This window comes from Lichenicola sp. (assembly GCF_965198575.1).
In the GTDB taxonomy this organism is placed as follows: domain Bacteria; phylum Pseudomonadota; class Alphaproteobacteria; order Acetobacterales; family Acetobacteraceae; genus Lichenicola.
This window is the reverse complement of sequence record NZ_OZ240671.1, coordinates 659576-773006: the sequence shown is the minus strand read 5'-3', so window position 1 is coordinate 773006 and position 113431 is coordinate 659576. Positions and strand designations below refer to the sequence as shown.

Annotated in this window: 100 protein-coding genes, 1 pseudogene and 1 riboswitch (1 of these 102 only partly in view); of the genes and pseudogenes, 46 read left to right on the top strand and 55 right to left on the bottom strand. The window is 69.5% G+C overall.

Annotated features, from left to right (window positions below):
* Positions 1-19: 19 nt before the first annotated feature.
* The 5 genes from ACOEQ2_RS03725 to ACOEQ2_RS03705 form a co-directional block, all read right to left on the bottom strand.
* Positions 20-2707 (bottom strand): acyltransferase family protein, encoded by a 2688-nt coding sequence (locus ACOEQ2_RS03725; protein WP_419730042.1) that lies wholly within the window; start codon positions 2705-2707, stop codon positions 20-22.
* Positions 2707-3678 (bottom strand): hypothetical protein, encoded by a 972-nt coding sequence (locus tag ACOEQ2_RS03720; RefSeq protein ID WP_419730041.1) that lies wholly within the window; start codon positions 3676-3678, stop codon positions 2707-2709. Before ACOEQ2_RS03720 ends, ACOEQ2_RS03725 begins: the two co-directional genes overlap by 1 nt.
* Before the next feature lie 254 nt (positions 3679-3932).
* The gene (locus ACOEQ2_RS03715; RefSeq protein WP_419730040.1) at positions 3933-5501 is read right to left on the bottom strand and encodes a glycosyltransferase; all 1569 of its coding nucleotides are present in this window, start codon (positions 5499-5501) and stop codon (positions 3933-3935) included.
* A complete protein-coding gene (locus tag ACOEQ2_RS03710; RefSeq protein WP_419730039.1) occupies positions 5498-6922 on the bottom strand; it encodes a glycosyltransferase family 4 protein in 1425 nt (474 codons plus the stop codon). The genes ACOEQ2_RS03715 and ACOEQ2_RS03710 overlap by 4 nt, the downstream gene beginning before the upstream one ends.
* A complete protein-coding gene (locus ACOEQ2_RS03705; protein WP_419730038.1) occupies positions 6919-8562 on the bottom strand; it encodes a glycosyltransferase in 1644 nt (547 codons plus the stop codon). The genes ACOEQ2_RS03710 and ACOEQ2_RS03705 overlap by 4 nt, the downstream gene beginning before the upstream one ends.
* A 283-nt stretch (positions 8563-8845) precedes the next feature.
* Between ACOEQ2_RS03705 and ACOEQ2_RS03700 the strand changes: the two genes are divergently transcribed.
* The 5 genes from ACOEQ2_RS03700 to ACOEQ2_RS03680 all read left to right on the top strand — a co-directional run bounded on the left by ACOEQ2_RS03700 (position 8846) and on the right by ACOEQ2_RS03680 (position 17754).
* Positions 8846-11017, top strand: a complete 2172-nt coding sequence (locus ACOEQ2_RS03700) for a glycosyltransferase (protein WP_419730037.1) — start codon at positions 8846-8848, stop codon at positions 11015-11017.
* 65 nt (positions 11018-11082) lie between these two features.
* Positions 11083-11697, top strand: coding sequence for a D-sedoheptulose 7-phosphate isomerase (locus ACOEQ2_RS03695; RefSeq protein ID WP_419730036.1), 615 nt, complete (start codon positions 11083-11085; stop codon positions 11695-11697).
* Between the two features lie 8 nt (positions 11698-11705).
* A complete protein-coding gene (locus tag ACOEQ2_RS03690; RefSeq protein WP_419730035.1) occupies positions 11706-12920 on the top strand; it encodes an HAD-IIIA family hydrolase in 1215 nt (404 codons plus the stop codon).
* Positions 12917-14005 (top strand): hypothetical protein, encoded by a 1089-nt coding sequence (locus ACOEQ2_RS03685; RefSeq protein WP_419730034.1) that lies wholly within the window; start codon positions 12917-12919, stop codon positions 14003-14005. The genes ACOEQ2_RS03690 and ACOEQ2_RS03685 overlap by 4 nt, the downstream gene beginning before the upstream one ends.
* Entirely contained in the window at positions 13993-17754 is a 3762-nt protein-coding gene (locus ACOEQ2_RS03680) for a glycosyltransferase (protein ID WP_419730033.1), read from the top strand. Before ACOEQ2_RS03685 ends, ACOEQ2_RS03680 begins: the two co-directional genes overlap by 13 nt.
* Before the next feature lie 15 nt (positions 17755-17769).
* Here the strand turns inward: ACOEQ2_RS03680 and ACOEQ2_RS03675 are convergent, their stop codons facing one another.
* Both ACOEQ2_RS03675 and ACOEQ2_RS03670 read right to left on the bottom strand, forming a co-directional pair.
* Positions 17770-18621 carry an MOSC domain-containing protein gene (locus ACOEQ2_RS03675; protein WP_419730032.1) on the bottom strand — a complete coding sequence of 284 codons (852 nt, stop codon included), beginning with the start codon at positions 18619-18621 and terminating at the stop codon, positions 17770-17772.
* Positions 18618-20048 (bottom strand): FAD-binding oxidoreductase, encoded by a 1431-nt coding sequence (locus ACOEQ2_RS03670; protein ID WP_419730031.1) that lies wholly within the window; start codon positions 20046-20048, stop codon positions 18618-18620. Before ACOEQ2_RS03670 ends, ACOEQ2_RS03675 begins: the two co-directional genes overlap by 4 nt.
* A 315-nt stretch (positions 20049-20363) precedes the next feature.
* On the opposite strand from ACOEQ2_RS03670, the gene ACOEQ2_RS03665 reads away from it, so the two are divergent.
* Positions 20364-20975, top strand: coding sequence for a LysE family translocator (locus tag ACOEQ2_RS03665; RefSeq protein ID WP_419730030.1), 612 nt, complete (start codon positions 20364-20366; stop codon positions 20973-20975).
* 15 nt (positions 20976-20990) lie between these two features.
* Here the strand turns inward: ACOEQ2_RS03665 and ACOEQ2_RS03660 are convergent, their stop codons facing one another.
* The 3 genes from ACOEQ2_RS03660 to ACOEQ2_RS03650 form a co-directional block, all read right to left on the bottom strand.
* Positions 20991-21554, bottom strand: coding sequence for a hypothetical protein (locus tag ACOEQ2_RS03660; protein ID WP_419730029.1), 564 nt, complete (start codon positions 21552-21554; stop codon positions 20991-20993).
* 7 nt (positions 21555-21561) lie between these two features.
* Positions 21562-22590 carry an L-threonylcarbamoyladenylate synthase gene (locus ACOEQ2_RS03655; RefSeq protein WP_419730028.1) on the bottom strand — a complete coding sequence of 343 codons (1029 nt, stop codon included), beginning with the start codon at positions 22588-22590 and terminating at the stop codon, positions 21562-21564.
* A gap of 81 nt (positions 22591-22671) precedes the next feature.
* Positions 22672-23493: a 3'(2'),5'-bisphosphate nucleotidase CysQ family protein gene (locus ACOEQ2_RS03650; protein ID WP_419730027.1), complete on the bottom strand. Its 822-nt coding sequence runs from the start codon at positions 23491-23493 to the stop codon at positions 22672-22674.
* 190 nt (positions 23494-23683) lie between these two features.
* Here ACOEQ2_RS03650 and ACOEQ2_RS03645 point away from each other — a divergent pair, with 190 nt between their 5' ends.
* Genes ACOEQ2_RS03645 through ACOEQ2_RS03635 form a run of 3 tightly spaced genes read left to right on the top strand, consistent with a single transcriptional unit; the run spans position 23684 to position 26053 of the window.
* Positions 23684-25147, top strand: coding sequence for a leucyl aminopeptidase (locus ACOEQ2_RS03645; RefSeq protein ID WP_419730026.1), 1464 nt, complete (start codon positions 23684-23686; stop codon positions 25145-25147).
* 49 nt (positions 25148-25196) lie between these two features.
* Positions 25197-25760 (top strand): histidine phosphatase family protein, encoded by a 564-nt coding sequence (locus ACOEQ2_RS03640; protein ID WP_419730025.1) that lies wholly within the window; start codon positions 25197-25199, stop codon positions 25758-25760.
* Positions 25757-26053 carry a DUF1330 domain-containing protein gene (locus ACOEQ2_RS03635; protein WP_419730024.1) on the top strand — a complete coding sequence of 99 codons (297 nt, stop codon included), beginning with the start codon at positions 25757-25759 and terminating at the stop codon, positions 26051-26053. Before ACOEQ2_RS03640 ends, ACOEQ2_RS03635 begins: the two co-directional genes overlap by 4 nt.
* A gap of 21 nt (positions 26054-26074) precedes the next feature.
* On the opposite strand, the gene ACOEQ2_RS03630 is transcribed toward ACOEQ2_RS03635, so the two are convergent.
* Positions 26075-27745, bottom strand: a complete 1671-nt coding sequence (locus ACOEQ2_RS03630) for a glycoside hydrolase family 13 protein (RefSeq protein ID WP_419730023.1) — start codon at positions 27743-27745, stop codon at positions 26075-26077.
* An 869-nt stretch (positions 27746-28614) separates the two neighbouring features.
* On the opposite strand from ACOEQ2_RS03630, the gene ACOEQ2_RS03625 reads away from it, so the two are divergent.
* Positions 28615-30357, top strand: a complete 1743-nt coding sequence (locus ACOEQ2_RS03625; RefSeq protein WP_419730022.1) for a Hint domain-containing protein — start codon at positions 28615-28617, stop codon at positions 30355-30357.
* A 28-nt stretch (positions 30358-30385) separates the two neighbouring features.
* On the opposite strand, the gene cobS is transcribed toward ACOEQ2_RS03625, so the two are convergent.
* The 3 genes from cobS to ACOEQ2_RS03610 are packed head-to-tail and all read right to left on the bottom strand — an operon-like array spanning position 30386 to position 33476.
* Positions 30386-31132, bottom strand: a complete 747-nt coding sequence (gene cobS / locus ACOEQ2_RS03620; RefSeq protein ID WP_419730021.1) for an adenosylcobinamide-GDP ribazoletransferase — start codon at positions 31130-31132, stop codon at positions 30386-30388.
* Positions 31129-32148 carry a nicotinate-nucleotide--dimethylbenzimidazole phosphoribosyltransferase gene (gene cobT, locus ACOEQ2_RS03615; protein WP_419730020.1) on the bottom strand — a complete coding sequence of 340 codons (1020 nt, stop codon included), beginning with the start codon at positions 32146-32148 and terminating at the stop codon, positions 31129-31131. Before cobT ends, cobS begins: the two co-directional genes overlap by 4 nt.
* A complete protein-coding gene (locus tag ACOEQ2_RS03610) occupies positions 32145-33476 on the bottom strand; it encodes a cobyrinate a,c-diamide synthase (RefSeq protein ID WP_419730019.1) in 1332 nt (443 codons plus the stop codon). Before ACOEQ2_RS03610 ends, cobT begins: the two co-directional genes overlap by 4 nt.
* Positions 33477-33529: 53 nt before the next feature.
* On the opposite strand from ACOEQ2_RS03610, the gene ACOEQ2_RS03605 reads away from it, so the two are divergent.
* A complete protein-coding gene (locus tag ACOEQ2_RS03605) occupies positions 33530-34660 on the top strand; it encodes a cobalt-precorrin-5B (C(1))-methyltransferase (protein WP_419730018.1) in 1131 nt (376 codons plus the stop codon).
* Here the strand turns inward: ACOEQ2_RS03605 and cobM are convergent.
* Genes cobM through cbiE form a run of 3 tightly spaced genes read right to left on the bottom strand, consistent with a single transcriptional unit; the run spans position 34636 to position 36985 of the window.
* Positions 34636-35388: a precorrin-4 C(11)-methyltransferase gene (cobM, locus tag ACOEQ2_RS03600; protein WP_419730017.1), complete on the bottom strand. Its 753-nt coding sequence runs from the start codon at positions 35386-35388 to the stop codon at positions 34636-34638. The genes ACOEQ2_RS03605 and cobM overlap by 25 nt on opposite strands.
* Complete coding sequence (locus tag ACOEQ2_RS03595) at positions 35385-35708, bottom strand: cobalamin biosynthesis protein (protein WP_419730016.1); 324 nt, start codon at positions 35706-35708, stop codon at positions 35385-35387. Before ACOEQ2_RS03595 ends, cobM begins: the two co-directional genes overlap by 4 nt.
* Positions 35709-35767: 59 nt before the next feature.
* Positions 35768-36985: a precorrin-6y C5,15-methyltransferase (decarboxylating) subunit CbiE gene (cbiE, locus tag ACOEQ2_RS03590; protein WP_419730015.1), complete on the bottom strand. Its 1218-nt coding sequence runs from the start codon at positions 36983-36985 to the stop codon at positions 35768-35770.
* A gap of 41 nt (positions 36986-37026) precedes the next feature.
* Between cbiE and ACOEQ2_RS03585 the strand changes: the two genes are divergently transcribed.
* Positions 37027-37800, top strand: coding sequence for a cobalt-precorrin-6A reductase (locus tag ACOEQ2_RS03585; protein ID WP_419731129.1), 774 nt, complete (start codon positions 37027-37029; stop codon positions 37798-37800).
* Here ACOEQ2_RS03585 and cobJ read toward each other — a convergent pair.
* Genes cobJ through ACOEQ2_RS03550 form a run of 7 tightly spaced genes read right to left on the bottom strand, consistent with a single transcriptional unit; the run spans position 37770 to position 45897 of the window.
* Positions 37770-38525 carry a precorrin-3B C(17)-methyltransferase gene (gene cobJ / locus ACOEQ2_RS03580; RefSeq protein WP_419730014.1) on the bottom strand — a complete coding sequence of 252 codons (756 nt, stop codon included), beginning with the start codon at positions 38523-38525 and terminating at the stop codon, positions 37770-37772. The genes ACOEQ2_RS03585 and cobJ overlap by 31 nt on opposite strands.
* Positions 38522-39256 carry a precorrin-2 C(20)-methyltransferase gene (locus ACOEQ2_RS03575; RefSeq protein ID WP_419730013.1) on the bottom strand — a complete coding sequence of 245 codons (735 nt, stop codon included), beginning with the start codon at positions 39254-39256 and terminating at the stop codon, positions 38522-38524. Before ACOEQ2_RS03575 ends, cobJ begins: the two co-directional genes overlap by 4 nt.
* Positions 39253-39879 carry a precorrin-8X methylmutase gene (locus tag ACOEQ2_RS03570; RefSeq protein WP_419730012.1) on the bottom strand — a complete coding sequence of 209 codons (627 nt, stop codon included), beginning with the start codon at positions 39877-39879 and terminating at the stop codon, positions 39253-39255. The genes ACOEQ2_RS03575 and ACOEQ2_RS03570 overlap by 4 nt, the downstream gene beginning before the upstream one ends.
* Positions 39876-41084, bottom strand: a complete 1209-nt coding sequence (gene cobG, locus ACOEQ2_RS03565) for a precorrin-3B synthase (protein ID WP_419730011.1) — start codon at positions 41082-41084, stop codon at positions 39876-39878. The genes ACOEQ2_RS03570 and cobG overlap by 4 nt, the downstream gene beginning before the upstream one ends.
* Positions 41081-44428 carry a cobaltochelatase subunit CobN gene (cobN, locus tag ACOEQ2_RS03560; RefSeq protein WP_419730010.1) on the bottom strand — a complete coding sequence of 1116 codons (3348 nt, stop codon included), beginning with the start codon at positions 44426-44428 and terminating at the stop codon, positions 41081-41083. The genes cobG and cobN overlap by 4 nt, the downstream gene beginning before the upstream one ends.
* Positions 44429-44434: 6 nt before the next feature.
* Positions 44435-45484, bottom strand: coding sequence for a cobalamin biosynthesis protein CobW (gene cobW, locus ACOEQ2_RS03555; protein WP_419730009.1), 1050 nt, complete (start codon positions 45482-45484; stop codon positions 44435-44437).
* Positions 45481-45897: a DUF1636 family protein gene (locus tag ACOEQ2_RS03550; RefSeq protein ID WP_419730008.1), complete on the bottom strand. Its 417-nt coding sequence runs from the start codon at positions 45895-45897 to the stop codon at positions 45481-45483. The genes cobW and ACOEQ2_RS03550 overlap by 4 nt, the downstream gene beginning before the upstream one ends.
* A gap of 144 nt (positions 45898-46041) precedes the next feature.
* Positions 46042-46310: riboswitch (cobalamin riboswitch) on the bottom strand.
* Between the two features lie 96 nt (positions 46311-46406).
* Between ACOEQ2_RS03550 and ACOEQ2_RS03545 the strand changes: the two genes are divergently transcribed.
* Together ACOEQ2_RS03545 and ACOEQ2_RS03540 are read left to right on the top strand one after the other, a co-directional pair.
* Positions 46407-46844: a DUF1810 domain-containing protein gene (locus ACOEQ2_RS03545; protein ID WP_419730007.1), complete on the top strand. Its 438-nt coding sequence runs from the start codon at positions 46407-46409 to the stop codon at positions 46842-46844.
* Positions 46841-47323 (top strand): hypothetical protein, encoded by a 483-nt coding sequence (locus ACOEQ2_RS03540; protein ID WP_419730006.1) that lies wholly within the window; start codon positions 46841-46843, stop codon positions 47321-47323. Before ACOEQ2_RS03545 ends, ACOEQ2_RS03540 begins: the two co-directional genes overlap by 4 nt.
* A 52-nt stretch (positions 47324-47375) precedes the next feature.
* Here the strand turns inward: ACOEQ2_RS03540 and ACOEQ2_RS03535 are convergent, their stop codons facing one another.
* A complete protein-coding gene (locus ACOEQ2_RS03535) occupies positions 47376-47861 on the bottom strand; it encodes a pyridoxamine 5'-phosphate oxidase family protein (protein ID WP_419730005.1) in 486 nt (161 codons plus the stop codon).
* A gap of 119 nt (positions 47862-47980) precedes the next feature.
* Here ACOEQ2_RS03535 and ACOEQ2_RS03530 point away from each other — a divergent pair, with 119 nt between their 5' ends.
* From ACOEQ2_RS03530 to ACOEQ2_RS03505, 6 genes are all read left to right on the top strand, one after another.
* Positions 47981-48874, top strand: a complete 894-nt coding sequence (locus tag ACOEQ2_RS03530; RefSeq protein WP_419730004.1) for a peptidylprolyl isomerase — start codon at positions 47981-47983, stop codon at positions 48872-48874.
* A gap of 84 nt (positions 48875-48958) precedes the next feature.
* The gene (locus tag ACOEQ2_RS03525) at positions 48959-50647 is read left to right on the top strand and encodes a methyl-accepting chemotaxis protein (RefSeq protein WP_419730003.1); all 1689 of its coding nucleotides are present in this window, start codon (positions 48959-48961) and stop codon (positions 50645-50647) included.
* Positions 50648-50692: 45 nt separating this feature from the next.
* Positions 50693-51199 (top strand): bifunctional adenosylcobinamide kinase/adenosylcobinamide-phosphate guanylyltransferase, encoded by a 507-nt coding sequence (gene cobU / locus ACOEQ2_RS03520; RefSeq protein ID WP_419730002.1) that lies wholly within the window; start codon positions 50693-50695, stop codon positions 51197-51199.
* Positions 51196-51807, top strand: a complete 612-nt coding sequence (cobO, locus tag ACOEQ2_RS03515) for a cob(I)yrinic acid a,c-diamide adenosyltransferase (RefSeq protein WP_419730001.1) — start codon at positions 51196-51198, stop codon at positions 51805-51807. Before cobU ends, cobO begins: the two co-directional genes overlap by 4 nt.
* A 32-nt stretch (positions 51808-51839) precedes the next feature.
* Positions 51840-53297, top strand: coding sequence for a cobyric acid synthase (locus tag ACOEQ2_RS03510; protein ID WP_419730000.1), 1458 nt, complete (start codon positions 51840-51842; stop codon positions 53295-53297).
* Positions 53298-53373: 76 nt separating this feature from the next.
* Positions 53374-53652, top strand: coding sequence for a DUF427 domain-containing protein (locus ACOEQ2_RS03505; RefSeq protein ID WP_419729999.1), 279 nt, complete (start codon positions 53374-53376; stop codon positions 53650-53652).
* A gap of 78 nt (positions 53653-53730) precedes the next feature.
* Here the strand turns inward: ACOEQ2_RS03505 and ACOEQ2_RS03500 are convergent, their stop codons facing one another.
* Positions 53731-53883, bottom strand: a complete 153-nt coding sequence (locus ACOEQ2_RS03500) for a hypothetical protein (protein ID WP_419729998.1) — start codon at positions 53881-53883, stop codon at positions 53731-53733.
* Between the two features lie 122 nt (positions 53884-54005).
* Positions 54006-55001, bottom strand: a complete 996-nt coding sequence (gene cbiB, locus ACOEQ2_RS03495) for an adenosylcobinamide-phosphate synthase CbiB (RefSeq protein ID WP_419729997.1) — start codon at positions 54999-55001, stop codon at positions 54006-54008.
* Between cbiB and ACOEQ2_RS03490 the strand changes: the two genes are divergently transcribed.
* Entirely contained in the window at positions 54994-56217 is a 1224-nt protein-coding gene (locus ACOEQ2_RS03490) for a threonine-phosphate decarboxylase (RefSeq protein ID WP_419729996.1), read from the top strand. The two genes, cbiB and ACOEQ2_RS03490, sit on opposite strands and share 8 nt — an antisense overlap.
* Positions 56218-56233: 16 nt before the next feature.
* On the opposite strand, the gene ACOEQ2_RS03485 is transcribed toward ACOEQ2_RS03490, so the two are convergent.
* Together ACOEQ2_RS03485 and ACOEQ2_RS03480 are read right to left on the bottom strand one after the other, a co-directional pair.
* Positions 56234-59263: a diguanylate cyclase gene (locus ACOEQ2_RS03485; protein WP_419729995.1), complete on the bottom strand. Its 3030-nt coding sequence runs from the start codon at positions 59261-59263 to the stop codon at positions 56234-56236.
* 289 nt (positions 59264-59552) lie between these two features.
* Complete coding sequence (locus ACOEQ2_RS03480) at positions 59553-59921, bottom strand: hypothetical protein (protein ID WP_419729994.1); 369 nt, start codon at positions 59919-59921, stop codon at positions 59553-59555.
* Between the two features lie 161 nt (positions 59922-60082).
* Here ACOEQ2_RS03480 and ACOEQ2_RS03475 point away from each other — a divergent pair, with 161 nt between their 5' ends.
* The 9 genes and pseudogenes from ACOEQ2_RS03475 to ACOEQ2_RS03435 all read left to right on the top strand — a co-directional run.
* Positions 60083-60529 (top strand): DNA polymerase III subunit chi, encoded by a 447-nt coding sequence (locus ACOEQ2_RS03475; protein WP_419729993.1) that lies wholly within the window; start codon positions 60083-60085, stop codon positions 60527-60529.
* 200 nt (positions 60530-60729) lie between these two features.
* Positions 60730-60975: a hypothetical protein gene (locus tag ACOEQ2_RS03470; RefSeq protein ID WP_419729992.1), complete on the top strand. Its 246-nt coding sequence runs from the start codon at positions 60730-60732 to the stop codon at positions 60973-60975.
* Positions 60968-61831, top strand: a complete 864-nt coding sequence (locus tag ACOEQ2_RS03465) for an aldo/keto reductase (protein WP_419729991.1) — start codon at positions 60968-60970, stop codon at positions 61829-61831. The genes ACOEQ2_RS03470 and ACOEQ2_RS03465 overlap by 8 nt, the downstream gene beginning before the upstream one ends.
* 111 nt (positions 61832-61942) lie before the next feature.
* Positions 61943-63871, top strand: a complete 1929-nt coding sequence (locus tag ACOEQ2_RS03460; RefSeq protein ID WP_419729990.1) for a hypothetical protein — start codon at positions 61943-61945, stop codon at positions 63869-63871.
* Entirely contained in the window at positions 63868-64809 is a 942-nt protein-coding gene (locus ACOEQ2_RS03455) for a hypothetical protein (RefSeq protein ID WP_419729989.1), read from the top strand. The genes ACOEQ2_RS03460 and ACOEQ2_RS03455 overlap by 4 nt, the downstream gene beginning before the upstream one ends.
* Entirely contained in the window at positions 64806-65420 is a 615-nt protein-coding gene (locus tag ACOEQ2_RS03450) for a hypothetical protein (RefSeq protein WP_419729988.1), read from the top strand. Before ACOEQ2_RS03455 ends, ACOEQ2_RS03450 begins: the two co-directional genes overlap by 4 nt.
* Positions 65417-66817, top strand: a complete 1401-nt coding sequence (locus ACOEQ2_RS03445; protein ID WP_419729987.1) for a hypothetical protein — start codon at positions 65417-65419, stop codon at positions 66815-66817. Before ACOEQ2_RS03450 ends, ACOEQ2_RS03445 begins: the two co-directional genes overlap by 4 nt.
* Positions 66814-68331, top strand: a complete 1518-nt coding sequence (locus tag ACOEQ2_RS03440; protein WP_419729986.1) for a nickel-dependent hydrogenase large subunit — start codon at positions 66814-66816, stop codon at positions 68329-68331. The genes ACOEQ2_RS03445 and ACOEQ2_RS03440 overlap by 4 nt, the downstream gene beginning before the upstream one ends.
* Positions 68232-68660 (top strand): annotated as a pseudogene (locus ACOEQ2_RS03435) (hypothetical protein); the annotation flags it as partial. The gene ACOEQ2_RS03440 and the pseudogene ACOEQ2_RS03435, both read left to right, overlap by 100 nt.
* Before the next feature lie 127 nt (positions 68661-68787).
* Here the strand turns inward: ACOEQ2_RS03435 and ACOEQ2_RS03430 are convergent.
* Positions 68788-69741, bottom strand: coding sequence for a CDP-alcohol phosphatidyltransferase family protein (locus tag ACOEQ2_RS03430; protein ID WP_419731128.1), 954 nt, complete (start codon positions 69739-69741; stop codon positions 68788-68790).
* Positions 69742-69775: 34 nt separating this feature from the next.
* Positions 69776-70468, bottom strand: coding sequence for a phosphatidylserine decarboxylase (locus ACOEQ2_RS03425; protein WP_419729985.1), 693 nt, complete (start codon positions 70466-70468; stop codon positions 69776-69778).
* A 91-nt stretch (positions 70469-70559) separates the two neighbouring features.
* Here ACOEQ2_RS03425 and ACOEQ2_RS03420 point away from each other — a divergent pair, with 91 nt between their 5' ends.
* Positions 70560-71000 (top strand): hypothetical protein, encoded by a 441-nt coding sequence (locus ACOEQ2_RS03420; RefSeq protein WP_419729984.1) that lies wholly within the window; start codon positions 70560-70562, stop codon positions 70998-71000.
* Positions 71001-71060: 60 nt separating this feature from the next.
* Here ACOEQ2_RS03420 and ACOEQ2_RS03415 read toward each other — a convergent pair whose 3' ends face one another.
* The gene (locus ACOEQ2_RS03415) at positions 71061-71918 is read right to left on the bottom strand and encodes a methyltransferase type 11 (protein WP_419729983.1); all 858 of its coding nucleotides are present in this window, start codon (positions 71916-71918) and stop codon (positions 71061-71063) included.
* Here ACOEQ2_RS03415 and gloB point away from each other — a divergent pair.
* Entirely contained in the window at positions 71889-72668 is a 780-nt protein-coding gene (gloB, locus tag ACOEQ2_RS03410) for a hydroxyacylglutathione hydrolase (protein WP_419729982.1), read from the top strand. The two genes, ACOEQ2_RS03415 and gloB, sit on opposite strands and share 30 nt — an antisense overlap.
* Positions 72665-73264 (top strand): glutathione S-transferase family protein, encoded by a 600-nt coding sequence (locus ACOEQ2_RS03405; RefSeq protein ID WP_419729981.1) that lies wholly within the window; start codon positions 72665-72667, stop codon positions 73262-73264. Before gloB ends, ACOEQ2_RS03405 begins: the two co-directional genes overlap by 4 nt.
* Positions 73265-73297: 33 nt before the next feature.
* Here ACOEQ2_RS03405 and ACOEQ2_RS03400 read toward each other — a convergent pair whose 3' ends face one another.
* Positions 73298-74353, bottom strand: coding sequence for an NAD(P)-dependent alcohol dehydrogenase (locus ACOEQ2_RS03400; protein ID WP_419729980.1), 1056 nt, complete (start codon positions 74351-74353; stop codon positions 73298-73300).
* A 177-nt stretch (positions 74354-74530) separates the two neighbouring features.
* Between ACOEQ2_RS03400 and phaR the strand changes: the two genes are divergently transcribed.
* On the top strand, positions 74531-75169 hold the full coding sequence (gene phaR / locus ACOEQ2_RS03395; RefSeq protein WP_419729979.1) for a polyhydroxyalkanoate synthesis repressor PhaR: 639 nt from the start codon (positions 74531-74533) through the stop codon (positions 75167-75169).
* A 214-nt stretch (positions 75170-75383) separates the two neighbouring features.
* A complete protein-coding gene (gene larA / locus ACOEQ2_RS03390; protein WP_419729978.1) occupies positions 75384-76679 on the top strand; it encodes a nickel-dependent lactate racemase in 1296 nt (431 codons plus the stop codon).
* A 69-nt stretch (positions 76680-76748) separates the two neighbouring features.
* Here the strand turns inward: larA and ACOEQ2_RS03385 are convergent, their stop codons facing one another.
* The 6 genes from ACOEQ2_RS03385 to ACOEQ2_RS03360 form a co-directional block, all read right to left on the bottom strand.
* Positions 76749-78020: a glycerate kinase type-2 family protein gene (locus ACOEQ2_RS03385; protein WP_419729977.1), complete on the bottom strand. Its 1272-nt coding sequence runs from the start codon at positions 78018-78020 to the stop codon at positions 76749-76751.
* Between the two features lie 93 nt (positions 78021-78113).
* Positions 78114-78527: a GlcG/HbpS family heme-binding protein gene (locus ACOEQ2_RS03380; RefSeq protein WP_419729976.1), complete on the bottom strand. Its 414-nt coding sequence runs from the start codon at positions 78525-78527 to the stop codon at positions 78114-78116.
* A gap of 120 nt (positions 78528-78647) precedes the next feature.
* Positions 78648-79715 (bottom strand): aldo/keto reductase, encoded by a 1068-nt coding sequence (locus ACOEQ2_RS03375; RefSeq protein ID WP_419729975.1) that lies wholly within the window; start codon positions 79713-79715, stop codon positions 78648-78650.
* A gap of 54 nt (positions 79716-79769) precedes the next feature.
* Positions 79770-80774 (bottom strand): ABC transporter permease, encoded by a 1005-nt coding sequence (locus tag ACOEQ2_RS03370; protein WP_419729974.1) that lies wholly within the window; start codon positions 80772-80774, stop codon positions 79770-79772.
* 3 nt (positions 80775-80777) lie between these two features.
* On the bottom strand, positions 80778-82265 hold the full coding sequence (locus ACOEQ2_RS03365; RefSeq protein WP_419729973.1) for a sugar ABC transporter ATP-binding protein: 1488 nt from the start codon (positions 82263-82265) through the stop codon (positions 80778-80780).
* Between the two features lie 81 nt (positions 82266-82346).
* On the bottom strand, positions 82347-83312 hold the full coding sequence (locus ACOEQ2_RS03360; RefSeq protein ID WP_419729972.1) for an ABC transporter substrate-binding protein: 966 nt from the start codon (positions 83310-83312) through the stop codon (positions 82347-82349).
* Between the two features lie 4 nt (positions 83313-83316).
* Here ACOEQ2_RS03360 and ACOEQ2_RS03355 point away from each other — a divergent pair, with 4 nt between their 5' ends.
* Positions 83317-83655, top strand: coding sequence for a hypothetical protein (locus ACOEQ2_RS03355; RefSeq protein WP_419729971.1), 339 nt, complete (start codon positions 83317-83319; stop codon positions 83653-83655).
* A 238-nt stretch (positions 83656-83893) separates the two neighbouring features.
* Here ACOEQ2_RS03355 and ACOEQ2_RS03350 read toward each other — a convergent pair whose 3' ends face one another.
* From ACOEQ2_RS03350 to ACOEQ2_RS03300, 11 genes are all read right to left on the bottom strand, one after another.
* Positions 83894-84871 carry a 2-hydroxyacid dehydrogenase gene (locus tag ACOEQ2_RS03350; RefSeq protein ID WP_419729970.1) on the bottom strand — a complete coding sequence of 326 codons (978 nt, stop codon included), beginning with the start codon at positions 84869-84871 and terminating at the stop codon, positions 83894-83896.
* A gap of 57 nt (positions 84872-84928) precedes the next feature.
* Positions 84929-85804, bottom strand: a complete 876-nt coding sequence (locus tag ACOEQ2_RS03345) for a 2-hydroxy-3-oxopropionate reductase (protein WP_419729969.1) — start codon at positions 85802-85804, stop codon at positions 84929-84931.
* 26 nt (positions 85805-85830) lie between these two features.
* The gene (locus tag ACOEQ2_RS03340; RefSeq protein ID WP_419729968.1) at positions 85831-86664 is read right to left on the bottom strand and encodes an IclR family transcriptional regulator; all 834 of its coding nucleotides are present in this window, start codon (positions 86662-86664) and stop codon (positions 85831-85833) included.
* 1444 nt (positions 86665-88108) lie between these two features.
* Complete coding sequence (locus ACOEQ2_RS03335; RefSeq protein ID WP_419729967.1) at positions 88109-88237, bottom strand: hypothetical protein; 129 nt, start codon at positions 88235-88237, stop codon at positions 88109-88111.
* 4 nt (positions 88238-88241) lie between these two features.
* Positions 88242-89264, bottom strand: coding sequence for a cytochrome d ubiquinol oxidase subunit II (cydB, locus tag ACOEQ2_RS03330; protein ID WP_419729966.1), 1023 nt, complete (start codon positions 89262-89264; stop codon positions 88242-88244).
* 5 nt (positions 89265-89269) lie between these two features.
* Positions 89270-90739, bottom strand: coding sequence for a cytochrome ubiquinol oxidase subunit I (locus ACOEQ2_RS03325; RefSeq protein WP_419729965.1), 1470 nt, complete (start codon positions 90737-90739; stop codon positions 89270-89272).
* 145 nt (positions 90740-90884) lie between these two features.
* The gene (locus ACOEQ2_RS03320) at positions 90885-92036 is read right to left on the bottom strand and encodes a DUF2125 domain-containing protein (RefSeq protein WP_419731127.1); all 1152 of its coding nucleotides are present in this window, start codon (positions 92034-92036) and stop codon (positions 90885-90887) included.
* A 313-nt stretch (positions 92037-92349) separates the two neighbouring features.
* The gene (locus ACOEQ2_RS03315; RefSeq protein WP_419731126.1) at positions 92350-93114 is read right to left on the bottom strand and encodes a lysophospholipid acyltransferase family protein; all 765 of its coding nucleotides are present in this window, start codon (positions 93112-93114) and stop codon (positions 92350-92352) included.
* Between the two features lie 8 nt (positions 93115-93122).
* The gene (locus ACOEQ2_RS03310) at positions 93123-93779 is read right to left on the bottom strand and encodes a YdcF family protein (RefSeq protein WP_419729964.1); all 657 of its coding nucleotides are present in this window, start codon (positions 93777-93779) and stop codon (positions 93123-93125) included.
* The gene (locus ACOEQ2_RS03305) at positions 93776-94774 is read right to left on the bottom strand and encodes a cell division protein FtsX (protein ID WP_419729963.1); all 999 of its coding nucleotides are present in this window, start codon (positions 94772-94774) and stop codon (positions 93776-93778) included. Before ACOEQ2_RS03305 ends, ACOEQ2_RS03310 begins: the two co-directional genes overlap by 4 nt.
* A complete protein-coding gene (locus ACOEQ2_RS03300) occupies positions 94764-95465 on the bottom strand; it encodes a cell division ATP-binding protein FtsE (protein ID WP_419729962.1) in 702 nt (233 codons plus the stop codon). Before ACOEQ2_RS03300 ends, ACOEQ2_RS03305 begins: the two co-directional genes overlap by 11 nt.
* A 152-nt stretch (positions 95466-95617) precedes the next feature.
* Here ACOEQ2_RS03300 and ACOEQ2_RS03295 point away from each other — a divergent pair, with 152 nt between their 5' ends.
* Entirely contained in the window at positions 95618-96058 is a 441-nt protein-coding gene (locus ACOEQ2_RS03295; protein ID WP_419729961.1) for a zinc-ribbon domain-containing protein, read from the top strand.
* A gap of 163 nt (positions 96059-96221) precedes the next feature.
* Here the strand turns inward: ACOEQ2_RS03295 and ACOEQ2_RS03290 are convergent, their stop codons facing one another.
* From ACOEQ2_RS03290 to ACOEQ2_RS03275, 4 genes are all read right to left on the bottom strand, one after another.
* Entirely contained in the window at positions 96222-96701 is a 480-nt protein-coding gene (locus ACOEQ2_RS03290; RefSeq protein ID WP_419729960.1) for a hypothetical protein, read from the bottom strand.
* Positions 96702-96866: 165 nt separating this feature from the next.
* Entirely contained in the window at positions 96867-98132 is a 1266-nt protein-coding gene (locus tag ACOEQ2_RS03285; RefSeq protein WP_419729959.1) for an MFS transporter, read from the bottom strand.
* Between the two features lie 77 nt (positions 98133-98209).
* Positions 98210-99244, bottom strand: a complete 1035-nt coding sequence (locus tag ACOEQ2_RS03280; protein WP_419731125.1) for a glycosyltransferase family 4 protein — start codon at positions 99242-99244, stop codon at positions 98210-98212.
* Positions 99245-99317: 73 nt separating this feature from the next.
* Positions 99318-100181 (bottom strand): UDP-2,3-diacylglucosamine diphosphatase, encoded by an 864-nt coding sequence (locus tag ACOEQ2_RS03275; RefSeq protein ID WP_419729958.1) that lies wholly within the window; start codon positions 100179-100181, stop codon positions 99318-99320.
* A 199-nt stretch (positions 100182-100380) separates the two neighbouring features.
* On the opposite strand from ACOEQ2_RS03275, the gene ACOEQ2_RS03270 reads away from it, so the two are divergent.
* Positions 100381-101388 carry a diacylglycerol/lipid kinase family protein gene (locus ACOEQ2_RS03270; protein ID WP_419729957.1) on the top strand — a complete coding sequence of 336 codons (1008 nt, stop codon included), beginning with the start codon at positions 100381-100383 and terminating at the stop codon, positions 101386-101388.
* A 38-nt stretch (positions 101389-101426) separates the two neighbouring features.
* Here ACOEQ2_RS03270 and ACOEQ2_RS03265 read toward each other — a convergent pair whose 3' ends face one another.
* Positions 101427-101771, bottom strand: a complete 345-nt coding sequence (locus tag ACOEQ2_RS03265; protein ID WP_419729956.1) for a VOC family protein — start codon at positions 101769-101771, stop codon at positions 101427-101429.
* A gap of 146 nt (positions 101772-101917) precedes the next feature.
* On the opposite strand from ACOEQ2_RS03265, the gene ACOEQ2_RS03260 reads away from it, so the two are divergent.
* The 8 genes in view from ACOEQ2_RS03260 to ACOEQ2_RS03225 are tightly spaced (at most 25 nt apart) and all read left to right on the top strand, a layout consistent with a single transcriptional unit that may run on beyond the window.
* Positions 101918-102415, top strand: a complete 498-nt coding sequence (locus tag ACOEQ2_RS03260; RefSeq protein ID WP_419729955.1) for a chemotaxis protein CheW — start codon at positions 101918-101920, stop codon at positions 102413-102415.
* The gene (locus ACOEQ2_RS03255; protein WP_419729954.1) at positions 102405-103916 is read left to right on the top strand and encodes a CheR family methyltransferase; all 1512 of its coding nucleotides are present in this window, start codon (positions 102405-102407) and stop codon (positions 103914-103916) included. The genes ACOEQ2_RS03260 and ACOEQ2_RS03255 overlap by 11 nt, the downstream gene beginning before the upstream one ends.
* A complete protein-coding gene (locus ACOEQ2_RS03250; protein ID WP_419729953.1) occupies positions 103913-104548 on the top strand; it encodes a chemotaxis protein CheW in 636 nt (211 codons plus the stop codon). The genes ACOEQ2_RS03255 and ACOEQ2_RS03250 overlap by 4 nt, the downstream gene beginning before the upstream one ends.
* 4 nt (positions 104549-104552) lie before the next feature.
* Positions 104553-106319 carry a methyl-accepting chemotaxis protein gene (locus ACOEQ2_RS03245; protein WP_419729952.1) on the top strand — a complete coding sequence of 589 codons (1767 nt, stop codon included), beginning with the start codon at positions 104553-104555 and terminating at the stop codon, positions 106317-106319.
* Between the two features lie 22 nt (positions 106320-106341).
* Entirely contained in the window at positions 106342-108681 is a 2340-nt protein-coding gene (locus ACOEQ2_RS03240; RefSeq protein ID WP_419729951.1) for a hybrid sensor histidine kinase/response regulator, read from the top strand.
* Between the two features lie 17 nt (positions 108682-108698).
* Positions 108699-109886, top strand: a complete 1188-nt coding sequence (gene cheB / locus ACOEQ2_RS03235; protein ID WP_419731124.1) for a chemotaxis-specific protein-glutamate methyltransferase CheB — start codon at positions 108699-108701, stop codon at positions 109884-109886.
* On the top strand, positions 109883-111931 hold the full coding sequence (locus ACOEQ2_RS03230) for an ATP-binding protein (RefSeq protein ID WP_419729950.1): 2049 nt from the start codon (positions 109883-109885) through the stop codon (positions 111929-111931). Before cheB ends, ACOEQ2_RS03230 begins: the two co-directional genes overlap by 4 nt.
* Before the next feature lie 25 nt (positions 111932-111956).
* A protein-coding gene (locus ACOEQ2_RS03225) for an ATP-binding protein (protein WP_419729949.1) crosses the window boundary here: on the top strand, positions 111957-113431 show its 5' portion. 151 nt of this gene lie beyond the right edge of the window; the window shows 1475 of its 1626 coding nt (coding positions 1-1475); it begins with the start codon at positions 111957-111959; its stop codon lies beyond the right edge, outside the window.

Here is a 113431-nt window from a genome sequence, read left to right as displayed (position 1 = left end):
ATTTCCTTCGCGGGGAACGTCAGTGCCGTGTCGGGTCCGGCGTCGGGTAGATCCGGTCGGGTGGCCCGCCATGCGGCGGACAGGCCGGGATGAAGCGGCCATAATACAGCCAGGACTGTTCGCTCTGCCAGGGTTGGCACACATCGACCACCTGACGCCGGAAGAACTGCCCGGCTGCCTCCACCATCTCGGGTGCATCGTGCCCGATCCTGACCCGGCCAACCGGCTCGGAGGTGCCGCGGATCAGCAGCCCGACCCCGTCCGGCGGCAGATACAGCTGCATCGGCCCGTCTCCCGGCTTCGCCGCCGACACCCAGGTCTTCATCCGCGCTTCGGTCGCGAAATGCAGGTTGTCGTAGTCTGCCCGGAGACCGCCGATCCGCCATAGCATGGGGGCCAACGACGCGCTCAGCAGCGCCGGCGCCAGCCAGCGCGGGCCAGGCAGACCGCGCGGCAGGGCCACGAGAACGACGATCACCGCCAGCACGTCGAACATCCAGAACCGCGTCGTGCTCTGCCGCTCGCAGCACAGCAGCCCGTAATGCAGGAACGCGCCGTAGAGCGAGAAGAAGGCGGACCCCAGGATGGCGCAGGCCAGCACCGGGGCGAATCGCCCGAGCCGGATCCCGCCCGGCGACGCCCAGCGCCAGACGGTCGCGAGCGACACCGCGAACACCAGCTTCAGGAGCAGCGCCGGCAGCCATGTCACGCCGCCTTCCAACCCGGCCGCGCCGACCAGGTCGCGGAGCATCTGCTGCGACGCCGCGATCGCCGACGCGACCGGGTGGCCGGTAAGGCTGCGTGCCGCCGAGCCGTATTCCACGAGGTGCACCCGGCCCCGCACGAGCTGAACCGCCACGCCGAGCCCCGCCAGCCCCGGCAGCAGCCACCAGAGGCAGCGCGCGACAAGCGTGCGTACGACCCCGGGCCCGCGCGGGACCGGGCGCGACACGGCTTCCACCGCTGCTGCCGCGGCGAATGCCACGGCGAACGCAGCGCCCATCTCGCTCGAGAGCGCGCCTGCCAACAGGGCGAGGCAACATGCGACATCGCGCGTCGTCCCGGGTGGCCCCGACAACAGGAACAGCAGCAACAGCGGCGTCAGGGCGGTCGGCATGTAGGCCGCCGCCGCCACCGGCCAGAAGAAGAACTCGGTCACCTCGTTCGTCACCAGGACAAAGACGAACAGCATGACCGGCAGCACCAGCGACACGACGATGCGCCAGCGGCCGCGTGGCAGCGCGAAGAACAACGCCCAGGATGCCGCGCCGAGTGTCGCCAGCCAGAGCGCGCCCAGGAACGGTGCGATCAGCGGGCTTCGCAGATGCAGCACCACCCAGTCGTAGCCGAACAGCAGGGCCTCGGAGAACGGCCGCGGCGAATAGGACAGCCGCGTCGGCAGGATGTGCCAGCCCCACAGCCGCTGGTTCACCAGCAGCCGGTATTCGTCGGTCTGCCAGCGCCCCATCTGCAGCTGGCCGCCATAGACGAGCAGGATCAGGACGCCGATCGCCAGCGGCAGCACCGGGGTGCGCAACAGTCCGGGGGTCGCACGCAGCCCGGTCATCGCCCACGCATCGGCCTGCCGCGCCGATCGATCCAGCGCCGTCACCAAACCGCCAAGCCGCGGCCGCAACAACAGCGCCCGCCGCTCCACCAGGTGCCAGGACAGCCACGCGATCGGCAGCGTCACGATGACGCAGGCGAGGATCGGGAACGGCAGTCGCGGGAACAGCTGCAACAGCAGCTGCTGCACCGGGAACGCATACAGGTAGGTGCCGTACGACAGGTCGCCGATCGCGCTGATGCGGCCGATCACCGGCAGCGACATCCGGCCGAACCCGATCACCAGGTAGGGCAGCACCACCCATTCGAGCGGCATCGCCTGCCAGCCATAGATCGTCGACACGCCGTAACCGGCCGCGAACACTCCGAGTGCGATGTCGGCACGATAGAAACCGTCGCGTCCGCGATCCACGAGCGACAGCCAGGCGCCGACGAAAAAGAACGGCACTTCCTGCAGGCCGTAATTGAGGTACAGGCCGTAGAACTCGACGACCGGCGGGTGCGTCCCGTGGAACAGGTAGATCGATGCCAGGCCGGCGGCAAAGCCTCCGCCCAGGAGTGCGACCTGGCGTGCACGCGGCCGCAACCGCGCCAGCAGCGGCACGGTGAGATAGCACAGCACCTCCGGCAACAGGCTCCACAACGACCCGTTGACCGCGCCGTAGCCGCGCAGATGGGTGAACACGCCCGGCAGATAGAGCTGCAGGTAGAGCGCCATGTTGAGCAGGTATGACCAGCTCTGCCATCGCAGCGCGTAGCGTCCCAGCGGCAGCGTGGTCATCAGCGGCCCGAGCACGAAGGCCGTGAGCAGCACGCACACGAACAGCCCCGGCAGCAGCCGAAGCGCCCGCTTGAGCGCGAACTCGATCGCCGCCGGCTGCCGGTCCCACGACTGCGTCACCAGGTAGCCGCTGACGCAGAAGAAGATGTCCAGGCCGAGGCGCGCGAACGGTCCGTTCCAGAAGCCGGGCACCGGCTGACCGCTCAGGTCCAGGCCGTGCCCATAGATCACGACGATCGCGGCAAACAGCCGGAGGGCGTCGAAGTTGTTGTGCCGCTCCCGGCGCCGCATCGATGCGTCCGCGGCAGGGAGGCCTGCAACGGCGACGCCCGCAACGGCGACCCGGCTCGACGCGGCCATCAGGATTCCACCGGCGACATCAGGCGCAGCGCCGGGCGCTCGATTGCGAACCAGGAGATGAAGCCCCATCCGAGCGACACCAGCAGCGCGCCGGCCATGGCGTCCGGCCAGGTCCAGGAGCGGCTCGCCAGCAGGCCGAGCAGCGGAACGCCGAGGACCGCCATGCCGAGCGTCGGATCCGGCCCGGCCTGCCCGTTGCGCCGCTCGAACAACCGTCCGGCGGCCACCGTCATGAAGGGCACCGCCAGCCACAGCAGCGGCAGGCTTGCCGCATCGAGCCAGGCCGCGGCGATGGTGGTCGCGACGAAGCAGAGCACCGCGGCATCGAAACGGAACACCGCCGGTGTGCGGCTGGATGCGTCATGCAAGGCGGCTCCGACGAGCAGGAACGCGATCCCGGACAGGCACGCGGCGCCATCGGCACCCGGCGCGACCCGGGGACCGGCTGCGACCATCCACCCGGTCACGCCGCACACCAGCGCGAGCGCTCCGAGCGCCGCGGCCGCGCGGGACCGGGGAATTGCACGCACGCCCAGAAGCACCGGAAGACCCGCAAGCGTGAGACCGGCGAGCGCCCACAGCAGGAACGGCGCCGTCACGCTCTGCGGAAACAGCCCCGGGACGGCCGGCCGTTGCTGCAGCAGGGTGTCGGCCTGCAGCCGGAGGCCCGCCGGCCCGATCAGGATCATGTCTGCCAGAATGCCGATGGCCAGTCCCGGGATCAGCCGGGCGAGACCCCGGATCGCCACGCGCCACACCCCATGCAGGGGCGCGTTCGCCTCCCTGGCCTCGGCCATCGCCGCCAACCGATAGCCGACGGCGGAGAGCAAGGCGGCGATCCCCACGAACGGCATCGGCTGGCCCCACACCATCACTCCTCCGGCGCCCGGAATTGGAGGGAAGGCGGCGCAGGCCATGCCGATGGCCGCGACGGCGAACAGGCTACGGTTCAGGACACCCGGATGCGGCACTCTTGGGTTCAGCTTCCGGTTCCTGGCATCTGGGTCTGCATCTCTGGTGCGATTTCTGGCACGATTTCTGGCGTGATCTCTGGCCCCCGAACGCCGGGGCGCAAGCAGCACGGTTCGCTCGCGCCCCTTTTGACCCAGGCCGACCGGGTGGACAAGGCCGCGCCAGTGTCGCCGGGACCGGCGCCGGAACGCCCGGGCCGTGTTTTGGCCAACAGCTTTATCCGATCGATAAGCAAGGTCGATCGGATGATGCCCTAGCCGATCCCGAGCGTCTGCAGGATGGCGCCGGCGCTATGGTCCCACGGCACCGGCCTGAACTCGGCGCGCACGGTTTCCGTCCAGCGCGCCAGGCCGTCACGGTCGAGGATGGCGTCGCGAATCACGCGATAAGCGTCGTGCAGGTCGTACGGATTGAAATACCGCGCGAGCGTACCGCCGGCTTCCGGGATCGAGGTGGTGTTGGAGGCGATGCAGGGCCGGCCCATGCCGAGGCTTTCGGTGACCGGCAGCCCCCATCCCTCGAACAACGACGGGAACACGGTGAACAGGCAGTCGTCATAGAGCCTGTGCAGGTCTGCATCGCTTGGATTGCGCACGAAGCGGATCCTGCCGTCGAGCCAGTCGGTGTTGTCCAGCTGCCGCATCAGGTCGGCGACCAGCCAGCCTTCGCGGCCGGCGAATACCAGCGTCGGGACCTCGTCGGCCGGCAGCTCCGCGAGCAGGCGCCGCCACACGCGGAACAGCAGCGTGTGGTTCTTGCGCGCCTCGATCGTCGAGACGAACAGCACATACCGGCCCTCGACGATCGGCCGCGAAGACATCGGCGTCATTGCGGTCCCGGAAAAGCCGGTGCCCAACCCGATCGCCCGGATCGGCGGCGGCTCGATCCTGTATTCGTCGAGGTAGGCGGCGATGTCGCGGGCGGTCGCGTTGCTGATGGCGAACAGCTCGTCGACCAGCGGCAGGATCGTGTCGTGCCAGGCCTCGTAGGTCTTGCTCATGCCGCGATCGCACCATTCCGGGTGACGCACCGGAACCAGGTCGTACATCAGCAGCGCGAACCGCAGGCGCAGATCGTCTCGCAGATGGCGCACGATCCCGCCGTAATCCGCATGGTGCCAGGGTGCTCCGAGCGTGATGAACACGTCGCCAGGACGCGCCACCTCCCGCAGCGGGGTGCCGGGTGGCAGCAGGCTCCGGAGCGAGGCCCGCGGCTGCGGTCCGGGAGCCTCCTCGAAGGTGGCAAGGCTCGCCGGTTCGCGTGCCAGCCTGGCGTGTTCCCGTCGTCGCGCACGCCGCCCGGCCACCGCGACCTGCATCGAGCCGACGCCATGCCGGCCGATCGCCAGCGCGGCGCGGGCCATTCCGCCGAAGACGGCGACTTGCAGCCGGACCATCCGCGCAGGGCCGGTGGCGGCGGGTTGCAGCCCGGACACCGCATCCCCCGCGCCGGGCACGGGACCCGGACGCGCTGCTGCCGGCACGTCCTGGAGGTCCGGTGCAGCGCCGTCCCCGGCATCCTCCGGGACAGCCTGGACAGGCGCCTCGGGTGCGGCGTCCGGCGCGACCTGTGGTCGTTCCGGTCGTCCCATGGCGTCGCGGAACAGGCCGTCGACATGGTCCCAATCCAGCGTCCGGAGATCGCGTGCATCGGTGCCGCGGCGAATGAAGCCGACGCGTCCCGCCGCGCAGCGCACCAACGCCTGGGACAGCTCGTGGACGACGCGCTGGATCCCGCTCGGGCGGTCGTGGTGCTCAAGATAATCGACCAGGTCGTCGATATCGACCCACAGCCGGGGCGGAGGCGTTGAAGCTGCGGTCATGCCGTTTGGGTCGTGCGTTCGAAGCCGGGGATTTCCAACGTCTGCAGGATGGCGCTGGCGCTGTGGTCCCACGGCACCGGCCTGAACTCGGCGCGCACGGTTTCCGTCCAGCGCGCCAGGCCGTCACGGTCGAGGATGGCGTCGCGAATCATGCGGTAGGCGTCGTGCAGGTCGTACGGGTTGAAATACCGCGCCAGGGTGCCGCCGGCTTCCGGGATCGAGGTGGTGTTGGAGGCGATGCAGGGTCGGCCCATGCCGAGGCTTTCGGTGACCGGCAGCCCCCATCCCTCGAACAACGACGGGAACACGGTGAACAGGCAGTCGGCATAGAGCCTGTGCAGGTCTGCATCGCTTGGATTGCGCACGAAGCGGATCCTGCCGTCGAGCCAGTCGGTGTTGTCCAGTTGCCGCATCAGGTCGGCGACCAGCCAGCCTTCGCGGCCGGCGAATACCAGCGTCGGGACCTCGTCGGCCGGCAGCTCCGCGAGCAGGCGCCGCCACACGCGGAACAGCAGCGTGTGGTTCTTGCGCGCCTCGATCGTCGAGACGAACAGCACATACCGGCCCTCGACGATCGGCCGCGCCGACATCGGCGTCGATGTCAGGTTGCAGATCGTGCCGGCCGGGACTGCGGAGATGCCCTTCGGCACCACGATCGCCTGCTCCTCGAGATAGCGGCCGACATCGCGGGCGGTGGCGTTGCTGAGCGTGAAGACGGCGCTGGCCATCGGGAACATCTCCCGGTGCCAGGACCGGAAGGTGAGGATGATGCCCCTGTCGCACCACTCCGGATGACGCAGCGGAACCAGGTCGTGGATCAGCAGCGCGAACCGCACGCGCAGGTCGTGGCACAGCCAGCGGATCGTGCGGATGTAGTCCTCATGGTGCCAGGGCGAGCCGAGCGTCAGGAACACGTCTCCCGGCCGTACCAGATCGGCAAAGCGCACGCTGCTCTCCAGCCTTTCCTGTACTGAGACGACCGGCGCGACGGCCTTGACGGGCCGTGCGAACAGCTTGCGGGCGGCGCGAGATCCCTGCAGGCCGGCGATGCGAATCACGCCGAGGGTGAGACCCGCGACCGCGCCGACCGCACGTGCCTGGGCCCTGACCATTCCCGGCAGCAGCGGATCGCCGTCGCCGCCGGGGACGGCGCCGAGGTGCGGCGACGCACGGGGCGGAGCCTGGCTGACAGGTGGGTGGCTCTCGCGCTCCATCGCCAGCCGGAACGCCGCCTGCACCGCGTCCCAGGCCACGACACGGAAATCGAAGGGTCCCTGTCCGCGGCGCAGGAACTGCACATCCTGGCCGGCGGTCCGACGCAGTGCCGCGCCGGCCTCGTACACGACGCGCTGGATGCCGCTCGGCCGGTTGAAGCGGATCAGGTGGACCAGCAGGTCGTCGATATCGAGCCAGAGGGTCACTCAGTCTCTCCGGCTGCCCTGATCCGGCTTCCAGCCTCCCGGCTGCCGTGAGCCGAGTCGCAGGCGTCGAGGACGGCATCGGCAGTGCGGGCCCACGGCACCGGCTCGAAGTGTGCGCGGACCTCGTCACGCCAGCGCATGATCCCTTCCGGATCCGCCAGCGCGTCGCGCACGACACGGTAGGCGTCGTCGGCATTCTCAGGATCGAAATAGCGGGTGAGCGTGCCGCCGGCTTCCGGGACCGAGGTCGAGTTCGACGCGATGCAGGGCGCGCCGTTGATCAGGCTCTCGGTGACCGGCAGGCCCCAGCCCTCGAACAGCGACGGGAACAGCGTGAACAGGCAGCCGTCATAGAGGTGTCCGAGCTCCTCGTCGGTCGGATCCCGCAGCAGGCGGATCTTGCCGTGCAGCCAGTTGGTGTTCTCCATCTGCTGCATCAGGTCGGCGACGAGCCAGCCTTCGCGCCCGGCGAACACCAGGGTCGGGACCTGCGCCGGCGGTGTCTCGGACAGCAGCCGCTGCCACACCAGGAACGCCAGGATGTGGTTCTTGCGCGCCTCCAGCGTGGAGACGAACAGCACGTAGCTGCGCGCCGGAGGCAGTCCCAGCGGCCGGGCGCCCAGCACCTGTTTGGTCCCGAAGCCGCTGCCGATCGGGATCGGCTGCACCGGCGCGATCAGCTCCAGGGCGTTCTCGCGGGCGTAGTCTTCCACGCTGCGGGCCGTCGCCTGGCTGATGGCGAGCAGCCGGCCACACTGCGGCAGCGTCGAATTCAGCCAGTGCCGGAAGTCGTCGATCAGGCTGCGCGCGCACCATTCCGGCCGCAACGCCGGGATCAGGTCGTAGATCAGCAGCACCGGCTCGATCCCGTACGTCGTGCGCATCCGTGCCAGCCGCTCGCCGAAGCCGCGCTCCGACCAGGCGGCACCGAGGATGAGGAACACGTCGCCCGGTTGCGGCATGTCCAGCTGGAGTACGTCCAGTCGGGGCACGTCCAGCTGCGGCACGTCCAGCTGCGGCATGTCCGGTTGCGGCAGGTCCGGCTGGGCGATGGCCGGTATCCCGGCCGGGGGGACCCCGATTGGTATCTCGGCGGCCAGGGGTGCCGGCGGTTCGCGTCGCCCGCGCGGCATCACGGCGCGGCGGGCCAGGCGCGCAACCTGCAGCTGGTTGACGGCGATCGACAGCAGCGGCGTGCCGATCTCGGGAGGCAGGGACTCCATGCGCCGGATCAGGGTATGGCGCAGGCGGCGCACCAGCGACCGGCGAGGTGGCGGCCCGGCATGATCCTGCGGCGTGGCGACAGGCGGCGGTGGGGCCTCCTCCACGCATCGGGCCGCGCCGGCGCTGCCGTCGAACAGCCTCTCCAGGTCGTCGAAGGACACCGGCGCGAACAGCGCGTCACCCTGCCCGATCCTGGGCGCGATCCTGGGCGCGCTCCCCGGCCCTCGCGGCTCCGCATCGACACCGGAACGCCGGATGAGCCGGAGATGCATGGGTGCCTCGCGGATTTCGGCTTGCCGCCGGATGACCCGCAGGATCTCGAAGACAAGGCGCTGGATGCCGCTCGGCCGGGAATTGCCGTCGAAATACTGGAAGATGTCCTCGACATCGATCCAGACGCTGTAATGCGAACCCATGACCGCTATGTCGCCCCTCGTCATCCGGCCTGCCAACGAGAAGCCGCCCCCTGGACCCGAGCCTATAGCAACAGCCTGCTCGAGTGCCAATCGGGCCGCGGGATCATCGAGGTCAAGAAATCCATAATGAAAAGCTGCAATAAATCCGGATCGGCGCTTCATGGAATTGTGCGGCAGCGCGTCTCTCCTGCGCCGTTATTGTTGTCCGACAGCTCAGCCGGACATTTCGGCCCGACTTGTCGGACCACCGCCGCGGCCGGTATGATCGGACACGAGTCCTGTCATGTCGGCTGACGGCCGCTGGAGCGATCACACCGCGATGCCGACTTTCGAGCGCCACATCAGTGATGTCGTCCGGTTGTTCCGGACGGCTCTCGGCCGCAACCCGGAACCGGCCGCGATCGATACCTTCGTCACCCTGATGGAACAAGGCGCCAGCTTCCACGACCTGGCCCACGTGATTGCGGGCTCCGGGGAATTCCGCAAGCGTCACGGCGAGGAGGATGTCTGCACCGACGAGTTCGCGAACTCGCTGTATCACTATGGCCTCGACCGGAAGCCGGACCCGGGCGGCAGGGCGTCCGTGCTCCGGGCGCCCAGCCGGGGCGACGCGCTGGAGATGATCGCGGGCTCGGTCGAGGCCCGCGAGATGACCGATCTCCTGGCCGCCCTGTATCCCGAAGGGGTCCCGTTGCAGGACGCGCTCGCCTATCGGCTCTGGCTGCAGCGTCATGGCAGGCTCTCCCGCAAGGAGCGCAGGGCCATCAGCCACGCCATCGACCAGGGCATGTCGGCGCGGCCGTCCTTCAGCCTCATGCTGCTGGCGCAGAGCGATCGGGTCGATCTGCTGGTCGAGACCGCTGCCTCCCTCGAGCGCCAGATCTACCCCGACTGGACGCTCTGGATCGCCTATGCCGCCGATGCACCGGCCGGTGTGTGCGCGACGATCATGGATCTCACCAGGCGCGTGCCGGGCATCTCCGCGATCAGGCTGCCCAGCCATTTCAGCCAGGGCGAACGCTGGCAGCAGCTGATCGACGCCAGCACGGACGCGTTCTGCGGCTTTCTCTATCCGAGCGATATCCTGGCGCCGGATGCGCTCTATCGCTTTGCCGCCGAGATCGCCGCCCACCCGTACAGCGACCTGCTCTATTGCGACGAGGATACGTTCGACAGCGACGGTCGGCGGTCGGATCCGCGCTTCAAGTCCGGCTGGCACCGCGACCTGCTCTATGCGGGCGACGTCATCGGGCAACTGGCCATGTTCCGGCGCGAGCGGGCACTCCTGGTCGGCGGTATTCGCCATGACGGCGGTGAGTTCTCGCGCTACGAACTGATGCTGCGGGTCACCGAGGGGCTGCCTCCGGCCAACGTCCGCCACATCAACCGCATCCTCTATCACCGCGGCCGCGGACCTGGCCGGGAGCCGGGCTTTCCGCGCGTGCGGGCGACCTCCCAGCATCCCTCCATCCTGGGCACCGTCGAGCGTCACCTCTCCGAGACGCATCCCGCAACCCGGATGCAGTCGGTCTATATCGGCGGCGCCGTGTGGCCGCGCGTCGTGTATCCGCTGCCGGACGACCTGCCGCTGGTCTCGATCATCATCCCGACCCGCGACGAGGGACAACTGCTGGAGACCTGCGTCCGCGGCATCCTGGGCGACACCGACTATCCGGCGCTCGAGATCCTGATCGCGGACAACGAGAGCCGCGATGTCGAGACCTTCGAGACGATGCGCCGGCTGGCGCGTGACCCGCGGGTGAAGGTCCTGCAGCAGCCTGGAGCTTTCAACTGGTCGGCGATCAACAACAGGGTGGCTGCGGAGAGCCGCGGCGCGGTCCTGCTGTTCCTGAACAACGACATCGAGATCCTCGATCGGGACTGGCTCGCCGAGCTGGTGCGCCAGGTGATGCAGCCCGATGTCGGGGTGGTGGGCGCGCGGCTGTTCTATCACGACGGCAGCATCCAGCATGCCGGCATCGTGGTGACGCCAGCCGGCTCCCGGCACATCCTGCGTTCGGCACGCGACGACGACTCCGGTTACATGGGCCAGCTCGTCCTGGCGCGTGACGTCGCAGCGGTCACCGGCGCCTGCATGATGGTGCGTCGCACGGTGTTCGATGCGGTGGGCGGCTTCGACGAGACCTTCCCGATGACCTGCAACGACATCGACTTCTGCTACCGGGTCCGCGATGCCGGCCATCGTGTCGTCTGGACGCCGCATGCCGCCCTGACCCATCTCGACGGTGGCACCCGTGGCCGCGACGAGACTCCGGAGCAGATCATCCGGAGCTTCCTGGATAATGGCCGGCTGCTGGAGCGGTGGGACCCGACGGGGGCAGGGGATCCGTATCTCAATGCCAACCTGATGGTGACGGACCACAAGCTGCTGCTGGCGACACCCGACCTGATGCCCTCCGCCGGAGGCATGCTCGCGCCTTGTGCGGCAAGGTAAAACACGCCATGAGACGAGCACGTCGCGGCACCGGCCTGTGAGCTTTAGAAGAAGATGCCTGGATCATGTTCTTAGCCGATCCGATCGAGCCGTCGGCTGACACCGCCTTCGTCGCGGACTTCCTGCAGCAATCCGCCGACGCGATGCTCGCCTTCCAGCGCGACGGGCAACATCTGAACGACATGACCGATATTGCCGGGGCGATCGTGCAATCGCTCGAGGGTGGCGGCAAGCTGCTGATCGCGGGCAATGGCGGAAGCGCCGCCGACGCGCAGCACATCTCCGGCGAGTTCACCTCCCGCCTCATGTACGACCGCCGGCCGCTGGCAGCGCTCGCCTTGACGACCGATACCTCGAGCCTGACCGCGATCAGCAACGACTACGGCTACGACCACGTGTTCTCCCGCCAGATCGCCGCGATCGGCCGGCCGGGCGACGTGTTTCTCGGGATCACGACGTCGGGCCGCTCGCCCAATATCCACCGCGCGCTGGAGGAGGCCCGGCGCGGGCACCTGGTGACGGCGGTGCTCTGCGGTCGGGACGGGACCACGGCTGCGGCCGACCACGTGCTGCGTGCGCCCTCCGCATGGACGCCGATCATCCAGCAGATCCACATCACCGCGGCCCACATCATCTGCGCGCTGGTCGAGCGGCGTCTGTGTCCTCCCGCCGTACCATGAGCGGGCCGGTGGTCCGGCAATGCGCGATCCTGGTCGGCGGCCTCGGCACACGATTGGGCGCGCTGACCCAGGCGCTGCCCAAGCCGCTGATGCCATGCGGCGACCGGCCTTTCCTCGCCTGGCTGATGCGCGAGATGCAGCGTTTCGGCTTCGACGACTTCGTTCTGCTGGCCGGCCATATGTCGGACGAAATCGAGAACGCCGTCGAGCAGATCCGCGCCCGCCTGCCCAAGCCGGCGCGGATCACCGTCAGTGTCGAGCCGTTCCGAGCCGGGACCGGCGGCGCACTGCACCATGCGCGCGCGCTGCTCGACGAGCGCTTCGTGCTCTGCAACGGCGACTCGATCTTTGCATGCAACCTGGCCCGCTTCCTGGCGCACGCCACCCGGGACGCGTCGTTCCCGAACTGGATCCTGCTGCGTGCGGTGGACGATCTCGACCGCTACGGCGCGGTGAGCCTGGACGAGGGCAGCGACCGTGTGACCAGCTTCCAGGCGCGGTCCGACGCTGGCAGCGCCGGCCTGATCAATAGCGGCATCTATCTGCTCGATCACTCCGTCTTCGACCATGTTTCCGAAAGCTGCTCGCTCGAGCAGGACGTGTTGCCACGGCTCGCCGGCGGCGGCGAACTTGGCGGGCTGGTGCTCGACGGCTATTTCCGCGACATCGGGCTTCCCGGGGATCTCGCTGCCGCCGGGGAGGAACTACCGCGCCAGCTGGTCCGTCCGGCCGTTTTTCTCGACCGCGACGGGGTCATCAACGTCGATCATGGATGGGTCGGCACCAGGGACCGCTTCGAATGGGCCGACGGGGTTTTCCCGGCGCTGCAGCGCCTGACCGATCGCGGGTATCACGTGTTCATCGTGACCAACCAGTCGGGGGTCGCACGCGGGCACTACAGCGAGGACGATCTCGACAGTCTGATGCGCTGGGCGATCGGGACGATCAGGGCGAACGGTGCCACGATCGATGACTGGCGCTATTGTCCCACCCATCCCTCGGCGCCCCTCGAGCGATACCGGTCGGAAAGCCCACGCCGCAAGCCCGGCACCGGCATGATCGATGAACTGGTCGCGGCATGGGAAATCGACCGCACGCAGAGCTTCCTGTTCGGCGACCAGCCCAGCGACATCACTGCAGGCCAGGCGGCGGGGCTGCAGACATCGCTGGTGCAGGAACAGACACTCGCTGAGATCGTTTTCGGCAGGAGCGCATTCGCATGAGCAAGGAGCCGTTCCGGAGCGCGCTCGTCAGGCAGGGCGACCCCAGACGAACGCCGTCGATCCGCGCGAGGGTTCCGTTGCGACTGGGGCTGGCCGGCGGCGGAACCGATCTAAGCCCCTATTGCGACACGTTCGGTGGCGCGGTCCTCAACACCACCATCGACCGCTACGCTTACGCATTCATTGCCGCGTCCGACGATGCGCGCATCCACTTCGTCGCACCCGATCTGGAAACGAGCGAGAGCTATACGCCGGAAGCGCTGGAGCAGCAGGCTGCCCGCGACGCAAAGCTGAAGATCCATGCCGGTGTCACCGTCGGCATGGCACGGCGGTTCGGCTTCGCCATCGAGCCGCTGCGGCTGACCTCGTTCGTCGACGCGCCGCCGGGTTCCGGGCTCGGCTCTTCCTCGGCTCTCGTGGTGGCGCTGGTCGAGGCCTTCGCCGCCTATCACCAGCTGCCGCTGGGTCCCTACGATGTCGCTCATCTCGCCTGGGAAATCGAGCGCGTCGATCTCGACCTGATGGGCGGCAAGCAGGACCAGTATGCCGGCACCTTCGGCGGCACCAATTTCATCGAGTTCCTCACCAACGACCGCGTGGTGGTCAATCCGCTGCGCGTCGCGGAGTCTGTCCGGAACGAGATCGAGACGTCGCTCGTCATCGCATTCACCGGTGTCTCGCGCATGTCGGCCACCATCATCGCCGAGCAGCGCAGCGGGCTGATCGCCTTGTCGGAGACATCGATCGATAACATGCACCGCCTGAAGCAGGATGCGCACGAAATGAAGGACGCGCTGTTGCGCGGGGACGTGGCGCAGATGGCCCGTATCCTCAACCGCTCCTGGACGGCAAAGAAGAATACCGCAGCCGGGATCTCGAACCCGTTGATCGAGACGCTCTACGCGTGCGCCCACTCGGCCGGCGCGATCGGCGGCAAGGTCTCCGGCGCCGGCGGTGGCGGGTTCATGATGTTCATCGTGCCACCCGAGCGGCGCGTCGAGGTCATCCGCGCGCTCAACCTGGCCGGTGCCACGGCGAGCGGCGTGCATCTGGTCACGGAGGGTGCGGAGACATGGACGAGCTGACCGGCAAGTCGCGCGACATGCGGTCGGTTTCCTCCGACGAGGACGGCAACGAAGTGCTCACCGGCGGCCGCGTCGGGGCCTCGAAAAAGGCGCGGAAGAAAAAGACGTTCGATGTCGTAAGGCCGAAGGATCTCGGACTGGCATTGATCGCGCATGAATTCGGCAAGGCGATGTATCGTGCCGATACGGTCCAGCGTCATGCGCGCTATCTCGAGCATCTGCTCGACACCAAGCCCGAATCCACGATCGATGCGAATGCCCTGATCGCTGCGAATCTCGAACTCCGCGCCGAGCTGTCGCGCCTGCGGGTCGAACATCATCACCTGGTGCAATCGACGACCTGGCGGGTCGGGCGCCGGCTGCAGCATCTCGGCCACCGCTATCCCCGCATGACGAGTGCTGCTCGCCGGTTCGCGAAGCTCGCCTACTGGACCGCGACGCTGCGACTGGTTTCCCGGCTCCGGGAGCGGCAGGGCGTCAGGGACAGCATGGTTCTGCTGGCGCAGAGTCCGCTGTTCGACCGGGAGTGGTATCTGCGCCGTTACGCGCATCTGCTGCCGTCGGACGTCGACCCTGTCTCGCATTATTTCTGGTCGGGCGCGGTTCAAGGGCTGGACCCGCACCCGCTTTTCAACAGCACGTGGTATTTGGCGGCCTTGTCAGGCGCGCCAGGCATCAATCCGCTGGTGCATTACATCAAGAACCGGGGTCGCGGCACGCCGGATCCGCATCCATTGTTCGACACCGCCTTCTATCTCCGCCAGCGCGGGGACAAGGCCGAGCCGGGGATGACGCCGCTCGAGGACTTCCTCGCCGCAGCCCCCGGGAATACGTATCTACCGAACCTGATATTCGATCCTGCGGCCTATGCGGAGGAGTATTTCGGCGGCCTGCCCGACAGGCCCGACGCGCTCGTGCATTATGCGGCGGAGGGCGAGGCGGCCGGGTTCTGGCCGCATCCGTTCTTCGATCCCAAATGGTATGCGAATGCCCATCCCGACAGTGCCGCTCTTGGCCCCCTCGGTCATTATCTGCGGTCGGGACACCAGGCGGCAGGCGTGCCGTGCTCCGAGCACATGGCGCGTCTCGACCGCCAGGTGACGCTGCCGCTTGAACTGGCATTCGCCGAGCACGATGCACCCCGCATCTCGATCATCATCCCGATCTACGGCCATGTCTTCGAGACATGGCGGTGCCTTGCGACCATCATGCTGATGACGGAGAAGGTCACGTACGAGGTGATCGTCGCCGATGACCGGCCAACCCGCCCGGTCGCGCAGATGCTGCGGGCGGCCGGGATCACGGTGATCATCAATAACGAGAACCAGGGTTTCCTCGCGAACTGCAACTCGGCGGCAAAGCGGGCGCGCGGCGAGGATATCCTGTTCCTGAACAACGACACCACGGTCAGGCACAACTGGCTTGCCCCGATGGTCGCCGTCATGAACGACGATGCGCGGGTCGGCGTGGTCGGCTGCAAGCTGTTGAACCCGGACGGCTCGGTGCAGGAGGCCGGCGGCATCATCTACAGCACCGGCTGGGGCGATCCTTTCGGCCAGGGCGATGCCGCGACACGCGGCTGCTATAATTACACCCGTGACGTCGATGTCGTGACAGGGGCCTGCTTCGTTGTCAGGCGCAAATTGTTCGAGACGCTGGGCGGCTTCGACAGCCGGTATGCGCCGGCGTTCTACGAGGAGTTCGATCTCGCAACCAGCATCCGCAACGCCGGCTACCGCATCGTCTATCAGCCGGCGAGCGAGGTCTATCATCACGGCAGTGCGTCGTATGGCATCGAGACGCGTGACCGGCAGACGCTGAAAAATCATGGCGTGTTCTGCCGGAAATGGGCGACGCTGCTTTCCCACCAGCCGGCGCCGGACACGCCGCCCTTCCTCAGCCGCGAACGCCCGAGCCCGCGCGGCATGATCCTCGTCGTCGACGACAAGGTGCCGGAGTACGACAAGCATGCCGGCGCCGTCACGCTGTTCCAGTATCTCGGCCTGCTCCGGGAACTCGGCCTGCGCGTCGTGTATGCACCGCATGACGGCGAAGCGATCGAACCCTACACGCGCGCCTTGCAGCAACGCGGGATCGAGGTTTTGCACCGGCCCGACACGCTGCACAGCTGGATCCGAAAGAACGGCTGCTTCGTCGATTTCATCTGGACCGCGCGGCCGGATGTCACCGCGCCGATCCTGCCGTGGCTGAAGCGGCATACCGGCGCAAAGATCCTCTATTACACGCATGATCTGCACTATCTGCGCGAGCAGCGCCGCTACGAACTCGAGGGCAGCGTCTGGGCCTTGCAGGAGTCTGAGCGTCTCAAGCCGATCGAGCTCGCGATCTTCCGCGAGGTCGATTGCGTGATGACCCCGAGCCCGGATGAAGCCCGCGAGATCCTGCAGGAGGTGCCGGACGCCAACGTCGCCGTCATCCCGCCGTATCTCTACGGCGACACCACCATCGTGGCCTCACCCGACGATCTGGCGGCGCGCCAGGACATCCTGTTCATCGGCGGTTTCGACCATACGCCGAACGTCGACGCCGCACTCTGGCTGGTGCAGGACATCATGCCACTGGTCTGGCAGGAGCGCCCGGAAACGACGGTGTGGATCGTCGGCAACGTGCCCCCCGACAGCGTCAAGGCTCTCGAAAGCAAGCGGGTCCGGGTCACCGGTTTCGTGCCGGATCTCGATCCCTACATGCAGCGTGCCAGGGTCTCGTTGAGCCCGCTGCGCTACGGCGCTGGCGTCAAGGGCAAGATCGTCACCTCGCTCCAGGCCGGCGTTCCGGTCGTCACGACGCCCTGCGGCAACGAGGGCATCCAGCTCCGCGACGGCCGGGATGCGCTGATCGGCGAGACCGCCGCCGAGCTTGCGGACGCAGCCTTGCGATTGCTGCGTGATCCCGAGCTCTGCGACCGGCTGGTCCGATCGGGCGCCGATGTGGTGCGCACCCGTTTCTCGAAGGAGCTGGCGCGGCGCACGATGCGCGAACTGCTCGGCAACACGCTCTGCCCGGTCTGCGGCGCCCGTCCGCGGCAGAAGCGGCGGCGCGCCAGCAGCAACTGGCGCGAGGAAATCCATTGCCTGGCCTGCGACACTCTCAACCGGAGCGCCGGCTTGGCCCAGGTGATCATGGTCCCCTGGGTCCAGCACGGCGTGAACGTCCTGGGTGAGGCCCGGGTCTATCTCACGGACCAGCGGGTGCACGAGTTCGGTCACACCGGCTCGGTCGGGAAAGTTCTCGCCGACATATCGCGGTTTTCCTGTTCGGATTATTTCGATGACCTACGAAAGGGCGAGATCTCGTCAGACGGCATCCTTCACGAGGACATCCAGGACATCTCGTTCGATGACAATTCGGTCGATCTGTTCCTGAGCCAGGACGTCATGGAGCACGTCGCGGACCCATGGCAGGGTTTTGCAGAGGTGTATCGCTGCCTGAAGCCGAACGGCCGCTACGTCTTCACCGTCCCGATCGATCTCGACCGTCCCGACTCACTGACCCGAGCCGTCCTCGAGGATGGCCTGCTCCGGCACATCGAGCCTGCGGAGTATCACGGAGACCCGCGCCGGGCCGGGGGTGCTCTCGTATTCACCGAGTTCGGCGCCGATCTGGTCGACCGCCTGGCAGGGATCGGGTTCCGGACGCAGGCGCACCGGATCGAGATGCCGGAAGGTGAGGGCCAGCCGCTGTACGTGTTCGAGGCCAGAAAGCCGAACAGCGCGCCCGACGCTGCCTGACCGGCTGGGGCCGGCTCAGGCGTCGACGTCGCCTGCGGGGCCGCCCCCGGCCAGCAGCTCGACGCTGTCGCCGACCGCCAGGTGTCCCGGTGCGGTGGGGATGAGGTTGGCGCCGAATACGATCCCCGACGGGTGCCGGTTCAGCCGGCCCAGCGTGCGCAACGGCTCGCCCGGGTGCGGTGTGTCGCCGGTCAGCTGGTCGCGGGTGATGACCACGCAGCGGGTGCAGGGCTTCGGTGCGCGGAACAGCATCGTGCCGATGCGCAGGAGCCGCCCGCCGCCCGCCGTCCAGTCATCCTCCGACCAGGGCGGCAGGCCGGAGATCGTCACGCTGGGGCGGAAGCGGTCCATGCCGACCGCATCCGCGAGGGCGGTATTCAGCGCGGACAGCGAGGCGTGGCTGGTGGCAAGCAAGGGGTAGCCGTCGGAGAAGCCGACATGGTCGCCGGGTTCCGCGAAGTCCGGGTCGATCGGACGCAGGGTCGGATCGTCGAGATGGACCAGGCGGCACGGCCGAGCCAGCACCGCGGACAGCCACGCCTCCGCCGCCGCATCCGCCCGCACTACCGAAAGCCGGTCCCGCCAGATCTCCACCGCCATGCGCGGCGCGCCCGCCGCCGGCACCGCCACCGTGCAGGTGCTGTCTCCGTGATGCAGGCTGAGCCCGCCCGGCTCGATATGCGCCGCGATCCTGGCCATGCCCGGCAGCTCGCGCTGGCTGAGGAACCGCCCGTCCGCATCGGTCACCAGCCAGCGCCGGTCGCCCTCCACGCCGTGCCGCGCCACCCCGGTGGAGGCGAGGGACACGCCGCGCAACCCCTTGACCGGATAGACATGCAGGCTCTCGACACGACCCAGCGGCATCATCCCGCAGAGGCGTCCGGCAGCAGCTTGCCGTGGTTCAGGATGCCCTTGGGATCGAGCGCCTGCTTGATCCGGCGCATGGCGGCGAGCTCCGCACCGCCGCGCCAGTCCGGCATCATGTACGGCTTGAGCCGGCCGACCCCGTGCTCGGCCGAGAAACTTCCTTCCAGCTCGCGGACGATGGCGCACACCGTGTCCATGATCTCGTGGTCACGGGCAAGGAAGCCGGCGGTGTCGGCGCCTTCGGGCTGCACCAGGTTGAAATGGATGTTGCCGTCGCCGAGATGGCCGAACGGCGCCACCCGGATGCCGGGGATCAGCGCCTCGCAGGCCGAGGTGGCGCGCGCGATCAGCTCCGGCACCCGCGAGACCGGCACCGACACGTCGTTCTTGACGCTGCCGCCGGCGCGTTTCTGGGCCTCCGAATGCTCCTCGCGCAGCTTCCAGATCGCCAGCCGCTGGGTCCCGCTTTCCGCCACCACGGCATCCAGCACGCCGCCCGTTTCGAGCGCCTCGGCCAGCACGCCCTCGAGCAGATCGCGCAGGGTGCCGTCATCGCGGGCGGTGGCGAGCTCGACCAGCACATAATGCGGCGCCGGCTCCGAGAGCGGCAGGCCCGCGTCCGGGATCAGCGTGTTGACCAGCGCCATGCCTGTGCCGGACATGTACTCGAACGCCTGGATCGCCGACGGATCGGCCGCCCTGAATGCCATGAACAGCGCCAGCGCCGCCTCCGGGCTCGCCACCCCGCACAACGCCACCTCGACCTGGCGCGGGAGCGGGCTCAGCTGCAGCACCGCCGCGGTGATGATGCCGAGGGTGCCCTCGGAGCCGACCAGCAGCTGGCGCAGCGCGTATCCGGTATTGTCCTTGCGCAGCCGCCGCAGCCCCTCGAACACCGTGCCGTCGGCCATCACCGCCTCGAGCCCCAGCACCAGCTCGCGGGCATTGCCGTAGCGCACGGTGTTGTTGCCACCGGCGTTGGTCGCCAGCACGCCGCCGATCTGCGCCGAGCCCTCCGAGCTGATCGACAGCGGCAGCAGGCAGCCGGCCGCGCGTGCGGCGTCCTGGGCAGCTTTCAGGGTGACACCGGCCTCGATCGTCATGGTCATGTCGATGGCGTCGATGGCGCGGATGCGGGCCAGCCGCGACAGGCTCAGCACGAGCTCGCTGCCATCCTCGGGCACCGCCGCGCCGCCGACCATGCTGGTGTTGCCGCCCATCGGCACCAGCCGGACACCCGCCTCGGCGCAGGCGGCGACACAGGCGGCTACCGCCCCGGTGCTGTTCGGACGCAGCACTGCCGGCGTGCGACCGTGATACAGCCCACGCCAGTCGGTGCAGTACGGTGCGGTGTCGGCCGGATCGGTCAGCAGGCCGCCGGGTCCGAGCAGGTCGCCAAGGGTCTGCAGCAGGCTGTCGATGATCATGGCAGGCGAACTCGCGATGGTGCCGGGAGCGGTGCTCGGGGGGAGTTCGATACCAGATGGTGGCCGCCTGTCGCCAATCGAAGGGACGCAGGCGGCCTGCTCCGAAGCCGCTTGTTGCGGAAGCGCAAACCAGTCTAGCGTCGGCGCCATGCGTATCGCTCTCGCCCGCGGCCTCTGGATTATCACCCTCCGCGGGGTCAGGGAGCATGTGCGCTAAGGCCTGAGGGCCGTCACCACCTCTCCCGAAGCCCCGCCGATCGGCCGGGGCTTCCATCACCGCCAGACCCGGCCGCCGGCTCCGAACAGGAACCGCCCGTGCCAGGATCCAGCCTGTCGATCTTCCCGCTGCTGCCCGTGCTGAGCTTTGCCTTCAGCGCCTCGGCCACGCCTGGCCCGAACAACATCATGATGCTGAGTGCCGCCGCTGCACACGGCTTGCGGCGCACGCTGCCTCAACTGGCAGGTGTCGCGATCGGTTTCGGGCTGATGGTGACACTCGTCGCCTGCGGCCTCGGCGTGCCGCTGGCGCAGAGCCGGATGCTGCAACGTGTGCTGCAGGTGGTGGGTGCGGTCTGGATGACCTGGCTGGCCTGGAAGATCGCCGCGGCGCCGGTGCAGGGCCAACTGCACGCCCGCCCGCCGCTGAGCTTCCTCGGCGCCTGCGCGTTCCAGTGGATCAATCCGAAGGGCTGGATCATGGCCGTCGCCGCGACCGCGACCTTCCTACCGCCGGGCAGCAACGCGCTGGTGTTCGGGCCGCTGCTCGGACTGGTATTCACCCTGGTCAGCGTGCCCTGCGTGGGCGGCTGGGCGCTGATCGGGGTGAGCGGCGCGCGGCTGCTGCGTCATCCGGGCCGGCTGCGCGCCTTCAACGTGACGATGGCGCTGCTGCTGCTGGGAACGGTCGTGGCGATGCTGCTGGAGTAGCCGGAGCGGGTGGCGTTACCGCAAATACGTGGACGTGTCCTGGGCCGGCCCGCGATCCAGCATCACCACCGCACTGGTCCCGGCGACACCGATCAGCAGCCCGCACAGCGCGCTCAGCATCAGCATGGTTCGCTTCGGCACCAGCACCTGTGACGCCGAAAGCTCCTGCTGCGCCTCGGCCCGTGCCTGGCGGGTCAGATGCAGCTCCGAGCGCAGCGCCTCGATGCGGGCGGTGGCACTGCGCAGGTCGAGGTCGAGCTTGTTGATGTCGGCGGTGAGCTGGGAGATCCGGGTGCGGGCAGCCTGGATCTCGGTCGCCGCGGGGCTGCCGGCACGGGGCGCACGGGTCCTGGTGCCGGGCTTGGCGGCCGCACCGGGAGGCGTCTGCACCTGCGGCGGATTGGGCGCGATGGCGACGAACAGGTTCTTGAGCGCACCGCCGGTGATGCCGTCGCGCCGCGCCCGCGATCGCACCGCCTCGAGCGCGCTGGCCGCCTGGCCGGGCTGGTCCTCGAGCACCAGGGCGAGGATGTCGGAGAGAGTCTTCAGCTCCTTGGGATCGATCTGCTCGCGCATCATGGCCAACTCAGCCCACCACGCGCTGCAGGAGGGCGGCGGGCCGGCCGGCCATCGGACGCGGTGCGGCGGCGCGCTGCAGCCGGTCGCGGATCGCCAGCCCGAGACCCTCAGCCGGAACCGGCATCGCGGCGATCCCGGTCAGGCCTTGCGCCCGGCCCTCGTCGTCGAGGTGTCGCAGGCCGGAAAACAGCCGCGCCGCCGCCTCGCGCAGGTCACCACGCGGGCTGAGATTCCACACCAGGCCAGTCTCGCGCAGGGCATCCGGGAGCGGTCCGAATGCAAGCAACGCCTCGCCCCGTCCGGGGCCGGGGGCATCGAGGCGCACCGGCAGCGACGGCGCATAGTGCGAGGCGAGCATGCCCGGGGCAACCGGGGCATCCTGCATCGGTGTGCTGGATGGCGCGACGCGAAGAACCGGGCCGATCAGGCGCTCGATCGCCTCGACCGGCACGCCACCCGGCCGCAGCAGCACCGGCATCGCTCCGGACAGGTCGAGCACGGTGCTCTCCAACCCGACCGCGCAGGGCCCGCATTCCAGCACCGCGTCGATGCGCCCGGCGAGCCCGTCCATCACATGGTCGGCCGTGCTCGGGCTGACGCCACCGGAGGGATTGGCCGAGGGTGCGGCGATCGGTCGGCCGAACGCCCGCAGCAATGCGCCGGCGCCGGCGCCATCCGGCACCCGCACCGCCAGGGTCGCCAGACCAGCCGCTGCCAGCGCACACACCGTACTGCCCGGCGCGCGCGGCAGCACCAGGGTCAGCGGGCCAGGCCAGAAGGCGTCGGCCAGCCGGCGGGCGAGGTCAGTCGCGCAGACCTCCCGGAAGGCGGCGTCAGCATCCAAGCAGTGCGCGATCAACGGGTTGAAGTGTGGCCGCCGCTTCGCCTCGAACACCGCAGCGACCGCCATCGCGTTCCCGGCGTCGGCGCCCAGCCCATAGACGGTCTCGGTACCGAAGGCGACCAGCCGGCCGGCATCGAGCAGCCGGGCGGCGCGCGCGATCCCGGCCGGATCGGCCCGGAGCCGCTCGGTCATCGATCCCTCGGAGTCGCGCAAGGCCCTGGGTTGCATCTCACCAGTCTAGCATTTCCGAGCCCCGAGTCCCCGAAGGAGATTTCATTCCGGGGTCGCTTCGGGGATCGCGCCGCGACACACGAAGTCCGGGTTCTCCCAACCGGGCTTGCCATAGCGCAGCGTCGTTCCGGCACCGGCGCCATCAAGCAACACGACGCTGCCGCCGGCCGCCTCGACCACCGCCTGTGGTGCCGCGGTGTCCCATTCCATGGTGCGCCCGAGCCGCGGATACAGGTCGGCGCGACCCTCCGCGACCCGCGCGAACTTCGCCGCCGAGCCGATATTGCCGAGGCTGGCGACCCGCTGGCCACCCAGATAGGCCACCAACCGGGGATCGCCGGCATAGTGTCGCGAGGCGAGCACCGACAGACCGGCCTCGGGCGGCGTGCGCACCCGGATCGCCGTCTCGCCATGTGCGTCGCGCCGCATCGCACCGTGGCCCACGAGCCCCAGATAAAGCTCGCCGTAGGCCGGCAGCGCCACCGCGCCGAGCACCGCGCGACCATGACGCACCAGCCCGATATTGACGGTGAAGTCGTCGCGGCCGGCGGCGAACTCGCGGGTGCCGTCGAGCGGATCGACCAGCCAGAACTCGTCGCCCGCCTCGACCGCGATGCCGGCTGCGATCTCCTCCTCGGCAATCACCGGGATCGTCGAGCCGGACCGCAAGCCCTGCAGGATCAGTGCCTCGGCCCGCTGGTCCGCCTCGGTGACGGGCGAGGCGTCCTGCTTGTGCAGCGTCTCGAAGCCCCGCCCGCGGATCTCGAGGATCAGCTCGGCCGCACGGGCCGCGAGCTCGGCTGCCAGCGCCAGCAGCGCCTGGTCTGCCGGATCGGGGGTGGCCGGGGCTGGAACCTGGTTCATGGGTGCCGATTAGGGGATCGGCGGGCAGGTTGCCAAGTCGCCGATATCCCGCACCACCTTGCCGCGGCCCGGAACGCGGCTGATAACCGTCATCGATCTTACTCATTCGCCGAACCTGCACGGGACCCGCGCCCGCCGACCGCAATCGGCTGCGCGACCACCCCGGACAGGCCCGAGCCGGAGCACTGCCATGCTGGACATCGACTTCAAAGGGGCGGTGCTGCCGTCGGACGGCGCGCTCGTGCTGCTGGTGCCCGAGGATGGCGAGCGGCCGGCGCTGTTCATCCAGGCGGACCAGGCCACCGGCGGGGCGATCTCGCGCGGCATCGAGGCTGCCGAGTTCAAGTTCGGCAAGTCCAAGAGCTGCGTGCTGCTCGGACCGGGTGCCGGGCTGTCGCGGGTCGTGGTGATCGGGCTGGGCAAGCGCTCCGAGCTCGACGAGGCGGCTGCACAGGCGGCCGGCAGTGCGGCCTGGGGTGCCCTCAAGGGCAGCGCCACCGCTGCGCTCGCGACCGACGGATTGTCCCCGGAGCTTGCGGCGCACGCGGCGTACGGGGCGGTGCTGGCGAGCTACCGGTTCGACCTCTACCGCACGAAGCAGAAGCCGGATGAGATGCCCAGGCTGGTGCGGCTGTCGGTACTAGGCGAGCCGGCTGCGCCATCCGTGTGGCCGGAGCTCGCGGCCATCGCGCACGGCGTGTTCGTCACCCGCGACCTGGTCAGCGAGCCGGCCAACATCCTGACGCCGGCGGTGTTCGCCGAGCGCATCGAGGCACTGTCCGGCCTGGGGCTGGAGATCGAGATCTTCGACCCGGAGCAGATGGCCGGGCTCGGGTTCGGAGCGCTGTTGGGGGTGGCGATGGGCAGCGACGCGCCCGCCCGCATGGCGGTGATGCAGTGGCGCGGCCTGCCGGACAGCAAGGAGCCGCCGATCGCGTTCGTCGGCAAGGGTGTCACCTTCGATAGCGGCGGCATCAGCATCAAGCCGGCCGGCGGCATGGAGGACATGAAGTGGGACATGGCCGGCGCCGGCACCGTCGTCGGGCTGATGGCGGCACTCGCCGGCCGGAAGGCGCGCGTGAACGCCGTCGGGCTGGTCGGGCTGGTCGAGAACATGCTGTCGGGGCGCGCGCAGCGTCCGGGCGACGTGGTGACGAGTGCCTCCGGCCAGACCATCGAGGTGATCAACACCGACGCCGAGGGCCGCCTCGTCCTGGCCGACGTGCTCTGGTACGCGCAGGAGCGCTTCAGGCCGCGGGCGATGATCGACCTGGCGACGCTGACCGGTGCGGTGATCGTCGCACTCGGCCATGAGCATGCCGGGCTCTACAGCAACAACGACGAGCTGGCGGCGCGGCTGACCGAGGCCGGGCTGGCGGTGTCGGAGAAGCTGTGGCGGATGCCGCTGGGCGAGGCGTACGACAAGCTGATCCGCTCCGATATCGCCGACATGAAGAACATCGGCGGCCGTCCGGGCGGCTCGATCACTGCGGCGCAGTTCCTGAAGCGCTTCGTCGGCGACGTGGCCTGGGCGCATCTCGATATCGCCGGCACCGCCTGGGCCGCCAAGGACGCGCCGGGCGTGCCGAAGGGCGCCACCGCGTTCGGGGTGCGCCTGCTGGATCGGCTGGTGGCAGCGCATTACGAGGGCTGAGCTGCAGCCGCCGCCGCCGCTGCGGGTCGCCCTGCTGCGGCATCCGCCGGTGCGGTATCCGCCGGGCCGATGCTATGGCGGCGGCACCGACGTTCCGCTCGCGGATGGCTGGGATCGGCTGCTGCCGGATTGGCTCGACACGCTTCGGCCGCTCGGCGTGGCGACGGTGTGGAGCAGTCCGCTCGGTCGCTGCCGGCTACCGGCGGAGCGGTTGGGCGCGGCACTCGGCGTTCCGGTGCGACTGGATCCCCGCCTGAGGGAAATCGATTTCGGCGACTGGGAAGGCCGCGACTGGAACGACGTGCCGCGCGACCTGCTCGACGTATGGGGATCCGATCCGATCGGATTCTCGGCCCCCGGCGGTGAGGGCGGCGGGTCGCTGATCCGGCGGATCCGATCGGTTCTGCACGACCTGTCGGCGGCGGCGGTGAACTGCCTGGTGGTGTCGCATGGCGGTCCGCTGCGCCTGCTCGGCCCGATGCTGCAGGGCGCGCCGCCGGACCTGCTGGCGGCGGCGCCACCCATGGGGACGATCCAGGTCGTTTGTGCTGCGTTGCCATCCCACGCCCTGCCGCCCGGGTCGGACGGCGACGATGAAGGAGCAATGACATGACGGCCTACGTGATCTTCACCCGCGAGCGCACCACCGACCAGAGCGAGATGGAGCTCTACCAGCAGAAGGTCGGGGCCGCCGCCCCGGGGCACGCGATCACGCCGCTGGTGCGCTACGGCGCGTTCGAGATGCTCGAAGGCGATCCGATCGAGGGAGCGGTGGTGCTGTCGTTCCCGACCATGGCGGAAGCGCGGGCCTGGTATGAGAGCCCGCTCTACCAGGAGGCCGTGGCGCATCGCCATGCCGGCTCCGACTACCGCGTGTTCATCATCGAAGGCATTACCCCCGCCTGATCTCGACGTCGGTCCGGGCGCTTACGGCACGCTCAGCCAAGCCGCGCCGTTGCCCGGGAGACGGCCTTCGCCGGGCAACGCCAGACTGGAGGCGATCGGCGTCCCCGGCGGCAGGTCGACATCGTCCGTGCCGAGATTGACGACCACCCGGACCGGCCCGTTATCGAACACCAGCACCTGGTCGGGCGAGGCCTGCCAGCGCACCGCGCCCCTGCCGAGCCCGTGTTCACGACGCAGCCGCAGCAACGCGTGATACAGCTCCAGCGTCGAGTCCGGCGCACCCTCCTGCCGGTCGACCGCATAACCGGCGAAGCCTTCCGGTTGCGGCAACCACGTAGCGGCACCGGGTCCGAATCCCAGTGACGGCGCGCCCGCGACCCAGGGCAGCGGCACCCGGCAGCCGTCGCGACCGATCTCGCGGCCGCCGGTGCGCCGGAACGCGGGATCCTGGCGGAACGTCGCCGGCATCGTGGTGTCCTCCGGCAGTCCGAGTTCCTCGCCCTGGTAGATATAGGCCGATCCCGGCAATGCCAGCGTCAGCATCGCCAGCGCGCGCGCCCGCCTGAGGCCGAGTGCCTCGTCGGGTTGTTCGTCTGCAGCGCTGATGCCCTTGGGCCGGATGCCCGGATGGCTGAGCCCGAGCCGCGAGGTGATCCGCACGGTGTCGTGGTTCGACGTGACCCAGGTCGCCGGCGCCCCGACCTCGGCGGCTGCCGCCAGCGAGGCGTCGATGATGGTGCGCAGCATCGGCGCGTTCCAGCGCGCCAGCAGGTAGTCGAAATTGAACGCCTGGTTCATCTCGTCGGGCCGCACGTAGCGCGCCAGTCGCGATTGCGGCCGCACCCAGGCTTCCGCCACCATCATCCGGTCGCCCGGATAGCTGTCCAGGATCCGGCGCCAATCGCGATAGATCGCATGCACGTTGTCCTGGTCCCACATCGGACCGCGATTGACGCCGTCGCTCGCGTCCTGCGCAGGCGCGCCATCGACCATCGAGGTCTCGCCCGCCCAGTCGGGAAGGCCGGCCGCCTTGATCAGCCCGTGCGCGACGTCGACGCGAAACCCGTCGACGCCGCGATCCAGCCAGAACCGCAGCACGCTCTCGAACTCGGTGCGAACCTCCGGATTGTTCCAGTCCAGGTCTGGCTGCTTGCGATCGAACAGATGCAGGTACCACTGCCGGTCACCCTCCGCGCGGGACCACGCGCCGCCGCCGAACACGCTCTGCCAGTTGTTTGGGGGCTCCGATCCGTCGGCACCGCGCCCGTCCCGGAACATGTAGCGGGCGCGTTCCACGCTACCCGGCGGGGAGGCGAGGGCCGCACGGAACCAGGCATGTTCGTCGGACGTGTGGTTGGGTACCAGGTCGACGATGATGCGCAGATCCCGCGCGTGCGCTGCCTGCAGCAGACGGTCGAAATCGTCGAGCGTGCCGAACAGCGGATCGACGTCGCGATAATCCGATACGTCGTATCCGGCATCGGTTTGTGGCGAGCGGTAGAACGGCGACAACCACAATGCGTCGACACCGAGCGCGGCAAGATACTCCATCCGGGAGAGAATGCCGGGCAGGTCGCCGATGCCGTCACCATCGGCGTCCGCGAAGGAGCGAGGATAGATCTGGTAGATCACGGCATTCCGCCACCAGTTGCCGGCAGCCGACGCGATCGTCGTGTGGGTCGGCAGGTTCATGCGTGGGACTTCCTTGGATGACGGTCGGGACAGATTTCGACAGGATTTCGAACGGGAATGAGCATGGCATGCGCCAGGCAGGTGACAGGATGAACATGCAGGGAACCCTGCTTGTTGCAACCCTCGCTTCCAGCCCGATCCATGCAGGTTGCGGCCAACCCCTTAGCTAAGCTCCTCCGACACGCGCCAGCGGCATATCCCACTCGCACGGCATGCGAATTGCCCAGGCCGGATTTCATGTCCACGAAGAGGTTGCGAGGCTTTTCGCCTTGTCTTGAACAGAACCGCACGCAGAGGGCGGCCTGCAGGAGCGCAGGATATCACGACGCCCGGCTGGTGTCCGACACGTCGATCGATGGCAAGGTGCTCATCACCAGTCCATTGCGGATCGTCGGCCAGAAACGCCCGGTCGTCCAGCCTGATCGTCCAGGTCATCGGCACCTACGGGTCGGGCCAATTCGCCGACGCCAACCCTGGCGCGCGACCGCTCCCCGCAGCAGCCCGATCGTGCCGGTTGATCTCCACGCCTGTGTCGGCACCAGACAGATCACGCATCGGAATCGTCCAGCATCGAGGGCAAGGGCTACGGTTACGGCAGCCCGCTCTGTTCCGATGCCGGCTGCAGCATCGAGCTGAGCGATACGGCCAGGTCCGGCGCACGGCATTCTCCGGCATCGGTGGATCACCGGAAACCGACGAAAATATCCTGATGTTCTCGTTCCGGTATCTGCCGTTCCAGTAGCCAGTCGTCACATCCCGCCCGCCGTCGGACGGCGCACGTATTCGACCGTCGCGAGGTCATCGTCGAACTTGCGGAACGGAGACGATTGCCTCCATAGTTTGCGGTCGCAAATAAAGGTGCAAGTTCCGTGACCGGGTCGACAACAAGCCAAGTAGATGACACCGGCCAGGACTATACCTGGATCACCCCCGGCGGAGGCGACTGGTACTACGCGTCGAACTGGGCGGTCCTGGTCGACGGCGTCGAGCAGCCTGCGACGCAAGCACCCGGCGCATCCGACAACGTCACGATTTCATCGCGCCTGGTCGGCGAGAACAGCGTCATCGTCGTCGACACTGCAGACTGGTCGAGCCTGACGGTGAACGGGACCATCTCGCTGGCGGGCGGACGCATAACCACCCAGACGCTCTTCGTGAACCTCGACGGATCGGATCCCTCTGCAGGGGGCCTCACCTTGCAGCCCAACGTGACAGTTACATGCACGAACGCGACCGTGGAGGGGATTGTATCGGTGCAGGACGATGCAGGCCTCGAGATAGACGGCACGTTGCAGAACGACGGGTTGATCCAGTACGTCAACGACATGGGTGATTACTCTCCCGCGTTCATAGACGGCGACATCACCGGGAACGGCACGATCGATATAGAAGCGAACTCGACCCTTGCGATCTACAGTCCGGTGGTCGACGTGAACCAGCATATTGTTTTCGACGGCGGGAATGCGACCCTGGAAGTCGGTGTACAGCAATCTCTCCCGGATCTGGAAAACTTCGACGCGACCGACCGAGTGGTGCTCGGTGAACGATACGTCTTCATGAACTACAGCATCGACGGCACGCAGTCCGCGACGGTGAACGTCACGCTGTACGATGGCAAGCTCGAGAGTTTTACCTTCGACGGCGACTATGCCGGGCAGCAGTTCTTCATCGAGCAGCCGCCAGTCTATGGCGACACGTACATCGGAGTCACCGGGCCGCAGGCAGTCGCCTGTTTCTGCCCGGGCACGCTGATCGCGAACGCAGCTGGCGAAACGGCCGTCGAGACCCTGGCGATCGGTGACCTCGTACGGACCGCGTCCGGTGCCGTGATGCCCGTATTGTGGATCGGCAGGCGCAGCTACGCACGACGTTTCGCCGCCGGCAACACCGACATCATGCCGATCCGCATCCGAGCCGGCGCCCTGGACGGGGGGCTGCCGCGTCGCGACCTGCTGGTGTCGCCGAAGCACGCGATGGCGATCGACGGCGTGCTGGTGCCGGCCGGGCTGCTGGTGAACGGCGTGTCGATCACGCAGGAGGAGCCGCCGGGCGACGTGCATTACCTGCACATCGAACTCGAGGATCACGACCTGCTGCTGGCCGAAGGTGCCGCCACCGAGAGCTTCATCGACGACGACAGCCGCAACATGTTCCACAACGCAGGCGAATATGCGCGGCTGTATCCGGAGCGGCGTGCGACGGCGCCGGTCTGGTGCGCGCCGAGGATCGAGAGCGGGCACGCGCTCGAGGCGATACGGCGACGGCTCGCGACCGATGCAGGGCTGCCCGACCTCGTGCCGGTGCCCGAGTTGCGGCTGCAGATCGACCTGGCAGAAGCCGGACGTCTGCGCGGCTGGGCCTGGTGCGCCGAATACCCCCATACACCGGTCTGCCTGGACGTGCTGCTGGACGGCGAGGTCGTGGCGCAGGTACTCGCCGACCGCTTCCGTCCGGACCTGGCACTGGCGGGGATCGGCGCCGGCTGCCACGGCTTCGAACTGGCCCTGCCGAACCTGACGCCGAAACTGGCGCCGAACCTGACGGCAGCGTCGACCGTAACGTTGCGCCGCTCGCTGGACGGGATCCCGGCGGCGGGTCGTCGCGCCGCCTGACGCGCCGGCGTCACCCCGGGGCCCGACCTCAGCCGGCTGCGAGCAGCGTCAACACCGCGCATTCGGCAACCGCACAGCTGGCGCCGCAGACATCGCCGGTCTGGCCGCCGATCCGCCGTCGGGCGAGTGCCGCCATCAGCAGCCCGGCCGCTGCGGCAACCACAATCGCCGCGAGCGCCCGGGGCAGCGGCAACGCCACCAGTGCTGCCAACCCGGCAATCCCGGCGCCAGTCGCGATGGCAGCGCGGGGCAGGCTGCCGACCCCATGGCCCAGCCCGTCCGCGCGGGCCGGCGGCAGCAGGCCCAGCACCGGCAGCATGGCCGCCCGCGACAGGGCGCCGGTGGCGAGCAGGATGGCGGTTGCGTGCGCCGGCGGCAGGGCGGCAACGGCGGTGATGCGCAGGGCGAGCGACAGCACCAAAGCGAGGGCGCCGTAGCTGCCGATCCGGCTGTCGCGCATGATCTCCAGGCGGCGCTCCGGCGTGCGGCCGCCACCGAAGCCGTCCGCGGTGTCGGCCAGTCCGTCCTCGTGCAGGCCGCCGGTCAGCAGCACCGCGGCGCTGATCGCCCACACTGCGCCGAGCAACGCCGTCAACCCGGCCATGTGCGCGAGAGCCACCACGGCCGCGGTCACCGCACCGGCGAGCAGGCCCGCCAGCGGATATGTCCAGACGGCGCGTCCCGGCCGGTAGGGTTCGCCGGCCGGCACCAGCCAGCCGACCGGAACCCGCGTCAGCAGCCCGAACCCTGCCGCCAGGTCGGCGCGAATCGTCACGCGCGCGTGCTCACCCCGGCCTCCGCGAACGAGGCCATGCCGGCATGGCAGGCGCAGGCGGCGCGCAGGATCGGCACCGCCAGCGCCGCTCCGGATGCCTCGCCCAGCCGCATGCCCAGATCGAGCAGCGGCACCTGGCCGATCGCCGCGGCAAGTGCTGCATGCCCGGCTTCGGCGGAACGGTGCGAGATGAGCCCGTGATCGAGCCCGCTCGGAGCGACCCGGACCAGCGCCGCCGCCGCCGCGGTGCAAACGAACCCGTCCAGCAGCACCGGGATGTGCTGCAAGCGCGCCGCCAGCACCGCCCCCAGGATCGCCGCCAGCTCGAACCCGCCGAGGCATCGCGCCGCCTGCAGTGGGTCGTGCAATGCCGTTGCGTGACGTGCCAGCGCACTGTCGATCGCGGCGATCTTGCGGGCTAGTCCGGCATCGTCGAGCCCGGTGCCGCGCCCGGCCCAGGTCGCACCGTCGCCCCCGAACAGGGCAGCCGCGAGGGCCGCCGCCGTGGTGGTGTTGCCGATGCCCATCTCGCCCACGCAAAGCAGGTCGAGCCCGGGGGCGACCGCCGCGAAGCCCGTGGCGACGGCGGCGATGAACCCGGCCTCCGACATCGCATCCGCCCGGGTGATGTCGTCCGTCGGCACCAGCCCGGCCATCTCGATCACCCGCAGCCCGGCGCCGGCCACGCCCGCGAGCTGGTTGATCGCGGCGCCACCGGCGGCGAAATTCGCCACCATCTGGGCGGTCACTTCCGCGGGAAACGGCGACACGCGCTGCGCCGTCACGCCATGATTGCCGGCGAACACCAGGATCTCGACGCGGTCCAGACGCGGAACCGGACGCCGCTGCCAGCGTGCCAGCCAGCAGGCCAGCTCCTCGAGCCGGCCGAGGCTGCCGGCCGGTTTGGTCAATGTCGCCTGCCGGGCCAGTGCCAGCCCGGATGCGCTGTCGTCGCCGTCCGGGAGCGCCAGGCAGAGGCGGCGCAGGCTGTCGATGTCGGTGAAGGGCGCTGTCACGGGGTCTCCGAGGTCGGTTGCACGGCGATGGCGTGGAAGAACGATCCCGACACCAGGCCGCGCCGTCCGCCGGCGGGGCCGAGGCGGTTGCCGGCGGCATCGGCGAGCTCGGCCAGGGGAGGGTCGGCGCCGGGGTCGGTTACACTGGCATAGTGGAACTCGTGACCGCGCAGCACCTGGCCGCGTCGCCCAATTGCGGTGTCGGCCAGCAGCGTCGCCTCGCGGTAGCCGAGATGCATCCGCCGTTTTGCATACGAGGTCGAGTGGCCGAGCAACCCGGTCATGGCGTGCGCGGTGCCATGAGCGTCGGTCAGCGCCTGGCCCAGCACCATGTAGCCGCCGCATTCGCCATGCACCGGGCGGGTTTCGGCAAAGCGGGTGAGGCCGTGGTGGAACCGCGACGCCGCCGCCAGTCGGCCGGCATGTAGTTCGGGATAGCCGCCCGGCAGCCAGCAGCAATCGGCAGCATCCGGTGGCGGTTCGTCGGCCAGCGGGGAGAAGGCGAGGAGCTCGGCGCCCGCACGCTGCCAGCCTTGCGCCAGATGCGGGTAGAGGAACGAGAACGCGGCATCGTCGGCGATCGCGATGCGCTGGCCGGGCGGCGGAATGGCGGGACCGAAATCGCCGGGCGCAGGCTCGATCGGAGCTGCCAGCCGGAGGATCGCGCCGAGATCGAGATCGCGTTCGGCCATCGCGGCGAGGGTGTCCAGGAACGCGGCCAGGGTGCCGTGCTCACGCGCCTGCACCAGCCCGAGATGCCGCTCCGGCAGCGCCAGCCCGGCTTCGCGCGGCATGCTGCCGAGCACCGCGATTCCGGCATCGCGCAGCGCCGACGCGGCCCCGGCATGATGACGCGGCGAGGCGACGCGGTTCAGGATCACGCCGGCAACACGCACCGCCGGATCCAGCGTTGCGAACCCATGCGCCACCGCCGCGACCGATTGCGACTGCCCCGAGATGTCCAGCACCAGCAGCACCGGCATCCGGAAGCGGGCGGCCAGGTCGGCGCCGCGGCCACGTCGTCCGGGCGGTCCATCGACGCCGTCGAACAGGCCCATCGCGGTTTCCACCACCAGCAGCTCGGACTCTGCGGCGGCGTGCGCCAGGGTCGCGTCGAGCAGCGCCGGCGGCATTGCCCAGCTATCGAGGTTGAGGCTGTCATGACCGGATGCGGCGGCATGAAACGCCGGATCGATGTAGTCTGGACCGGCCTTCGCGGCACGCACCGGGACGCCGCGCCTGACCAGGGCGGCGATCAGCCCCAGCGCCACCGTGGTCTTGCCGCTGCCCGAACGAGGTGCGGCGATCAGCAGGCCGTGCGGGATCATGCCGGCCTCCGGCCGCCGTGACAGGCGGGGGTGCGGGTCCTATAGCGAACAGCGTGAGCCAGCATGGACCTTCCGCAACGACCGCGCTGCGCCGTGGCTGGACCACCGGCAGCTGCGCTACGGCCGCTGCCAAGGCGTCCTTCGCGGCGCTGCATGATGGCGGCTTCCCCGATCCGGTGACGATCACGCTGCCGGGTGGCCGCCAGGTGGCGTTCGCTCTGGCGGAGGCAGGGCGTGACGGCGATGCGGCGCAGGCCGGCGTGGTCAAGGATGCCGGCGACGATCCCGACGTGACGCACGGTGCGCTGGTGCGGGCGCGGGTACGGCTGTTGCCGGCGGGCAGCGGCGTGCGGTTCCGGGCCGGCGAGGGCGTCGGCACGATCACCCGGCCGGGCCTGCCGCTGCCGCCGGGAGAGCCCGCGATCAATCCGGTGCCGCGGCAGATGATCCGCGCCGCACTTGCAGAGATTGCGGGCGGTCGCGAGCCGGATGCCGAGGTGACGCTGTCGGTTCCGGGCGGCGAGAAGCTGGCCGAGCGGACGCTGAACGGCAGGCTCGGCATCGTCGGCGGGCTGTCGATCCTGGGCACCACCGGCATCGTCGTGCCGTTCTCCTGTGCCGCCTGGATCGACACAATCCGGCGCGGCATCGATGTCGCCCGCGCCATGGGTCTCGACCACGTCGCAGGCAGCACCGGCAACGTGTCCGAGGTCGCGGTGCAGGCGCTGCACGATCTGCACGAGGTGGCGCTGATCGAGATGGGCGATTTCGCCGGCGGGCTGCTGAAATACCTGCGCGACCATCCGGTGCCGCGGGTGACGGTGGCCGGCGGCGTTGCGAAAATGACCAAGCTGGGACAGGGACGTCTCGATCTGCACTCCGCTCGCGGCAGCGCCGACATGGCCGCACTCGCCGCGGTGGCCCAGCAGGCGGGTGGTGATGCCGGGCTCGGCGCCGCGATCATGCAGGCCAACACCGTGGCGCAGGCGTTTGGACTTGCATCGGATGCGGGCGTCGCAATGGGAGATGCGATCGCGCGGCAGGCGTGGGGCGTAGCGGCGGAGGTCTTGCGCGGTTCGGGAACGCTGCTCGAGATCGTGCTGTTCGACCGCGAGGGACGCCTGGTCGGACGGTCTGATTTCGCCGGAGTGGACGTGGCTCACTCGCGGAACCTCCTGCGATAGTCTGCATCGTACAACGCGCTATCGCGGAACCGACCCGCCTCCAACGCCGGCCCGACCAGGACGATGGCGGTGCGTTCCGCAGGTTCGGCGGCGAGCAGTGCCGAGATGCTGGCGAGCGTGCCGCGCAGGATGCGCTCATCCGGCCACGACACCCGCACGGCGATCGCCACCGGACACTCCGGACCATAAAGCGGGGTCAGCTCGGCAACGATGCGGTCGAGTGCCTGGATCGCCAGGTGGATCACCAGCGTCGCACCGGTGGCCCCGAACGCCGCCAGCGTCTCCCCCGCCGGCATCGCCGAGGCACGCCCCGACACGCGCGTGAGCACCACGCTCTGCGCCACCTCCGGCACCGTGAGTTCCCGCTGCAGCGCGGCAGCGGCGGCGGCGAAGGCAGGCACCCCGGGGGTCAGGGTGTACGGGATGCCGAGGCGTTCCAGTCGCCGGATCTGCTCGGCGACCGCGCTGTAGATCGCAAGGTCGCCGGAATGCAGCCGCGCCACATCCTGCCCGGCATCGTGGGCGGCGCGGTACTCGTGCTCGATCTCGTCGAGGCTGAGGGGTGCGGTGTCGACCAGGCGGGCATCAGGCGGGCAATGCACCAGCATCTCGCGCGGCACGATGGAGCCTGCGAACAGGCACACCGGGCAGCGCGCCAGGATGTCGCGGCCACGCAGCGTCAGCAGGTCGGCCGCACCCGGGCCTGCGCCGATGAAATGCACGGTCATGACAGCGATTCCTCTGCAGCACTTTCGGCGATGGCGCAGGTGGCGTTGGCGGAGGCGATCCGCTTCTGCCGCAACCGGGCTCCGGGGCCGGCGGCGGCGAGCGCGCAGGCTTCCGCCACCGAGCCGACACCGGTTGCGGCTTGCGCGCGCGCCGAGCGGGTCGGGCAGAGGGGTTGTACGTGCTCCAGCGCCGCCTGGTCGATCACCTGCAGCACCAGCGACAACACCGCCGCGGCGTCCGCCGGTCCGCCGTCGCCGGCGCGGAAGTGCGGGATCGCCAGCCGGTCCGGTCGGCAGCCTGCTTCATCCGAAGCCTGCATCACCAGCCTCGCGATTTCGTCCCCGCTGCAGCCGGGCCGGACTCCGATCCCGGCGACGATCATGGCTTGCACGCCGCATACTGGGTGACCGTCATCGACGGCCGGAATCCGTGCATCCCGCCGATCAGGTCGAGCCGTTCCACCGACAGCCGGGTGAGCGTGCCGCCATGCTGCGCGTGGGCCGCGAACAGCAGCGCCTCGGTCTCGATCGTCACGGCATTCACCACCAGCCGGCCGCCGGACCCCAGCGCGTCCCAGGCTGCGTCCAGCACACCCGGCGCCGAAGCACCGCCGCCGATGAACACCGCGCCCGGAGCAGGCAGCCCGGCCAGCGCATCCGGCGCCGCGCCGCTCACCACCCGCAATCCGGTCACGCCGAGCGCCAGGGCGTTGCGCATCGCCCGGTCCGCGCGGTCCGGCCGGCGCTCGATGGCGATGGCGCGGTTGCAGGGGTGGTGCCGCATCCACTCGATCGAGATCGCGCCGGAGCCGCTGCCGATGTCCCACAGCGTCTCGCCCTGCCGCGGGGCCAGCGCCGACAGCGTGACGGCGCGGATCTCGCGCTTGGTCAATTGCCCGTCATGCTCGAACATGTCGTCGGGCAGGCCGCTGCCGAGCGGGATCACCTGGGCACCCGCGCCGGCCACCACCTCGATGGCAAGAAGGTTCAGCCTGGCGATCGCACCCAGCACCGGCTGGTCGGCGCGGAAGCTGCGGTGGCGTTCGCGCGGGCCACCCAGCGCTTCGAGCACATGCAGCGTCGAGCCGCCGAAGCCGCGCGCGCGCAACTGTGACGCCACCGCGTCCGGCGAGGTCTCGTCGGCGGACAGCACCAGCAGGCGGGCACCCGGTTGCAGGGCGGGCAGCAACGCCTCGATCGGCCGGCCGCAGATCGACAGCAGCCCGGTGTCCTGCATGCTCCAGCCGAGCCGGGCGCAGGCGAGCGAGACCGCGCTCGGCGCCGGCAGGCAGAGCATCTCGGACGTGGCCACGTGAGCGGCAATCAACGACCCGATTCCGAAGCAGAACGGATCGCCGGACGCCAGTACAACCACAGGCTGACCCCGCCGCGCCAGGATCGCCGGCAGTCCATCGGCAATCGGTGACGGCCACGCCATCGTCTCGCCTCGTATCAGGGCTTCCGCGAGCGACAAATGCCGGCGGCCGCCGACAACGAGCGTGGCCCCGCCGATCAGCATTCGGGCGGCCGGCGACAGCGGCTCGACACCATCCTCGCCGATGCCGAGTATCGCGAGCCAGGGGGTGCTTGTCAGCATGGCCGCCGGTGGGTGAGGATCGGGTGACGATGGCAGGGGCTTTGCGGGTACTGGTTCTCGGCGGGACCACCGAAGCCGGCATGCTGGCGCGGGCGCTGCGCGGCGACGACCGCTTCGACGTCACCCTGTCGCTGGCCGGCGTGACCCGCGCGCCGCGGATCGATCCCGGCGTGGCGACGCGGGTCGGCGGTTTCGGCGGCGCGGAGGGATTGGCGGAATGGCTGCGGGTGCAGCGCATCGAGGCGGTGGTGGATGCGACGCATCCGTTCGCCATGCGCATCGGGCGTAATGCCGTCCTTGCATGCGTGTCGCAGGGCGTAGCGTTGCTGCGCGTGGCGCGTCCCGCGTGGCAGCCGGTGGCTGGTGATCGCTGGACCATGTTCCCCGACATGACCGCGGCTGCGGCTGCATTGGGTACCGACCCGCGCCGCGTGCTGCTCACGATCGGCGTCAAGGATCTCGCGCCGTTCCGCGAACATCCACAGCATGACTACATCGTTCGCAGTGTCGATGCGCCGCCGTCGGATCGGCTGCCGCCGCGTTGCGCGCTCATCACCGCGCGCGGACCGTTCGCCTTGGACGACGAAATGACGCTGCTGTCCCACCATCGGGTCGAAGTGATCGTCACCAAGAACTCCGGTGGCGAGGCGACCGCAGCCAAGCTCGAGGCTGCCCGCATGCTGGGCCTCGACGTGCTTATGGTTGACCGGCCGCACGCACAGGGTGAGACATCGCCGCGCGTCGCGGATTGGCAACATGCCCTGACCTGGCTGGAGCAATGCCATCAGCGCGCCGTCACGCGGCGCTCGGTATAGACCCAGGGTGGTGCATCCGGCCGGGCGATCAGCCGCGTGCCGACGCTGCCGATCAGCACCAGGGTGCGCATGTCGGCGCAGGCCGCATCCGCCTGCGCCAGCGTCGTGATGACGATGCGCTCCTCCGGACGACTGACCGCCGTCGCGAACACGATCGTGATCGTTCCAGGCAGGATTTCGCGAAGTTCCGCCAGCGCCGCACCGAGCTGCCATGGCCGTGCCTGCGAGAGCGGGTTGTACAGCGCAATCACGAATCCGGCCCCGGCGGCGGCACGCAGGCGTTGCAGCACCAGCGGCCAAGGCTTCAGGTTGTCCGACAGCGAGAGCGCGCAGAAATCCCCGCCAAGCGGTGCGCCAAGCCGTGCCGCCACGGCCAGCAGCGCCGAGATCCCGGGCACCACCGAAACATCCAATCCGGCCCAGCCAGGTTCGCCATGCTCGATCGCCTCGAATACCGCACTCGCCATCGCGAACACCCCGGCATCCCCGGACGACACCACCGCGACATGCCGGCCGGACGCCGCCAGCGTCAGTGCATGCCGCGCCCGATCGAGCTCCTCGCGATTATCCGAGACATGCCGAACGACATGAGCCGGCGCCTCGACGCGCGCGACATACGGGCCGTACCCGACGAGATCGGTCGCACGCTCCAGCGCTGCGGTCGCCTGCGGGGTGCGCATCGCAAGATTGCCAGGCCCCAGGCCGATGATCGTGAGCGAGCTCATCGCAGTCGCTGCCGACCCTGCACCAGCACCATCGAGAAATACGGTGCGGCCCGGCCGTCCATCCCGGTCATCGGCAAGATGCACTGGCCGTCCTGGGTACCGCGCTCGACATAGACCGCGCGCTCCGCCATGCCGGCACGACGCAACGCCCGCTGGATCTTCGCAAGGTTCCGGCCGACCTTCATGATCACTGCAGCGTCGCATCCAAGCAGCCGATCGACCAGCCTGTCCTCGTCGAGGGTGCCGGGCAGCACGCACAGCATGTCGTCGCCATGCGCGATCGGCAGTCCGGCAGCCGTCCAGCAACCGCTCATGCCGGTGACACCCGGCACCGTCTCGTGCGGATAATCGGCGTGCAGCCGGTCGTACAGATACATCGAGGAGCCGTAGAAGAACGGATCACCTTCGCACAGCAGCGCCACGTCCTGTCCGCCATCGAGATGTGCCGCGATCCGGCCGGCGCATGCCTCGTAGAACACACCCATGTCGACCGGATAACGCGGATCCTCGATCGATAATTCGGTGGTGAACGGATACTCGAAGCGCAGCTCGATGGCGTCCGGATGCAGCCGCGCGCCGGCGATCGAGCGGGCATGGCCGACGCGTCCGCGCTTGGCGAAATACGCCACCACAGGCGCTTGGCCGATCAGTCGCAGCGCCTTCAGGGTCAGCAGCTCCGGATCACCGGGTCCCATGCCGATGGTGTGCAGCGTGCCGAGTGCCCGCATCATTCGACGTCGCTCGCCACCGCGTTGACCGCGGCCACCGCCATCGCACTGCCACCCTGGCGCCCCTCGACGATGGCGAACGGCAACGATCCATACGCCGCCAGGGCCTCCTTGGATTCCGCAGCACCCACGAAGCCGACCGGCATGCCGATCACCGCAGCCGGTGGCGCCGCACCGGCATCGAGCATTTCCAGAAGATGGAAGAGTGCCGTCGGCGCGTTCCCGATCGCCACGAGTGCCCCCGCCATCCGTTCGCCCCACAGCTCGAGTGCGGCTGCCGAACGGGTATTGCCGATGCTGCGGGCAAGCTCCGGGGTCGAGTGGTCGCGCAGCGTGCAGATCACGTCGTTGCGGGCTGGCAGCCTGGCGCGGGTGATGCCGTGCGCCACCATCTCGGCGTCGCACAGGATCGGCTTGCCGGCACGCAACGCAGCCCGCGCGGCGTCGGCGAAACCATGACCGAAGCGGATATGGCGCGCGATCTCGACCATCCCGCTGGCGTGGATGATGCGCACCGCGATCGGCGCCTCGGACGGGGTGAACGCAGAGAGGTCCGCCTCGGCGCGGATGATCGCGAACGACCGCGCATAGATCGATGCACCGTCGCGGATGTAGTCGAAACTCATGCCGCACGCTCCGCCGGGCGGGTTTGCTGCACCAGCTCCAGCGCCTGCACGAATGTCAGCCCGTGCCGGATCGCAGGATCGCCGGCGCGACCGTCGAGCACCAGGTCGTAGCGACCGTCGCGGCCGACCAGCGTCAGCGGCGCCGGCCCCGGGTGCGCGCAGCCCTTGGCGCAACCGGCCACATGCAGCTCCAGCCCGGGCGGCAGTCGCGCGCCGAGCCGTGCGGCATCGTGCGGAGCATCGACGCTGCCATGCACGCAGCCTGCCTTCCCGATGCACGCGACGCTGCGCAGGCGCGGGTCGGCGGGGTCGATCAACTGTCCGGCGAGGCCGTGACGCACCGCGGCGAGGGCCTCGTCGGACAGGCCGCCGAGAAGGATCGCCCGCCACGGTGTCAGCCGCAGCATGCCGTCGCCCAGGCGGTCGGCGAGCTCGGCCAGCATCAGCAACAAGGTCCTGTCCAGGCGCCCTGGCGGCACACCGATCCCGAACGCGCCGTGGCCGAGCTCACCGACCGGAACCTGGTGCCCGCCCGGCAGGGCAGGGGCGGCGGCATGCGCCAGGCCGGCGGCCTGGAACAGCATCGCGCCGCAGCCGGCTTGTCGCGAGGGACGCGTGTCCGCCGGCAGTCCAAGTGCCGCGATCGCCAGCCGGTGCGCGTGCGACGGCGCGTCCTCGGCGGTGCAGGCACCGGTCGCGCCGCCAGCCTCGACGTGCCAGCCACCGCCAGCGGAGCGGAGCGTGATGTCCGCGGGCACGCCCTCGAGCGGCAGGCTGCCGCCGCCATCGACCGCGAAGCCGAACTTGCCCGGCAGCGCGTCGAGCCTGTCGTCGGCCAGCACCAGCGCTTCCAGCGCGCGGGCAACGGCCAGGGTCGTGGCGTCGCAGGCCGGATCGTCGCCCTCCAGCGCCGACACCTGGACGTTGCGCCGCCTCTCGGCTGCCGGGTCCGCCAAGGCGAGGCCGCCATCGACCGCCTCCCGGGCAAACACCGCCGCCGAGCTTTCGGTGAAGCCGCGCAATTGCAGGTTGCCGCGGTTGGTCAGCTCGATCGCACCATTGCCGAAGCGCCCCGCAGCCTCCGCCACCTGGCGTGCCGCACCGGATGTCAGCCGCGATGCGAACGGCTTGATCCGCAGCAGCAGCCCATCACCAGATGCCATCGGCTCGAACAGGCTCGGGCACCAGCCGCGGATCATGCTCATGCGCCGACCGCCGCCGGAACGCCGATGCTGTTGCGTCGTGGCTGCCACAGGCCCCGTGCGCGTGCCTCCTCGAACCGCGCCGCCATCGCCGCGCGCGCCTCCGGATTGGCCGCGCGCAGGAACCCGTCCACCGCCGCATCGCCGAGTGTCGCGTCGAACACCAGCTCGAACTGGCGGTCGTATCGTCCGGGTATCGTGGCCGCGAACCCGTGCAGCGCGTCGAGCGCATGCGCGATCTCGGCGCCACCCTGGTAGCCGTGCCGCATCATCCCGGCGATCCAGGCCGGGTTCGCCGCACGCCCGCGCACCACCCGCGCCACCTCCTCGGCGACGCTCCGGATCCGCGGCTGGTCGGGGCGCGAGGTGTCGGCGTGATACAGCGCCGGTGTCGCTCCGAGGGCAGCGGCGGCGGCGGCGAAACCGCCCTCGTGCGCGGCGGCATCCAGCCCGTCGAGCAGGTCGGTCTCGGCATGGTCCTGGGTGTGCACCAACGCCTCTGCCGCGGTCACGGCACGGACGAACCCGTCTGCATCTGCCAGGCCATCCGACGCACCGCCATAGCCCCAGCCGGAGCCCTCCAGATAGGCGCGTCCGAGTTCGTCGCGCTGCTGCCAGTCGCCGCGCGCGAGCCGGTCCTCGACCCCGGTGCCATAGCTTCCAGGCGCCGGGCCAAAGATCCGCGATGGCGCCGGCTCGCCATGTGCCACCGCCAGCGGGTTCCAGGCCGCATCCTCCTCGCGGGCGGCCACCGCACCCACCGCCTGGTCGAACAGCGCGATCTGGGCCGGGAACGCGTCACGGAAGAAGCCGGAGATCCGCAGCGTCACATCCACCCGTGGCCGGTCCAGCACCGCCAGAGGCACGATCTCGAACCCCGACACACGACCGGATCCGATGTCCCAGGTCGGGCGCACCCCCATCAGCAGCAGCGCCAATGCGAGATCCTCGCCGCCGGTGCGCAGGCTGGTGGAGCCCCACAGATCGATCACCACGCGCCGCAGCCAGTCGCCCTCGTCCTGCCGGTGCCGGTCGAGCAACGCCGCCGCCGCCTTCTCCGCCAGCACCACGGCCGCCCGGGTCGGGATCGCCCGCGGATCGACGCTAAACAGGTTGCGGCCCGTCGGCAGCACGTCGGCACGGCCACGGGTCGGGGCGCCGGCCGGGCCGGGCTGAATGAACCGGCCATCCAGCGCGTCCAGCAGCGCCTTCGACTCGGCCGCCGGACTGGCCCCGAGTGCGGCCGCCAGCACCGCCGGATCGGCGTCGGGCAACGTGCGGCACATCCCGTCGAGCAGCGCCTGCGCATGGCGTGGCGGCTTGCCGAACACGTGCAGCCCGTCGCGGATCTGCAGCTCCTTCACGTCACAGAGGTATGCGTCCAGCCGCGCCAGGGTGTCGGCATCGTCGTCGCCGGGGTTGGCGCCGCTTTCCGCCAGCAGTCCGGTGCTGCCTGCGCGGTCGAGGATCTCGCCGCGCAGGATCTCGCCGCGCCGGCGATCGAGCCCGTCGGCGGCGGCGTAATCGTCGATCAGCCGCTCCAGCTCGAGTGCGGCGCCATGCGAGCCGGCACTGGCGATCGGCGGCGTCAGATGGCCGATCGTCACCGCACCGAGCCGACGCTTGGCCGCCGCCGCCTCGCCCGGGTTGTTGACGATGAACGGGTAGATCACCGGCAACCCCCGCAGCAACGCCACCGGCAGGCAGTCATCCGACAGTGCCGTGGCCTTGCCGGGCAGCCATTCCAGCGTGCCGTGGGTGCCGAGATGCACCATGGCATGGACGTCCAACTCGTGCCGCAGCCAGAGATGGAAGGCGAGATAGCCGTGCCGGGCGGGGGTGTCGGGGTCGTGGTAGCTGGTGCGGCGGTCGGCCAGGCTGCCGCGGTCCGGCTGCACCGCCAGGACCAGCCGGCCGAGCCTTGCGTGGCGCAATGAGAACTGCCCGTCACACACCGAGGGGTCGGCGTCGGGCGGGCCCCAGGCGGCGAGCGTGGCGTCGCGGATCGTGGCCGGCAGCGTCGCGAACAGCATGTCGTACTCGGCCAGGCTCAGGAACGGCGTGGCGGGCGCGTGGCAGAGCAGCTGGGTCAGCGCGTCGGCGTCCGGGGGCGTGTCGGTCTCGTAGCCGGCCTCGCGGAGCAGCGTCAGGATCGACGACAGGCTGGCGAAGCTGTCCAGGCCGACGGCGTGGGCGATCTGGCCGCCGATCGCCGGATAGTCAGAGAGCACGATCGCCACCCGGCGTTCGCAAGCGGGTGTTTCCGCCAGCCGCGCCCACCCCGCGGCGCGATCCGCGGCCAGCGCGATCCCGCCGGCATGCGGCTGGTTCTTCACCTGCGCGTGGTCCGCCAGATCCGAACTTTCGGCCACCTTGAACGAGATCGCCGACGCCAGCAGCCGGCCATCGAGCTCTGGCAGCACCACCTGCATCGCGAGGTCGGTCTGCGACAGCCCGCGCCGGCTCGAGTGCCAGGCCACTTCCCCGGCCACCGCCTGCACCAGCTGCAGCACCGGTGCATCGGCCGCATCCAGCGGTGATCCGGCCGTCTCGTGGCGGGCGGAGAAGAAGGTCGCGTTCAGCACCACGCGCGGCCGGGTCAAACGTAGCCGGTCGGCAACGAAAGCGGCCGCTGCGGGGTCCTTCAGCGAGGCCGCAAAGATCAGTTCCGGCGCCAGGCCCCGGGCCTCCAGCGCGTCGGCCAGCGCCTGGAACGGGGCGATGTCGCCGGCCATCAGGTGTGAGCGATAGAACAGGATCGTCGCCCGCGGCCGGCCGTCCAGTGGCGCGCTGCGGTGGATCCCGGCTGTCGGCACCGGCGCCGGGTGCATGCCGTCATCGGGACCGCGCCCGGCAAGATGGGCCAGCAGCCTGAGCGCCGCGGTGATGTTGTCCGGGCCACCCTCGGCGAGAAATCCGTCGAGGCGCGACACCATGTCCGTGGGCACGGTCGAGAGCTCGGCCAGCCGCGGGTCGTTGCGGACGTCGCCCGGCACCAGGACGAGCGGCACGCCATGCCGCCGGCAGGTCGCCGCCAACTCCTCCGCCCCGTAGCGCCAGTAATCCAGCCCGCCGAGCAGCCGCACCAGCACGCAGCGCGAGCCGGCGATGGTGTCCTCGGCATACAGGTCCACCGACATCGGGTGGCGCAGGCGCGCCAGATTGGCCAGCCGGAGCGTCGGGCGCGGGTGTGCGGCGTCGTCCGGCAGGCGCTGCCAGGCTGCGGCCAGCGTCGCCAGGTCGCTGTCGGAGAACGACAGGCAGACGATGTCCGCCGGCGCATGGGCGAGATCGTCCGCCTGGTCCTGCTCGTCCAGCGTGCGGATCTCGCGGACCAGCAGGTGCATCGGCTTCTATCCGGCGCCGTTGATCGTGGCCTCGATGGCGGCGCGGTCGAGCCCCTGCCGGCCGATCACCACGATGCTGCCCTGGCGCGGCTCGGCCTCGCCCCAGGGCCGATCGAACTGGCGCCGGAAGCGGGTACCGACGCCCTGCACGGCGAGCCGCATCGCCTTGCCGGCCACTGCGGCGAACCCCTTCATGCGCAGGATGTCGTGCGCGTGGGTGGCCGCGACCAGCCGGGCGATCAGCGCGTCGGTGCTGTCCTGCAGACCGATCGGCACCACGAAGCTCTCGAAATCATCGTGCTCGTGGGCGCCGTCCATGGCGTCGTGGTGCGACGGCCGGGCCGCCAGGTCGTCCTCGGCGCGCGAGTCCAGTCCCAGCAGCACCGCCGGATCGAGCCGGCCCTCCGACGTGCGCACGAGCTTCACGGCGCGCGGGATGCTGCCGGTGATCGCCGCCGCCACCGCATCGACCTCGCTCTCCGTCAGCAGATCGGTCTTGTTCAGCACCACGAGGTCCGCCGACATCAGCTGGTCCTCGTACACCTCGGCCAGCGGATTGTCGTGATCCAGCGACGGGTCGGCGGCGCGCTGGCGGGCCACTTCCGCGGGGTCGTCGGCAAAGCGCCCGGCATGCACCGCCGGCGCGTCCACCACGGCAATGACCCCGTCCACGGTCAGCCGGGTGCGGATCGACGGCCAGTTGAACGCCTTCAGCAGCGGCTTCGGCAAGGCCAGCCCGGAGGTCTCGATGACGATGTGCTCGGGCGGATTGGGCCGGCTGACGAGCGCTTCCATGGTCGGCAGGAAGTCGTCGGCGACGGTGCAGCACAGGCAGCCATTGGCCAGCTCGACGATGTCCTCGTCGTCGCAGCCGGTGATGCCGCAGGCCCGGAGCGTGTCGCCGTCGATCCCCAAGGCGCCGAACTCGTTGACGATCACCGCGATCCGCCGGCCGCCGGCATGCTCCAGCACGTGTCGCAGCAGGGTGGTTTTCCCGGCCCCCAGGAAACCGGTGATGATGGTCGCGGGGATCCGGCCGGGCGCGGTGGCACTCATGCCGCCTGCTCCACGCGGGAGTGATCGGGAGCCGGCGGGACGCGCCCGAGGATCATGCTGGCCAGCGACGCAGGTCGGCGGGACGGCATCACCGTGCCGGTCTTCGAGGTCGCGTAGGAGCCGGCGAAAGTAAGCAGGTCGGCGGCCATGTCCGGGGTGAGGCGGCCGAGCAGGTAGGTCCACTTGTCCGGCATTGCGATCGCGGCGGAGCAGCCGTCGTTGCAGACGGCCAGGCATTCCACCGGCAGCAGCTGCACCGGCGCGTCGCCAGCCCCTGCCTCCTCCAGCAACGCCACCAGCCGGTCATGCAGCACCTGGCCCGGCACCGGGACACCGTCCAGCTTCTCGGTGCCGGCGCGGCAGGTGACGCACACATGCAGCACGGGCTTCGATGCAACCACGGATTCAGGCACGGACAACCCCTCGACGCAGCAGCGGCTCCGGACCATCCGGACGCGCAGGGGGTACTGACCGCCCCCGGCTGCCCGGAGGTCGACATCACACGCGATATCGCTGCGCCCGGGCACCCCGCCAGACGACACGGTTTGGTCCGCGGCTTGTGGGCCGCGCGCGATGGCAGGTCTCCTGGCTCACGGATCCGGACACGTCCGATCACTCGGACATGCCCACACATCCCGTCGACCTTCCCGGCAATCGTTCCCGATCCCCAGTGGTGCTGCGCGTCACCCGGCATTGTCTTTGCCAGGTTCGGCGACGGAATGCTCACCGCCTACAGTTGCGGGGGCAGCGACGGATTGAGGCCGGAGCCCGCACCGTCTTCCCTATTCACCCTTCTCTCGAAGGGACCATCAGCCGGCAATCTAGGCGTCGCGGCGCGCTCGCGTCAAAGCCTCGTGTGCAGGCCGTTCTCGTGCGAGCCAGCTCTTCCTGCAGCGAGCGGTGGCGATGTAGCGTCCGGAGTATGGCACAGCCAGTCGATCTCGACCGCTTCATCCAGGCCCAGGATCCGGTATTCGAACGGGTGCTCGAGGAGCTTGGAGCCGGCGAGAAGCGCTCGCACTGGATGTGGTTCGTATTCCCGCAACTGGCCGGACTCGGCCACAGCCCGATGGCACAACTCTACGCGCTCGCCTCGCTCGAGGACGCCCGCGCCTATCTCGCGCATCCGGTGCTGGGTGCCCGGCTGATCCGGTGCACCGAGCTGGTCAACGCGGTGCAGGGTCGGTCGATCAACCGCATCATGGGCAGCCCCGACGACATGAAGCTGCGCTCCTCGATGACCCTTTTCACAGCCGCGCAATCCGGGGTCGACCCTGGTTCGAGCCCGTTCCAGGCTGTCCTGGACCGCTATTTCGAGGGCAGGCCGGACAGCCTGACCCTCGAGTTGCTGGCCGGATGAAGCCTCCTCCGCGTCGCCGTCCGGGAACGCTGCGCCGGGCGCTGGTCTCCGGCACCGTGGCGAGCGTCACTTCGAGCATCGCGCTCGCCGTCATGGCTCGGATCGACAAGAAGGGCATGCTGCAACCGGTCAACGCCACCAGCCACTGGCGCAACGGCGAGCAGGCTGCGTCGGTCAAGCGCGCCGACTACACGCACACGGTCGTCGGATACGCAACGCATCATGCGGCGACGATGTTCTGGGCAGTGTTGTTCGAGCGCTGGATCGGATCACGCCCTCCAGGCAGCTTCCCGGCCATGCTGCGAGACGCGGCAGCGATGTCGGCACTCGCCGCCGCGATCGATTACGGCCTGACGCCGAGGCCGCTCACGCCGGGCTGGGAGTCCGTTCTGTCAGGCCGCGCCATGGCGGTGGGCTACGGCGCCCTGGCGATCGGGTTGGCGGCCGGCGCCTGGAGCAACCAGAACCGCCACCCCTGAAGGCGTCCCGACCCACGCGATGCCGGGTCCGCCCTCGGTGGGCGCGGGCTGATCAGTCCAGGCTCACCTTCTTGTTCTCGCCACCGGCCGGCGGTGTGCCGGTCAGCTTGGCCTTCAGGTAGCCGTAGGCGTGCACCATCTTGGAGTTCGGCGCGTCCCAGTATTCCGCTTTCGTGACCTCGATCCGCAGCAGTGCCACATCCGGATCGTCCTTGCCGTTCGGGAACCAGGTGGTGAGGATCTCGGACCAGTGCGCGTCGATTGTCGCCCTGTCCTGCACCAGCGTCGCCTTGCCGGACATCGAGACGTAGTTGGCGAGCTTGGGGTCCGCGTAGGTCACGCCGACCCGGTGATCGCTGCCGACCTCATCCACCTTGTGCGAGCTGGCGCTGGTGAAGAACCACAGCGTGCCGTCGAACGAGTCCTGGCTCGCCGCCATCGGCCGGGCGCGCAGATCGTCGCCATCCTCGGTGGTCAGCATGGCGAACTTGGTCGACTTCATCATCTCCCACAGCTTGTCGATCTGATCCTGATCCATGTGTAGGCTCCCTCATATCCACTGCCGGTAAGAGGAGTCGGCGGGCCGAAAGGTTCCGACGGCGGCCATCTCCCGACCATCCGACGGCGTCCGAGGGGGCCCCTGTGCGAGGAACGATCATGGGTCTGCGCGGCAGCCTGCTTCCGTTGGCCGCGGCACTGCTGCTCGCCGCCGCCGCTCCGGCGCCACTCACGCCCGCCCAGATCGTCGCGGCCGCCCCGGAGGCCGCCTGGCAGCCGGTGGCCGCGGACGACCTCCTGGTGATGCAGCTCGGCACCGGGCAGCGGATCGTGATCCAGCTCGCACCGGATTTCGCGCCGGCCCATGTGGCCAACATCCGCGCCCTGGCCCGGGCGAAATGGTGGGACGGGGCTGCCATCGTGCGGGTCCAGGACAACTACGTGGTGCAGTGGGCCAGGATGCCGGAAGGCCAGCCCTTGCCGCCCGGGGTGGCAGCACATCCGCCTGCCGAATATGACCGCGACGCGAGCGGGATGGCGATGCGGCCGCTCTCGCTCCAGGGGGCCGATGCGGACGCCTACGCACCTAAAGTGGGGTTCGTGCAGGGCTGGCCAACGGCGGGTGACGGCTCGCGGATCTGGCTGGCGCACTGCTACGGCATGGTCGGCGTCGGCCGCGACATGCCGCCCGACACCGGCGACGGCAGCGAGCTGTATGCGGTGAACGGCCAGGCGCCGCGCCAGCTCGACCGCAATATCGCCCTCGTCGGACGCGTCGTCGACGGCATGCCGGTGCTCGGCGCATTGCCACGCGGGACGGCCGATCTCGGATTCTACGCCGAGGCCGGCCAGCGGATCCCGATCCGCAGCATCCGGGTCGCCAGCGACATGGCACAGGCAGACCGTCCGGTGATCGAAACGATGCGCACCGACACACCAAGCTTCGACAGCTATCTCGATGCGCGCGCCAACCGCCGCGACCGGTTCTTTGTCAGGCCCGCTGGCGGCGTCGACCTGTGCAACGCGCCGGTCCCGACGCGAACCGTCCGCTGAACGAGGCCCTTGCGTTAACGATGTCTTCGCTTGTCGGCCCGTATGCTCTACCGAGATTGATCCCGGAGATGAGCAGTGTCGGTCGTGAGCAGACTCCAAAACTTGCGTATCCGCACCAAGATCTTCGTGTCGTTCGGCATCGTCCTGGCATTGCTGGCGGGGTTGGGCGCCACGGCCCTGCAGCGCCTGTCGTCGGTCGACACGACGATCACTGATGTCGCCCACAATGCCATGCCGAGCGTCTTCGCGCTGTCCGACATGCGCGCCGGCTTTGCCAGCTATCGCGGCGGCACCGCGCGCTTCCTGCTGGACGCGGACGACAAGAGCGCGAACTCGGCAGATGTTGAGGGCCTCAGGGATCTCAACGCGGCGTATCGCGCGAGTGAAGCGCTCTATGCGCCGATGGTCGACCCTGGCGAGGAAACCGCTCTCTACGACGCGGTCAAGGCATCGGCCGACGGGTATTTCCAGCAGGCCGGCCAGCTCCAGGACATGGTCGCCGCCGGCAAGCTCGTCGAGGCAAAGGCGCTTTTCGTTTCGATGAGACCGGTCGCGACGAAGGCTGATACGGCATTGCGCGCCATCCTGACCTTCAATACCGACGAGGCTGGCGGCGCGGCCGCCAAGGCGAGCACGATCTGCGCCACCGGGCGGCTCTACGTGGCGGGCTTCATCGTCTTCGCGATCGTGACCGCGCTGCTCGCCAGCCTGTTTCTCATCAGACAGATCGCCAATCCGATCGGACACATGACGCAGGCCATGCGTCAGCTTGTCGAGCGCAACATGACGGTCGAGATCCCGGCACGCGGCCGCACCGACGAGGTTGGCGAGATGGCAGACTGCGTCCAGGCCTTCAAGGACAACATGATCGTTGCTGATCGCCTGTCCGCCGAGAAGGAAATCGACGGCGCCGCGCGCCAGAAGCGGGCCGACACGCTCGAGATGCTCGTCGGCCAGTTCGAGACCCAGGTCAGCGGCAGCGTCTCGATCCTCACCTCCGCGTCGGCCGGCATGGAAGCCACCGCGCGGTCGATGGCCAGCAGCACCTCGCAGACCGACAGCCAGGCGACGGCGGTGGCGCGCGCGGCAGAGGAGTCTGCCCTTGGCGTACAGACCGTTGCGGCCGCGTCGGAGCAGCTCGCCTCCTCCATCTTCGAGATCAACCGTCAGGTCGCAACATCGGCCGCACTGACCGGCAAGGTCGTAAGCAGCGTGCGCCGAACAGACGACACCGTCCGCGCACTCGCCGAAAGCACCGGCCGGATCGGGCAGGTCGTCGAACTGATCAACAGCATCGCCAGCCAGACCAACCTGCTCGCCCTCAACGCGACCATCGAGGCGGCACGTGCCGGCGACGCGGGCAAGGGCTTCGCCGTGGTTGCCAGCGAGGTGAAGAATCTCGCCCAGCAGACCTCCAAGGCGACCACCGAGATCGGCGGCCAGATCGCCCAGGTGCAGGCGGCCACCGACAGCGCCGTCGAGGCGATCAAGGCGATCGCGGTCATGATCGAGGAGGTCGGCGTCATCACCACCTCGATCGCCGCCGCGGTCGAGGAGCAGGGCGCCGCCACCGCCGAGATCGCCCGCAACGTGCAACAGACGGCCATCAGCACACGCACGGTCACGACCAACATCGCCGGTGTCAGCCAGGCGGTGAACGATGCCGGTGGCTCTGCGTCCAAGGTGGTGAGCGCCGCGGGCGACCTCTTTCGTCAGGCCGAGACGCTGTCGGGCGAGGTCAACAGCTTCATCGCGAAGGTGCGCGTCGCCTGAGACCGGTCATTGGCCGCGGCCGGCGCCTGTGCGACGTTTGGCCGCATGAACACGCTGACGCTTGTCCTGGGAGGTGCACGTTCGGGCAAGAGCCGCTACGCCGAGGCTCTCCTGACCCGCCTTCCGGCGCCCTGGCACTATCTCGCGACCGGACAGGCCTGGGACGAGGAAATGCGAACCCGGGTGTTTGAGCACAGGTCGCGCCGTGGCGAGGGCTGGCACACCGTGGAGGTGCCGGTGGCGCTCGGGCAGGCGCTCGACGAAGCCGGCGAGCATCCGGTGCTGGTCGATTGCCTGACGTTGTGGCTCAGCAACCTGCTTCTGGGCGAGCATGACCTGGAGCAGGCGAGCGCCGATCTGATGGCGGCGCTGCAGCGACGCCGCGCCCCGACGGTGCTGGTCGCCAGCGAGGTCGGCCTAGGCATCATCCCCGACAACGCGCTCGCGCGCCGCTTCCGGGACGCGGCCGGCCTGCTGCACCAGCGGATCGCCGAGCTGGCCGATAGCGTCGTGCTGGTGGTGGCCGGACTGCCGATGCCGGTGAAGGGATGAGCGAACCGTCGGAGGATGCCGACCGCCACCGGATCAAGATGGAGCACCGCAAGGCGGTGCAGGACGAGGAAGTCGCGTCCAAATCCATCGAGAAGGGGCTGCTGATCGTCCATACCGGCCCGGGCAAAGGCAAATCGACGGCGGCGTTCGGGCTGCTGCTGCGCATGGTCGGGCGTGGCCGCAAGACCGCGGTCGTGCAGTTCATCAAGGGTGCCTGGAGCACCGGCGAGCGCTCGGTGCTCGAGGGCTACGGGCCGCTGGTCGAGTGGCACACGATGGGCGAGGGCTTCACCTGGGAGACCCAGGACCGCGCCCGCGACGTCGCCGCCTGTGCCCGCGCCTGGAGCGTGACGCGCGACCTGCTGGCGCGCGACGACATCGCCCTCGTCGTGCTGGACGAGCTCAACATCGCGCTGCGCTACGAGTATCTCGACCTGGCCGAGGTGATCGGGGCCCTGCAGTCCCGGCCGCCGATGCAGCACGTCGTGGTCACCGGCCGCAACGCCAAGCCGGCGCTGGTCGAGGCGGCCGACCTGGTGACCGAGATGACGCTGGTGAAGCATCATTTCGCCGCCGGCGTGAGAGCCCAGGAGGGCATCGAGTTCTGACCCCGGATGCGAGACCGCCCGGACGGGCGCTGATGTTCCAGGGCACCGGATCCTCGGTCGGCAAGTCGGTCCTGGTGGCGGGCCTGTGCCGGGCGCTCACCCGACGCGGGCTGGTGGTGCGGCCCTTCAAGCCGCAGAACATGTCGAACAACGCGGCCGTCACCGAAGATGGCGGCGAGATCGGCCGGGCGCAGGCGTTGCAGGCGCGCGCGTGCGGCGTGGCGTCCTCGGTGCACATGAACCCGGTGCTGCTGAAGCCGCAGAGCGAGATCGGCGCCCAACTTGTGGTGCAGGGAAGGGTGGTCGGCACCGCGCGCGCCCGCGACTATCAGGCGCTGAAGCCCGGTCTGATGCCGCATGTCCTCGACAGCTTCGGCCGCCTGCGCGCGGAGGCCGACATCGTGCTGGTGGAAGGTGCAGGGTCAGCTTCGGAAATCAACCTGCGCCGCAACGACATCGCCAACATGGGGTTCGCTGCCGCCACCGACACGCCGGTGGTGCTGATCGGCGACATCGACCGCGGCGGCGTCATTGCCAGCCTGGTCGGCACGCAGGTGGTGCTGGACGCGAACGATGCCGCCCGCATCAGAGGTTTCATCGTCAACCGTATGCGCGGCGACCTCTCGCTGTTCGCCGACGGCATGGCCATGATCGCCGAGCGCACCGGCTGGGCGCCGATCGGACTGGTGCCGTTCCTGGATGATGTCCGCCGGCTGCCCGCCGAGGATGCGGCCGATCTGCGCGACCTGGCCCGCATGTCCCGCACGCCCGGCAGCCGCACCCGGATCGTTGTGCCGCTGCTGCCGATGATCAGCAACTTCGACGATCTCGACCCGCTGCTCGCCGAACCGGGCGTCGAGTGCGTGCTGCTGCAGCCGGGCGACGCGATGCCCTCCGGCTGCGACCTGGTGCTGCTGCCCGGATCGAAATCCACCATCGCGGATCTCGCAAGCCTCCGCCGCCAGGGCTGGGACATCGACCTGCAGGCGCATCGGCGGCGCGGCGGCCAGGTGATCGGGCTGTGCGGCGGCTACCAGATGCTCGGACGCCGGATCAGCGACCCGGATGGCGTCGAAGGACCCCCCGGATCGGTCGACGGGCTCGGCCTGCTCGAGGTCGAGACGGTGCTGGCTGGCGCAAAGACGCTGTCACGCGCGGACGGCACGTTGCTGCCTGAAAGCGTGCCGGTCAGCGGCTACGAGATGCATATCGGCACGACCGCAGGCGCCGATCGCAGCCGCCCGTTCCTGCGCCGCGCCGATGGCAGCGGCGAGGGCGCCGTATCCCCCGACGGCCGCGTGTCGGGCACCTACCTGCACGGCCTGTTCGGCGCCGACGCGGCCCGCGGGGCGCTGCTGCGCCGGCTCGGACTGGAGGCGGTGCCGCGCGATCACGATGCCGGGGTGGAGGACGCCCTCGACACCCTGGCCCGCCATCTGGAAATCCATCTCGACATCGACGCCCTGCTCGCCATCGCAGGGTCGGCGTGACGCTGCCCGCGGCTTGAACCGGCTGCCCAGGATGCGCAGCTTGAGGCGGTTCGATTTGTGCGAGGAGGGAAACCACATGAAGGCAGTCTGGAACGGCGAGACCATTGCCGAGAGCGACGACATCGTCACCGTCGAGGGGAATGCCTATTTTCCGGCATCCTCGGTGCGGCCGGGTGTGCTGACGCCCAGCTCCCATACGAGCGTCTGCCCCTGGAAGGGCACCGCGCACTACCAGTCCCTGAACGTGGGCGGGTCGGTCAACGAGAACGCGGTCTGGTTCTATCCGGAGCCGAAATCCGCAGCCGCCAACATCAAGGACCGCGTCGCCTTCTGGAAGGGCGTGAAGGTCGCCTGAAGCGAGGTCGCCTGAAGCGAGGTCGCCTGGAGCGGGGGGCGCCTGTCGGCGGGCGCCCCCGCGGTGGTCAGCCGGAGGTCAGCGGTAGTAGCCCGGGCCGCCGCGATAGGGCCCGCCGTGATAGCCGCCATGGCAAAAGCGCAGGCCGAACGGGCCGCAGCCGCAGCCGGCCAGGGTGGTCGCCGAAAGCAGCAGGGCGAGCACCGGGAAGAAACGTCGACGCCGTGTCATGATGTGGTCTCCAAGCCAGAACCGAGTGTCCTGCGGGTGAGGAAGCGCCGCGATTGTGGTCGCTGCGTGATCGGCGTGTATCTCCCTGAAACAATCCCGTCGGCGCTGTCGGCGCACACGCGTCAACCGCAGAGCATCGCCGCCAGGGCCAGCAGCGCGACCCCCTGGATGGTGCAGGCGCGGCGATACAGTCGCAGCGCGCGCCGCAGGTCGGACGGTGACGCGTCCGCTCGGCCGTCGCCCATCCAGGCATCCTCGACGATGCATCCGCCATAGCTGCGCGGCCCGGCCAGCCGGAGCCCGAGTGCCCCGGCCATCGCCGCCTCGGGCCAGCCGGCGTTCGGCGAGCGATGGCGGCCCGCATCGCGCAGCACCGTGGTCAGGGCCGCGCGGGGTGAGGCGGCTTGCGTCACCACGGCGGCAAGCACGAGCCAGCCGGCGGACAGCCGCGATGCAGGCAGGTTCACCAGGTCGTCGAGCCTGGCCGACGCCCATCCGAACGCCGCATGGCGCGGGCTCAGGTGCCCGATCATGCTGTCCGCGGTGTTGACAGCCTTGTAGAACACCATCCCGGGCAGCCCGAGCACCGCGCACCAGAGCAGCGGCGCCACCACCCCGTCGGAGAAGTTCTCGGCCAGGCTTTCGATCGCCGCCCGAACGATCGCCGGCGCGTCCAGGCTCTGCGGATCCCGGCCAACGATGCGCGAAACCGCCTGGCGGCCGGCATCGATCCCGCCCTGCTCTAGGGCGTGCAGCACATCGCGGACGTGGGTGAACAGCGACCGTTGCGCCGAAAGGCTGCCCGCCACCACGCCGAGAAGCACCAGCCCGACCGCGTGCGGCAGCATGGCGAGGCAGGCGCGCTGCAGCACCCAGGCCAGCAGCGTCGGCAGCCCGGCCAGCAGCACCAGTGCCAGCACGCCGTTGAGCCGCCGCCGCCGGTCGGGCAAGCTGGGGCGTCCGGTGTCGGGGTTGAGCTGACGGTCGAGCCGGCCGATCAGCGCACCGATCCAGGTGACCGGGTGCCCGACCATCCTGAACAGTCGGTCCGGATAACCGACCGCCGCGTCCGCCAGCAGCGCCACGCACGCCACCACGAGGGTCCCGCCGATGCCCACCCGCTACAGCGCCGGACGCGCGGTTCGCGCCGACCCCCCGCTTGCCCACGCCCCGCTTGCCCACGACAAGCCTGCCCACGCCCAGCCTGCCCACGCCCAGCTTGGCGACACCCAAGCTGGAGGCGGCCGGCTCGAGGCACCGCCACCAGCGGACGCGCCCGTGCATGGCGGCCGGCTGCAGGCTGCCCGCATGATGTTTCCCGCAGCACCCGAGCCGTTCATCGACCTCTCGACCGGGATCAACCCGCACTCCTATCCGCTAGAACCATTCAGCGCCGCTGCCCTGACCCGTCTGCCCGAGCCCGAGGCCGAGGCGGCGCTGCTCGCTCTCGCAGCCCATGCCTACGGGGCAGGTCCTACCATGCCGACCGGCAGCGCGCCGCCGCAACCGCCCGGCCAGGCCGCGGATCCGGCCCTCGCCGGCGTGGTCGCCGCCCCCGGCAGCCAGATCCTGATCTCGCTGCTGCCCAGCGTGCTGGGCTGCAGGCGTGCGGTGCTGCTGTCACCGACCTACTCCGAGCACGCGGCGAGCTGGCACGCATCTGGCGCGGGCATCCGCCATGTCCATGACCCGGACGCACTGCTGGCCGAGGCCGGTGCCGGCATCGCGCTGGTGCTGTGCAACCCCAACAACCCCGACGGACGCCGGGTGCCGCACGACCTGCTCGCGCGTCTGGCCCGGCGCTGCGGTGAAACCGGCGGCATGCTGGTGGTCGACGAGGCGTTCGCCGACCTGGAACCCGGGCACATGCCGGCCGCCTCGCTGCTGCCCTGCGAGGGCTTGGTCGTGCTGCGGTCGTTCGGCAAGACCCATGGTCTGGCCGGGCTGCGGCTCGGCTTCATGCTCTCGAACCCCGTCACCGCTCGCCGGATGCGCACCCTGCTCGGACCGTGGGCGGTCAGCGGCCCGGCGATCGAGGCCGGCCTGCAGGCACTGGGCGACCCGGCCTGGCGGACCCGCACCGGGGCGATCCTGGCGATTTCGACCTGCCGCCTCGACGGGATGCTGGTCGCTGCCGGGCTGACCGTGCCCGGCGGCACGCGCCTGTTCCGGCTGGCCGATGCGCCCGATGCGCGAAGGATTTTCGAGCAGCTGGGGCGGGCCGGCATCCTCGTGCGCCGGTTCGACCACCAGCCGGGCTGGCTCCGCTTCGGGCTGCCGGGCGACGAGGCGGCATGGCTGCGGCTGCAGCAGGCGCTGGCCGCGCTCGCCTGAGCGCGCCGCCATCCGCTCAGGCGGGCGGCGAGTCGTCCAGCTCCTGCTCGACGGCGATGCGGTCGCGACCGTTGTTCTTGGCGATGTAGAGACAGCGGTCGGCACGTCGGAGCAGGGTCTCCGCGGTGTCTCCCGGGCGGTGCCAGGCGACGCCGATGCTGCAGGTGACGGTTACGCTGCTGCCGTCGATCTCGAATGCCGGCCCGACCATCGTCTGCTGCAGCGTGAGCACCCGCCGGCGCCCCGAGGCAGCGTCGTTCGGCAGGATCAGCACCAGCTCCTCGCCGCCATAGCGACCTGCATTCTCGTCCGGCAGCAGCGCCTCGCGCAGCCGCCGCGTCATCTCCCGCAGCACCGAATCCCCGCCGAGATGGCCGAAGCGGTCGTTGATCGACTTGAAGTGGTCGAGATCGATCAGCGCGATCGCCAGTGCCCGGGCGGTGTGCCGCGACCTCTCGATCGCCTGGTCGAAGGCCTGCATGCTGGCCGGCCGGTTGAGCAGGCCGGTGAGGCTGTCGTAGGTCGCCTGCTCGAACAGGCTGGCGCGGGCCCGCTCGATCTCGCGGGTGCGGACCACCACCAGCTCCTCGAGCTGGCGCTGGCGGGCGAGCAGGAGGCGGATCCTGAGCCGCCAGAACGACCAGCCCAGCCCGGCAAGCACGAGCCCGCAGGCAACCATGAACGGCCAGGTCCGCCACCACGGCGCCCGCACGACGATGGTGAAGCCGACCGGTGAGGAGGTGAGGCGCTTCAGCGGGTCGGAGGCCATCACCTGGAACTCGAGCCGGCCCGGCGGCAGCTGCGGGTAATGAACCTCGCGCTCCTCGGTCTCGACCCAGTCGCTATCGACGCCGAGCAGCCGGTAGCGGAACCGGACCGAGCTCTCGTCGCGGTAATCGAGCGCGCTGAAGGTCACCAGCAGCGGCTTGTGCGACCAGGCGATCACTCCCGGCGGCAGGCTGTGGCCGCCGAGCAGCACCGACGTGATCACCGGATGCAGGGTCGCCGCGCGCAGCAGCGGGTGCGGATCGAGCAGGTGCGACACGCCATGCCCGGTGCCGAACCAGAGCGAGCCGTCGGGATCCTCGAACATCGAGCCCTCGTCGACGTCGTTGGAGAGCAGCCCGTCCTCCTCGTCCAGATGGTGCCAACCCTCGCCGGTCCAGACGTCGAGGCCGCGATCACCGCCGGTCCAGATCCAGCCGCGCCGGCCGCGCCGCAGCAGCAGCACGTTGTTGGAGGCGATCACCGGCATCTCGATCCGGTCGCTCGACACCACACGGTCATGGTCGAGATGCAGGCGCTGGATCCCGGCCGTGCCGCTGCCGATCCAGAGCGTGCCGTTCGGCGCGAAGGCCATCTCGCGCGGGTTCTGCACCAGGCCGGTCTCGGTGGTCATCACCGTCCGGACGGCACCGTCGGCATCGCGGTGCAGCAGCTGGTGCTGGGTGAGCAGCCACAGGCCGCCATCCGCGGTGCTGAAGAAATCATGCAGGCGGCCAGCGACGTCGACGACACGCACCGGCGGCCCGGGATCCGCCGCGTCGGCATCGTCCTCGAAGTAGAGCCCGTGCTGGGTTCCGATCCAGAGGCGGTCCGGCCGGGTCCCGGTGGCCGGCTCGAGCAGCATCTGGGAGACCGGGGACAGCGTCGCCACCACCGTGCTGCTGCCGGTCGCCGGATCGTAGCGGGTGATCACGCCCGCCATCGTCGCGTGCCAGACCCGGCCGGTGGATGTGGTGGCCAGCGCGAATCCCGGTCCGGGCAGATGCAACGGCGGCGTCGAGGGCGGCGCGCCCCGCACCACCGCGTCGACGCCGCCTTCCGTCGCCACCCAGAGCGGCCCGGCTCCGGTGCGCGCCATCTGCCAGACCACGTCGTCGGAGAGCCCGTCCGCCCGGGTCCAGTTCTCCCAGAGCCCGACGCCGACGCCGCGGAACGCGCCCTGCGCGCGCACCCCGAGCCAGAGCGACCCGTCGCGGTCGAACATGATCGCCACGATCTGCCCGACCGGCACGCCCTGGGCCATGTTCAGCGGCCGCCAGACGCCGCCGGAATGGATCAGCAGGCCGGTGCGCCCCTCGGTCAGGATGTTGCCGGCAGGGTCCTCGGCCAGCACCAGGCGGTCGAGGTGGCCGGCATAGCGACCCGGGCCGCCCGGAACCGGATCCAGGATGAACCGGCCCCGCCCTGCGTCACGGTGCGCGATCAGGTCCATCGACCGCGCCCAAAGCGTGCCTTGGCGGTCGCGCAGGAACGCGGTCCAGCCCCGTTCCGGCAGGCCCTCCGCCTGGCCGGCGATCTCCACCGTCTCCGTCGACCGCTCCCCGGGGTGCGCCACGTGGCAGACCTGGCCGTCGCCGCAGCCGAGCCAGATGCCGTCGGCGGTCACCGAGATCGAGACGATCCGCTTCAGCGCGGGTTGTGCCGCCAGCGCCGCATCACTGAAATACGGCTCCAGTGTCGGCTCGAAAGGGGCCGCTCCGCTCGGCGCCGGACGTGCATGCTCGCCTGCGACGGCCCGCGTCTGCCGGATCATGCGGGCGACCCGGAGCTGGCCGTGCTCGATCAGCAGAAGGTCGTTGCCGAGCATCGCGGTGGAGTGGGCGGCGTCGACCTCGATCGGGCCCTCGCGGCTGTGCAACGCGGTGTAGTGGCCGCGCTCGAACAGGTCGCCGTGGTCGTCGGTGCCGGACACGTAAACGGCGTTGCTGAACACCACGAACAGGCGTCCGTTCGGCGCCACCTCGATGTCATAGACGATGCCCTGGTTGGGCAGGCCCTGCTCATGCCCGAACAGCTCGAAGCGCCGCCCGTCATAGCGCTCGGCGCCGTTCTCGGTGCAGACCAGGACGAAGCCGGAGGCGTTCTGGTTCATGCACAGCACGCCGAGATTGGCCAGGCCCTGATCCTGGGCGTATTGCCGGAAGGTCAGGCGCTGCGCCGCGGCAGGCACCGGGCGCAGTACCAGCATCCAGCTCGCCAGCACCAGCGCCCACACCGTTGCCAGATGCATGAAACCGATCGGGCAAGGAACCGGCTTCATGCAGCACCCGGCAGGCCACGCCTCTCTGCCGCAGTCCGCGCCCCGGCCGCACCAGCTCGCGCGCTTGGTCGTGCGCCCCGCCGTGTGCCTCGTCATGTGCCGCGTCTTGTGCCGCTTTGGGCAGCCGAGTGGGCCAGCGGTGCAGGGAGGCGGCGCGAGCAGCATCGGCAATCGGGTCCGTGTCGTCTGAATTCAAGACTACGATAAGAACCACCGATACGAAATAACAACGACCGACAGTAACACGATAGTTGAGGAACTCGCCCGACCAAGTCTCGCCGTGCGATCTTCAGTCGCTTTTTGGCGTATCAGTCCCCGGAGCCGGACGAGTGCCGGGCTTGACCGGGGCGTCGGGCACCGGAGCTACCTGCTCCTTGACCTGGTTCGGCTCGTCGGGGAGCCGTGCCGACGGCGGCACTTTCTGTGCTGTCGCCGGGGCCGGCTGCTCCGGGCTCGTCTTCGCCGAGTGCGCCTTGTGCGTCCGGGTGTGGCCGGTGACCCGCTGGCCGCTGGTGACCTCGGAAGCCGGCGCCGAATCGGGACTGGCCGGATCGGCGAACGCCGGAACGGCGACCACCGATGACGACAGCGCCGTGATCAGGAACGCCGTGGTGGCGGCCCGGATGCCGAACTTGGTAGGCCGGAACTTGGTAAGCATGGCCTGTATGACTCCTTGGGCCGGGGCGGGACGACCCGGATTCGATTGTTTCACGCAGTGCAGGTGTTGGAAATCCGGCGCGATTGCGCCAGATCGGTGGCGGCGGCCTGGCGAGGCGATCAACTCGATCAGCCGGGCCCCGCGGTGGGGCAGGAACGGCCATGACCGAAATCGGTTTCTATCATCTGACCCGCTCGTCGCTGGAAGACAGCCTGCCGCTGCTGCTCGGCCGGACCCTCGCGGCGGGGCGGCGCGCGGTGGTGCGTTGCCGGGATGAAGCCCGCGTCGACCAACTCGACACCGCGTTGTGGCAGGCGCCGGAGCCGATCTGGCTGCCGCACGGCACCACCCGGAGCGGCCACGCGTCGCTGCAGCCGGTCTGGATCACCGTGTCGGAGGATGTCCCGAACGAGGCCACCTACCTGTTCCTGACGGACGGGATGCAGGCCACGGATGCCGTTCGTTTCGAGCGCGTCTTCGACCTGTTCGACGGCAACGACGCGGCCTCGGTGGCGGCGGCGCGGGTGCGCTGGACGGAGGCGAAGGCTGCCGGGCACGGGCTTGCATACTGGCGCCAGGAGCCGAAGGGCTGGACCCGCGCCGGCTAGCGTCTTCTGGTCGACCCCCGCCGGGGTGCCGGGTCAAATTCCGGTCCGCAGGGGCAATGCAACGGCCATACCGACGACGACACCGGGTGCCCGCCGCCTGACCCGTTTGAACTCGAACGGCGCGTGGCCCTTGCCGCGGTGCCTGCGCAACCTGCGGCCGGTCGAAAGGTTCAGGTGTCTCGACAGGGCGGAGTGGACCGATGACCGGCACGGATCAGGATAAACGGCCCGGCACCGACGCCGAACCGACAACCACGGATGCACCTGGCGGACCGCCGCCCAAGGGGCACGAGCACATGAACGGTCCGGGGATGACCAACGGCGTTCCCGACGGCGCCACCGAGGAGGACGCGACCGGGGCGCCGAATTCGGACCGCCAGCAGACCGAGACCCTGGGCGGAGCCGCTGGAGCACAGCCGGACGGAGCGGCGAACCAGGATGACTGACACGGATCAGCGCACCGGCCGGCGCCACGTCCGGTTGCCGGATGGGTCCTCGGTTGCAGCCCTCGGGCAGGGCACCTGGAACATGGGTGACGCGCCGGCCAGGCGGACGCAGGAGATCGACGCGCTGCGGTTGGGCATCGAACTAGGTCTTGGACTGATCGACACCGCCGAGATGTATGGCGACGGCGCCTCCGAGCGGCTGGTCGGCGAGGCGATCGCCGACGTGCGCGACCAGGTGTTCCTGGTGAGCAAGGTGCTGCCGTCCAACGCCACGCGAACCGGCGTCCCGGCCGCCTGCAAGCGCAGCCTGGAGCGGCTCGGCGTCGACCGGCTCGACCTCTATCTCCTGCACTGGCGCGGCGGCACCCCGCTTGCGGAAACCATTGCCGCATTGGAGGCACTCCGCACCGAGGGGCTGGTGCGGAATTGGGGCGTGTCGAACTTCGACGTCGACGACATGTGCGAGTTCGTGGGACTTGCCCGGCCCGGCTCGTGCGCCGTCAACCAGGTGCTGTACAACCTCGAATATCGCGGCATCGAGCATGACCTGATGGAATACTCCGTCACCCATGGCGTGCCGCTGATGGCGTATTCCCCGGTTGGGCAGGGCGGCGACCTGCTGCAGTCGCCGGCACTGCGTGCGGTGGCCGACCGGCACGGCGCCAGTCCCGCGCAGGTGGCGATCGCCTGGACCTTGCGCGCTCCCAACGTCATCAGCATCCCCAAGGCCGCGACCGTGGCGCACGTGCGGGAGAATGCCGCCGCCGCGTCGCTGGTGCTGACCGCACAGGACCTGGCCGAGCTCGACCGGTCGTTCCCGCCACCGAAGAAAAAGATCCGGCTGGCAATGCTCTGACCACGCCGCGACTCGGGCGGCCGAGGCTGGTCCTGCGCCGCATCGGTCGCGTAACATCACCTGGAACGGGCGCTGCAGGCGTGCCCTCCGGACGAGGTGATCCTGAGCCTGTTGATCCTCTTCGGCCTGGCATTCGTGCTGCTGGCACTCACCGCTTCCGGCATCATGGCGCTGGTCCGGCCGGCATCGAGGTCAGCGCTGCCACCGGTGTTGCTGCCGACATTGGGTGCCGTGCTGACGGTGCCGGCGTTGCTGGGCGGCAGCGACTTCTCCGGCCTGCCGCTGCCTGTCGGGTTCACCGGCAGCAGCGGTGGGCTTGAGCTCGACGCGCTCTCCTGCCTGTTCACGCTGCTGGCGTTCCTGACGGCGGCGTTCTCCGCATGGTCGGGCGACCTGGAACGGCCATCGCCCGAAATCGCGCCCGGCTTCCATCCTCTGCTTCTCGCCGCCACGGTGCTGACGATGCTGGCCGGCGACGTGCTGCTGCTCACCATCGGCGGAATGGCCGCGATCCTGCTGCTCGGAAGCGGCAAGACCGTTCCAGGGTGGCGGCGCCCGCGGATCGGTGCGGCCGGTTGCCTCGGCGGTGCCTGCGCGCTGCTGGCAGGTGCCGCGATCCCGACGGGCGCATTGCTGCCCGATGCCGGCTTCTCGCTGCTGCGGGGGGAAGCGGGCAGTCTCGGCGGCGGCTCCGGATCGTTGCTGCTGCCGGTGCTGGCGATCATCGCCGCCGGACCGCTGCTCGGACTCGCGCCATGGGGTCGCTGGCATCGGCGGCTCTGCATGACGACCCCGGCGGGCGTGCCGGTCCTGGCGTCGCTGCTCGGCCTGTTCCTGCTGATGCGGCTGCTGCTCGACCTGGCGGGTGAGGCACCACCGCCCTGGTGGGGCGTGGCACTGGTGCTGCTCGGGGTCGGGTCCTCCGCGGGGGCTGCCCATGGGGCGCTGGTGGCGGTTCGGCTGCGGGGTGCCACGGGCGGCCTGCTGGCGACACAGAACGGCCTCATCGTCAGCGCCATCGGCTTATGCCTGCTCGCCCGGTCGGCCGACCTGCCGGTGCTGGCGGGTGCGGCGCTCGATGCGGTGCTGCTGCTCGTGCCGGTGCAGCTGCTGGCGGCCCTGGTGCTGTTGCGCCTGGCCCGGAGCGTCGAGGACGAGGCCGGCGGCGATCTGCTGGCCCGGCTCGGCGGCCTGGCGACGTCGATGCCGCATGCCGCGACGATCGCCCTGGCCGGGGTCGCGGTGCTGGCCTTCGTGCCGCCGGCGGGAGGCTTCGGCGGCGTGTGGCTGCTGTTGCAGGCAGCGTCCGGCATGTGCCGGCTGGGCGAGATCGTGCTGTCGGTGTCGGGCGGGCTGGCGCTGATCGGCATCGTGCTGTCGGTGGCGCTATCCGCGGCTGCCTGGCTGCGGCTGGCGTCCGTGGTGTGTCTCGGGCGGCCTCGCACCCCGCGCGGCGCAGCTGCCCAGGATATTCCGGCACGCCTCGGCCGGGCGCTGGTGGCGCTGCTGGCGCTGGCGTTGCTGATCGGTCTGTTTCCCGGACTATGGCTGCGGCTGCTGTCCCCGGCGGGCAGGTTGCTTGCGTCCGCGGCCGACGCCGACCTGCCGCCGCTCTTCCGCCTGACCCTGGCGGGCAGCGGGTCGAGCCTGTTCACGCTGCCGCTGGCACTTCTGCTGGTGTTGGCGCTGCTGGTCAGCCTGTGGGCGCGCCGGCGTCTGTCGCCGGCGGCCGCACGCGTCGAGCCGGCCTGGGAGGGCGGCTTCGCACCACCGCCGCCCTGGCTGCCGTTCGGCGATCCGCTGGCCCAGATCAGCCCGGCCGCGCTGCAACGCGCGCTGCACGGCGCGGTGATGGGGACCACCCGGATGCCGTCCGGCTGGCACCCGCTCCGCTCCGGCCGGCAGCTGAATGGCGCCGTCCGCTGGATCCGGCGCACCAGCCTGTTGCTGCAGGCCTGGATGCAGGATCAGGGGCCGCTTGCTGCGTTGGTGCTGCTTGTCCTTGTGCTGGCGGCGTGCGGCGGTTGGCGGTTCTGGTGACGCTGCCCGGCCTGATCCTCGCGACGGCGGCGCTGCTGCTGCATCTGGCTCTCGGGCTGGCGGTGGCGACGCTACTCACCGGCCCGGCGTGGATGCTCGCGATGCGCCGGCCGCGGCCACGCGATGCAGCCGGCGTGGCGGGGTTGCTGCTGGCGCCGGCACGGGCCCTGCTGACACTGACCCGCACGTCGTCGATCCGCGCCACCGGCAGCGCGCCGCTATCGGCTTTCGCCCCGGTCGTCGGACTGGCCGCGACGCTTGCGGCAGCCGCGCTGGTGCCGTCCTTCTGCACCGGCCTGCTGACCGCCCCGCTGGCCGACCTGCCGACGATCCTGGGCCTGCTCGGGCTGGCACGCGTCGCGATGCTGCTGGCCGGGTTCGATGCCGGGATTGCCGGGCCAGGGCTGGCCTCGGTATCGCTTGCGGTACGCACGCTGCTCGCGGTGCCGGCCTGCGCGCTGGCCGTGTTCACGCTCGTGCTAGCCTGCGGGAGCAGCAATCTCGACCTGGCACTGGGAGATCTCGCAGCCGGCGCCGGGGCCCCCGGATTGTCGGCTCCGGTGTTGTTGGCTGCGGTAAGTCTCGGGCTGGCCGGGGTCGCCGCCGCTGTCGACGAACGCGGCCTCGCCGAGCAGCTGTCGGGCAGCGACCTGGCGACGTTCCGCTTCCAGTCCGCGTTGCAGCGTCTGGTCTGGCTCGACCTGGTGACGGCGCTGTTGCTGCCGCGCTCGCTCGTCGTGGCGCAGTCGAACCCGCTCTTCTGGCTGCTCGGGCTGGTCTGCTGGTGCCTGCGGATCGCCGCCGGCTGCGTCGCCCTCACCCAACTGAAGCGGTTCGTCAGCACCCGGAACGCGCAGCGTCGCAGCCTGGCGGGAATTGCCGCGCTGCTCGGGCTGCTGGCACCGCTGCTGCTGCTGGTCGGGCGTACTGCCGAATGAGCCTGCTGCTCGCCGACGCGCTGCTGGTGTTGTCGCTGCTGTTCGTGCGTCCGGCGCCGGACCACGCATGGCGGCTGCGTCTGGTGGCGCACGCGCTGCTGCTGTCGGCGAGCCTGCTGGTCGCGGCGTTGGCCGGGCCGCATCGCCTGCTGCCGCTGCTCGGCCTGGCCGCCGCACTGCTCCAGGCGGGGCTCGCCTGGCAGTTCCGACCGGCCGCTCCCGCCCAGGCCTTGCCGGTAGGGCCGCCGGTCGTCGTGTGGCTGCTCGCCGGGCTGGTCGTGGTTGGGCTGTCGCTGCGGCTGCTGCCGGACGGCACCCTGCCGCCAGGACCCGCCGGGCTGCTCTCCGCGGCGTTGGCGATCCTGCTGACCGGGCTGCTGGGTGCTGCGGCGAGCGCCCGAACCTCAGGCCGCGGGACCTCAGGCGGCACCACCGCCGCCCTGGCCTCGCTGCTCCTCGCCGGCGACGGGATGCTGCTCGTGGCCTGCCAGCTTCCGGGGATGGCGGTGTCGTCGCTCGGCTGCCTTCTGCTGCTCCAGGCCGGCCTGTTGCGCTGCCTGCTGCGCACGTGGGTGGTCCCGGCCGATACCCCGCGGACAGCGTCGCCATGACTGCCGCACTGTCCGGAGCGCCCCCCGGCGCCATCGTCTGGCCGCTGCTCGCCGGCATCCTGCTCATGCTGCTCGCCGACCGCATGGCGGTCCGGACACTCGTGCGCATCGCGGTCGTTGCGTCGCTGGTCACGCTGGCGCTGGCCGTCGCCGAGACCTTGCCGGTACCGGGTCGGGCCACCGACGGCGCCTGGCTGGGTGACCGGTTGGCGACGGCACTTCCGGTGCTGCTGGCGATGCCCGGGGTGGTGGCCAGCGTCTGGCTGTCCAGCCAGGCGGCCTCGGGCCAGGCTCCCGACGGACCAGGCTGGCGTCATCCGCTCGTGGCACTGCAGCTGCTGACCGCCGGCGCCGTGGTTGCGGTCCGCGCCGACCCGCTGTTCCTCATGCTGACGGGCCTTGCCCTGGCCGCAGCGGCCCTGGCGATGCTGGCGCCGGCGCGGCAGGTCCTGGGTCGGGTCGCGATCCTGGGGGGGCTGCTGCTCACCGCGTGGCTCGGGATCGCCATGCTGTCCGTAGGTCTCGGCCAGCCCGCCAGCTGGACCGCGCTGGCCGGGGGTGGGACGGCAATCCCTGCCGCCTTGCGCCTGTTCGGTCAGCTGCTGCTGATGCTGCCGATGCTGCTGGCGGCGGGGCTCGGTCCGATCAGCCTGATGCAGCCCGCGTCCGATGAATCCGGCACCCATCCCGCCACCGCCGCCTCGCGCGCTTTGCTGCCGCTGCTGCCGGGATTGCCGGCGCTGATCGTGACACTGCGCCTGCGCGCGCTGCCCGAGCCCGATCCCACGCTGCTTCGGCTGGACATACTGGTGCTGTCCGGCGCCGGCCTGTTGATCATGCTGCTCGGCGTGGCCCTGCTGCCGGCCTGCCGCACCCTGGCCGATCGCCTCGCCGGCGTGAGCATGCTGCATCTCGGTGCGGCGACGATCGGCTTCGGGGTCGGCGGCACGATGGGCGTCGCGGCGGGTCTGCTGATCCTGTCGTTCCTCTGCCTCGGCCTGCCGCTGGCCTGGCTGCCGGCAGCGCCAGGTCCTGCCGGCTGGATCCGGCGCGTGGCGATCCTCGCCCTGGCCGGGTTGCCGCCATTCGGGCCGTTTGCCGCCCTGTTCATGCTGCTGTTGCGGCTTTCCGCCGACCTGCCGCTGGTGGCCGTTCTGGTCCTTGCCGTGTTCTGCGCCGGTGCCCTGGCGCTGCTGTCGACGCCGTGGACGCCGGTGACCGGGCTGCCCGCGCGGCCGGCCAGCCTGCTTCCGGCCGCGATCGTGCTGCTGCTGCTCGCCACCTGCGGCATCGCCATGCCGGCGCCTGCGTCCGACTGGCTGCTCGGGATCGGCGAGTCGCTCGCCGGTGCGACCTGGCCCGCACTCCCTTCGCCGCACCCGGGAGCCACGCCATGACGGCGCTCGCCTTGCTGCCGGCGGCGATGCTGATCCGCGCCGGCACCGTGGTTCCGGCCTCGACCGTTCCGCGATTCATGCTGGCGCCAGAGGCCTGGGCCGATCTCGGCGAGCGGCTGCTGGCCGACCCGCTGCCGCTGGCGACGCTCTGGGCCGAGGAGGGTGCGGTGCACGCCCTGTTCCTGGAGGCACCGGACCCGGAGGCGCCGGACCCGGAGGCGGGAGACGCGCAGGGATGGGGGCGGCCGCTGATCGCCTCGGTGCCGGTCGAGGCGCGCCGTTACCTTGCCCTGTCGACGTCACGGCCGGGGATCTCGCCCTGCGAGCGGATGATCCGTGACATGTGGGGCATCGAGGCGATCCGCGCCCTCGACCTGCGCCCCTGGCTCGATCATGGCCATTGGGGCCTGACCGCGCCGCTCTCGCCCCGCCCGGGGCCGGGTGTCTGGCCGCCCGAGCCGCCCGAGTTCCCGGGCGGCGCCGATGACGAAGCCGCCGGCCTGTTCCAGCTCGGGCTCGGTCCGGTGCAGTCCTTCACCACCGGCGCGGCGCATCTGCGGCTGTCGCTGGACGGCGAGCGCATCGCCCGGCTCGAGGTCCGGCTCGGCTACGGGCATCGCGGAGTGGTCCGGCTGATCCTCGGGCGCACGCCCCTGGAGGCCGCCATGCTGGTGTCGCGGATCGATGCGCAGGCCACCGTTGCGCATGGGTGCGCCTTCGCCCGTGCCGTCGAGGCGGCGCTGGGCTGGCGGATCACCGCGCGTGCGGAGGGCCTGCGCGCGATGATGCTGGAGCTGGAGCGGACCGCGCTGCATCTGCATCATCTCGAGGCGACCGCACGGCAGGCCAGGCTCGACCATGCCGGCCAGCTCGCCGCCTGGCTGCGCGAGGCCGTGCTGCGGGGTTGCGCCGCCGCTTTCGGGCACCGGATGATGATGGATGCGGTGGTTCCCGGTGGCCTCGCCGCGACGCCTTCCGAGGCGGGGCTGGTGGCGCTGCCGGAGGTGCTGGACCGGCTGGAGGCGTCGCTGCCGGAGCTCCGGCGCAGCCTCGGCGTGAGCATGGGCACGCGACCGGGCGACGCGACTGCCGCCCGGCGCCTGTCCGGGCAGGCGATGCTGGACCCGGCGCTGGCGTCGCGCTGCGTGTTCGGGGGCCCCACAGGCGATGCGGCGGCGCGTTGCCGGACCAGGCTGGACGAGGTGGCCAGGAGTGCCGCGGTGGTGCGGCGTCTGCTGCTGGTCGATCCCGCCGGTCCGGTGCGTGGCGATCCGCCGCCGGCGCGCGACCTGTTCGAGCCGGCAGTGGAGGGGGCGGGGATGGCGATGTCGGTGCATGGTCCCGTCTGGCACTGGCTGCGGATCGAGGCCGGCCGGCTCTCGGCACTGCACTGGCACGATCCCGGGCTGCCGGGATGGCAGGCGCTCGAGCAGGCGGCGGTCGGGCTCGAGCTGGACGAGTTTCGGCTGCTCTGCGCCTCGATCGGGCTGTCGATCGCCGGCGCCGACCGATGAGCGCCCCTGCCGATGACCCAGGCCGGCCGCTGCTGTCGGTGCTGCATCTCCAGGCTGGCGGTTGCGGCGGCTGCGCGCTTGAGGTCGCGGCACTGCGTGGCGCCGGCCGGGCGCTGCTGGATGCCGGCTTCGTCACGGTCGAGACGCCACGCCACGCCGACGTCTTGCTGGTGAGCGGCTGCCCGACCCGCAATCTCGGCCAGGCGATCGATGCGGCCTGGGCGGCGATGCCCGGGCCGAAGCAGCTGGTGGCGGTGGGCGACTGTGCCATCGATGGCGGCCCGTTCCGCGACAGCTATGCCGTCCCCGGCGGCCTCGGCGCACGCCATCCGGTGGCGGTGGCGATCCCCGGATGTCCACCGACGCCGGACGCCATCCTCGACGGTCTCTGCGTCGTGCTGGCGGCACCGGATGGACACGCGCCGGTCATGGCCGAGCCGGCGACGACCAGTCCGGTCAGCTCCGAACCGCTGGTTCCTGGCCCATCCGTAACGGACCCGCCTGCTCCTCGGTCGTCATCCCCGGAGCTGCCGCCTCCTCGGGCACTTCTTCCTGCAGCGCCAAGGCATCCGCTCGCAGGCGGTGATAGCTCCGCAGGCTGAACGGGATCATGCCGACATAGATCAGCCCGGCGGCGGCGAACGCGGCCCACGGATCGGCCACCAGGATCGCCGCGAAGGCGCCCACGCCGAGCAGCAGCGGCAGCACGAACTGCGCCGGCACCTTGAAGTTCTTGAAGCTCCAGAGCGGCAGCGTGGAGACCGACAGGAACGCGACCGCGATCAGCAGGCACGCCACCAGCAGCGGGTCGTGCGAGAGGACCTCGAGCCGGGGCATGTCGAGCTTGCGCGCCTCGAGCCCGACGAACAGCGGGAACAGCGCCACGCCCGCCCCCGCCGGTGCCGGCACCCCGGTGAAGAAGTTGTGGGCATAGGTGGGCAACAGCTCAGGTCCGGAGATGCCGGCGTTGAACCGAGCTAGCCGCAGCGCCATGCACACCGCGTACATGATGCAGGGCAGGAAGGCGTATCGTCCGGCCTCGTCCAGCGCCCAGATATAGAGAATGAACGCCGGTGCGACGCCGAAGCACAGGAAATCGGAAAGGCTGTCGAATTCCGCCCCGAACCGGCTGGTGGCGCGCAGCAGACGGGCGATCCGGCCATCCAGCCCATCGATGAAGCCGGCGATCACCAGGGCCGCCGCCGCCTGCGCGAAGCGGCCATCCAGGGCCGCATGCATGCCGGTCAGGCCGGCGCAGAGCCCCAGCAGGGTGAGGATGTTGGGGACCAGGCGGTTGAAGGATTGGCCGCGAAACCGAGGCCTGGCGCGTCTGCCGAACCGGCGCAGGCGACGCAGCCGGCGCGTGGGGTGCGGGCCGCCGCCGGATTTGCTGCCCGGCTCGCCGCCCAGGTTGCCAGGTTGGCCGCCCGGGCCGGTGGAGTTCTCAGATGTGGGCAATGACGGTCTCGCCGCCGATCGTCGTCTGGCCGACGCGAACGATCGGCTCGATGCCCGGCGGCAGATAGAGGTCGGTGCGGCTGCCGAAGCGGATGATGCCGAAGCGCTCGCCCGCGGTGAAGAAGCTGCCCTCGGTGGCGCTGCACAGGATCCGGCGCGCGATCAGCCCGGCGATCTGCACCACCGCCATGGTTCGCCCGTCGGCCAGCCGCAGGGCCAGGGCGTTGCGCTCGTTCTTGTCGCTCGCCTTGTCCAGGCTGGCATTGACGAACTGGCCCTTGTGATAGGCGATCCGGGTGACCTCGGCGGCGACCGGCATGCGGTTCACATGCACGTCCAGCACCGAGAGGAAGATCGCCACCCGCCAGCGCGGCTCGATGCCGAGGCCGAGCTCCGGCGGCGGCGCCACCTGGATGATCGACACGATCTTGCCGTCGGCCGGCGCAACCACGGCGGCGGCGAGCAGCGGCGGCACCCGCTGCGGGTCGCGAAAGAAGTAAAAGCTGAACAGCAGGAACACGACCGCCAGCACGGCGACGGCCACGCACAGGCCCGACGGCAGCGCCAGGCCCAGCACCAGTGCCACCAGGGCGACGATCGCGGCCCCGATCAGGAACGGCCGGCCGGCGGGATGCGGCGGCGCCAGCACGAGTTTCAACGAATGTGTGAACGATGACATCGGTCGCGGTTCATGAATGGTTCACCTGATGCGGTCAAGCTGCCTCGGCGACAGGTGTAGAAGGCGGGCAGCGATGGCGGATGCGGATAAGATGACGTTCGGGTCGTTCAGTGTCGACGACCTCGGTCGGGTGGCGCTGGCGGCCGGAACCGTCGGCGGTTTCCTGTTCCAGTGGCGCGGACGACCGATTTCGCTGTCGATCACGGCGCCCGAGCCGGATGGCCGCCTGGATGACGGCCGGTCGCATTGCGAGGTCCGCATCACCGGTCGGGTCGGCCGGGTGCCCAGCACCGCGAATACACCGGACCGGCGGCCCGAGGCCTTCCAGCTTGCGGCAGCACTACGGACCCTGCTGCCGGAAGGCTGGGCCGTGCGGCTGCTCGCCGACCACATGCTGGAACTGCAGGCCGAGGAGCGGCTGCCGCTGCCGGCGCATGTCGGCGAGCTGCTGATCCCGGCGACCCGCTTCACCCTGGCGCTGGCCCCCTACCTGGACCTGCTGGAGGAGTGGGGAATGGGAATGATGGCCTAACTCTCAGGCGCCGCTACGGCTGGTCCCCCCGCTCAGGCGCCGCTACGGCTGGTCCCCCGCTCAAGCGCCGCTACGGCTGGCCGGAACCCCGCCGACCGGCAGCAGCACCGGGCGTATCCGCACCCGGCGCGTCGTCGTGGCGACGGGGAGTGCGGCATAGACATCCTTGACCGCCTCCACCACCAGCACGCCGGCGAGACGCGGGGTCACGTAGCGACCGGCGGCCTCGAGCATCGATCCGGCCCTGAGCACCGGACGCAGCCCGGTCGGCGGAACATAAAGCGCACCCTGCATGCGCTCGACGCGGAACAGGCAGCGCGCCAGCAGCCGCTCGATGCGGCCGGTCGAATACGGCGTGCCATCGGCGAACGGCGTGCTCTCGCTATGCGCCCACAGCCCGGTGCGGTTCGGCACGACGATCAGCACCCGACCGTCGCTGCGCAGCGCATGCCAGGCAGCCCGCAGCATGTCGCCCGCATGGGTGGCGCTCTCGAGCGCGTGGATCATCAGCACACGGTCGAACGCCAGATCGGAGAACGGCAGTGCGTCGTCCTGCACCAGGCATCGAGCGGGTGCTGCGGCCGGGGCACGCAGGGCCAGCCGGGCGAGCCAGGCCGCACTGCCGGCGCCACCGGTGGACGCATCGACGCACAGCAGCGCACGCTTCTGCCAGAGCGGGAGGAACGGCGTGGCATGGCCGATCCCGAGCACCGCCTGCCCCGCGAGATCCGGCCAGATCCGCAGCAGGTGCCGGCGCAGTTGCTGGACCGCCACCCGGCCGCGCCGGCTCGAATAGAAGTCGGCCACGGCCTGGACGTCGTCGAGCATCGTGCGGATATAGCATGGAGCCGCCGAACCGCGATCACGGCCGATCGCCGGGAGTTCCAGATGCCGTCCGCCACGCCACTCGCCGGTCATCCGACCGTGATCCCGATCCCGATCCTGTCCGACAATTATGCCTGGAGGCTGGTCGATCCCGCGTCCGGGGCGGTGGCCGTGGTCGACCCGGCCGATGCCGATGCGGTAATCGCAGCGCTTGAGAGCCCGGAGTTGGAGCAGGGACGCGGCCGGCTCGACCTCGTGCTGCTGACCCACCACCATTCGGACCACATCGCCGGCGCTGAGCAGGTCGCGCGGCATTTCGGGGCCCGGATGGTGGGTGCCGCGCAGGATGCGGCCCGTCTGCCGCCGCTCGATCTGGCGGTCTCGCCGGGCGACCACGTGAGGCTGGGCGAGTGGGTCGGCGAGGTGATCGACACCCCGGGGCACACGCGCGGCCACATCTCGTACTTTTTCCCCGCGAGCGGCGGTTCCCCGCCGATCCTGTTCTGCGCCGACACCCTGTTCAGCCTGGGCTGCGGCCGCTTGCTGGAGGGCACCGCCTCCGAGATGTTCTCGAGCCTGCAGCGCCTGGCGCGGCTGCCGGACGACACGCTGGTGTGCTGCGGCCACGAATACACCGAGAGCAACGCGCGGTTCGCGATGTCCCTCGGTAACGCCAGCGCCGCCTTGAACGAACGGGTACGGGAGGTGACAGGACTGCGCCGGGCGGGAACTCCCACTGTGCCGGTTCGTCTCGGACTGGAACGCGCCACCAACCCGTTTCTGATCGCCGACGACGTTTCCACCCTTGCCGCATTACGTTCCAGGAAAGATTCGTATCGATGAAGCTGCTGTACTCGCGAGCAAGTCCGTTCGCGCGCAAGGTGCGTGCCTGTGCCGTCGCACTCGGGATCGAGCGGCAGATCGAGCTGGTCGAGGTGGTGGCCGCCGATGCGCCCGCGGTGCTCACCGACGCCAACCCGCTCGGCAAGATCCCGACGCTGATCACCAATGGCAACTTCGCGATCTTCGACAGCGCGGTGATCTGCGAGTACTTGAACGGCACGTCCGACGTCATCCCGATTATCCCGCCGGGCGGCGCGCCGCGCTGGTTGTCGCTGCGCCTCGAGGCGATGGGCGACGGTCTCATGGAAGCTGCCGTGTTGCGCCGGCAGCTGATGCTGGTCGGCGGGCTGGACGCGCAGAGCGTGCTGCCGGAGCTCCAGCGGCTGGCGATCGCCCGCACCCTCGACAGGTTGGAGCGCGAGAAGCTGGGTCTGCATGTGGAGATCGGCGCGCTCTCGATCGCCTGCGCCCTGGGATATCTGGATTTTCGCTTTGCCGACGAGAATTGGCGCGAGGGCCATCCACGCCTGGCAGAGTGGTTCGCGGCGATCTCGAAGCACGAGTGCCTGAGCTCGACCGCGCCCGACGCCGGCTGAACCACCAGGGGTCCAGCCGGACAGAACGGAGCCTCAGGCGGCGAGGCTCGCCATGTCGATCACGAAGCGGTACTTCACGTCGCTGGAAATGACGCGCTCGTAGGCCTCGTTGATCTGGTCGATGTTGATGACCTCGATGTCGGACACGATGTTGTGCTCGGCGCAGAAGTCCAGCATCTCCTGGGTCTCGGGGATGCCGCCGATCAGCGAGCCCGCGAAGTTGCGACGCGGGAAGATGATCGAGAAGGCGTTCACCGCCAGCGGGTCCGACGGCGCGCCGACCTGCACCAGCGTGCCGTCACGCTTCAGCAGCGCCAGATAGGCGTTGATGTCGTGATTTGCCGACACGCAATCCAGGATGAAGTCGAACTGCCGCGCCTGTGACGCCATCTGGTCGGCGTCCTTGGAGATCACGACGTGGTGCGCGCCCAGCCGCTTCGCGTCCTCGGCCTTGTTCGGGCTGGTGGTGAACAGCGTGACTTCCGCGCCCATCGCATGCGCGATCTTCAGGCCCATGTGGCCCAGGCCGCCGAGACCGACGATGCCGACCTTCTGGCCGGGTCCGACCTTCCAGTGGCGCAGCGGCGAGTAGGTGGTGATGCCGGCGCAGAGCAGCGGCGCCACGGCGGCGAGCTCGAGGTTCTCCGGCACGCGCAGCACGAAGTTCTGGTCGACGACGATGCTCTTGGAGTAGCCGCCATAGGTGAACAGCCCGGGGGTCTTCTTGTCCGGCGAGGCGTAGGTGCCGGTGAAGCCGCCATCCTCGCAATACTGCTCGAGGCCTTCCTTGCAGCTCGGGCAGTGCTGGCAGCTATCGACCATGCAGCCGACGCCGGCGAGGTCGCCCGCCTTGAACCGGCTCACCCCGGAGCCGACCTCGACCACGCGGCCGACGATCTCGTGGCCGGGCACCACCGGGAAGTCCTTGTTGCCCCACTCGCCGCGGGCGGTGTGAATGTCGGAGTGGCAGACGCCGCAATACAGGATGTCGATGCGGATATCGTTCGGGCCCGGGTCGCGGCGCTCGAACGAGAATGGGGCGAGGGGCGTCTGGGCCGTCTGCGCGGCATAGCCGGTGCATGCAAACATGAAGTTCTCCTGAGGGTGGTCGGCGGCGGCGCCCGGGCCGGACGCCCGGCTTGAGGAGTGAGGCCGACGCGGCAGGTAGATGTGTGGCCGACGGACGCTTGCCAAGGCAAGTCGCCAGCCGGGATCCACGGTGATTTGCGCAGGCGTCCGGTGGTCATGCTAACCTGTCGAATGTCCATGACCGGGATGGAGGACCATTTGCCGGAAACCGATCGCCCGGTCGCGCCCGTCGTCATCAAGAAATACGCCAACCGCCGGCTCTATGACACCGAGAGCTCGATCTACATCACGCTCGACAGCCTGGCGGAGATGGTCCGCCGGAGCCGGGATTTCGTCGTGTTCGACGCCAAGACCGGCGACGACATCACCCGCAGCGTGCTCACCCAGATCATCGTCGAGGAGGAGACCAAGGGCCGCAACATGCTGCCCACGCTGTTCCTGCGGCAGCTGATCGGCTTCTACGGCGACAGCAAGCAGGGCCTGGTGCCGGGTTTCCTCGAGCACGTGATGGACCAGTTCGCAGCGCACCAGAGCGGCGTCGTCCGGCCGGCAGCGCCGGTGGCTGCGGTGCCGCCGCCGGCCCAGCGGGCGTCGAAAGCGGCCTCGCACCAGGCCGCAGCCGAGCCGGCGGCACGGCCGATCCTGGACCGCGCGAAAACCCTGTTGAACCCGTTCTACAAGCCCGATCCCGGGAGTGCCGAGCCGGCGCCCAGCTCTGCCGACGAGGCCCACCGCGCGGAGATCGAACGCCTGCAGGCGGAGATCGACCGGCTCAGCAAGGCACTTGCGGCCCAGCAGGCAAGATCATCGACCTAGCCTGGCTTGACGGGTAGCGTCGCGTGCGATGGCGGAGTGGCAGTCGTCCGCGGGCCGGTCGGAACGCGATCCGATCGATGGCTGCCGCCCGGCGACCAACGGCGGGCGCTTGAACGCGCCGCTCCCTGCATGCCGGGCACCAGGTCCGGCATGATCCGCGGCAACCGCGTGCCGGTCCGGGACGCTGCAATCCTGCACCAAGTCGGAGCCGAGCATGCTGCATGAAACCATCGACCTGTCCTTCGGGCGCGGTCATGTGCCGGTTCGGCTCACCGAGGGGCTGATCCCCACGATCATCCGCAAGCGGCCGCTGCCGAAGTTGCGCGACAACGACGCCGCCATTCGCGAGGCCTTCGCGCGGCCGGTGGGCGCGCCGCCGTTGTCGGAACTCGTGCGCGGTCGCAGCAGCGCCTGCATCCTGATCTGCGACATCACCCGGCCGGTACCGAACCGCCTGTTCCTGCGTCCGATGATCGAGACCATGCTCGCCGGCGGCATTCCGGCCGGGCGCATTACGGTGCTGGTCGCGACCGGCCTGCACCGTCCGAACGAAGGTGCGGAACTCGCCGAGCTGGTCGGCGACCCCTGGGTGCTGGACACGGTCCGCGTGGAAAACCATTTCGCGCGCGACGACGCCGCCCATGTCCATCTCGGGCGTACGGCAACACGTGGCACGCCGGTCGGCATCGACCGCCGTTTCGTGGAGGCGGATCTGCGTATCGCCACCGGGCTGGTCGAGCCGCATTTCATGGCCGGCTGGTCGGGCGGCCGCAAGGTCGTGGCACCGGGCGTCGCTCACCACGAGACCATCCGGACGTTCCACTCGGCCCGCTTCATGGAGGATCCGCTGGCGGTGCAGTGCAACCTCGTGGGCAATCCCCTGCACGAAGAGCAGCTCGAGATCGTCCGCATGCTGGGCGAGATCTACGCGCTGAACACCGTGCTCGACGAGGAACGCGACCTAGTCCACGTGACCTTCGGCGACATCATCGCGAGCCACGAGAATGCGGTCGCCTTCGTCAGCGACGCGACGCGGATCCCGGTGCCGCGTCGCTACAAGACGGTGGTCACGTCAGCCGCCGGTTATCCGCTCGACAAGACCTACTACCAGACGGTCAAGGGCATGGTGACGCCGCTCGATATCCTTGCCCCGGGCGGCACGCTGATCATCGCGTCGGAGTGCTCCGAGGGCTTCGGCTCCGACGAATTCCGGGCAGCGCAGACCCGGCTGGTCGGCATCGGCGCGGAACGGTTCCTCGCAACCCTGACGGCCAAGACGCTGGCGGACGTCGATGAGTGGCAGACCGAGATGCAGCTCAAGGCGATGCGCCTGGGACAGGTCCTGCTCTACACCACCGGTCTCGACACCGAGGAGCGGCGGATCACCGGCGTCGACCTGACCGGCGACATCAACAGCGCGATCGATGCGAGTGCGGCCCGCCATGGCGATCCGCACGTCGCGTTCGTGCCGGAAGGACCCTATGTGGTCCCGGTGTACGCGCCCGTATGACGCCTGGCGCGCGGTGTCCTGGCGGCCTGACGAACGGCGCTGTCGTCACCGCCGGGGTCGGATCACCGGTCAGGACGGTCTGATCAGGACCGCTCGGAAATCGTTGACGTTCGTCAGCGTCGGCCCGGTGACCACCTGGTCGCCGAGAGCTTCGAAGAACCCGTGTCCGTCATTGTCGGTAAGGCGTGCGCGCGCGCTGATCCCCTGAGCCGAGGCGCGAGCGAGCGTGTCGGGGGTGACGATGGCGCCGGCGACCTCTTCCGCGCCGTCCACCCCATCCGTGTCACCGGCCAGCACGAACACGCCCGGCCGGCCCGCGAGCTCGATGGCGGTCGATAGCAGGAACTCCACGTTCCGCCCGCCGCGACCGTGGCCGCGCACGGTGACCGTGGTTTCGCCGCCCGAGATCAGCACGCAGGGCGGCGGCGCAGGCTGGTGGTGCACCGAAACCTGCCGGGCAATCCCCGCCATGACACGACCGACGTCGGCGGCCTCGCCCTCGATCGCGTCACCCAGGATCAGCGGCGTGACGCCGGCCGCGCGCGCCACCGCAGCGGCCGCCTCCAACGACGTCTGTGGGGTCGCGATCACGTGCGTCACGGTGTTGAGAAAAGCCGCATCACCCGGTTTCGGCGTCTCCGCCGCGGGGTCCGCCAGGCGCGTGCGGATCGCGGCCGGGATCTCGATGCCGAAGCGCGCAAGGACCGCGGACGCGTCGGCCAGCGTGGTCGCGTCCGGTACCGTTGGGCCGGATGCGATCACCGACGGATCGTCGCCGGGCACGTCGGAAATCACCAGCGTCACCATCGGTGCCGGAGCGGCAGCGGCAGCGAGGCGGCCACCCTTGATCGCCGACAGGTGCTTGCGCACGCAGTTCATGTCGTGGATGCCGGCGCCGCTGCGCAGCAATGCACGGTTGATCGCCTGCTTGTCGGCCAGCGTCACGCCGTCACCCGGCAGCGACAGCAGCGCCGAGCCGCCGCCGGAGATCAGGCAGAGCACCAGGTCGTCCGGCCCGAGGCCCTGCACCAGCGCCAGGATGCGGGCGGCGGCCTGTTGCCCGGCGGCGTCCGGCACGGGATGGCTGGCCTCGACCACCTCGATACGCGGCAATGGCCCGACGCCATGACCGTAGCGGGTGACGACCAGGCCCGAGAGCGGACGGTCCGCCGGCCAGTGCGCTTCGACGGCACGCGCCATGGAGGCAGCCGCCTTGCCCGCGCCGACCACCACCGTCCGACCGCGCGGCGGCGCCGGCAGGTATCCCGGGATCACGTGGTCCGGATCTGCCGCCTCGATGGCAGCGTCGAACATCTGCCGCAGCAGCGCGCGCTCGTTCATGGTCTTTCCCTATGGACACGCCATCGGCGTTGCCGAGAGGCATCGGTGCCGGATCGGCCGCGCCCTGTAAGCTAGAGGGCGACGCCGTGTGCCCTACCGATCCTGTCCCGCCTTGTGTCTGGCGGCGACATCGTCGGCGATCCGCTGGTCGTCGGCGGGAGCCAGGCCGCTGATGCCGATGCCGCCGAGTGTCGCGCCGCTCTCGCTGGTAATCACGGCGCCGCCCGGCATGCCCGTCAGTGTCGGATCCGCAAAATAAGTGGCGGGCATGCCATCACGCAGCAGGCGCTCGTGGAAGGCGGTCGTGGAGACGCCGAGCCTGGCCGCGCTGTAGGCCTTGGCTTCCGACAACTTGACGCTGCGCACCGGCGCCCCGTCCATGCGGGTGAACGCGATCAGCGCGCCGCGCTCGTCGGTCACCGCGACGCAGGCCGGGCGCCCAACTGCATCAACCTGCGCAACGGCCTCCTCCAGAAGGCGGTGAGCGGCCATTCGATCGAGCTTCATGAAAACTGGAGCCTTTGAAAATGATGTGTCGGCATCGGTTCAATCGTGCCCGGTCCGATGGTTCGCAAGCAGTCGGGCCTGCGAACCATCACGGGCAATCCGTGACGCCCCGGCCCGGTCCTAGAACGCGTTCTTTTTCGGCAGATACTGCTCCAGCAGAACAAGATCCAGCTTGCCGAGCCGGTCGCTCGCGGTCATGGCCTGATGCCAGTATGGATACAGCAGCGGCAGCTTGCTGACGGCGTTCAACCGCTCCAGGTCGCTTGCGGTCAGCTTCAGATCGACCGCCTTGAGATTGGTCCGGAGCTGCTCCTCGTTGTTCGCGCCGATCACCACCGACGCCACCGCCGGGCGATGCAGCAGCCAGGCCAGGGCGACCTCGGCGGCAGAAACGCCGAGTTCCTCGGCAACCTCGACCAGCACCTCGATGATGTCATACAGCCGGGTCTCGTCACGGATAGGCGGCTCCGGCCATCCTGCGAAGTCGCGCCCGCCTTCCGGAGTGGCCTTGCCGCGACGGTACTGGCCTGACAGCAGACCGCCGGCGAGCGGGCTCCAGACCAGGACGCCCAGGCCCTGATCCAGCGAGATCGGAACCAGCTCGTATTCGGCTTCGCGCGCTTCGAGGGTGTAGTGGATCTGCTGGCTGATGAAGCGTGACGTGCCGGCCCGGTCGGCCGCTCCCAGCGCCTTCATCAGCTGCCAGCCGGTGAAGTTCGAGACGCCGACATAGCGGACCTTGCCCGACGTGACGAGCGCATCCAGCGCCGCCATGGTCTCCTCGACCGGCGTCAGGCCATCCCACTCGTGGCACTGGTAGAGATCGATGTGATCGACGCCGAGCCGCTTCAGGCTCGCCTCGCAGGCACGCATCAGATAGTGGCGCGACAGTCCCGCGTCGTTCGGGCTGGGTCCCATCGGGAACCGTGCCTTGGTGGCCACCAGGACGCGTCCGCGCTTGCCCTTGATCGCCTCGCCGACGATCTCCTCGGCGGTTCCGGACGAGTAGATGTCCGAGGTGTCGAGCATGTTGACGCCGGCATCGAGCGCGATATCGACGATGCGCGTCGCTTCGGACTGGTTGCTATTGCCGACATAGGAGAACCTCTCCTTGCCGCCGAACGTCATGGTGCCGAGGGTCAGGGCAGAAACCTTGAGACCGGAGCGGCCGAGTTGGCGATATTCCATCGTAGTGACCTCTTTCGTTGTCGCTGAAGCTTTGGTCGGATGCGCCGAGCGCTGCTACTTGATGATCCCGATCTTCTTGCGGTCGATCGTGATGAAGACCGCAGTGACCAGAACGATACCCTTGATGATGTTCTGAAAGTAGGGATCGACGCCGCCCATGTTCATGCCGCTCGACAGCAGCGTGATGATCAGCACGCCGAGCATGGTGCTGGTGATGCTGCCGAGACCACCGGTCAACGGCGTGCCGCCGACGACGACAGCCGCGATGACGTCGAGTTCGAGACCGAGACCGAGCTGCGACGTCGCGGCCATGGTGCGCGCGCCCTGCAGCAGGCCGGCCATGCCGCATAATGCTCCGAGGAGCACGTACATCAGGATCTTCACTCGCGTGACCGGGATGCCGGTCAGGATCGAGACACGCTCGCCGCCGCCGATCGCCCGGACCTCGCGACCGAAGACGGTGTAGTTGATGATCGCCCAGGCCACCGCCGCAAGCACCAAGCCGATCACGACTTCATGCGGAATGCCATAGGTGATGCCGGAATAGGCGTCGAGGAAGCCATCGTTATCGATCGATACCGGAGCGCCGCGCGTGAAGTACAGGACCAGGCCACGGTAAACCACCATCGTGCCCATCGTCGCGATGAAGGACGGCACCTTGCCCACCGACAGCAGCAGGCCGTTCAGGCAACCGCAGAGTGCGCCGACCGCGATTGCCGGGACGATCGCCCATACGCCGAGTTTGGTTGCCGTCATGGCCGCCACGAGCGCCGACACGGCCACGATCGCACCGACCGAGATGTCGATCGACCCGGCCATGATGATGAACGTCATGCCCAGTGCCGCGACCAGCAGAACGGTGCCCTGCTCCAGGACGGTCGACAGATTGTCGAGCGACAGGAAGCGCGGCGACATGGCGGTGAAGACCGCCACCAGGACGACGAGGAAGATGAGCGGAAACCCTCGCCGCAGCATTTCGATCCGCGGAGCCTTCCAGCTGTTCGCGGGGGCGCCCGTCTTGCCCAAGGCGGTTGCCGTGCTGATCTCGTTCATCATCATGCCTCAGGTCATGTACTTCACGATGTCATGCTCTTCGACGCCATCCATCGTGGCGAATTCGCGGGCGACCACACCCTGCCGGAGCACGACGAGACGGTCCGACATGCCGATCAGTTCGGGCATGTCCTCGGACGACAGCAGGATGGCCAGGCCCTCTGTCGCCTTCTGGCGCATGAGCCCGTAGATCTCGACGCGGGCGCCCATGTCCACGCCGCGCGTCGGGTTGTTCAGCAGGAGCAGTGTCGGGCCGACGGCCAGGCATTTTCCGAGCACGACTTTCTGCATGTTGCCGCCCGACAGCGAGCGGCATGGCGCGTCGGCGCTCGACGTCCGGATGCCGATCTGCCTGATCAGGTCGTCGGAGATGGCACGCGCACGCGTCTTGTCAAAGAACGGTCCGCGCTTCGGCGGCCGGGCCATCACGAGATTGTCGAGCACGCTGAAGCCGGCGATCAAACCCTCATTGCCCCGATCCCCGGGAAGATGGGCGATGCCGTCATGCCAGGCGGTGCGCGGCGTGCGGGGATGATAATCCTTGCCCTCAAGCTCCAGGGCGCCATGACGCAATGCCTCGTCCCCGACGATGCCGGCAAAAAGCGCCTCCGCACCTGCACCCTTGAGGCCCGCGAGGCCGACGATCTCGCCGCGCCTGACCTCGATGCTGAGATCGTTCAATTCCCGCCCGACCGCCACCTCCCGTGCGCGCAGGATGGCAGGTGCTGCGAGACCGGTCGCCGACGAGCGCGGCGGATAGGTGCCGTGCGACAGGTCGCGCCCGACCATCAGGCGGTGGATCTCGTTGGCTTCGATCGTCTTGGAGCCATAGGAGCCGACGAAGCGGCCGTCCTTCAGGATCGTCAGGTCGTCGGCTGCGGCCAGCACCTCGCTCAGGTGATGCGACACGAAGCCGATCGTCATGCCCTGCGACTTCAATTCCTGCATCACGGTCAGGACCGCGTCCACCTCGCGATGATCGAGATAGGCGGTGGACTCGTCGAGCAGGAGGGTGTTGGGATCGGACGAGATGGCGCGGGCGATCTCGATGCATTTCAGCTCGCCGAGATTGAGCCGGTCGATGTTGGTCGAGACCGAGATCTTGACGCCGATCCGGTCGAGCGCTGCCTGCGCCACCGCCGCCATCGCCTTGCGCTTCATGATGCCGAGCGGGCCGGCGTAACGGCGGAGAGATCCGATGAAGATGTTCTCGGCGATCGTCAGCGACCGGTTGATCGTGATTTCCTGATGAACCAGCGCCACACCTTGCGACGTGGCGTCGACCAGGGATTGCGGCGCATAGGGCGCGTCGTTCAGCCTCATTTCGCCGCTGTCCGGACGCACGGCGCCACTGAGCATGCGGAGAGTCGTGGATTTGCCGGCGCCGTTCTCGCCGACGATGGCATGCACCCTACCCGCGCGCAGGGTAATCGAAACGTCGTCGGCCGCACGGGTCGGGCCATACTGCTTGTTCAGACCGACTGCAACGAGCGTCATGGAGTCCAACCGTGCAAGAAGTAACGAAATAACAGGGAGCGCCGCACGCCGCGGACGGCGTGCGGCCGACTTCCGGGAAAGTTAGTTCGAGTAATGGATATCGAACGCCGGGGACAACGGCGCGTCCTTGTTGAAGACCTTCGAATGCGCCTTGAAGTCGTAGTTGGGCTGACCGCCCGGGAAGTCCTTCTCGAAGCGAGGAACATCGGCCGTCGTCATCGGCAGCAGCTTCAGCTTGATGTTTGCCTGATCCGCAGGAAGCTTGAAACCGTGGAGATAGTTATACATGATCTCCAGCCCGATGCCGCCCTGAACCCAGTGGCCGCCGATGTCGAACACCTGCTCGCCGTTCTTCACTTCCTCGACGTTCTCGGGATTGAGATCCATGCCGACGACCATGACGTCCTTGCCGGGCACCTTGCCCTTGCTCTTCAACGCCGCAAGCACGCCCATCGCCGTCGGATCGTTGCCGCACCAGACACCCTTGATGTCGGGATGGCCCTGGTAGAGCGACTCGAACGCCGTCTGCGACTGGTCGCGGACGAAGTTGCCGTCGACCTCGCCCACGATCGTGACGTTGCCGTCTTCATCGACAGCCTTCTGGAAACCCTTGCGCCGGTCGATCGCGACCGACGTGCCGGCGGTTCCGTTGACGACGCCGATCATCTTCTTGCCGTCCGGGCCTGGCTTGACCGTAGCGAGCAGGGCCTTGCCCATGCGGTAACCGGAGTCGGCATCGCTCGGGCCCACGAACGCGATGTAGTTGGTGTGGTCCCCGGACAGCGGGGCGAAGGTCGGATAGGTGTCGACGATGATGACGGGAATGTTGGCGCGCTTGGCGAACCTGATCGTGGCGGGTGCGGTCGACCAGTATCCGACCGAGATGATGCCGTCGACCTTGCGGGCGACGAGATCCTGCGCAGCCTGGGTCATCTGATCCGGCTTGTTGTCGGCGTTCAGCACGATCAGGTGCACGCCGAGCTGGGCTGCACCCGTCTGCAGGAACGCAACGTCCCTGTTCCAGAACTGGGAGTCCAAGGTCGGCACGACGATGCCGATCGTCGGCTCGTCGGCTGCGATGGCGGCGGAAGAGACGCCGCACAGCATGGCTGCGGCAATCATGGTCTTATTGGTTTTTGACAGGCCGGACATGTTCCGATCCCTCTACGTTTCTTGGTTGATGCCGCTCGACTTCGCCGACGGCAATGTTTTTCGATCCAGTATTTACAGCGACATCCGGAGAAGGCGTCGCATCTACCGATTCAGCTGCGACGCGCGCCGGCTCGGCAGCCTTGTGTTTTGCGCCGACATCGCCGACCCGGCAGATGATCGTCGACAGCCCATTCTTTATCGGGACCGCTGGCGGGCCCGTATCGACCGAAAAGCGTAGGTGCGATGCTCGCACTCATTGTCTGTTTCCCCAAGCGGCCGGGTCTAACTTGCCTGGCCTGCTCATGAATAAAATGCCCGTTTCGGCGCTTGTTGTCATCAACAGATGACGTCTTGATCGCATTATTTAACTAAAAAGTCGAAGCCGGATCCGAAGACGGTATTATAAAGTGAAATTCGAGCGTTCACTTCAACTTGATGCTTCAAATCCGGCGTTCGTCATCGTGATCGAACATGTTTCACCGGCGTAATGCCTCCATGTTGATACAACAGTCGGGTTGCCCGCCCGACAACACGGCCAGGACGTTGCGCGATACGATCTCACCCATCTGAAGCCTCGTCCCCTCCGTAGCGGAGGCGATGTGCGGCACGATGACCACGTTCGGCAGGTCGACCAGGCCAGGGGCAAGTACGGGCTCATCCTCGAACACATCGAGTGCCGCGCCCCAGATACGGTTTTCGCGCAACGCCTCGACAAGCGCCTTTTCGTCGATGACCGGCCCACGGCTGGCATTGATCAGGATGGCGGTCGACTTCATCCGCGCGAGCTCGCCTGCACCGATGTAGTGGCGGGTCTCGGGCAGGAGCGGGACGTGCAGTGTCAGGAAATCCGATCGCGCCAGGAGTTCATCCTTGCTGACGAACCGCGCGCCGCTCTCGTCCTCGATGGCGCGGTTCGGCTCCACGTCGCTGTAGATGATCTCCATGTTGAACCCACGTGCCTTGCGGGCAACGTTGCGTCCGATCCTGCCTGCACCGGCAATGCCAAGGACCTTGTGATCGACGTCGGCACCGATGAAGAACATCGGCTTCCATCCGTCCCAGCGTCCTTCACGCAGATAACGTTCGGCTTCGGGGATACGGCGCGCCATCGCCAGAAGCAGCGCAATGGTGTGCGTCGCCGTTGCATCGTCGAGCACGCCGGGGGTGTTGGTGAGTGCGACACCACGTTCCGTGGCAGCCGGCACGTCGAAATTGTTCGTGCCCACTGCGTAGTTCGCGACGATGCGGCAGCCTGGTCCGGCCGCGTCGAGAAGCTGTCCGTCGATGCGATCGGTCAGCAACGAAACGATGGCGGCACAGCCGGCGACGTTATGACGGAGCTCCTCGGGGGAGAGCGCGCGATCCTCCGGATTGACGGTGACGTCGTGCTCCGCCTCGAGTGCCTCGATCGTGGCACGGGGTATCGCCCGCGTGATGTAGATCTTCTGCCTCATCGATCATGTCTCGTCTGGTAAGCGGCAGCGGCGATGCCGGCGCTGTTGGTCCGGTCGTTACGTGTTCGTGTTGTCGACGATGGGTCTGCCGATCTCATGATTGGCCAGCAGTTCGATCGCGCGCACCATCGACGAATGATCGTCGCGGCCGCCGCCATGTGACTCGCACGCGCTGAACAGCGATCGGGCGAGGGCCGTCGCGGGGAGCGAAACGCCCAGGAGGCGGGCGTTCTCGAGCGCCAGGTTGAGATCCTTCTGGTGCAATTCGACGCGGAAACCAGGCGTGAAATTGCGCTTGATCATCCGCTCGCCATGCACCTCGAGCACCCGGGAATTGGCGAAGCCGCCGAGCAGCGCCTCGCGCACGCGGGCCGGGTCGGCGCCTGCGCGAGAGGCGAACACCAAAGCCTCGGACACGGCCTCGATCGTGAGTGCCACGATGATCTGGTTGGCGACCTTCGTCGTCTGGCCGGCACCGTGCTCGCCAACCAGGTTGATGTTCCGCCCCATCAGCGCGAAGAGTGGCTTGACGCGCTCGAACAGCTCCGCCGGACCGCCGACCATGATGGTAAGCGATGCTGCCTTCGCACCGACTTCACCGCCCGATACCGGCGCATCGAGGCACCCGATCCCACGCTCGCCAAGGCGGGCTGCGAACTGCTTGCTCGCCAGCGGCGAGATGGAGCTCATGTCGACGACGATCGAGCCGGGCTTGGCTGTTTCCATCACACCGGCCGGGCCGAACAGAACGGCTTCGACGTCCGGCGTGTCCGGCACCATCGTGATGATGACTTCGGCGTCCATGGCCGCTTCGGCCGCACTCGCGCATTTCACCACGTCGCCGTCGCCCATTCCCGACGGCACACCGGAACGGCTCGCGAGGCGAACCCGATGGCCGGCCTTGATCAGGTGTTCTGCCATCGGGCGCCCCATGACGCCCAGGCCGATGAATGCGATGTTCAAAGAGTGTTCCCCCTGCTTCTGGCCGCGCGTGATCTCGGCGGCGTCGTCGTTTGCGCGGCGGTGCTGTAGACGGATTCCGAAATGGCGTTTGCTGCGGCCACGACTTGCGCTGCAAGCGCCTTCAGGCGCGCGTCGCCGACCTGTTCCAACGTGCCGACCGCGCTGATGGCGGCCACGATCACACCGTCGCGATCGCGGATCGGCGCGGCGATGCAGCGACAATTCGGCGCCTGTTCCTCGTCATCGAGCGCCCAGCCCCGGCGCCGGACCTCGCCGAGATCGAGACGGAAATCCGCCGCGTTCATGACTGTCTTCGGCATCCGCTTCTCGAATGCGAGCTTTGCGATCACCTCGTCGAGCATGTCGGGCGCCAACCATGCGACCAGGCTCTTGCCGAGGGCGCTGCAACTGACCGGGAAACGCTGGCCGACATGGGACTTGACGATGATGTCCTGCGCACCCTCGACGCGTGCAAGATAAACCGCCTCGCCGTTCTCGTACACGCCGAGATGGCACGTGAGTTGGATCTGCCTCGCGAAGTCGCGGAGGATCGGGATCGCGTCCCGTTGAACGTCGTTGCTCTCGTTTGCAAGACCGGCGAGCTCCAGCAACTTCAGTCCCAGACCATAGCCGCCGAGCGCCCGCTTTTTGATCAGGCCGAGTTCGCACATTGTCGAGATGAGGTGATGGGTCGAACTTTTCGGCAGGCCGAGCCGCTCCTGCAGCCCGGTAAACCCCAGCCCGGGTTCGCGTGCGACCGCCTCCAAGAGCGCCACACCCTTGCCCAGCGCAGGAACCTTCAAACTCGAAACGTTTTCCACTTTGTTCATTACCTGGAACTCAAGTTCCTTGTTGGGCTGAAGCTGCTCGTATCCAATTCGGCTGTCAACGACCTCCAGTCAGTAATCTGTCGTCCGCTTCCCAAGGTGAGTTCTTGTGCAGTGCAAAACTTTTCCGGTCACGTGTGTCCGGCGCTGATCGAAAAGCCGGTGTCGACGCATCGCTCTGTTGCGTTGGTTGGCATGACCCGTGTCCCCGAAAAGGTTCCGACGCGTGACACCTTCCGAAAGACGGGGCGACAATTTCTCGTGTCAGGCTCCAAAGACGGGGACCCAGACGATATGCAATCGAAGAGGAGCTGACGAATATACAGTCGACGTAAACCGGTCCGGTACCGTAACGGAACTTGTGGGATCCCGGGTTATGACTTGCAGCCGTCGAGCGCAGGATATCGTCGGCAGACGGAGTTCCCGTCTGCAGGGCTCAGTGAGAGGCGCATCCAGACCTGGATGCCATCGTGACGGCGCCTTACCAGGCACCCTATCGATGGACGTTTCCGAAAACTAAAGTTGCCGTCGATCAAAAGACCTTAGGTCAATTATCATCAATACGACAAAGCAACGACTGAGCTCGGAGAGAAACGCGGCATTGTCAGCTTCTGTGCAAGCGTAATGTTCAGAACCTGATTGGATAGATTTCCGGGCACGCTGCATCACACACCGATCTGGCCTATCCGAGCGTTTACGGTTGGGCCTGCGACGTCTGGCATGGAGCCTGATCGTCTATGGTGGAATTAATCCGGGATGCTGCGTTCTGGTGGGTGGAACTGAAGCTGCTGGCTGGGTTGGAGGCCAGCAGCTCATGACACAAGCCTACTCATCAGTTTTGGCTGAACGTGTTGTCGGCATTGCTTGGAATGGCCATAGATGCCCCGAGATGGTCAGGACATCCGTCGTGGGCGTGGCAATGTGGTCCCGTGGTCGCGGTGTCGAAAGCCATCGGCAGCGTGGGCCTCAAACCGCGAGGCAACTGGCGTTGCCTGCTGCTGTTCGGGACGGGTCAAGCGAGCCTGGTGGCAGAGTGAGTTGCGGCGCGGTGTGGGTCTTCCTGGCCGTCGATGTGCTTGGAAAGAAGCCCCAGGCACCCCCGGGCAGGATCGGCCCGACGTTGCGCGCAGGCGTCTGACAGGCGTGAGCCTGCTGGCGGTTGCCTTGCCGGTCTAACCAGGTCCCTATGCCGACCTTGTGAACGGGCGACATCGTGATCCCGGCAATCATCCCCGCCGCCCTGCAGCCTGGCTTGAACCCAAGCGAGACCGGTCCCGCCAAGCGGGAGATACCGCGACGCAAGGCCAACGAGCGATCCACCGGAGCCGTCTGTCACCGCACCGGCAACCGGCTAGACCGTGTCTTCGCCGCCGACCGCGCAGAACATCCAAGACACGCGGCACGCGCTTCAGCGTGGCCCGGTTCTGCCACACTGCCGGAAAGACCATCAGCCGAGGATGAGCTTCTTAAGCCCCTCGGCGACACCGGCCACGACGACGATGCTCACCGCCCAGATGCCGATGAACCACAGCACCCGCACCGCCAGGCGACGTGGCGGCTTCGCGTCGGCAGGCACGAACTCAGTGATAATGCGTCTCCCCGTCGATCTTGCCGCGGAAGACCCAGTACGAGTAGCTGGTATAGGCCAGGATCGTCGGGATCAGCACCACGGCCCCCACGAGCAGGAATTTCTGGCTCGAGGGCGGTGACGAGGCCTGCCAGATGTCGATGCTCGGCGGCACGATCCACGGCCAGAGGCTTACACCGAGCCCGGTGAAGCACAGGAAGAACCAGCCGAGCGCGCACAGCAGCGGAAGCAGGTGGTGTCGCTCGTCGTCGACGCTGCGCCAGAACAGCAGCGCCAGCACCGCCACCAGGATCGGCACCGGTGCGACGAAAAGGATACGCGGCCAGACAGCCCAGTGCCGCAGGTAGTGCAGGTGCAGGGTGGGCGTCCACAGACTGACCACGACGATCATTGCCAGCGTGACGAGGGCCAGGACCTTGGCGTGCTTGCGGGCCCGCGCCTGTAGCGCGCCACCGGTGCGCCAGACCAGCCAGCAGGCGCCGAGCAAAGCATAGCCGACCACGACGGCCAGGCCGCAGAACACCGAGAAGCCGCTCAGCCAGTCGAACCAGCCGCCGGCGTACTGGCCGTCGACGACCTTGATGCCCTGGATCAGCCCACCGAGGATCAGCCCCTGGGTGAGGGCCGCCAGCACCGAGCCGCCGAAGAACGCGACGTCCCAGATCAGCTTGGAGTGCTGGCTTTCGGCGCGGAAGCGGAACTCGAATGCCACCCCGCGGAAGATCAGCGCCAGCAGCATGGCGATGATCGGCGGATACAGCGCCGGCAGGATCGTGGCGTAGGCGACCGGGAACACGCCGTAGAGTGCCGCCCCGCCCAGGATCAGCCAGGTCTCGTTGCCGTCCCACACCGGGGCCACGGTGTTGACCATGACGTCGCGGTCGGGCCGCTCGTACTCGACCGCGAACAGGATGCCGAGGCCGAGATCGAACCCGTCCAGGACGATGTAGGCCAGCACCGTGAAGCAGGCGATGCAGGCCCAGACGATCGGCAGCCAGTGTGCCTGGTCCCCCATGCTGCTCACTCCGCCGGATGCGGTGCTGTGTAGCCCGGCGCGGGACGCGGCCGACGATCGGCCTTGCTGCCGGTGCCCTGTGCGGGGCCGGGATGGATGCCGGAGGTGCGGGTGGGCTCGCGGGGATCGAGGCCGGGCTCACCGAACTCGGGCTCCTTGCTCATCAGCCTGAGGATGAACACCAGGCCGGCGCCGAAGACCGCGAAATACACCACCACGAAGGCGATCATCGAGGTGGCGATGCCGGGCAGGGCGATCGGCGAGACGCTGTCGGTGGTCCGCAGCAGGCCGTACACCGTGTAGGGCTGACGACCGACCTCGGTGGTGATCCAGCCGCACAGCAATGCCAGGAACCCCGATGGCGCCATCACCAGGGCGAACCGGTGCAGCCACACGTTCTCATAGAACGTCCCCTTCCAGCGCAGGAACAGGCTGAACAGCCCGAGCCCGAACATCAGGAAGCCGAGCCCGATCATGATCCGGAAGGTGAAGAAGATCAGCGGCGAGTAGGGTCGGTCGGCAGGCGCGAACTGCTTCAGCCCGGGCACCTTGCCGTCAAGGCTGTGGGTCAGGATCAGCGAGCCTGCGAACGGCAGCTCGATCTTGTAGTCGGTGGTTTCGGTCTTCATGTTCGGGATGCCGAACAGGATCTCCGGCGCGCGGCCCTTGGTATCCCAGTCGCCTTCCATCGCCGCGATCTTCGCCGGCTGGTATTGCAGCGTGTTCAGGCCCTGGGTGTCGCCGGCGAGGATCTGCATCGGCGCCACGATCGCCGCCATCCACATCGCCATCGAGAACATCACCCGTACCGCCTCGGTCGGCTGGCGGCCGGCCTTGCGGTCACGCAACAGGTGGTAGGCGCCCACCGCGCCGACCGAGAACGCGACGCACAGGAACGCCGCCAGGCCCATATGCACCAGCCGGTACGGGAAGGACGGGTTGAAGACGATCTTCCACCAATCGTCGGGCAGGAAGCGGCCGGTGGCCTTGTCGATGACGTAGCCGGCGGGGGTCTGCATCCAGCTGTTGGAGGCGAGGATCCAGCTCATCGAGATCAGCGTGCCGATCGATACCAGGCAGGTGGCGGTGAAATGCAGCCGCTTGCCGACCCGGTTCATGCCGAACAGCATCACGCCGAGGAACCCGGCTTCGAGGAAGAACGCCGTCAGCACCTCGTAGGCCAGCATCGGGCCCAGCACCGGGCCGGCCTTGGCGGCGAAGCGCGACCAGTTGGTGCCGAACTCGTAGGACATCACCACGCCGGACACGACGCCCATCGCGAAGCCGATCGAGAAGATCTTCAGCCAGTAGCGGAACAGGTCGAGATAGACCTGCCGCCCGGTTTTCAGCCACAGCCCCTCGAGCACGGCGAGGTAGGCGGCAAGCCCGATCGAGAACGCGGGAAACAGGATGTGAAAGGCTACGGTGAAGCCGAACTGGGCACGGGCGATGTGCAGGGCCGTGATGGCGAACATGACGGAGCGGCGCCTTCGGTTGAAGCGGCAGTGCGCCGGCAATCGGCACACGGGTCGTCATCGGAGTGCTGAGCCGGAGCCAGCATATCCGATGCTGATCAGATGGCCAGCGCCTGCCCCGGTTTCAAATGCCAGATCGGCATCGTCACGGTGTCGAAACTGAAGCGGTGCCGGTGGCGGACCCCGGCCGGGGGCCGATCTGCAGCAGCGGGATCCGGCCGAGGCTGAGCAGGCCATGGCGGAGGTCGAGCGGGAGGTGGATGTGCGGACCGGGCTCGGACGCGGCAATCAGCCCGAGCACCGCCGCGATCGAGCGGGACACGCCCGGGCGCAGCAGGCCGGCTTCCTCCAGCTGGCGGAGCACCGGGTCGGGTTGGGTCAGTGCGAGCTGGAACCCACCGTCGAGCGCGCCATCCGCATCGAGACCGGCATCGCCCGCCAACGCGGCACTGCTGCCGCCCCACTCGAGGCTGGCCTCGGTGATCCGGAGCTGCCCGCCGGACCCGCGCCACCTGTCAAGCGCGTCCTTAAGTCGCATCTGCAACTCCGGCCGTCGACCGGTGAGCTGCAGCCGGAGCCTGGCCTGCTGCAGCACGCGCATCGGGGTGCGCAGCCGGGCCGGCAGGGCGATATCGTGCAGGTCCAGCGAGAGCGAGACGGCCGGCTGATCCGGGCCGGCGGGAACAGAGGCCGCCGCCTGGTCGGGTGTCCGGGTGGGTGGCCAGTCGAGCCGGCCGTTCGCGTCGGCGAGCTGGGCGATGTCGTCCGGTCCGCTCCCGGGTGCGGCGACATGCAGGGCCTCTGCATCGAAGCTGAACTGCCGCGTGCCGGCTTGCCCGCGAGCGTCGTCATCGTCGGGCAGGTGCAGCGCCAGCCGTGCCGCCCAGAACCTCAGCGCTACGGCATCGGGTGAACCTGATGCCACCGACAGCGTCTGCGTGCCGCCCGCGATGATGGTGGTCCGGTGCGGCGGCAGCAACGACAGGCTGAGCGTCGCCCGCTCGCCGGACCAGCCGATGCCGCCCGGGATCAGCCGATCGGCGCCGGCGAGGGTCGGCCGGATCAGGATCAGCGTGGCCGACAGGGGCCAGCCGCCGCGCTCGCCGGCCCTCGCGGTGAAGTGCCAGCCGCTTGCACGGGCGTCCTGGGCGAGTGCGGCAAGGCGGCGATCCAGCACCCGCTCGAGCCGGAACCACATCAGCGTGTCGAGCCCGACCAGCAGGGTCGAGAGCAGCATCGTGGCGACGACCAGCGCACGAAACCGGCGGGACCGGCGGGAGCGTTCTGCAGGATGCATCGACACCTTCATAGATCACCTCGCAACCCCTCGCGAAGTCCTTGAACTGGCGAGGCTGTCAAGCCGACCGTCCCGGCATTCGGGGCAACCATGCACAGGGTTGTCCACACCCTTGATCGGCGCGCCGTTGGACTGGCGTGGAATGGCTGCCGGTCGCTGTGTCCGGCCGCCACGGTATGCCGTCCCGGGCGCGCCATTCAGCAAGGTGGTAGTGAGGCTAACGTAGGTTCGATAGTGGCTGCCATGCCATGAGACGAATCGAGCCCGGTGGGACGTCCCCGAAGTGCTTCTTTCATCTGGATATCGGGCGGTTTTAGCCGCGGCCATCCCCGATCTCCGGCATCCTTCCCACAGTCTTATCCACAGGCAGGATGGCCGCCCGGCGGGCTTCCACCGAGATCCAGGCGCGGCGGATTTCCGCCAGCAACTGCCCGCGCCTGAGGCCGGCCGGAATCGCCGGGGCGATGTCGATATGGATGCTCCCCGGGTGCTTCATGAACGCCCGTCGCGACCAGCGCTTGCCGGAATCGGTCGCCACCGGCAGCACCGGCAGTCCGGCATGCGACGCCAGTGCCGCGACGCCCGGCTGCAGCGGCACGGCGTCGCCGGCGAGCACCCGGGTGCCTTCCGGGAAGATCACGATCTGGCGTCCGTCGTCCCGCGCGGCTTCGGTGGCGCGCATGAGCTCACGCAGCGCCCGCGCACCACCCTGCCGCTCCAGCGGGATCATGCCGGCGAGCAGCAGCATCGGCCCGACCAGCGGGATGCGGGTAAGCTCGCGCTTCATCACGTAGGCCGGCCGCGGCACCAGGTTCATCCAGACCAGGGTGTCGAACGCCGACTGGTGCTGCGAGGCGATCAGGATCGGACCGGTCGATGGCAGGTGCTCGGCGCCGGTCACCACGACGCCGATGCCGCAGATGTGGCGCAGGCCGGCCAGCGTCAGGCGGGCCCAGCATTGCGCGTAGGCGAGGGCGTGCCGGCGCGCGAACAGCCGGACCCAGAAGGCGGCCAGGCCCATGACGATGGTCAGCAGGAGGAAATACAGGTTGAACAGCCCGGCGCGGAGTAGCGTGATGAGTTGAGTCATGCCGTCTCCCGCAGGTGCGCCGAGCCGGTCAGCCCGACCTCGACCGCCAGCCATTTGCTGTATTCCGAGGCCAGCAGTCGCAGCGTGCCGAGCCGCAACCGTCCGAGCCCGGCCTCGGCCAGCGCCGGCGGCTGCACCGGGTCCGGGTAGAGGGCGATATCGGGGAGTGCGGTGCCGATTTCCGCCAACGCCCGGCGCATATGGTAGCCGGCGGTGACGACGATCAGCGAATGCAGGCTGTTGGCGCGTGCCCAGGAGGCCGCCTCGATGGCGTTGCCGACGGTCGAGGTGGCGCTGTGGCCCAGAGCGATGCGGTCCGCGACCCCGGGCGGCAGGCTGCGACCGGTGGGCCGCATGACCTGCTGCAGGTCGAGATGCTCCGATACCCCGGAGATCAGCATCAGCCGGGCGCGCTGCTGCTGCAGCAGGTCGAGTGCTGCCTCGATGCGTCCGGCACCCCCGGTGAGCACGACGATGCCGTCGGCGACCGGGACCGCGGCCGCCGGCTGCATCGCGGTCCAGGCAAACCAGCCGAACCCTCCGCACCACGCTGCCACCAGCAACAGCAGCAGCACAGCGAACGGGCCGCGAAACCGGTGGCGGTGCGCGCGGGCGTGCCGGTCGGCGGGTGAGGGACGCAGCGCCGACCTCATGGCAGGCGCCGGAGCCAGGTGCGCACGGTCGCCTGCGCCGTGCACCAGCCGATCGCGGCCGCCATCACCGGCAGCAGCGGCAGCGCGATCCAGAGCGGCAGCGGCATGCGACCGAAAGCCTGCTCCAGGGCGTCGAATCCGAGCGCGCCCGGCTGCAACGCGGCCAACGGGTCGGGCATGCCGGGTGGCAGCGGCGTCGGTCCGGGAGGGGCCGCGAACGGTGCGGCCAGGCGGCACAGCGTCAGCAGCAGCGGCACCGAGACGATCGTGCCGAGCGCGCCCCCGGTGACCGCCAGGCTGGTCGCGCGGCGGGCAAAGCGGCCGGCGATGTAGCTGTCGCTGGCGCCGAGGCCGTGCACGATCTCGATCGCCTGCCGCCGTGCCGCGAGCCCGGCGCGGGTCGCCACCGCCACCACGGCGACCGCGACCCCGGCCACGACCAGCAGCGCCAGCCCGGCACAGGCCTGCAGGCTCGTGGTCAGCACCACCAGCCGGTCGCTCCAGGCGCCGTTGCTCTCCACCAGCGTGCCGGGTGCGGCCTGGTCGAGGCGGGCGGCAAGTCCGGACGGCGCGGCTTGGCCGGCGCGCAGCCGCAGCTCCACCACGGCGGGGAGCGGCAGGGCGATGCTGGCGGTGTCGCCGAGCCAGGGCGAGAGCAGCCCGGCGAGGGCATGGGCATCGAGCCGATGCACGCTAACGAATGCCGAATCGGCCGAGAGCAGCGCCGCCACGGCGTCGATCCGGGTGGTCGCAGCACCTCCCGACGCGGCGGCCTGGTCGCCGTCCGGCACCTGCACGGTCAGCACGCTGGCCGCACCCGAGCTCCAGCGGCTCGCCAGCAGCGACGCACCGACCGCGCCGGCCAGCGCCAGCGACGCGAGGAAGGTCATCGCAGCGACCAGCGCCGGCAGCAGCCGGTCGGACAGCGCACGGCGCAGCGCCAGGCCGTCGGACCGCTTGCGCGACGACTTCGCCGACGGGGCCCTAGCCATCATCGACCAGGGTGCCGCGCTCGAGCCGGAGCGAGGGTCCGGGGAAGCGGCGGGTCAGGCTCTCGTTGTGGGTGGCGACCAGCACCGTCGAGCCCATCTGGTTGAGCTCGAGGAACAGCTGCATGAGCCGGATCGCCTGCGGCTCGTCGAGTGCGCCGGTCGGTTCGTCGGCCAGCAGCAGCGGCGGCCGGTGCACCACCGCGCGGGCCACCGCAACCCGCTGCTGCTCGCCGCCGGACAGTTGCGGCGGCGTCGCCTGCAGCTTCCGGCCGAGCCCGACCCAGCGCAGCATCTCGGTCACCTCGGTCTCGATGCGGTCCTCCGGCAGCCCGTCCAGCCGCAGCCGCAGCGCCACGTTGTCATACACGCTGAGCTCGGGCAGCAGCCGCAGATCCTGGAACACCGTGCCGGTGCGACGTCGCAGCTTCGCCAGCACCGATCGGCGCGCCCGCTTCACCGACACCCCGAACAGCTCCATCTCGCCGTGGCTCGGCCTGGCGCTCAGGTTCAGCAGCCGCAGCAGGCTCGACTTGCCCGCCCCGGAGGGCCCGAGCACCCAGCGGAAGGACCCGGCCGGGATCTCGAAGCTCACCGCATTCAGCACGTCGATGCTGCTGCCGGGGCTGCTGCCGGGGGTGCGCCCGGCGGCATTCGTGCGGTCATAGCGCAGGCCGACCTCGCGCAGATGGATCACTGCCGGACGCGTCCGCCGGCCGGGCGGCAGCTGCCAACCGGGGTGGCAACGACGGTGGCGACGCGGCATCGCGCGGGGAATACCAGAAGCATTCACCATTTCTACAGGAAGTTGTGCGACGCTGGGACGTCGAAAGGTGGGGGCGATCAGCGATGCACGTCCTCTGCCCGTCCTGTGCGGCGGAATACGAGATCCCGACCGCCCAGCTCGCCCGCCCGCGCCTGTTGCGATGCACCGGCTGCGGCACCGAATGGCGGGTGCCTGCAGTTGTGGAGCCGGTGGTCGAGGCGCCTGCGCCGGACGACCGGGCGGAGAAAGCATCCTACGACGAGCCGGCCGGGATCACGCTGGCACCGCTCGGCTTCATGCCGGGCGCCATCGCCGAGCCGGCCTCCGCGTCGCCGTCGCAACAATCGGGGCAACCGGGCTGGGGCATCGGCGGCAGGCGACTCTGGGTCGTGCTCTGGATCCTGAGCCTGGTGGTCATCGCCGGCGTGGTGCTGGCGCTGTGGCATTGGCACGCCCTGATCGGGCACCGCTGGCCGCCCTCGATGCGCCTCTGGCAGCTGCTACCGAGGGCGAACCTCCGGTAAGCGGCACGCCCCAATTTCCAAGCGCAGCGACCGTTCGAGACCAGGTTGTGCCGAGCCCGGCGTGTCTTTCGAGACCCGGAGCGGAGCGGCCTGTTGGCCGTGAGCATGCGGCAAGCGCAGACGGTCGCGCCGGATCGCCGGCACAGCCGGGTCTCGAGCGGTCTCACATTTCGCGGGCGGCCAGGGCGGAGAGGGTCGCCCCGATCGCCGCGACCGCCATCAGCAGCAGGCCGGCCATGACCAGCCAGACGGCGGTGATCCAGTGGCCGGCGATATGGATGCCGGTCGGAATCGTGCCGGAGATCGTGTTCAGGATGTCGCGGGCCTGGCTGTCGGTGTTCGCGGGAGCACCGGTGCCGGTCAGGCCGGTGCCGGTGGTGATGGCGCCGACGATCTTCGGCAGGGCCCACCAGCCGATGCCGGCGACCAGCAGCAGCGGCGCCAGCAGTTCGGCCAGCTGCTGCAGGAAATAGAACACGAAATGCAGCACGCTCCAGACCATCAGCCGGAGCAGCATCAACGGCGTGCGTCCCCGACCGCCGACCTGCTGGCGGGCGGCCTGCGGGCGGACGGCGACCCGGGCCGGGACCGGCTGGGCAAGCGGTTGATCATGCGGGGGCTCGATCCGGGTAGTGCCGTTCATCGCGGTTCTCTCTCCTCGCATCCCGATCCGACCGCGCGCCCTTGCACAGGACGTCGTTCCACGTGCGGCGACCCTGGATCGGGTGCGGGCTGCCACGCTGCTCTAGACCCGCGCGGCGTCCCGCGGCAACAGAGGGCGTTCCGCCTGCAACCGCGACGGCCCGGTTCAGCCCGATTGCAGCGCATCCTCCGATGCATCCGCCCGGCGCTCCGGAACCTGGGCAATCCGGTCCGGGTCCGGCAGCGAGAGGATCGCCAGCAGGCCTGCGAGGCAAACCAGGCCTGCAAGCAGGAACGGTGCCCCCGGAAAATGCAACGGGCTGCCTGGCCTGGTGGCGAGCTCGAACACGATTCCGGTGACCACCGGGCCGACCACCATGCTCAGGCCCTGCAACGAGGACAGGCTGCCCTGCAATTCGCCCTGGCGCCGCGGTCCGGCAGCGATCGAGAGCATCGACTGGATCGCCGGATTGCCGAGGGCGGCCACCGCCAGCAGCATGATCCCGGGCAGCATGATCCAGGTGCGCGAGGCCAGCGCGTAGGCGAGGTAGCCGGCGACCGCGAAGCCGTACCCGGCCAGGGCCGTTCGACGCGGACCGAAGCGCCTGGTCATGCGGCCGACCAGCACGCCCTGCACCAGTGCCTGGGTGATGCCGCCGAGCGCCAGGGCGGCGCCGTTCTCGGCGATGCTCCAACCGAACCGCATCTGGTTGGCCAGGATGAAGCTGCTCTGCTGCGCGCCGAGCGCCACCCAGCCGCAGCACCAGGCGAAGCCGAGGCGTCGGGTCCAGCCGTTCTGGTTGAACAGCGTGAGCGTGCCGATCGGATTGGCGCGCTTCCAGGAGAAGGCCCGGCGCCGCTCGGGCGGCAGGCTTTCCGGCAGCACGACCAATCCATACACCACGTTGCAGGCGATCAGCGCGGCGGACACCAGGAACGGCAGCCGCAGCCAGATGCTGCCGAGCCAGCCGCCCAGCGCCGGGCCGACCACGAAGCCCAGCCCGAACATCGCGCCGACCAGGCCGAATGCCCGGGCGCGCTGTTCCGGCGGCGTCACGTCGGCGACGTAGGCGGTGGCGGCGCCGATATTGCCCGCGAGTGCCCCGGCCACCAGGCGCAGGACCAACAGCCACCAGAGGTTGGGCACCCAGATCCAGAGCAGCGCGTTCACGCCCAACGCTGACAGCGAGATCAGCAGCACCGGCCGGCGTCCGAACCGGTCGCTGAGGCCTCCGGCGATCGGGGCGCACAGGAACTGCATGCCGGCGAACGCGGCAAAGATGATGCCGAGCCACAGCGACGCCTGCGCGTGCTTCAGGTGCCCGATCTGCATCACCATGTCGGGCACCACCGGGATCACGATGGCAAAGCTCAACGCGTCGAGCGCGATGGTGGCGAGAATGAAGCCGGTGGAGGCGGGATGTGAGCGCATGCCGCAGCGGCACCGGACGGCCGGTTGCCGTCAAGGGCGGACCGCACGCACGACTTGAACCATCGTGCGGCGGCTGCTCAATTTTTCGCGGACGTGGTCCCGGCGGCGAGCGGCACCAGTGCGGACAGGAAGATCCCGGCGCATGCGGCCCAGGTGAAACGCTCGGCGTGCGCGCGACAATCGCCACGGTCGGCGTCGAGGGCGGCGAGTGCGGACGCGCGCAGATCCGGGCCGAAGGCGCCGACATGGCCGGATGCGTCGCCGAGGATATCCTTCGGTCCGGTGACGTCGTACGCGGCGACCGGAACCCCGCAGGCGAGCGCCTCGAGCACCACCAGCCCGAAGGTGTCGGTGCGGCTGGGGAACACGAACACGTCGCCACCGGCATAGGCGGCCGCGAGCTCGGCTTCGGAGAACGGTCCGGTGAACACGACGTCCGGATACCGCGCCTTGAGGGCGGCGAGTTGCGGACCGCCGCCGACGACGATCTTCGAGCCCGGTAGCTCGAGCTCGAGAAATGCGTCGATGTTCTTTTCCACCGCGATCCGGCCGACATAGAGAAAGATCGGCCGTGCGACGTTGTATTCGGTGGCCCAGTCGCGTCGCGGTTGCGGATTGAAGCGCGCCAGGTCGACACCGCGCGACCAGCGCACCAGGCGGGTGAAGCCGCGCCCTGCCAGATCCTCCTGCAGGCTGCGGGTGGCGATCAAAGTCGCGGACGCGTCGTTGTGGAAGCGCCTGAGAAATGCGTACGCGATGCCGACCGGAATGCCGGTGCGGGCGTGGATGTATTCCGGAAACCGCGTGTGGAACGAGCTGGTGAAGGCGAACCGACGCCGCTTCGCCCACGCGCGGGCGGCGAGACCGAGCGGTCCTTCGGTGGCGATATGTAGATGGTCAGGCGCGAACTGCTCGATGATGCGGGCGAGGCGGCGCTTCGGCAGGATCGACAGGCGGATGTCGGGATAGGTCGGGCAGGGGATGGTGCGGAAGCGGTCCGGCCCGACGACCTCGACGTGATGGCCGAGTGCGCGCAGCTCGTCGGTGACGGTGGCGAGCGTGCGCACCACGCCGTTCACCTGTGGACGCCAGGCATCGGACACGATGAGGATGCGCCGGGCGGGGGCGTCGGTCTCGAGCCTATCCCGTGTGGGAGCGGCCGGCTGCAACGCGAACTGGTCCAATTCAGGCGGCAACCGGCTGGGGACGCGGCTCGGGTGCGGGGTCGTGTCCTGGAGCCGCACGGCGGCGCGGCTCGCGGGTGGCGAGGAACGACAGCCGGCGACGCTCTGCCCAGTCGATCAGCTCCAGTCGCCCGCCATCATGCTCGACCAGCGCGGTGCAGCTTTCCACCCAGTCGCCGTCGTTGATGTAGAGCACGTCACCGATGTCGCGCATTTCGGCATGGTGGATGTGGCCGCATACGACGCCGTCCACGCCGCGTCTGCGGGCCTCCGCGGCGAGCGCCTGCTCGAAACGATCGATCGCCATGACGGCACCCTTGACCTGGCGTTTGAGCCACGCCGAGAGCGACCGATACGGCAGTCCGAGCCGCCGGCGCACCAGGTTGAAGCCGCGATTGATCACCAGCGACGCGGAATACGCGCGGTCGCCGAGCAATGCGAGAAACCGTGCGTAGCGCACGACACTGTCGAATTCGTCGCCGTGCATGACCAGCAGGCGACGGCCGTCGGCGGTTTCGTGGATGGCGTCCTGGCACAGCCGGATGCCGGCGATCTCGAGTCGCATCGGCAACCATTTGCGGAAGATCTCGTCGTGGTTGCCCGGGATGTAGGTGACCTCGGTGCCGTTGCGGACCATCTCCAGGATGAGCTGCAGCACTGCGTCGTGATGCGCGTCCCAGTACCAGCTCTTGCGCAGGCGCCAGCCATCGATGATGTCGCCGACGAGATAGAGCTTGTCGCAGGCGATCTGGCTCAGGAAATCCACCAGGAAATCGGCGCGACTGCCGCGCGTGCCGAGATGCACGTCGGAAATGAAAACGGTTCTGTAGTGGGTTGCCGGAGGCTGGAGCTGGATGGAATCCACAGGCTCTCTCCCATGTCGATCGAGTGCCTCGCCCAAAACGTTCATGACGCGACGCCGCCGCTATATCCCGGTTCGCAACCTCCACGTGTGACATCTCGATGATGCCCGATTACGACCGTGACACAGGATCGTCACGAACATCGAGGCCGGCTCTCCGTTATCAAGGAAAGTCACGCGTTGCGCGTCTGGATCATCTGGCATGCTCGTCATCTACAACCCGACCGCAGGACGCAGGCGTGTGCGCCGACTCTGGGCCGTGCTCGACGTGCTGGTGGCGCACGGCGTGCGACTCGAGGTGGCGGAAACCATGCACGCCGGCCATGCGCAGGCGCTGGCACGCGAGGCGGCACGCGCGGGTGTCAGGCTGGTCGTCGCGGCCGGCGGTGACGGCACCATCGCCGAAGTGGCGGCGGGACTCGACGGCTCGAACACGCTGCTCGGCATCATCCCGCTCGGCACCGCCAACGTCCTGGCACACGAGCTGCGGCTGCCGACCGATTCGACCGGGATCGCCTCGATCCTGACGTCCGAGCGCACCGTGCCGCTGTGGCCGGGCATCATGCAGAGTGCGCTCGGCACCAGGCTGTTCGTGCAGATGCTCGGCATCGGCTTCGACGCGCATGTGGTGCATCACATCTCGCGTCCGGTGAAGCGCGTGCTCGGCAAGGGCGCCTATGTCGTGCAGACGCTGCGCGAGTTGCCGCGTTACCGGTTCGGACAGATCCGCCTGCGCGTCGACGGCGAGCAGATGCAGACCGGCAGCGTCATCATCGCCAAGGGGCGGCTCTATGGCGGCCCCTACCTCTTGGCGCCGGACGCCACGCCGACCGCACCCGGTTTCTCGGTGATGCTGTTCGAGCATGCCGGAATCGCGTCGGCCCTGCTCGCCGGCGCCGCCCTGCCGTTGAACATGCTGGGCCGGGTCCCAGGCGTGACGCATCGCCGCGCGTCGGAGGTGGAAGTGCTCGAGCAGGACGGGCTGCCGGCGCAGGCGGACGGCGACCCGGCCGGCACGGCGCCATTGCGGGTCACCGATGCGAGCGGCCCGCTGCGGGTGCTGATCGGCAACACCATCCAGTGGAGCAACGGCCGAAGCGGCGTGACCGTCGATCGGGTTCCCGACACCGCCCTGCCTGCACTCGTTCCGGGTGCATTGCCCGGGTTGGGGGAGGCAGGGATCGCGTCCGGCACGACGCGAACGCACTAGCGCCACGCGATGGGCCCGCGCGCGGTGTCGCGGTGGCGTCAGGCGGGTTCCACAGCCATCACCGCGAGTTCGTTGCCGTTCGGGTCGGCGAAGTGGAACCGGCGACCTCCGGGGAAGCCGAAGATCGGCTTGAGGATGCGGCCGCCGCATGTCGTGACACCGAGCATGGCGGCCTCCAGATCATCGACCTGGATGACCGCCAGCGGCGCCGCCGTCACCTCCGCCGGATCTGACTGCAGGCCGATATCGACGTCCCCGGTCATGGTGCAGGCGTAGCTCGGGCCGAAGCCGGTCAGCTGCCAGCCGAAGGCGCCGGCATAGAACAATCGTGCGGCATCGATGTCCTTCGAAGGCAGCTCGATGAAATTCGGACGCGCGACCATCTGCGGCTCCTTTCGAATCTGTTCATGAAACGTTCTCAGGTCGGCCGGCCTTGGTCAAGCAATATCGCACGCAGTGGCTGGTGCTTGACGCGGCGCCGGCGCGGCTGTCTGGTTGGCCGCGAACAGCGGATCGGACGGAGCTCAGAGTGTCCGGCAAGGTCGTCGTGTTCAGCCTGGCAGATCGCATGTTCGCCCTGCCGGCGGATCAGGTACGCGAGTGCCTGCCGTTGCCGCTCCTGTGGCGTCGCGACGGTGTGCCGGCCCATGTCGCCGGCTTCTTCTCGATCGGCGGCGTCGTGCTGCCGGTTCTGGATCTCGGCTTGCTGCTCGGTTTGCGTTCGATCGAGGAGGACGCGGCTTCCTTCGAGGCGGGCGGCCTCTACCGGCATCTGCTGCGTGTGGGCGACCTGGCGCTGCTGGTGGACCGCGTGACCACCCTGGCCGACCGCGCGTCCGGACCGCGCGAGGCCCGATCGGATGACTGGCAGAAAGCCTGCGTCATCGGCTGGATCGAGATCGATGGCCTGCGGGTGGCGTTGCTCGATGCCGGCCGCATCCTGCTGGCCGACGAGGCGTCCCGGCTGCAGCGGCTGACCGAGGAGGCCGCGCGGCGCCGCGCGCTCTGGACCGCCGATGCCGGCTGATCCGCAGTCGCCGGGGCTCATCGCGGATCGTGTCGCGCCGATGACGGGCGATGCCGACCACGCGGTGTTCGCGCGCATCAAGGCGATGGTGATCGGCCGCACCCTGCACCACTACTACCAGGACAAGGACGCGCTGCTGCGCGAGCGGCTGGCCCGGCGGATGCAGCAGACCGGGCTCGATGCCGCCGGCTACCTGGCCAGGCTCGAGGCACGGGACGGTGCGGCGGCCGCCGAGGCGGAATGGCTGGCGCTGGAAGCCGAGATCACCGTCGGCGAGACCTTCTTCTTTCGCTATCCGGAGCAGTTCGCAGCACTGGAGGAGCGCATCCTGCCGGAGCTGATCCGGGCCCGCAGCGCCACCCGCAGGCTGCGGATTTGGAGCGCCGGTTGTGCCTCGGGCGCGGAGCCGTACTCGATCGCGATCCTGCTGCATCGCCTGCTGGGGAGCGCGCTGCCGGACTGGAGCGTCTCGATCCTCGGCACCGACCTCAGCGCCACGGCACTGCAGGCGGCGCAGGCCGCGGAGTATGGCGACTGGGCCTTGCGGACGATGCCGGATGCCGACCGCCAGCGTGATTTCATCGCGGTGGCGGGGGGCAGGCGCTGGCAGCTGCGGCCGGCGTTTCGCGGCATGGTCCGGTTCGAGCGGCACAACCTGCTGCGGCTGCTCGACACCGACCTGCCGCTGCAGTTCAGCGACTACGACCTGGTGCTGTGTCGCAACGTGCTGATCTATTTCCATGCCGACCAGGTGCGCGCCCTGGTGCAGCGCTTCGCCGGCCTGCTCGCGAGCGATGGCTGGCTGCTGCTGGGTCACGCCGAGGCGGGCACCGGCGTGTTCGAGGGGTTGCGTCCGGTGCCGATGGCCGGAACCCTGGCCTGGCAGCGCGAGATAGCCTCGCCGCACGGCGTTCCGGCCCGGCCGGAGGTGTCGGGACAGCACGTGCCCGCCGCCAAGGAACCGCCGCAACCGGTTGCGAGAGCCGATCGTCCCGCGGCGAGGCGGAGAATTCCGGTGGTCGCGCAGGAAGCTCCGGCGCCGATCGGGACAGTGGTTGTCGAGCCGCCGGGTGGGCCGGTTCATGAGCGCATCCGGGCAATGGCGGATGCGGGGCAGCATGCGGATGCGTTGGCCGCATGCCGGGAGGAGCTTCGACGCCGGCCGGCCGCGCCGTCATTGCTGTTCTATGCGGCCCTGCTGGCCCGAGCCCTCGGCCGCGAGCTCGAGGCGGAGGCGGACTTCCGGCGCGCCATCAGTCTCTGTAATGACTTCGCCATGGCGCATTATCACCTCGGGCTGCTGCTGATGGATGCCGGCCGCATCGAGCCGGGCCGGCGCGCGATCGCCGAGGCCGGGCGGATCGCGCGCGACCTGGCGCCGGATACCATACTGGACGACGGCGACGGCATGACCGCCGGCCGGCTGCGCGTCCTGTCACGCCTGGACTGGGCCGCCGCCCCGGCGAGCGCGCGGTCGGATGCCGGGCCCGGGACCGCATGAGCGACGATGCCGGGGCTGCCTTCCGCCGCCGGATCCTGTCCGAGCGAACCTCGAGCCTGGCAGCCCGTGGTCATGACGCCGACAGGCTTGCAGGCCTGCTCGCCCCGCATCTGCTGTGCGAGGCAACCGGCCGGGTGTACGGCCTGCTGCCGGCGATGATCGAGGCAGTACTGCCGTTCGGTTGCCATGCGGTTCCGCTGATCGACGCGTCCGCGGCGCAGACGATGCTCGGCCTGTTCACCCGCGGCGGCCAGCTCTACAGCCTGCTCGAGCTGACGCGGCTGCTCGGGTCGGGCCCCGCCGCCGGCAATGCCGATGCGACCCTGACCGCGGGCTCGATGCTGCTGCTGCGCCACCCCGGGCGGCGGGTTGCGGTGCGTGTGGAACGGGTGATCGGCCTGGCGGCATTGCGTCAGGCGGGTGCCCCGAGCGATCACCGCGCGACCCTGGCGGAGCCGATAGCGGATCTGCCCGGCGAGGGATCGCTGATCGCGCTGATCGACGCCGCAACCCTGCATGCCGCCATCGACCGCCTCGATGCGCGCGCAGCGGCCATACCCGCCCCCCCGCCGCCCAATCCCTCCCACGCCGCCGTCCCGATGCGTCCGGGCGGACCTGACCGGAGCGTCTGAACACGTGTCGATCTCCCTGCGACTGCTCCTCGGGTTCGGACTCAGCACCCTGCTGATGATCGGGCTCGGCGTCTTTGCCCTGGCCGAGATTGCCGAGGTGCGCGACCTCACCGCCACCATCGTCTCGCGCGACATCGCCGCCTACCGGCTGACCGATGCCGTGCATGACGCGCAGGATCGCATGGCGGCGCTCCGCCTGGTGGTGACCAACCACTACCTGCAGGCCCGGATGGAGGCCGAGGGTCGCGCCGCCGAGGTTCCGCCAGGCCAGACAACGCAAAGCCCAACAACGCCAGGCCAGACCGCACCAGGCCAGACGACGCCAGGCCAGACTTCCGCCGGCCAGGTCGAGGCCGGCATCGCCGACTGGAACCGGCAGGCAGCGGTCGCGGAGAACGCGATCACCAGCGCACGCCAGACGGTGTCGAACTTCGTCGATCTCGCCCGCAATCCGGCGCGGCGGCAGATGTGGGGCCAGGTCACGCTGACGCTCGAGCAGGCCGACCAGCGGCTGGCCGAGATCCGCCGCGACACAACGCAGATGTTCGACGCGATGCGCGCCGGCAACACCGCCGGGGTGATGAAGGCCGATGCCGGGCTGACCCAGGAGCGGGCGGATTTCGACCTGTTGCTGGACCGCGCGACGCAGACCCTGAGCGGCGGCGTGCAGATCGGCGAGCAGCGTGCGACCGAGGTGTACGACACCAGCCGGATGTCGGTGGTCCTGGCCCTGCTGGGCGCGGTCATCGTCGCGGTCGTGGTGACGCTGCTGATCGGGCGCTCGATCATCCGGCCGATGCAGAGCTTTGCCGGACTGATGGAGCAGGTCGGCCGCGGCGACCTCTCGACCCGGGCCGGCACCTACGCCGCTGCCGAGGCCGGGCGGCTGGCGGCATCGCTCAACACGATGATCGACGGTCTGCGCGCGATCGTGCTGCAGAGCCGGGAGGCGACCGACAACCTCAACGTGTCGGTGGCCGAGATCCGCGCCTCGACGCAGCAGCAGGCGGCGGGCGTCGAGGAGCAGCTGGCGGCGGTGCAGCAGACCGCCGCCACCGTCGACGAGATCGCCCATTCCGGCACCCAGATCACCCGGCGCGCGCAGGAGGTGATCGCGTCGGCGCAGGCGACCACCGCCGCCAGCAGCGAGGGGCTGCATGCGGTGCAGGAGACCAAGCGGGCGATGGGCCTGGTGCAGGTGCAGGGCGAAGCGGTGGCGGCGAACATCGTGGCGCTGAGCGAGAAGACCGAGGCGATCAGCGAGATCGTCACCAGCGTCAACGACATCTCCGAGCGCACCCACCTGCTGGCGCTGAATGCGGCGATCGAGGCGGCGGCGGCGGGCGAGCATGGCCGCTCGTTCGCGGTGGTGGCGGCCGAGATGAAGACGCTGGCGGACCAGGCCAAGAGCGCCACCGGCCAGGTCAGGCTGATCCTCGGCGACATCCAGCGTGGCATCAACACGTCGGTGATGCTCACCGAGGAAGCCGTGAAGCGTGGCGCCACCGGACGCGAGCGGGCGGAGACGGCACAGAGCACGATCGAGGAGATGGCGGCCGGAATCCAGGAGGCGGTGCAGACCTTCCAGCAGATCGTGGCGTCCACCAACCAGCAGCAGCTTGGCATCGAGCAGGTGATGACGGCGCTGCGCAACATCCGCGAGGCGAGCCAGCAGACCGCCGCCGGCACCCGCCAGCTCGATCAGGCGGCACTCGGTCTCGGCGAGCTGTCACGCCAGCTGCTCGCCGTCGCCGAACGCTTCCGCACCTGAGCAGCGGCCGGGAGCTCCGGCGATGATCGACCATGAGCTGCGCGCCGAGCTGCTGGCGGCGTTCGAGGCGGAATATCGCGAGCATCTGCAGGCGATCCGCGGCGCGCTGGACGCGGGCGCGGTGTCGGGCGCCAGTCTGCGCGACGTGTTCCGGCGTGCCCACTCGCTGAAGGGGGCCGCCCGCGCGGTCGATCTGCCGGAGGTCGAGGAGATCGCGCACGGGCTGGAATCGCTGCTGTTTGCCTGCGTCGAGACCGGCCAGGCGCTGCCGGCGGATGCGGTGGCGACGGTGCGGCGCGGCCTGGACGGCATCGAGACGCGGATGCGGGAGCCCGCCGGATCCCGGGCGCCGGAAGCCGGGCCGCTTGGATCCGGGCCGCTGGAATCCGGGCAGCCGGAAGCCGGGCCGACGGAATCGGGTGCGGCGGTGCCGGATATGGCGGAGCCCGGGCCGAGGCGTCCGGTCGGGCCGGAACCGGCGGATGCGGCTGCTGTGCTGCCGTCGTCGGCGGCGACCTCGCTGCGGGTTCCGGCAGCCGAGGTCGACCGGCTGGCGGACGCGATGCAGGCCCTCAACGACGCGATGCAGCGCCAGGAGCACGGCCGTCTCAGCCGCCACGAGGCCGCGGCCGAAGCGGCGCAGCTGGTGCGGCTGCTCGACGGGACGTCTGGGGGGGTGTCTGGCGGGCTGCCGGGGGTCCGGGGTGGGGCGCCCGGCCTGGGCGAGTTCGGGCGGCGGCTGAGCCAGCTTTCCCGTCGCCTTGCCGGCGACCTGCGGGACGGGGCGTCGCTCGACTGGCAGCTCGACGAGGCGGCACGTCGTCTGCGCGAGCAGGTCGGACGGCTGGCCCTGGTGGAAGCCGAGCCGATCTTCGGACCGCTCGCGGCCATGGTCCGCGACCTGGCGCGCGAGATGGCCGGGGAGGGTGCCGCGGGAAGCGGCGGCGACGTCGAGATCAGGCTGTCGGGCCTGCAGTTGCGGGCCGAGCGGCAGGTGCTGCAGGCGTTGCGCGACCCGGCGATCCAGCTGTTGCGCAACGCCGTCGGTCACGGCACGGCAGCCCGGGACGCGACGGACGCCAGGATCCCGTTGATTTCGCTGACGCTGTCGCTGCGCGTCGGCCGGCTGGAGATGGTGGTGGCCGATGACGGGCCCGGACCGGACCTGGCGCGCATCGAACAGACCGCGATCCGCCACGGGCTGCTGCCGGAACGAGCTGCCGGCGCACGGCCGCCGGACGAGGCGCGACTGCTGGCTCTGGTGTTCGAACCCGGATTTTCCACCGCGGTCGGGGTCGATCGGCTCTCGGGACGCGGCATGGGCCTGTCCATCGTCGCCGAGGCGGCGCGCCGGCTGAACGGCAGCGTGCTGATGCGACGCGGCCGCGATGCCAGGGGCAGGCCGGTCGGCACCGAGCTGGTGGTGTCGGTGCCGCTGGCCGCGCGTCGCCAGAGCGTGCTGCTGGTCGAGGCGGCCGGGCACATCGTGGCGCTGCCGAGTGCTGCGGTCGAACGGCTGCTGCGGCTCGCGTCGGCGGACGTCGAATGGCCGGAGGGGCATCCGGTGGCGCACCTCCGGGCGGACGGCGCATCCAGCCGCGGCGATGCCCCGCCCCACCCTGGACAGGGCATCGTGCTGCGGCTGCTGGCGCTGCCGGCGCTGCTGGGAGGGCCCGACACGGTTCTGGCCACGCGGAGCGCTCCGGCATCCGGGACCAGGATGGCGACCGTGCTGCTGCGATCGGGGGGAGCCCTGCTCGGGCTGGTGGTGGACCGGCTGCACGACGTCCGCACGCTGGTGGTGCGGGCGCCGGATGCGATCGGGATCGACCGGCAGCTGGTCGCCGGCATCGCCACGATCGAGAATGGCCGCCCGGTGCTGGTGCTGGAGCCGGACGCCCTGGTCGCCGCGGCCGGACGCGCTCGGCCGGGGCCGGCACTCCAGGCGTCCGGGACCCCCGCGCCGCCTGCGCCCGACCGACCGCGGTCCAGGCCGACGATCCTGGTGGTCGACGACTCGATCACGACACGGACACTGGAGAAAACCATCCTGCAGGCGCAAGGCTATCGCGTGCTGGTCGCGGTTGATGGGCTGGAGGCGCTGGGCGTGCTCCGGACTGCGCAGTGGGAGGTCGATGTCGTCGTGGCCGACGTGGAGATGCCCAGGCTGGACGGCTTCGGACTGCTCGCGGCGATGCGTGCGGACCCACGGCTGGCGCCGATCCCGACCGTGCTGATGACCTCGCGCGACGCCGAGGCGGATGTTCGCCGCGGGCTGGAACTCGGCGCCCGCGCCTACATCACCAAGCAGGATTTCGACCAGGGCGCGCTGCTGCGGATCATCGGGCAGCTGCTGCCATGACACTGAACGAGACCGGCATGCCGTTGCCTGGCCAGCCGGGGCCTGGCCAGCCGGGGCCTGGCCAGCCGGGGCCCGGCCACCCGGTGCGCGTGCTCGTGGTGGAGGATTCCGCGGTGATCCGGCGGCTGCTGGCGCACATCATCACGAGCGATCCACGGCTGGTGCTGGCGGGTGCGGTGGAGTCCGCGGAGGAGGCGCTGGAAGCGATCCCCCGGCTGCGGCCGGACGTGATCTCGATGGATGTCAGGCTGCCCGGGATGGACGGGCTGGAGGCGACCAGGCGGATCATGGCGCAGTATCCGACCCCGATCGTGGTGATCGCCGACAGCGTCGAGGATGCCAGCCTGAAGATCTCGATGAACGCGCTGCGATCGGGGGCGCTGGCGGTGGTCGAGAAGCCGCCGGGGCTGCTGTCGGGGGATTTCGCCGCAATCTCCCGGACCATCGCGACCCAGCTCGCGATCATGAGCGACGTGCCGGTGATCCGGCGGCGCCGCGACATGTTCGGCGAGACGATGCCGCCCTCGAATGCCGGCCGATGGCGGCCAGCTGCCTCGGCCGAGCGGCGCCCGGACGATGACATGCCGCTGGTGCTTGCGGTGGCCGCCTCGACCGGTGGGCCGCCGGCGCTGGCCAGGCTGCTCGGTGCGCTGCCGGCGAGCTTCCCGCTGCCGGTGCTGGTGGTGCAGCACATGGGTGCGCCGTTCCTGGAAGGGTTCGCCGGCTGGCTCGACGGGCTGGTGCCGATGCGGGTGACGCTGGCGCAGGACCAGGAGCAGCTGCAGCCCGGCCATGTCCTGGTGGCGCCGGGTGGCCGGCACCTGGCGATCGCGCCGGCGCCCCGGGACCGGGACGCGACGGCGGGTGCGCGGCTGCAGGTGCGGCTGGGCAATGCGCCGGCGGTCTCGGGCCAGCTCCCGTCCGCCACGGTGACGTTCCGCTCGGTGGCGGAGACGGTGGGTGCGCGGGCGCTCGGCGTGCTGCTGACCGGGATGGGCGAGGATGGTGCTGCCGGGCTCGTGGCGATGAAGCAGGCCGGCGGCTACACCATCACCGAGCACGAGAGCAGCGCCGTGGTCTATGGCATGCCGGCCGCCGGGGTCCGTCTCGGCGGCTCGTGCTCAAGCGTGCCGCTGGACGAGATCGCGCAGCATATCCTCGGCCTGCTGCAGGACCGTGATCCCAGGCGTCCGGGGGGCGCATGACCGGCGGGATCACGGATCGACCGTCAGGGATCCAGCCGTCGGCGGCGCCGCGGCTGCTGCTGGTCGAGGATTCCGATACCCAGGCGCTGCAGATCCGTCGGGTGCTGGAGCGGCACGGCTTCGCGGTCGACCGGGCGGCGAGTGCCGAGGCGGCGCTGGAACGGCTGAACGAGCAGCTGCCGGAACTGGTGGTCTCGGACTACCACCTGCCGGGGATGAACGGCGGCGAGCTGGCCCGCGAGCTGCGGCTGAACGTGCGCACGCGCTCGATCCCGGTGCTGATGCTGACCGAGGCCTCCGAGCCGGGCCTGGAACGCGAGGGGCTGGAGAGTGGCGCCGACGCCTATGTGCCGAAATCCGCCGACCAGGAGCTGATCGTGCTCCGGATCCGGGCGCTGCTGCGCCAGAGCGGGGGCCAGAGCGGCAGCCAGAGCGGGGGGTATGCCGGCAGCCAGGCCGGTCAGGTCGCCGGCCAGGGCGAGCCGGCCGACGGGTCGGCCGCACGTCCGGCGTCCGCTGCCGCGCCGACGTTCGGCCATGGCGTCGGGATGTTCCGGCGCGGCCGCATCCTGCTCGTCGGCGAACGGTCCGGACCCGGCGCGGATGAGGGCTCGCTGGCGGCCCTGCTGGCGCGTGACGGCCACCTCGTCGAGACGGCCGCCGGTCCGGAGCAGGCGCGGGCGCTGCTGCAGCCGCCGCGTGGGCAGGGGGCGCCCGATGACGGCCGGCCGGCCGATACCGCCTCGGAGGGGCTTGATTGCGTCGTGGTCGACCTGCTCGCCGAGGGGTTCGACGGGATCGCCTTCTGCGCCTGGATGGATGCCACCCGCCAGACCGCCCTGACCTCCGACACGATGAGGGCGCACGGGACCAGCTTCCGCATTCTCGGCCTCGGCGACGGCTCGAGCGAGAATGGCGCGACCTCGGCCGGGGCGGCGGAGAGCCTGACCGCGCGGGCCTATGCAGCCGGCGTCGATGACGTGGTGTCGGATGTGGCGGGCCTCGAGGCGGTGGGCCTGCGGATCCGCGCGGTGGTGCGTCGCAAGCTGCTGCAGGACGAGACCGCCCGCATCGAGGCGGACATGCGCGAACGCCAGGCGGCCTTCGAGCGGGCCCGTGGCGAGGCCGCCGACAACGCAGCCAAGGCGGCGCTGGCGGAGGCGCTGGCACAGGCCAATGCCGAGCTCGCGGACGCCAATGCCCGGCTGCGCGAGGCGCAGGGCAAGCTGGTGCAGGCCGCCAAGATGGCCTCCCTCGGCGAATTGGTGGCCGGCATCGCGCACGAGATCAACAATCCGCTGGCCTTCATCCTGGCGCACCAGGGCACCGTCGAGCGCCTGCTGGACCAGCTCGGCACTGCGCCCTCGGGAGGCCCGCCCGCGATCGACTGGGCCGAGGCGGCGCCGAAGCTCGCGCGGGCACGCCAGCGGGTCGGCTCGATGAGCCTGGGACTGAAGCGGATCCAGAACCTGGTGCTCAACCTGCGCAAGTTCTCCCGCCTCGACGAGAGCGAGCAGCAGAGCGTGGATGTACCCGACGCGATCGAGACGGTGCTGGCGCTGTTGACCCACAAGCTGGGATCGGGGATCACCGTGGAGCGGGTGTACGACGCACCGCGCGAGTTGATGTGCCAGCCGGCGCTGCTGAACCAGGTCATCATGAACATCGTCGGCAATGCTGCGGATGCCCTGAACGCCGAGGCCGACCGGGTCGCGGGCCAGGATCCGGCCAACGGGACGCAGAACCCGTCGTCCGCTGGCGGCCGGATCGAGATCCGCACCAGCGCCGCGGACGGGCTCTATGCGATCGCCATCGAGGATAACGGCCCTGGCGTGCCCGAGGCGCTTCGCGAGCGGATCTTCGAGCCGTTCTTCACCACCAAGCCGGTCGGGTCGGGCACCGGCCTGGGCCTGGCGATCGCCTACAGCGTCGTGCAGGCCCACTCGGGAGCCATCACCATCGATACAGCACCCGCAGGCGGCGCCCGCTTCACCGTCGTCGTGCCGCAACATCCCGTGGCCGCGGCGATCGCCGTGTTGTCCTGATGATGGTCGCGATCCCGGTGCGGACATGCTGATCGACCCGTTCCGGCCGCCCGCTGCGGGCCTGCCGAAGGTGCTGCTGGTCGATGACGAGCCCGACATCCTCGTCGCCCTGGAGGACATGCTCGAGGACGAGTTCAGCGTGCTCGCGACGGTGTCGCCGCATGAGGCTCTGGCGATGCTCGAGCGTCATCCGGACGTCGCGGTGATCGTCTCGGACCAGCGCATGCCGGGGATGACCGGCGACGCGTTCCTGGCCCGCGCGCGCAACCTGACCGAGGCGGAGGCACTGCTGCTGACCGGCTACGCCGACCTGAGTGCCGTGGTGGCGGCGCTGAATGACGGCCGCATTTCCGGCTACGCGCACAAGCCCTGGGAGCCGGCGGCCCTGCTCGCGATGATCCGCCAGGCGGCGCAGCGGGCCCGGCTGGCGCAGGCGCTGCGCACCGAACGCATGCTGCTGCGCGGGTTGATGGACAGCGCCGATGACGGCCTCTCCTTCAAGGACCTGGACGGACGCTTCCTGCGGCTGAACGCGGTGGCGGCGGCGCGGCTCGGACACGACGTCGAGGCATGCGTCGGCCGCACCGAGCGCGAGCTGCTGGCCGGGCAGCACGACCAGGAAGCAACCGCTGCGAGTCCGCTGCTGCGAGAGCTGGACTCCCTGGAGGGGGATGACCGGCGGGCGCTGGAGGGGCGTGGCCATGCTACCAGCGTCACCCGGCCGGTCGAGCGCGAGGGCCGGGTGCACTGGATGGAGCGTCTGCGCGGACCATTGCGCGACGGAGCCGGACAGCCCCGCGCGCTGGCGACGTTCGAGCGTGACGTGAGTGCCCGCCGCGCCATGGAGGATCGGCTGCGGCAGGCCGACCGGATGCAGGCGCTGGGCACCATGGCGGGCGGCGTCGCGCATGATTTCAACAACCTGCTGACCGCGATCCTGGGCAGCCTGGAGCTGGCGCAGCGCACCAGCACCGACGATGCCCGCATGAAGCGGCTGATCGAGACCGCGACGGCGGCGGCCGAGCGCGGTGCGGCGCTGACCCAGCGCCTGCTCAGCTTCAGCCGGCAGCGCGAGACCGCGTCGGTGGCGGTCGAGGTGAACGCGCTGGTGCAGGCGATGGACGACCTGCTGACCCGCAGCATCGACCGGCCGGGCATCCGCATCACCCAGGATTTCGATGCGGCGCTGCCGTGCGCGCTGATCGACCCGGCGCAACTCGAGCTGGCGCTGCTCAACCTCTGCATCAACGCCCGCGATGCGATGAACGGTCGCGGCACCATCACGCTGGCAACCCGCCTGCTGCGCGCGCCGGACCATGCGGATGGCGCGCGGGCCGGCGGCCATGACGACAGCCACCAGCTCATGGCAGGGGCGATGCCACCGGGTGACGTGGTGGCGGTGCGTGTCCAGGATACCGGCGTGGGCATGACCCCGGAGGTTGCGGCGCGGATCTTCGAGCCGTTCTTCACCACCAAGGAGATCGGTCGCGGCACCGGGCT

Coding starts and splice junctions, on each gene's coding strand:
- ACOEQ2_RS03725 (WP_419730042.1), bottom strand. CDS start 2,707: ATGGCCGCGTCGAGCCGGGTCGCCGTTGCGGGCGTCGCCGTTGCAGGC.
- ACOEQ2_RS03715 (WP_419730040.1), bottom strand. CDS start 5,501: ATGACCGCAGCTTCAACGCCTCCGCCCCGGCTGTGGGTCGATATCGAC.
- ACOEQ2_RS03705 (WP_419730038.1), bottom strand. CDS start 8,562: ATGGGTTCGCATTACAGCGTCTGGATCGATGTCGAGGACATCTTCCAG.
- ACOEQ2_RS03700 (WP_419730037.1), top strand. CDS start 8,846: ATGTCGGCTGACGGCCGCTGGAGCGATCACACCGCGATGCCGACTTTC.
- ACOEQ2_RS03695 (WP_419730036.1), top strand. CDS start 11,083: ATGTTCTTAGCCGATCCGATCGAGCCGTCGGCTGACACCGCCTTCGTC.
- ACOEQ2_RS03685 (WP_419730034.1), top strand. CDS start 12,917: ATGAGCAAGGAGCCGTTCCGGAGCGCGCTCGTCAGGCAGGGCGACCCC.
- ACOEQ2_RS03680 (WP_419730033.1), top strand. CDS start 13,993: ATGGACGAGCTGACCGGCAAGTCGCGCGACATGCGGTCGGTTTCCTCC.
- ACOEQ2_RS03675 (WP_419730032.1), bottom strand. CDS start 18,621: ATGATGCCGCTGGGTCGTGTCGAGAGCCTGCATGTCTATCCGGTCAAG.
- ACOEQ2_RS03670 (WP_419730031.1), bottom strand. CDS start 20,048: ATGATCATCGACAGCCTGCTGCAGACCCTTGGCGACCTGCTCGGACCC.
- ACOEQ2_RS03660 (WP_419730029.1), bottom strand. CDS start 21,554: ATGATGCGCGAGCAGATCGATCCCAAGGAGCTGAAGACTCTCTCCGAC.
- ACOEQ2_RS03655 (WP_419730028.1), bottom strand. CDS start 22,590: ATGACCGAGCGGCTCCGGGCCGATCCGGCCGGGATCGCGCGCGCCGCC.
- ACOEQ2_RS03650 (WP_419730027.1), bottom strand. CDS start 23,493: ATGAACCAGGTTCCAGCCCCGGCCACCCCCGATCCGGCAGACCAGGCG.
- ACOEQ2_RS03645 (WP_419730026.1), top strand. CDS start 23,684: ATGCTGGACATCGACTTCAAAGGGGCGGTGCTGCCGTCGGACGGCGCG.
- ACOEQ2_RS03635 (WP_419730024.1), top strand. CDS start 25,757: ATGACGGCCTACGTGATCTTCACCCGCGAGCGCACCACCGACCAGAGC.
- ACOEQ2_RS03630 (WP_419730023.1), bottom strand. CDS start 27,745: ATGAACCTGCCGACCCACACGACGATCGCGTCGGCTGCCGGCAACTGG.
- ACOEQ2_RS03610 (WP_419730019.1), bottom strand. CDS start 33,476: ATGATCCCGCACGGCCTGCTGATCGCCGCACCTCGTTCGGGCAGCGGC.
- cobM (WP_419730017.1), bottom strand. CDS start 35,388: ATGACCGTGCATTTCATCGGCGCAGGCCCGGGTGCGGCCGACCTGCTG.
- ACOEQ2_RS03595 (WP_419730016.1), bottom strand. CDS start 35,708: ATGCAGGCTTCGGATGAAGCAGGCTGCCGACCGGACCGGCTGGCGATC.
- cbiE (WP_419730015.1), bottom strand. CDS start 36,985: ATGCTGACAAGCACCCCCTGGCTCGCGATACTCGGCATCGGCGAGGAT.
- cobJ (WP_419730014.1), bottom strand. CDS start 38,525: ATGAGCTCGCTCACGATCATCGGCCTGGGGCCTGGCAATCTTGCGATG.
- ACOEQ2_RS03575 (WP_419730013.1), bottom strand. CDS start 39,256: ATGATGCGGGCACTCGGCACGCTGCACACCATCGGCATGGGACCCGGT.
- ACOEQ2_RS03570 (WP_419730012.1), bottom strand. CDS start 39,879: ATGAGTTTCGACTACATCCGCGACGGTGCATCGATCTATGCGCGGTCG.
- cobG (WP_419730011.1), bottom strand. CDS start 41,084: ATGAGCATGATCCGCGGCTGGTGCCCGAGCCTGTTCGAGCCGATGGCA.
- cobN (WP_419730010.1), bottom strand. CDS start 44,428: ATGCACCTGCTGGTCCGCGAGATCCGCACGCTGGACGAGCAGGACCAG.
- cobW (WP_419730009.1), bottom strand. CDS start 45,484: ATGAGTGCCACCGCGCCCGGCCGGATCCCCGCGACCATCATCACCGGT.
- ACOEQ2_RS03545 (WP_419730007.1), top strand. CDS start 46,407: ATGGCACAGCCAGTCGATCTCGACCGCTTCATCCAGGCCCAGGATCCG.
- ACOEQ2_RS03540 (WP_419730006.1), top strand. CDS start 46,841: ATGAAGCCTCCTCCGCGTCGCCGTCCGGGAACGCTGCGCCGGGCGCTG.
- ACOEQ2_RS03535 (WP_419730005.1), bottom strand. CDS start 47,861: ATGGATCAGGATCAGATCGACAAGCTGTGGGAGATGATGAAGTCGACC.
- ACOEQ2_RS03530 (WP_419730004.1), top strand. CDS start 47,981: ATGGGTCTGCGCGGCAGCCTGCTTCCGTTGGCCGCGGCACTGCTGCTC.
- cobU (WP_419730002.1), top strand. CDS start 50,693: ATGAACACGCTGACGCTTGTCCTGGGAGGTGCACGTTCGGGCAAGAGC.
- cobO (WP_419730001.1), top strand. CDS start 51,196: ATGAGCGAACCGTCGGAGGATGCCGACCGCCACCGGATCAAGATGGAG.
- ACOEQ2_RS03510 (WP_419730000.1), top strand. CDS start 51,840: ATGTTCCAGGGCACCGGATCCTCGGTCGGCAAGTCGGTCCTGGTGGCG.
- ACOEQ2_RS03505 (WP_419729999.1), top strand. CDS start 53,374: ATGAAGGCAGTCTGGAACGGCGAGACCATTGCCGAGAGCGACGACATC.
- ACOEQ2_RS03500 (WP_419729998.1), bottom strand. CDS start 53,883: ATGACACGGCGTCGACGTTTCTTCCCGGTGCTCGCCCTGCTGCTTTCG.
- ACOEQ2_RS03490 (WP_419729996.1), top strand. CDS start 54,994: ATGCCCACCCGCTACAGCGCCGGACGCGCGGTTCGCGCCGACCCCCCG.
- ACOEQ2_RS03485 (WP_419729995.1), bottom strand. CDS start 59,263: ATGAAGCCGGTTCCTTGCCCGATCGGTTTCATGCATCTGGCAACGGTG.
- ACOEQ2_RS03480 (WP_419729994.1), bottom strand. CDS start 59,921: ATGCTTACCAAGTTCCGGCCTACCAAGTTCGGCATCCGGGCCGCCACC.
- ACOEQ2_RS03475 (WP_419729993.1), top strand. CDS start 60,083: ATGACCGAAATCGGTTTCTATCATCTGACCCGCTCGTCGCTGGAAGAC.
- ACOEQ2_RS03470 (WP_419729992.1), top strand. CDS start 60,730: ATGACCGGCACGGATCAGGATAAACGGCCCGGCACCGACGCCGAACCG.
- ACOEQ2_RS03465 (WP_419729991.1), top strand. CDS start 60,968: ATGACTGACACGGATCAGCGCACCGGCCGGCGCCACGTCCGGTTGCCG.
- ACOEQ2_RS03450 (WP_419729988.1), top strand. CDS start 64,806: ATGAGCCTGCTGCTCGCCGACGCGCTGCTGGTGTTGTCGCTGCTGTTC.
- ACOEQ2_RS03445 (WP_419729987.1), top strand. CDS start 65,417: ATGACTGCCGCACTGTCCGGAGCGCCCCCCGGCGCCATCGTCTGGCCG.
- ACOEQ2_RS03440 (WP_419729986.1), top strand. CDS start 66,814: ATGACGGCGCTCGCCTTGCTGCCGGCGGCGATGCTGATCCGCGCCGGC.
- ACOEQ2_RS03425 (WP_419729985.1), bottom strand. CDS start 70,468: ATGTCATCGTTCACACATTCGTTGAAACTCGTGCTGGCGCCGCCGCAT.
- ACOEQ2_RS03420 (WP_419729984.1), top strand. CDS start 70,560: ATGACGTTCGGGTCGTTCAGTGTCGACGACCTCGGTCGGGTGGCGCTG.
- gloB (WP_419729982.1), top strand. CDS start 71,889: ATGCCGTCCGCCACGCCACTCGCCGGTCATCCGACCGTGATCCCGATC.
- ACOEQ2_RS03415 (WP_419729983.1), bottom strand. CDS start 71,918: ATGACCGGCGAGTGGCGTGGCGGACGGCATCTGGAACTCCCGGCGATC.
- ACOEQ2_RS03405 (WP_419729981.1), top strand. CDS start 72,665: ATGAAGCTGCTGTACTCGCGAGCAAGTCCGTTCGCGCGCAAGGTGCGT.
- ACOEQ2_RS03400 (WP_419729980.1), bottom strand. CDS start 74,353: ATGTTTGCATGCACCGGCTATGCCGCGCAGACGGCCCAGACGCCCCTC.
- phaR (WP_419729979.1), top strand. CDS start 74,531: ATGACCGGGATGGAGGACCATTTGCCGGAAACCGATCGCCCGGTCGCG.
- larA (WP_419729978.1), top strand. CDS start 75,384: ATGCTGCATGAAACCATCGACCTGTCCTTCGGGCGCGGTCATGTGCCG.
- ACOEQ2_RS03385 (WP_419729977.1), bottom strand. CDS start 78,020: ATGAACGAGCGCGCGCTGCTGCGGCAGATGTTCGACGCTGCCATCGAG.
- ACOEQ2_RS03380 (WP_419729976.1), bottom strand. CDS start 78,527: ATGAAGCTCGATCGAATGGCCGCTCACCGCCTTCTGGAGGAGGCCGTT.
- ACOEQ2_RS03375 (WP_419729975.1), bottom strand. CDS start 79,715: ATGGAATATCGCCAACTCGGCCGCTCCGGTCTCAAGGTTTCTGCCCTG.
- ACOEQ2_RS03370 (WP_419729974.1), bottom strand. CDS start 80,774: ATGATGATGAACGAGATCAGCACGGCAACCGCCTTGGGCAAGACGGGC.
- ACOEQ2_RS03365 (WP_419729973.1), bottom strand. CDS start 82,265: ATGACGCTCGTTGCAGTCGGTCTGAACAAGCAGTATGGCCCGACCCGT.
- ACOEQ2_RS03355 (WP_419729971.1), top strand. CDS start 83,317: ATGCCGATCGTCGGCTCGTCGGCTGCGATGGCGGCGGAAGAGACGCCG.
- ACOEQ2_RS03350 (WP_419729970.1), bottom strand. CDS start 84,871: ATGAGGCAGAAGATCTACATCACGCGGGCGATACCCCGTGCCACGATC.
- ACOEQ2_RS03345 (WP_419729969.1), bottom strand. CDS start 85,804: ATGGGGCGCCCGATGGCAGAACACCTGATCAAGGCCGGCCATCGGGTT.
- ACOEQ2_RS03340 (WP_419729968.1), bottom strand. CDS start 86,664: ATGAACAAAGTGGAAAACGTTTCGAGTTTGAAGGTTCCTGCGCTGGGC.
- cydB (WP_419729966.1), bottom strand. CDS start 89,264: ATGGGGGACCAGGCACACTGGCTGCCGATCGTCTGGGCCTGCATCGCC.
- ACOEQ2_RS03325 (WP_419729965.1), bottom strand. CDS start 90,739: ATGTTCGCCATCACGGCCCTGCACATCGCCCGTGCCCAGTTCGGCTTC.
- ACOEQ2_RS03320 (WP_419731127.1), bottom strand. CDS start 92,036: ATGCATCCTGCAGAACGCTCCCGCCGGTCCCGCCGGTTTCGTGCGCTG.
- ACOEQ2_RS03310 (WP_419729964.1), bottom strand. CDS start 93,779: ATGAGGTCGGCGCTGCGTCCCTCACCCGCCGACCGGCACGCCCGCGCG.
- ACOEQ2_RS03305 (WP_419729963.1), bottom strand. CDS start 94,774: ATGATGGCTAGGGCCCCGTCGGCGAAGTCGTCGCGCAAGCGGTCCGAC.
- ACOEQ2_RS03295 (WP_419729961.1), top strand. CDS start 95,618: ATGCACGTCCTCTGCCCGTCCTGTGCGGCGGAATACGAGATCCCGACC.
- ACOEQ2_RS03290 (WP_419729960.1), bottom strand. CDS start 96,701: ATGAACGGCACTACCCGGATCGAGCCCCCGCATGATCAACCGCTTGCC.
- ACOEQ2_RS03285 (WP_419729959.1), bottom strand. CDS start 98,132: ATGCGCTCACATCCCGCCTCCACCGGCTTCATTCTCGCCACCATCGCG.
- ACOEQ2_RS03270 (WP_419729957.1), top strand. CDS start 100,381: ATGCTCGTCATCTACAACCCGACCGCAGGACGCAGGCGTGTGCGCCGA.
- ACOEQ2_RS03265 (WP_419729956.1), bottom strand. CDS start 101,771: ATGGTCGCGCGTCCGAATTTCATCGAGCTGCCTTCGAAGGACATCGAT.
- ACOEQ2_RS03255 (WP_419729954.1), top strand. CDS start 102,405: ATGCCGGCTGATCCGCAGTCGCCGGGGCTCATCGCGGATCGTGTCGCG.
- ACOEQ2_RS03250 (WP_419729953.1), top strand. CDS start 103,913: ATGAGCGACGATGCCGGGGCTGCCTTCCGCCGCCGGATCCTGTCCGAG.
- ACOEQ2_RS03240 (WP_419729951.1), top strand. CDS start 106,342: ATGATCGACCATGAGCTGCGCGCCGAGCTGCTGGCGGCGTTCGAGGCG.
- cheB (WP_419731124.1), top strand. CDS start 108,699: ATGCCGTTGCCTGGCCAGCCGGGGCCTGGCCAGCCGGGGCCTGGCCAG.
- ACOEQ2_RS03230 (WP_419729950.1), top strand. CDS start 109,883: ATGACCGGCGGGATCACGGATCGACCGTCAGGGATCCAGCCGTCGGCG.